The organism is Roseobacter weihaiensis (assembly GCF_020622345.1).
Lineage (GTDB): Bacteria > Pseudomonadota > Alphaproteobacteria > Rhodobacterales > Rhodobacteraceae > Roseobacter > Roseobacter weihaiensis.
Genome location: NZ_JACNMO010000001.1, coordinates 277,833 through 392,204, shown reverse-complemented (window position 1 = coordinate 392,204; position 114,372 = coordinate 277,833). Strand labels below are relative to the sequence as shown.

105 protein-coding genes, 1 tRNA gene and 8 pseudogenes (2 of these 114 running past the window's edge) are annotated in these 114,372 nt (G+C 57.3%); 66 read left to right on the top strand and 48 right to left on the bottom strand.

Going from position 1 to position 114,372, the window contains the following annotated elements; all coding sequences use genetic code 11:
- A protein-coding gene (locus tag H7847_RS02040; RefSeq protein ID WP_227267704.1) for a C45 family autoproteolytic acyltransferase/hydolase crosses the window boundary here: on the top strand, positions 1-409 show its 3' end. Its footprint begins 737 nt before the window's first position; 409 of the gene's 1,146 nt are visible here — the last part of the coding sequence; its start codon lies beyond the left edge, outside the window; the stop codon is at positions 407-409.
- Positions 410-415: 6 nt separating this feature from the next.
- Here H7847_RS02040 and H7847_RS02035 read toward each other — a convergent pair whose 3' ends face one another.
- The 3 genes from H7847_RS02035 to H7847_RS02025 are packed head-to-tail and all read right to left on the bottom strand — an operon-like array spanning position 416 to position 1,718.
- Positions 416-1,198 carry a transglutaminase-like domain-containing protein gene (locus tag H7847_RS02035; RefSeq protein WP_227267703.1) on the bottom strand — a complete coding sequence of 261 codons (783 nt, stop codon included), beginning with the start codon at positions 1,196-1,198 and terminating at the stop codon, positions 416-418.
- Positions 1,195-1,563 carry a DUF4112 domain-containing protein gene (locus H7847_RS02030; RefSeq protein ID WP_227267702.1) on the bottom strand — a complete coding sequence of 123 codons (369 nt, stop codon included), beginning with the start codon at positions 1,561-1,563 and terminating at the stop codon, positions 1,195-1,197. Before H7847_RS02030 ends, H7847_RS02035 begins: the two co-directional genes overlap by 4 nt.
- Positions 1,560-1,718 (bottom strand): YqaE/Pmp3 family membrane protein, encoded by a 159-nt coding sequence (locus H7847_RS02025; protein WP_204417449.1) that lies wholly within the window; start codon positions 1,716-1,718, stop codon positions 1,560-1,562. Before H7847_RS02025 ends, H7847_RS02030 begins: the two co-directional genes overlap by 4 nt.
- 99 nt (positions 1,719-1,817) lie before the next feature.
- Here H7847_RS02025 and H7847_RS02020 point away from each other — a divergent pair, with 99 nt between their 5' ends.
- Positions 1,818-2,603, top strand: a complete 786-nt coding sequence (locus H7847_RS02020) for a Crp/Fnr family transcriptional regulator (protein ID WP_319799734.1) — start codon at positions 1,818-1,820, stop codon at positions 2,601-2,603.
- 3 nt (positions 2,604-2,606) lie between these two features.
- Here the strand turns inward: H7847_RS02020 and H7847_RS02015 are convergent, their stop codons facing one another.
- Positions 2,607-3,104 carry a ferritin-like domain-containing protein gene (locus H7847_RS02015; protein ID WP_227267701.1) on the bottom strand — a complete coding sequence of 166 codons (498 nt, stop codon included), beginning with the start codon at positions 3,102-3,104 and terminating at the stop codon, positions 2,607-2,609.
- A gap of 282 nt (positions 3,105-3,386) precedes the next feature.
- Here H7847_RS02015 and H7847_RS02010 point away from each other — a divergent pair, with 282 nt between their 5' ends.
- The 6 genes from H7847_RS02010 to H7847_RS01985 all read left to right on the top strand — a co-directional run bounded on the left by H7847_RS02010 (position 3,387) and on the right by H7847_RS01985 (position 8,484).
- On the top strand, positions 3,387-3,869 hold the full coding sequence (locus H7847_RS02010; RefSeq protein ID WP_227267700.1) for a hypothetical protein: 483 nt from the start codon (positions 3,387-3,389) through the stop codon (positions 3,867-3,869).
- Positions 3,866-4,267 (top strand): phage holin family protein, encoded by a 402-nt coding sequence (locus tag H7847_RS02005; protein ID WP_227267699.1) that lies wholly within the window; start codon positions 3,866-3,868, stop codon positions 4,265-4,267. Before H7847_RS02010 ends, H7847_RS02005 begins: the two co-directional genes overlap by 4 nt.
- Entirely contained in the window at positions 4,257-5,375 is a 1,119-nt protein-coding gene (locus H7847_RS02000; protein WP_227267698.1) for a DUF3618 domain-containing protein, read from the top strand. The genes H7847_RS02005 and H7847_RS02000 overlap by 11 nt, the downstream gene beginning before the upstream one ends.
- Before the next feature lie 56 nt (positions 5,376-5,431).
- Positions 5,432-6,379 (top strand): YihY/virulence factor BrkB family protein, encoded by a 948-nt coding sequence (locus H7847_RS01995; protein WP_227267697.1) that lies wholly within the window; start codon positions 5,432-5,434, stop codon positions 6,377-6,379.
- Between the two features lie 139 nt (positions 6,380-6,518).
- Complete coding sequence (locus H7847_RS01990; protein ID WP_227267696.1) at positions 6,519-7,376, top strand: endonuclease/exonuclease/phosphatase family protein; 858 nt, start codon at positions 6,519-6,521, stop codon at positions 7,374-7,376.
- Entirely contained in the window at positions 7,366-8,484 is a 1,119-nt protein-coding gene (locus H7847_RS01985; RefSeq protein WP_227267695.1) for an AI-2E family transporter, read from the top strand. The genes H7847_RS01990 and H7847_RS01985 overlap by 11 nt, the downstream gene beginning before the upstream one ends.
- A 35-nt stretch (positions 8,485-8,519) precedes the next feature.
- Here H7847_RS01985 and H7847_RS01980 read toward each other — a convergent pair whose 3' ends face one another.
- From H7847_RS01980 to H7847_RS01970, 3 genes are all read right to left on the bottom strand, one after another.
- The gene (locus tag H7847_RS01980) at positions 8,520-8,774 is read right to left on the bottom strand and encodes a GlsB/YeaQ/YmgE family stress response membrane protein (protein WP_227267694.1); all 255 of its coding nucleotides are present in this window, start codon (positions 8,772-8,774) and stop codon (positions 8,520-8,522) included.
- Between the two features lie 365 nt (positions 8,775-9,139).
- The gene (locus H7847_RS01975) at positions 9,140-9,658 is read right to left on the bottom strand and encodes a DUF421 domain-containing protein (RefSeq protein WP_227267693.1); all 519 of its coding nucleotides are present in this window, start codon (positions 9,656-9,658) and stop codon (positions 9,140-9,142) included.
- A 10-nt stretch (positions 9,659-9,668) separates the two neighbouring features.
- Positions 9,669-10,313: a DUF998 domain-containing protein gene (locus tag H7847_RS01970; protein ID WP_227267692.1), complete on the bottom strand. Its 645-nt coding sequence runs from the start codon at positions 10,311-10,313 to the stop codon at positions 9,669-9,671.
- A 330-nt stretch (positions 10,314-10,643) separates the two neighbouring features.
- Between H7847_RS01970 and H7847_RS01965 the strand changes: the two genes are divergently transcribed.
- From H7847_RS01965 to H7847_RS01945, 5 genes and pseudogenes are all read left to right on the top strand, one after another.
- Entirely contained in the window at positions 10,644-11,687 is a 1,044-nt protein-coding gene (locus H7847_RS01965; RefSeq protein ID WP_227267691.1) for a PAS domain-containing sensor histidine kinase, read from the top strand.
- A 741-nt stretch (positions 11,688-12,428) separates the two neighbouring features.
- A complete protein-coding gene (locus H7847_RS01960; protein WP_227267690.1) occupies positions 12,429-13,553 on the top strand; it encodes a sedoheptulose 7-phosphate cyclase in 1,125 nt (374 codons plus the stop codon).
- A 97-nt stretch (positions 13,554-13,650) separates the two neighbouring features.
- Positions 13,651-14,922, top strand: a complete 1,272-nt coding sequence (locus H7847_RS01955) for a UDP-N-acetylglucosamine 1-carboxyvinyltransferase (protein WP_227267689.1) — start codon at positions 13,651-13,653, stop codon at positions 14,920-14,922.
- Positions 14,923-14,975: 53 nt separating this feature from the next.
- On the top strand, positions 14,976-15,617 hold the full coding sequence (locus H7847_RS01950; protein ID WP_227267688.1) for an NUDIX hydrolase: 642 nt from the start codon (positions 14,976-14,978) through the stop codon (positions 15,615-15,617).
- 57 nt (positions 15,618-15,674) lie between these two features.
- Positions 15,675-16,619 (top strand): annotated as a pseudogene (locus tag H7847_RS01945) (IS481 family transposase); the annotation flags it as partial.
- A 285-nt stretch (positions 16,620-16,904) separates the two neighbouring features.
- On the opposite strand, the gene H7847_RS01940 reads toward H7847_RS01945, so the two are convergent.
- The 15 genes and pseudogenes from H7847_RS01940 to H7847_RS01870 form a co-directional block, all read right to left on the bottom strand.
- The gene (locus tag H7847_RS01940) at positions 16,905-17,621 is read right to left on the bottom strand and encodes a sugar phosphate isomerase/epimerase family protein (protein ID WP_227267687.1); all 717 of its coding nucleotides are present in this window, start codon (positions 17,619-17,621) and stop codon (positions 16,905-16,907) included.
- 116 nt (positions 17,622-17,737) lie between these two features.
- Positions 17,738-18,811 (bottom strand): alcohol dehydrogenase catalytic domain-containing protein, encoded by a 1,074-nt coding sequence (locus tag H7847_RS01935; protein ID WP_227267686.1) that lies wholly within the window; start codon positions 18,809-18,811, stop codon positions 17,738-17,740.
- A complete protein-coding gene (locus H7847_RS01930) occupies positions 18,798-19,841 on the bottom strand; it encodes an ROK family protein (protein ID WP_227267685.1) in 1,044 nt (347 codons plus the stop codon). The genes H7847_RS01935 and H7847_RS01930 overlap by 14 nt, the downstream gene beginning before the upstream one ends.
- A complete protein-coding gene (locus tag H7847_RS01925) occupies positions 19,838-21,088 on the bottom strand; it encodes a family 4 glycosyl hydrolase (protein ID WP_227267684.1) in 1,251 nt (416 codons plus the stop codon). The genes H7847_RS01930 and H7847_RS01925 overlap by 4 nt, the downstream gene beginning before the upstream one ends.
- On the bottom strand, positions 21,088-22,230 hold the full coding sequence (locus H7847_RS01920; protein WP_227267683.1) for a DegT/DnrJ/EryC1/StrS family aminotransferase: 1,143 nt from the start codon (positions 22,228-22,230) through the stop codon (positions 21,088-21,090). Before H7847_RS01920 ends, H7847_RS01925 begins: the two co-directional genes overlap by 1 nt.
- Complete coding sequence (locus tag H7847_RS01915) at positions 22,227-23,171, bottom strand: Gfo/Idh/MocA family protein (RefSeq protein WP_227267682.1); 945 nt, start codon at positions 23,169-23,171, stop codon at positions 22,227-22,229. The genes H7847_RS01920 and H7847_RS01915 overlap by 4 nt, the downstream gene beginning before the upstream one ends.
- Positions 23,172-23,557: 386 nt before the next feature.
- Complete coding sequence (locus tag H7847_RS01910) at positions 23,558-23,740, bottom strand: IS3 family transposase (RefSeq protein WP_406675954.1); 183 nt, start codon at positions 23,738-23,740, stop codon at positions 23,558-23,560.
- Positions 23,733-24,014, bottom strand: coding sequence for a transposase (locus H7847_RS01905; RefSeq protein ID WP_227267681.1), 282 nt, complete (start codon positions 24,012-24,014; stop codon positions 23,733-23,735). The genes H7847_RS01910 and H7847_RS01905 overlap by 8 nt, the downstream gene beginning before the upstream one ends.
- A 132-nt stretch (positions 24,015-24,146) precedes the next feature.
- On the bottom strand, positions 24,147-25,535 hold the full coding sequence (gene murB, locus H7847_RS01900) for a UDP-N-acetylmuramate dehydrogenase (protein WP_227267680.1): 1,389 nt from the start codon (positions 25,533-25,535) through the stop codon (positions 24,147-24,149).
- 229 nt (positions 25,536-25,764) lie between these two features.
- Positions 25,765-26,910: an ATP-grasp domain-containing protein gene (locus H7847_RS01895; protein ID WP_227267679.1), complete on the bottom strand. Its 1,146-nt coding sequence runs from the start codon at positions 26,908-26,910 to the stop codon at positions 25,765-25,767.
- Between the two features lie 35 nt (positions 26,911-26,945).
- Entirely contained in the window at positions 26,946-28,148 is a 1,203-nt protein-coding gene (locus tag H7847_RS01890) for an ATP-grasp domain-containing protein (RefSeq protein ID WP_227267678.1), read from the bottom strand.
- Between the two features lie 21 nt (positions 28,149-28,169).
- Complete coding sequence (locus H7847_RS01885; protein WP_227267677.1) at positions 28,170-29,381, bottom strand: MFS transporter; 1,212 nt, start codon at positions 29,379-29,381, stop codon at positions 28,170-28,172.
- Positions 29,374-30,516 carry an ATP-grasp domain-containing protein gene (locus H7847_RS01880; RefSeq protein ID WP_227267676.1) on the bottom strand — a complete coding sequence of 381 codons (1,143 nt, stop codon included), beginning with the start codon at positions 30,514-30,516 and terminating at the stop codon, positions 29,374-29,376. Before H7847_RS01880 ends, H7847_RS01885 begins: the two co-directional genes overlap by 8 nt.
- Positions 30,517-30,894: 378 nt before the next feature.
- Positions 30,895-31,267: pseudogene (locus H7847_RS27345) on the bottom strand (IS30 family transposase); the annotation flags it as partial.
- Positions 31,243-31,365, bottom strand: a pseudogene (locus tag H7847_RS01870) (transposase); the annotation flags it as partial. The pseudogenes H7847_RS27345 and H7847_RS01870, both read right to left, overlap by 25 nt.
- A 203-nt stretch (positions 31,366-31,568) precedes the next feature.
- Between H7847_RS01870 and H7847_RS01865 the strand changes: the two are divergent.
- The 23 genes and pseudogenes from H7847_RS01865 to H7847_RS01755 all read left to right on the top strand — a co-directional run bounded on the left by H7847_RS01865 (position 31,569) and on the right by H7847_RS01755 (position 53,517).
- A complete protein-coding gene (locus H7847_RS01865; RefSeq protein ID WP_227267675.1) occupies positions 31,569-32,123 on the top strand; it encodes a hypothetical protein in 555 nt (184 codons plus the stop codon).
- A gap of 33 nt (positions 32,124-32,156) precedes the next feature.
- On the top strand, positions 32,157-33,263 hold the full coding sequence (locus H7847_RS01860) for a phosphotransferase (RefSeq protein ID WP_227267763.1): 1,107 nt from the start codon (positions 32,157-32,159) through the stop codon (positions 33,261-33,263).
- A 231-nt stretch (positions 33,264-33,494) separates the two neighbouring features.
- Positions 33,495-33,788: pseudogene (locus H7847_RS01855) on the top strand (integrase core domain-containing protein); the annotation flags it as partial.
- Between the two features lie 46 nt (positions 33,789-33,834).
- Positions 33,835-34,469, top strand: a pseudogene (locus tag H7847_RS01850) (transposase); the annotation flags it as partial.
- A 263-nt stretch (positions 34,470-34,732) separates the two neighbouring features.
- Positions 34,733-34,918, top strand: a complete 186-nt coding sequence (locus tag H7847_RS01845) for a hypothetical protein (RefSeq protein WP_227267674.1) — start codon at positions 34,733-34,735, stop codon at positions 34,916-34,918.
- Between the two features lie 193 nt (positions 34,919-35,111).
- Positions 35,112-36,296, top strand: coding sequence for a phenylacetate--CoA ligase family protein (locus H7847_RS01840; RefSeq protein WP_227267673.1), 1,185 nt, complete (start codon positions 35,112-35,114; stop codon positions 36,294-36,296).
- A 415-nt stretch (positions 36,297-36,711) separates the two neighbouring features.
- The gene (locus H7847_RS01835) at positions 36,712-37,545 is read left to right on the top strand and encodes a class I SAM-dependent methyltransferase (protein WP_227267672.1); all 834 of its coding nucleotides are present in this window, start codon (positions 36,712-36,714) and stop codon (positions 37,543-37,545) included.
- Between the two features lie 391 nt (positions 37,546-37,936).
- Entirely contained in the window at positions 37,937-38,404 is a 468-nt protein-coding gene (locus H7847_RS01830; RefSeq protein WP_227267671.1) for a hypothetical protein, read from the top strand.
- A 36-nt stretch (positions 38,405-38,440) separates the two neighbouring features.
- Complete coding sequence (locus H7847_RS01825; RefSeq protein ID WP_227267670.1) at positions 38,441-39,373, top strand: ArdC family protein; 933 nt, start codon at positions 38,441-38,443, stop codon at positions 39,371-39,373.
- 131 nt (positions 39,374-39,504) lie between these two features.
- Entirely contained in the window at positions 39,505-39,891 is a 387-nt protein-coding gene (locus H7847_RS01820) for a DUF3768 domain-containing protein (protein ID WP_227267669.1), read from the top strand.
- Between the two features lie 137 nt (positions 39,892-40,028).
- Positions 40,029-42,005, top strand: coding sequence for a ParB/RepB/Spo0J family partition protein (locus tag H7847_RS01815; RefSeq protein ID WP_227267668.1), 1,977 nt, complete (start codon positions 40,029-40,031; stop codon positions 42,003-42,005).
- A 77-nt stretch (positions 42,006-42,082) separates the two neighbouring features.
- On the top strand, positions 42,083-42,676 hold the full coding sequence (locus H7847_RS01810; protein ID WP_227267667.1) for a regulator: 594 nt from the start codon (positions 42,083-42,085) through the stop codon (positions 42,674-42,676).
- On the top strand, positions 42,676-43,332 hold the full coding sequence (locus tag H7847_RS01805; RefSeq protein ID WP_227267666.1) for a DUF6927 domain-containing protein: 657 nt from the start codon (positions 42,676-42,678) through the stop codon (positions 43,330-43,332). Before H7847_RS01810 ends, H7847_RS01805 begins: the two co-directional genes overlap by 1 nt.
- Before the next feature lie 111 nt (positions 43,333-43,443).
- Positions 43,444-47,688, top strand: a complete 4,245-nt coding sequence (locus tag H7847_RS01800) for a strawberry notch-like NTP hydrolase domain-containing protein (protein ID WP_406675955.1) — start codon at positions 43,444-43,446, stop codon at positions 47,686-47,688.
- Between the two features lie 71 nt (positions 47,689-47,759).
- A complete protein-coding gene (locus H7847_RS01795) occupies positions 47,760-48,038 on the top strand; it encodes a hypothetical protein (protein ID WP_227267664.1) in 279 nt (92 codons plus the stop codon).
- Positions 48,039-48,436: 398 nt separating this feature from the next.
- Positions 48,437-48,838 (top strand): GFA family protein, encoded by a 402-nt coding sequence (locus H7847_RS27070; RefSeq protein ID WP_227267663.1) that lies wholly within the window; start codon positions 48,437-48,439, stop codon positions 48,836-48,838.
- A gap of 250 nt (positions 48,839-49,088) precedes the next feature.
- The gene (locus tag H7847_RS01785; protein WP_227267662.1) at positions 49,089-49,568 is read left to right on the top strand and encodes a hypothetical protein; all 480 of its coding nucleotides are present in this window, start codon (positions 49,089-49,091) and stop codon (positions 49,566-49,568) included.
- Positions 49,565-50,509, top strand: a complete 945-nt coding sequence (locus H7847_RS01780; RefSeq protein WP_227267661.1) for a hypothetical protein — start codon at positions 49,565-49,567, stop codon at positions 50,507-50,509. Before H7847_RS01785 ends, H7847_RS01780 begins: the two co-directional genes overlap by 4 nt.
- A 21-nt stretch (positions 50,510-50,530) precedes the next feature.
- Entirely contained in the window at positions 50,531-51,052 is a 522-nt protein-coding gene (locus H7847_RS01775; RefSeq protein ID WP_227267660.1) for a hypothetical protein, read from the top strand.
- Positions 51,053-51,060: 8 nt separating this feature from the next.
- The gene (locus H7847_RS01770) at positions 51,061-51,594 is read left to right on the top strand and encodes a hypothetical protein (RefSeq protein WP_227267659.1); all 534 of its coding nucleotides are present in this window, start codon (positions 51,061-51,063) and stop codon (positions 51,592-51,594) included.
- Between the two features lie 49 nt (positions 51,595-51,643).
- The gene (locus H7847_RS01765; RefSeq protein ID WP_227267658.1) at positions 51,644-52,201 is read left to right on the top strand and encodes an SMI1/KNR4 family protein; all 558 of its coding nucleotides are present in this window, start codon (positions 51,644-51,646) and stop codon (positions 52,199-52,201) included.
- A gap of 33 nt (positions 52,202-52,234) precedes the next feature.
- Positions 52,235-52,762 (top strand): hypothetical protein, encoded by a 528-nt coding sequence (locus H7847_RS01760; RefSeq protein ID WP_227267657.1) that lies wholly within the window; start codon positions 52,235-52,237, stop codon positions 52,760-52,762.
- A gap of 11 nt (positions 52,763-52,773) precedes the next feature.
- Positions 52,774-53,517, top strand: a complete 744-nt coding sequence (locus tag H7847_RS01755) for an ATP-grasp domain-containing protein (RefSeq protein WP_227267656.1) — start codon at positions 52,774-52,776, stop codon at positions 53,515-53,517.
- Between the two features lie 363 nt (positions 53,518-53,880).
- Here H7847_RS01755 and H7847_RS01750 read toward each other — a convergent pair.
- Positions 53,881-54,515 (bottom strand): annotated as a pseudogene (locus H7847_RS01750) (DDE-type integrase/transposase/recombinase); the annotation flags it as partial.
- On the opposite strand from H7847_RS01750, the gene H7847_RS01745 reads away from it, so the two are divergent.
- Positions 54,489-55,127 (top strand): hypothetical protein, encoded by a 639-nt coding sequence (locus tag H7847_RS01745; protein WP_227267655.1) that lies wholly within the window; start codon positions 54,489-54,491, stop codon positions 55,125-55,127. The pseudogene H7847_RS01750 and the gene H7847_RS01745 sit on opposite strands and share 27 nt — an antisense overlap.
- A gap of 357 nt (positions 55,128-55,484) precedes the next feature.
- Here the strand turns inward: H7847_RS01745 and H7847_RS01740 are convergent, their stop codons facing one another.
- The 3 genes from H7847_RS01740 to H7847_RS01730 all read right to left on the bottom strand — a co-directional run bounded on the left by H7847_RS01740 (position 55,485) and on the right by H7847_RS01730 (position 58,038).
- Positions 55,485-55,649 carry a hypothetical protein gene (locus tag H7847_RS01740; protein WP_227267654.1) on the bottom strand — a complete coding sequence of 55 codons (165 nt, stop codon included), beginning with the start codon at positions 55,647-55,649 and terminating at the stop codon, positions 55,485-55,487.
- A 20-nt stretch (positions 55,650-55,669) separates the two neighbouring features.
- Positions 55,670-57,268, bottom strand: coding sequence for a TniQ family protein (locus H7847_RS01735; RefSeq protein WP_227267653.1), 1,599 nt, complete (start codon positions 57,266-57,268; stop codon positions 55,670-55,672).
- 161 nt (positions 57,269-57,429) lie between these two features.
- Positions 57,430-58,038 (bottom strand): hypothetical protein, encoded by a 609-nt coding sequence (locus H7847_RS01730; RefSeq protein ID WP_227267652.1) that lies wholly within the window; start codon positions 58,036-58,038, stop codon positions 57,430-57,432.
- Between the two features lie 249 nt (positions 58,039-58,287).
- On the opposite strand from H7847_RS01730, the gene H7847_RS01725 reads away from it, so the two are divergent.
- The 5 genes from H7847_RS01725 to H7847_RS01705 all read left to right on the top strand — a co-directional run bounded on the left by H7847_RS01725 (position 58,288) and on the right by H7847_RS01705 (position 71,915).
- Positions 58,288-63,279, top strand: coding sequence for a hypothetical protein (locus H7847_RS01725; protein ID WP_227267651.1), 4,992 nt, complete (start codon positions 58,288-58,290; stop codon positions 63,277-63,279).
- A gap of 59 nt (positions 63,280-63,338) precedes the next feature.
- Positions 63,339-65,669, top strand: a complete 2,331-nt coding sequence (locus tag H7847_RS01720; protein ID WP_227267650.1) for a hypothetical protein — start codon at positions 63,339-63,341, stop codon at positions 65,667-65,669.
- A 3-nt stretch (positions 65,670-65,672) separates the two neighbouring features.
- A complete protein-coding gene (locus tag H7847_RS01715) occupies positions 65,673-67,019 on the top strand; it encodes a hypothetical protein (RefSeq protein ID WP_227267649.1) in 1,347 nt (448 codons plus the stop codon).
- 5 nt (positions 67,020-67,024) lie between these two features.
- On the top strand, positions 67,025-71,260 hold the full coding sequence (locus H7847_RS01710) for a hypothetical protein (protein ID WP_227267648.1): 4,236 nt from the start codon (positions 67,025-67,027) through the stop codon (positions 71,258-71,260).
- A gap of 97 nt (positions 71,261-71,357) precedes the next feature.
- The gene (locus H7847_RS01705) at positions 71,358-71,915 is read left to right on the top strand and encodes an IS6 family transposase (RefSeq protein WP_227267647.1); all 558 of its coding nucleotides are present in this window, start codon (positions 71,358-71,360) and stop codon (positions 71,913-71,915) included.
- Positions 71,916-72,379: 464 nt separating this feature from the next.
- On the opposite strand, the gene H7847_RS01700 is transcribed toward H7847_RS01705, so the two are convergent.
- The 3 genes from H7847_RS01700 to H7847_RS27065 all read right to left on the bottom strand — a co-directional run bounded on the left by H7847_RS01700 (position 72,380) and on the right by H7847_RS27065 (position 73,897).
- Positions 72,380-72,592: a hypothetical protein gene (locus H7847_RS01700; protein ID WP_227267646.1), complete on the bottom strand. Its 213-nt coding sequence runs from the start codon at positions 72,590-72,592 to the stop codon at positions 72,380-72,382.
- 1 nt (position 72,593) lies between these two features.
- Positions 72,594-73,067 (bottom strand): metallophosphoesterase, encoded by a 474-nt coding sequence (locus tag H7847_RS01695; RefSeq protein WP_227267645.1) that lies wholly within the window; start codon positions 73,065-73,067, stop codon positions 72,594-72,596.
- Positions 73,068-73,594: 527 nt separating this feature from the next.
- Positions 73,595-73,897, bottom strand: a complete 303-nt coding sequence (locus tag H7847_RS27065) for a nucleotide-binding protein (RefSeq protein ID WP_227267644.1) — start codon at positions 73,895-73,897, stop codon at positions 73,595-73,597.
- Between the two features lie 347 nt (positions 73,898-74,244).
- Between H7847_RS27065 and H7847_RS26665 the strand changes: the two are divergent.
- From H7847_RS26665 to H7847_RS01675, 3 genes and pseudogenes are all read left to right on the top strand, one after another.
- Positions 74,245-74,346 (top strand): annotated as a pseudogene (locus H7847_RS26665) (helix-turn-helix domain-containing protein); the annotation flags it as partial.
- A gap of 262 nt (positions 74,347-74,608) precedes the next feature.
- Positions 74,609-75,508, top strand: coding sequence for an HNH endonuclease (locus tag H7847_RS01680; protein WP_227267643.1), 900 nt, complete (start codon positions 74,609-74,611; stop codon positions 75,506-75,508).
- 19 nt (positions 75,509-75,527) lie between these two features.
- Positions 75,528-76,538: an SH3 domain-containing protein gene (locus tag H7847_RS01675; protein WP_227267642.1), complete on the top strand. Its 1,011-nt coding sequence runs from the start codon at positions 75,528-75,530 to the stop codon at positions 76,536-76,538.
- A gap of 238 nt (positions 76,539-76,776) precedes the next feature.
- Here H7847_RS01675 and H7847_RS01670 read toward each other — a convergent pair.
- The 3 genes from H7847_RS01670 to H7847_RS01660 all read right to left on the bottom strand — a co-directional run bounded on the left by H7847_RS01670 (position 76,777) and on the right by H7847_RS01660 (position 78,520).
- Positions 76,777-76,851: transfer RNA gene (locus tag H7847_RS01670), tRNA-Gln, on the bottom strand.
- Positions 76,852-76,963: 112 nt separating this feature from the next.
- On the bottom strand, positions 76,964-77,956 hold the full coding sequence (locus H7847_RS01665; protein WP_227267641.1) for an NADPH:quinone reductase: 993 nt from the start codon (positions 77,954-77,956) through the stop codon (positions 76,964-76,966).
- An 84-nt stretch (positions 77,957-78,040) separates the two neighbouring features.
- Positions 78,041-78,520 (bottom strand): SH3 domain-containing protein, encoded by a 480-nt coding sequence (locus H7847_RS01660; protein WP_227267762.1) that lies wholly within the window; start codon positions 78,518-78,520, stop codon positions 78,041-78,043.
- 156 nt (positions 78,521-78,676) lie between these two features.
- Between H7847_RS01660 and H7847_RS01655 the strand changes: the two genes are divergently transcribed.
- From H7847_RS01655 to H7847_RS01645, 3 genes are read left to right on the top strand one after another with little or no spacing between them, the layout of a single operon-like run.
- The gene (locus H7847_RS01655) at positions 78,677-79,663 is read left to right on the top strand and encodes a 2-hydroxyacid dehydrogenase (protein WP_227267640.1); all 987 of its coding nucleotides are present in this window, start codon (positions 78,677-78,679) and stop codon (positions 79,661-79,663) included.
- Positions 79,664-79,690: 27 nt separating this feature from the next.
- On the top strand, positions 79,691-81,469 hold the full coding sequence (gene ggt / locus H7847_RS01650; protein WP_227267639.1) for a gamma-glutamyltransferase: 1,779 nt from the start codon (positions 79,691-79,693) through the stop codon (positions 81,467-81,469).
- Between the two features lie 26 nt (positions 81,470-81,495).
- Positions 81,496-82,896, top strand: a complete 1,401-nt coding sequence (locus tag H7847_RS01645; protein ID WP_227267638.1) for an FAD-binding oxidoreductase — start codon at positions 81,496-81,498, stop codon at positions 82,894-82,896.
- A gap of 32 nt (positions 82,897-82,928) precedes the next feature.
- Here the strand turns inward: H7847_RS01645 and H7847_RS01640 are convergent, their stop codons facing one another.
- Positions 82,929-83,573 (bottom strand): alpha/beta hydrolase family protein, encoded by a 645-nt coding sequence (locus H7847_RS01640; protein ID WP_227267637.1) that lies wholly within the window; start codon positions 83,571-83,573, stop codon positions 82,929-82,931.
- Positions 83,574-83,774: 201 nt separating this feature from the next.
- On the opposite strand from H7847_RS01640, the gene H7847_RS01635 reads away from it, so the two are divergent.
- Entirely contained in the window at positions 83,775-86,267 is a 2,493-nt protein-coding gene (locus H7847_RS01635) for a GcvT family protein (protein ID WP_227267636.1), read from the top strand.
- On the opposite strand, the gene H7847_RS01630 is transcribed toward H7847_RS01635, so the two are convergent.
- Genes H7847_RS01630 through H7847_RS01620 form a run of 3 tightly spaced genes read right to left on the bottom strand, consistent with a single transcriptional unit; the run spans position 86,264 to position 88,919 of the window.
- A complete protein-coding gene (locus tag H7847_RS01630) occupies positions 86,264-86,911 on the bottom strand; it encodes a DUF938 domain-containing protein (protein WP_227267635.1) in 648 nt (215 codons plus the stop codon). The two genes, H7847_RS01635 and H7847_RS01630, sit on opposite strands and share 4 nt — an antisense overlap.
- Positions 86,908-87,984, bottom strand: a complete 1,077-nt coding sequence (locus H7847_RS01625; protein WP_227267634.1) for an NAD(P)/FAD-dependent oxidoreductase — start codon at positions 87,982-87,984, stop codon at positions 86,908-86,910. Before H7847_RS01625 ends, H7847_RS01630 begins: the two co-directional genes overlap by 4 nt.
- Positions 87,981-88,919 carry an aldo/keto reductase gene (locus H7847_RS01620; RefSeq protein WP_227267633.1) on the bottom strand — a complete coding sequence of 313 codons (939 nt, stop codon included), beginning with the start codon at positions 88,917-88,919 and terminating at the stop codon, positions 87,981-87,983. The genes H7847_RS01625 and H7847_RS01620 overlap by 4 nt, the downstream gene beginning before the upstream one ends.
- Positions 88,920-88,994: 75 nt before the next feature.
- Between H7847_RS01620 and H7847_RS01615 the strand changes: the two genes are divergently transcribed.
- Positions 88,995-89,381, top strand: a complete 387-nt coding sequence (locus H7847_RS01615; protein ID WP_227267632.1) for an ectoine synthase — start codon at positions 88,995-88,997, stop codon at positions 89,379-89,381.
- Here the strand turns inward: H7847_RS01615 and H7847_RS01610 are convergent.
- Genes H7847_RS01610 through H7847_RS01590 form a run of 5 tightly spaced genes read right to left on the bottom strand, consistent with a single transcriptional unit; the run spans position 89,366 to position 93,032 of the window.
- A complete protein-coding gene (locus H7847_RS01610) occupies positions 89,366-89,659 on the bottom strand; it encodes a hypothetical protein (RefSeq protein ID WP_227267631.1) in 294 nt (97 codons plus the stop codon). The two genes, H7847_RS01615 and H7847_RS01610, sit on opposite strands and share 16 nt — an antisense overlap.
- Positions 89,643-90,251: a glycerol-3-phosphate 1-O-acyltransferase PlsY gene (gene plsY / locus H7847_RS01605; protein ID WP_227267630.1), complete on the bottom strand. Its 609-nt coding sequence runs from the start codon at positions 90,249-90,251 to the stop codon at positions 89,643-89,645. The genes H7847_RS01610 and plsY overlap by 17 nt, the downstream gene beginning before the upstream one ends.
- Positions 90,251-91,528, bottom strand: coding sequence for a dihydroorotase (gene pyrC / locus H7847_RS01600; RefSeq protein ID WP_227267629.1), 1,278 nt, complete (start codon positions 91,526-91,528; stop codon positions 90,251-90,253). Before pyrC ends, plsY begins: the two co-directional genes overlap by 1 nt.
- Before the next feature lie 2 nt (positions 91,529-91,530).
- Positions 91,531-92,091 (bottom strand): hypothetical protein, encoded by a 561-nt coding sequence (locus H7847_RS01595; RefSeq protein ID WP_227267628.1) that lies wholly within the window; start codon positions 92,089-92,091, stop codon positions 91,531-91,533.
- Positions 92,088-93,032, bottom strand: coding sequence for an aspartate carbamoyltransferase catalytic subunit (locus tag H7847_RS01590; RefSeq protein ID WP_227267627.1), 945 nt, complete (start codon positions 93,030-93,032; stop codon positions 92,088-92,090). The genes H7847_RS01595 and H7847_RS01590 overlap by 4 nt, the downstream gene beginning before the upstream one ends.
- Positions 93,033-93,149: 117 nt before the next feature.
- Between H7847_RS01590 and H7847_RS01585 the strand changes: the two genes are divergently transcribed.
- From H7847_RS01585 to H7847_RS01565, 5 genes are all read left to right on the top strand, one after another.
- Positions 93,150-93,929 (top strand): uracil-DNA glycosylase, encoded by a 780-nt coding sequence (locus tag H7847_RS01585; RefSeq protein WP_227267626.1) that lies wholly within the window; start codon positions 93,150-93,152, stop codon positions 93,927-93,929.
- Positions 93,922-94,533 (top strand): LysE family translocator, encoded by a 612-nt coding sequence (locus H7847_RS01580; RefSeq protein ID WP_227267625.1) that lies wholly within the window; start codon positions 93,922-93,924, stop codon positions 94,531-94,533. Before H7847_RS01585 ends, H7847_RS01580 begins: the two co-directional genes overlap by 8 nt.
- A gap of 1 nt (position 94,534) precedes the next feature.
- Positions 94,535-95,077, top strand: coding sequence for a molybdenum cofactor biosynthesis protein B (gene moaB / locus H7847_RS01575; RefSeq protein WP_227267624.1), 543 nt, complete (start codon positions 94,535-94,537; stop codon positions 95,075-95,077).
- Positions 95,078-95,172: 95 nt separating this feature from the next.
- The gene (locus H7847_RS01570) at positions 95,173-96,630 is read left to right on the top strand and encodes an efflux RND transporter periplasmic adaptor subunit (protein ID WP_227267623.1); all 1,458 of its coding nucleotides are present in this window, start codon (positions 95,173-95,175) and stop codon (positions 96,628-96,630) included.
- Positions 96,631-96,633: 3 nt separating this feature from the next.
- On the top strand, positions 96,634-100,035 hold the full coding sequence (locus tag H7847_RS01565; RefSeq protein ID WP_227267622.1) for an efflux RND transporter permease subunit: 3,402 nt from the start codon (positions 96,634-96,636) through the stop codon (positions 100,033-100,035).
- Here H7847_RS01565 and H7847_RS01560 read toward each other — a convergent pair.
- On the bottom strand, positions 100,032-100,838 hold the full coding sequence (locus tag H7847_RS01560) for a protein-disulfide reductase DsbD domain-containing protein (RefSeq protein ID WP_227267621.1): 807 nt from the start codon (positions 100,836-100,838) through the stop codon (positions 100,032-100,034). The genes H7847_RS01565 and H7847_RS01560 overlap by 4 nt on opposite strands.
- 147 nt (positions 100,839-100,985) lie before the next feature.
- On the opposite strand from H7847_RS01560, the gene H7847_RS01555 reads away from it, so the two are divergent.
- A complete protein-coding gene (locus H7847_RS01555; protein WP_227267761.1) occupies positions 100,986-101,540 on the top strand; it encodes a YqgE/AlgH family protein in 555 nt (184 codons plus the stop codon).
- A gap of 20 nt (positions 101,541-101,560) precedes the next feature.
- On the opposite strand, the gene H7847_RS01550 is transcribed toward H7847_RS01555, so the two are convergent.
- Positions 101,561-102,499 (bottom strand): L-threonylcarbamoyladenylate synthase, encoded by a 939-nt coding sequence (locus H7847_RS01550; RefSeq protein ID WP_227267620.1) that lies wholly within the window; start codon positions 102,497-102,499, stop codon positions 101,561-101,563.
- Positions 102,500-102,624: 125 nt separating this feature from the next.
- Between H7847_RS01550 and H7847_RS01545 the strand changes: the two genes are divergently transcribed.
- The 5 genes from H7847_RS01545 (at position 102,625) to H7847_RS01525 (ending at position 106,756) form a co-directional block, all read left to right on the top strand.
- A complete protein-coding gene (locus tag H7847_RS01545; protein ID WP_227267619.1) occupies positions 102,625-104,343 on the top strand; it encodes an acyl-CoA dehydrogenase in 1,719 nt (572 codons plus the stop codon).
- Positions 104,343-105,389, top strand: a complete 1,047-nt coding sequence (locus H7847_RS01540) for an MBL fold metallo-hydrolase (protein ID WP_227267618.1) — start codon at positions 104,343-104,345, stop codon at positions 105,387-105,389. The genes H7847_RS01545 and H7847_RS01540 overlap by 1 nt, the downstream gene beginning before the upstream one ends.
- Before the next feature lie 3 nt (positions 105,390-105,392).
- Positions 105,393-105,854 carry a DUF6173 family protein gene (locus H7847_RS01535; protein WP_227267617.1) on the top strand — a complete coding sequence of 154 codons (462 nt, stop codon included), beginning with the start codon at positions 105,393-105,395 and terminating at the stop codon, positions 105,852-105,854.
- Positions 105,855-105,999: 145 nt separating this feature from the next.
- Positions 106,000-106,134 carry an aa3-type cytochrome c oxidase subunit IV gene (locus tag H7847_RS01530; RefSeq protein WP_227267616.1) on the top strand — a complete coding sequence of 45 codons (135 nt, stop codon included), beginning with the start codon at positions 106,000-106,002 and terminating at the stop codon, positions 106,132-106,134.
- 25 nt (positions 106,135-106,159) lie between these two features.
- A complete protein-coding gene (locus tag H7847_RS01525; RefSeq protein WP_227267615.1) occupies positions 106,160-106,756 on the top strand; it encodes a hypothetical protein in 597 nt (198 codons plus the stop codon).
- An 8-nt stretch (positions 106,757-106,764) separates the two neighbouring features.
- Here the strand turns inward: H7847_RS01525 and H7847_RS01520 are convergent, their stop codons facing one another.
- Positions 106,765-107,091, bottom strand: coding sequence for an AzlD domain-containing protein (locus H7847_RS01520; RefSeq protein ID WP_227267614.1), 327 nt, complete (start codon positions 107,089-107,091; stop codon positions 106,765-106,767).
- The gene (locus tag H7847_RS01515; RefSeq protein WP_227267760.1) at positions 107,088-107,819 is read right to left on the bottom strand and encodes an AzlC family ABC transporter permease; all 732 of its coding nucleotides are present in this window, start codon (positions 107,817-107,819) and stop codon (positions 107,088-107,090) included. The genes H7847_RS01520 and H7847_RS01515 overlap by 4 nt, the downstream gene beginning before the upstream one ends.
- A gap of 49 nt (positions 107,820-107,868) precedes the next feature.
- On the opposite strand from H7847_RS01515, the pseudogene H7847_RS01510 reads away from it, so the two are divergent.
- The 4 genes and pseudogenes from H7847_RS01510 to H7847_RS01495 all read left to right on the top strand — a co-directional run bounded on the left by H7847_RS01510 (position 107,869) and on the right by H7847_RS01495 (position 111,910).
- A pseudogene (locus tag H7847_RS01510) lies at positions 107,869-108,745 on the top strand (formate dehydrogenase accessory sulfurtransferase FdhD).
- Positions 108,742-109,350, top strand: a complete 609-nt coding sequence (mobA, locus tag H7847_RS01505; protein WP_227267613.1) for a molybdenum cofactor guanylyltransferase MobA — start codon at positions 108,742-108,744, stop codon at positions 109,348-109,350. Before H7847_RS01510 ends, mobA begins: the two are co-directional and overlap by 4 nt.
- Positions 109,347-109,838 (top strand): molybdopterin-guanine dinucleotide biosynthesis protein B, encoded by a 492-nt coding sequence (gene mobB / locus H7847_RS01500; RefSeq protein WP_227267612.1) that lies wholly within the window; start codon positions 109,347-109,349, stop codon positions 109,836-109,838. Before mobA ends, mobB begins: the two co-directional genes overlap by 4 nt.
- 20 nt (positions 109,839-109,858) lie before the next feature.
- Positions 109,859-111,910 (top strand): molybdopterin-binding protein, encoded by a 2,052-nt coding sequence (locus tag H7847_RS01495; protein ID WP_227267759.1) that lies wholly within the window; start codon positions 109,859-109,861, stop codon positions 111,908-111,910.
- 6 nt (positions 111,911-111,916) lie between these two features.
- On the opposite strand, the gene H7847_RS01490 is transcribed toward H7847_RS01495, so the two are convergent.
- The 3 genes from H7847_RS01490 to H7847_RS01480 form a co-directional block, all read right to left on the bottom strand.
- On the bottom strand, positions 111,917-112,960 hold the full coding sequence (locus tag H7847_RS01490; protein ID WP_227267611.1) for a hypothetical protein: 1,044 nt from the start codon (positions 112,958-112,960) through the stop codon (positions 111,917-111,919).
- Positions 112,961-112,974: 14 nt separating this feature from the next.
- Positions 112,975-113,445 carry a transcription elongation factor GreA gene (greA, locus tag H7847_RS01485; protein ID WP_227267610.1) on the bottom strand — a complete coding sequence of 157 codons (471 nt, stop codon included), beginning with the start codon at positions 113,443-113,445 and terminating at the stop codon, positions 112,975-112,977.
- A gap of 151 nt (positions 113,446-113,596) precedes the next feature.
- Complete coding sequence (locus tag H7847_RS01480; protein WP_227267609.1) at positions 113,597-113,977, bottom strand: VOC family protein; 381 nt, start codon at positions 113,975-113,977, stop codon at positions 113,597-113,599.
- Between the two features lie 75 nt (positions 113,978-114,052).
- On the opposite strand from H7847_RS01480, the gene soxR reads away from it, so the two are divergent.
- Positions 114,053-114,372 carry the 5' portion of a redox-sensitive transcriptional activator SoxR gene (gene soxR / locus H7847_RS01475; protein WP_227267608.1) on the top strand. It continues 130 nt past the right edge of the window, so only the first 320 of its 450 coding nucleotides appear in the window; its start codon is at positions 114,053-114,055; the stop codon falls past the right edge of the window.

The following is a 114,372-nucleotide window of genomic DNA, read 5'->3' as shown; positions in this document are numbered from 1 at the left end:
CGTAGAGCGGCTGGCTCATCTGAAGGGTTTGCAAGCCGGCCCACGCGATCTTGGCCGTCACTTTGAAAAAGAACCTTTGCGTCAGGTTCGGTACAGCCAAGGCTTCGGAACACTCTTTACGGCGGAGTATGATCCGAAGTTGCAATCGCTTTTGCTGTCGATGAATGGCAAGCGATGGCGCCAAACCATTGATGGGTTTCGCGAAGGGCAGCACACAGCAGACTACTCACATGCAAGCGGTAGCGATGCGACTGTCAGCATGCCGATGGGAGCTGAAAGTGGAGCCGACTGGTCTGCGGGCGCAATGATCGATTGGACGCGCCTCGCGATGGACTATGCGGCAGGTCGTGGCCAGGAAATCAGCGCGTATCTTCCTGACACTTTGGTTTCCAAATCCGAGGCCGCGTAGAAGACCCTATGCTTCGGAAACCGACACCTTGACCGATTTCTCAATCAGAGAAATCGGACCGAAGCTTGATAGGAATGCAACCTCTGCAGCATCCATTCCGACGCCGATCCGGACGATCTGGGATGCCTCAGCCATACCGGTCGCGTCGATCAAATGCCAGGTGCCGTCTAAGTAGATCTCAGCGACCGCATGAAAATCCTGGGGCGTGACATGCGGGGCGTAGACGCTGGCGAACCGGGCTGGAATGGCGGATGCGCGGGCGAGCGTGATGAGGACATGGGCAAAATCCCGGCAGACGCCTTGGCGTTGGACGAAGGTGTCGATGGCCGTGGTCTGCGCGTTGCTGGAGCCAGGGACATAGGCAAAGCGCTCGAATATCCAATCGCGAATGGCAGCCACCCGCTGGCCCGCGTCCAAGTGACCAAACTCCGCTGCAACAAAACTCTGGAGTTCGTCGGAGGGACAGTACCGTGACGGCATCAGGTAGCGAACAACATCGCCGGGAAGCAGGTGAGGCGGGACCTTGTCCAATACTGAGACGTCCAAAGAGGGTCGGTCGATTTCCACCTTGGAGGTGTAGGAACATGCAAAGTTGCTGGATGTTCGAAGCAATGTCCGGCTGCCGAGGCCCGCTTCAGCTGCTGTATCCGCAACCTGCTCCGGTGAGCCAACGTCAAACGCTTCGGAGAGGACGTTCTGGTCCGCAAAACTCGGTGCGCGGATCTGGAGGATTAGGTCAACGAATTGGCTGATATCATATCCGAGCCGTACGTCGATATCGACAATCATGCCATGTCTTCCTTCTCGAAAACTCCGTCTGCCAGATCCTTGCGCAGCAGCGCAAAATTACGATTGTTCGCCTTGAAAATCAGGTCGAAGACATCGCCAAGAATGGGCACTGCGCCTACGAAGAAGTCTAATCCAGTATTTGCCGTCATACGAAGGATCGTGCGCTTGCGCGCGCCGAGACGGTGGCCCTTGTAGATGAGATAAGCTGACGGACCGAGAGATGCGAGGTCTCCTGCGCCAGGAATGAGCCCGAGAAGGGAATCCCATCCGAACCGTATGGGCGTGCCCGGTATGCGAAATCGGCTATCGAGCATCGTCGACAAGCGGTCAAGCTTGTCTATCTCGCTGGCGCAAGCCTCGCTCACTTGCGCGCGACGATATACACCGCGTGTACCAGACCCGGAATGTAGCCCAGCAATGTCAGCAGGATATTGAGCCAGAAGTGTTTTCCAAACCCCACCTGCAAAAAGACGCCAAGCGGCGGAATGATGACGGAGAGGATGATGCGGATGAGGTCCATAAGTGCTCTTTTCTGAGATATCGGCGGATTTCTCCAGCGTATCGCAGCTTGGCCAGATTAAAGCGAGGCTGCGTGTCCTAAACTGTGTTAACTTCTTATATGTCAGAAAAATACCAGAGCTGCCTCGTCAGCCGCCTGTCCAGGTTCGTGTCCCTCACTGACCACGAATGCGCCTTTATTGCAGTCATGGAAAGGGACGAGCATCCACGTAAGAAGGGTCGGCCTGTCGTCAGCGTTGGGGATCGAACGGAAGGTATCATGGTCCTGAAATCCGGGTGGGCCGTGGTCAAGTCCGACAGTTCGGACGGGCGCAGTCAGATTTTGCGCGTGTACCTGCCGGGCGAGGTGATGGGACTGGCAGAGATCGGATCATCCCATGCAAGTCATCGCGTGATGATGCAGACCGATGGTGTTATCTGCCCGTTCCCACGCAGCGGGCTCGCGCCGCTATATATCGACTATCCACGTCTAGGAGCTCTGCTGACTGCTGTTGGCAGCCTGGATCAGATCGCATTGCGCCATCACGCCAGCAGCCTGGGATCAATGGATGCGGCAGGCAAATTGAAGTTCTGGCTGCTGCAGCTTCGGTCTCGTCTCGCGGTTGCGAATATTGGCCTCGGCAACCGATTTCAGGTGCCATTCAGTCAAGTCGAGATCGGACAAGCCGTTGGTCTCACGTCGATCTACGTCAACAAACTCTTGCGCAGATTTGTCGAGAATGACGAGATCGAGATTGAACGCCCCTATGTTCGCCTGCTCAAACGGGATGAATGGGAGAAAGACTGTGAATTCGTCAACGCGTTCCTCGACATGGACACGTCGTGGTTTCCACCCGCGGTTGGGACGGAAACCACCGGGAGTCCAGATTTGGCCAGATCGGCTTGATGGTCAGGTCACAGCGCTTTTGTTAATCCCGCCTGTCGCCAGCGCCGTCATAGTGCGGTCGCCATCGTACGACGCATCAAGACAGGCTTTCAGCGCAGACAGATCATTGTCCAGCTCGAGGCGGTCCGCAAATGCCGCCAGACAGCCATATCCCGCAATCGCGTAATGAGTCAGCCGCTGATATTGCGTGATGATCATCGCGTCTTTGGTTGCATCTTCGCCGAAGGTTTCTTCGATGGCGTGGGCGCGGGCCTCTTTGACCAGGCCCTCCATTCCCTTGCAATGCTCACCGGAGGGGCTTTCGTCGTGGCCCTCTGAAATCTTCTCAATTGCGGTGATGCCATCCTGAATGCCATCCGCGCCCGCGCGAAGGGCGTCGGCCAAGTCAGTATTGGTTGCGGCCTCAGCCATCTCATTAGTGATGTCCAATGCCTGCTTGTTGGCGCTGTAGAGATCCTTAAGTTGCTCAAGATAGAGGTCTTCCAGCGTGTCGATGCTCATGTGGCGTCCTTTCAAGATGAGCCTCTACGCTAACTGTAATTGAACCTCACAACAGACACGACGTGCTCTGCACAGCTTCCGATTGGGCAAATGCTAAACCAGATTAGCGTCTGCGACCCTCGGGGAGCCAAACAATTACGTAAGCTGTCCTGAACGGGAATGCTTTTGATCATTCCCTGAAAGAGGAGTCCCCAATGCACAACGTTTTTTATCTCATCGGACTGATCGTGGTCGTCATGGCCGTCATCAATCTCGCCTTTTGAATCTGAATTGGAGAATGACATGACGACCCAAAATACACCCGATCCGAAACCATCCCAGTCTGCCGCAACTCAGGCCAAAGAAACGGCCAGCGACGTGACAGAGCAAGCTAAGTCCGCTGCACGTGATGTTGCACAAAACGCGGCGTCTGCCGCAAAAGACCAAGCGGAGACCGCAAAGTCGTCAGTCGCTGACGAGATGTCTGGCGTGGCCTCCGCATTGCGCACCGCCGCCGAAGAGATGCGCAGTGGCTCACCACAAGAACGCACGTTTGGCCAGATCGCAGAGGGGCTTGCAGACGCGTCAGAGGCCATGCGCGACAGGGATCTGAGCGAGATGGTGCAGGACGTCAGCGCCTTTGCCCGTAAGAACCCGCTTGTCTTCCTTGGGGGTGCTGCCCTGATCGGCTTTGCAGCCACGCGCTTTGCCAAGGCGTCCAACACACCAAACCAACAGACCACGCTTCACACACCCGGAGTTGAGCGACATGGAGATTTCTCATGAACGATGAAAATACCAACAAAAGTGCGGGCAACCTGCTGACAGACGCCATGAGCAATGTCAGCGGTCTCGTGCGCAGCGAGGTCGATCTAGCCCGCGCCGAAATCAGCGAGAACGTCACCAAGGCCGGCGTAGCCGTTGGCCTGATCGCGGGTGCCGCAATTATCGCGTTGGTTGCTTTGAACGTTTTGGCCGCCGCCCTCGTGGCCGCCTTGACCGAGGCAGGGCTCGATGCTGGCTGGTCTGCGCTGATCGTTGGCGCCGGTCTCTCAGTTATTGCATTCGTCTTAATCAACAAGGGCGTCAATGACCTCAAACTCTCAAGCCTTGCACCGACGCGGACCGTCAAGAATGTCCAGCGCGATGCCGCAGCCGTGAAGGAAGCCTACGATGACAAATGAGTCCCGGAGCCCAAAAGAGATCGAACGCGAGATTGAAGAGCAGCGGTCGGACCTGACTTCCAATCTGGAAGATTTGCAAGACAAATTCTCGATCGATACGGTTGTCCGTCAGATCGGTGATCAGTTTCGAGAACACGGTGGCGACATGGGTCGCTCTATCTCCAATCAAGTAAAAGCCAACCCGATCCCGTTGGCGCTGACCGGTATAGGCCTGGCGTGGTTGATGTTCGGCAATTCACAGCAACCGCAGAAGCGTCGTCACGTTTCCGACGACTATGATGACGACCGCTACAGTGCGACGGAGCGTGAATTCCGCCGTAGTCGTGAAAGTCGCGGTCTGCCATACACGCCACCGACTACCTACGATGCAGACCGTTCCGCCGCACAACCATCCTGGGCTCGTGGCGATGATGATGACAGCCCCTCAGTGGTTGATCATTTGTCGAGCGGTGCTGGAGCTGTGAAGGACAAAGCGGCAGTTAGCGCGCAAACGGCGAAAGATGGGTTGGCAAATGCTGGTTCCACAGTTGGCGATGCCGCGTCGTCGGTCAAGTCGGCAGTTGGCGATGTCACGCAGTCTGCAAAACAAGGTTTGTCGAGCGCGGGGAACCGTATCGCCGAGGGCACCGAAACTTTGACCGAAGAAGGCCGGAAACGTGTCATCGCAGCACGGCAGAAAGCCGTCGAGATGCGCCGTTCTGCCGCGCGGTCGATGTCCCAAGGGACCGATGCGGCTGCTGATTTCTACGACCAACAGCCATTGGTAGTGGGCGCGCTCGCACTTGCCGTTGGTGCGGCCTTGGGTGGCGCGCTGCCGCGCACCAAAGCCGAAGACGATTTGATGGGCGCTCAAAGCGACGACCTGTTTGATCAGGCTGAACGCATCTTCGAGGAAGAAAAGGCAAAGGCGCTGTCTGTGGTTGATACCGTGAAGGAAGAAGTCAAAGACATCGCATCCGAGACCAAAGCCGATCTCGACAGTGGTGCGCCGGGTGACAAATCTGCCGTTGGGGCGATTGGCGACAAGGCCAAGAACGCAGCGGAACGAGTTGCTGACAAGGCGAAGTCAGAGGCGCAACACAAGGACTTGGGCAAGCCCAAGACCTGAGCGCATAAGGAGAGGGCCATTCGGCCCTTATCCGTTTCCAAATCCGAGGTTCTGCCATGTCACGCGGACGCGCCGCCGAGACCCCCACAGAGATTCCGGCACTCGGCTGGAAGGACATCGCCTTTCGGGTGAAGGATGAGGTAGCGGCGGACCGCGTGGGTCTGATTGCGGCCGGCGTCGCCTTTTACGGACTTTTGGCGCTCTTTCCTGCGATCACGGCCCTTATAGCGATCAGCGGGTTGCTGGTCGAACCGAGCCAGATGGTTGATCAAATGGAAAAGCTGTCGGGGATCGTTCCTGACGAAGTGATCGACATTGTCACGAAGCAAGCGACCGAGGTCGCTGGGTCACGCGAGGGTGGTCTTGGCCTTGCAGCGATCGTTGGTATTTTGATCGCGCTCTATTCTGCATCAAAAGGAATGGCGAGCCTGATCGAGGGCCTGAATGTCACCTACGATGAAGAGGAGACGCGCAGCTTTGTCTGGCTCAAAGTCGTGACCTTTGCTTTGACACTCTTTTTGATGTTGGGCCTCCTGATCGCCCTTATGGCAACGCTTGGTCTGCCCGCGATACTAGTAGTCTTTGATTTCGGGGCGCCCATAGAGACCGTCATGACTGCAGGACTTTGGGTCGGATTGCTCTGCTTGACCGTTTTTGGTCTCTCCGTCCTTTACCGCTATGCGCCCTCTCGCGACGAACCGGAATGGAAGTGGGCCTCACCCGGTGCCATTGTTGCCTGCATCATCTGGGTGATAGCATCCGCAGGCTTTGCTTTTTACGTCAGCAACTTCGGTTCCTACAACGAAAGCTTTGGAACACTGGGTGGCGTAGTCGTTTTGTTGATGTGGTTTTGGATTTCCGCGTTTATCATACTGCTGGGTGCCGAGTTGAACGCCGAGATGGAGGCGCAAACGCGCACCGACACAACGAAAGGCTTTGATCAACCCATGGGATCGCGCGGCGCCGTCAAGGCCGATACACTAGGCGACGCTGCAAAATCATGATGATGAAGTCACCAACATGTTGAATTGGGTGTTTTGGGCTGTCGCCCTTTGCGTTGTCATCACCACGCTCTTACCATTGACCAACAGCGTCACGTGGTGGGTCCGCATGTGGGACTTTCCACGCGTTCACATCGCGGGGGTGGCGCTGTTGGCCCTCTTTGTCAGTCTGCCCTTCACAGTCTCCCTGAAGCCGCTGCTTTCTACGGTCTTTGTTGCTGTTACAGTCTATCAAGGACTGCAGATCTTTCCCTATACACCGCTGGCGCAGACGGAGATCGACATCGCGCCCGCGCCCTCTCCAGACGAGGAAATGACCCTGCTGTCAGTGAATGTCCTGATGGAAAACGAGCGACATGATGATCTGATCGCCATCTTGCAGCGCGAAAACCCGGATGTCTTGCTGCTCATGGAAACCGATGAAGCCTGGAACACTGCCCTGTCCAATTTGCTAAGTCGGTATCCGACTGTCGAGGCCCATATTGCCGACGACCATTACGGGCTGATCTTTGCTACGCGGCTCCAAACGGCACGCGTCGAGATGCTTTGGCCTGCTGGTGATGACACACCTGCCATCCGAGCGGTGCTCACGTCTGCTAGCGGCGTCGACTTCAACTTCATCGGCCTGCATCCGCGCCCTCCCGTGCCAGGCAATACAACCGAGGTGCGCGACAAGCAGATCAAAGACGCCGCCCTGATGACCCAGTCATCTGAGCGGCCGACTGTGGTGATGGGTGACTTTAACGATGTCGCCTGGTCCTGGACCACAAAACGGTTCAAGGACTACGGCGATCTTCTTGAGCCTCGTGTCGGACGTGGCATGATCTCCAGTTTTCACGCGGACTATCCCGTCATGCGCTTGCCGATCGATCAGATTTTTATGACCAAGGACGTGGGGCTAGTCTCGTTCCGCAGATTGGAGAACTTCGGCTCGGATCACTTCCCCATGGCGACGACTGTGTTTGTTGCGCAAGACAAACGAGCAGACAATGCAGACTGAAACCGAACACAGCGAACCCGTGACGGACAAGCGTTCAAAGCCGCTGGAAATCGCGATCATCGGTATCTTCTGCATCCTGCTTTTGCAGGCGCTGGTTTGGGCAAGTGATTTCCTGATCCCTGTGACGGCTGCATGTCTGGGATATTTTGTGCTGAACAGACCTCGCAGACTCTTGGCAAAGATCGGGATCCCACCAGTGGCGTCGGCTACCCTCTTCACAGCGATATTGACGGCGCTCATCGTGGTCTTGCTTGTTCAGCTCAGCGCGCCAGCGGCGCAATTCATCGAAGACCTTCCGTCGCTGATGGATGAGATCAAGCAAAAGCTTTCTGCAGCGGGCGGAACACTGGAGGCCATCAACGACGCGACCGTTGCTGCAGAGGAAATCATCGACGGTCAGGACGCAGAAACTGTAGAAGTCGAAGTTGTCTCAAACACCGGGATCGCAGCGACGCTGTTCAGCATGGCTCCGGGGTTCCTGAGCCGAATTCTCTTCGCCCTTATCCTGATCTTTTTCCTGATCGCCTCCGGAGACATGTTCCTGACCAAGACGGTGCAGAGCTTCGAGCGTTTTGCTGACAAGCGGCGTGCCGTTGAGGTGGTGCATTCAATAGAGGACCGTTTGGGCTATTATCTCGGAGGTATTGCGGTCATCAACGCGGGCCTTGGCGTGGCCGTAGGTATCGCGATGCATCTTTGGGGCTTGCCAAGCGCTGTGATCTTCGGGTTCATGGCATTCGGGCTCAACTTCGTACCATTCCTCGGGGGCCTCATGGGGGCCACCATCGCCGCGGCAGTCGCATTTGTGAGCCTTGATGGAACTTGGGCTGCGGCGGGCGTTTTCGCCACCTACATCGTGCTTACATCCGTTGAAGGCCAGTTCATCACACCGGTCGTGATTTCGCGCAGAATGCGCCTGAACACTCCGGTCCTCTTCCTCTTTGTCGCGTTTTTTGCGTGGATCTGGTCAATCATCGGCATGATTGTTGCTTTGCCGATACTGATCGTTCTCAAGATCGCTTGTGACGAGACTCAATCATTGCAGACACTTGCGCGGTTTTTAGGTGATTTTGACGAGAATTCACCATCCCGTTCCCGGAAAGCTTAGTCAGCTGAAAGTTCGGACTGCCAGCTGATCGCTGGCTATGGTTTTCGCCGGATCAGCCGCGCCACAAAGATCAGCAGACATGCACCTACTGCCGCAACAATCAACTGTCCGATCCAACCGCCGAGCGTCGTGCCAAATACGGCGATCAGCAGCCAGTTCAAAACCAGTGCACCGACGATGCCCAGTAAGATGTTCATCAGCAGACTCTGATCAGATTTCATGATGTTCTCGGCGATCCAACCCGCCAGCGCACCGATTATCAGTGCACCAATCCATCCTACTCCGGCCATTTTATCATTCCTTGTTCAATTTTGTGAGGTTTGTGCGAGCGGCATCGCTGTGCTCGTACTAATCAAAGAGCTGCCACCGGAGGGACGCCGGCGGCAGCGGAACTCGTTAAAACACTGGAGCGATACGGGTCGTTGCCCGTATCAATCAGGGGTGCAATCGAGACTGAGCAGTTCCGCCATGCGCAGGCGGGGGTCGAGAACACGCACTTCATTATCATTGTACTCGGGCCCGGACTCCTGAACCGACAACGATGTCGATCCTGGAAGCCGCTTTCAGCCTAGCAGCAATTACCGAATGGGCGGGTGCATAGACACTAATCTCTGACAAGTTTTTCGGTGTTTGCAGCAGGCACTACCAACCTCCTTTAATCCTCGAGATCGACCCCGCGCAGCAGCGTTTGATCTAGATGACCCCCGTGTAGAACGGACACATCTCCGGTGGTCTCTAAAATTACGGCCCGTACAGAAGTCATTTCGAGCGCATTGGCTTCGCGCAGTTTCGCGATGAGGTCGCCTTCGGCAACACGGGTTTTGCGAAGTGCGTCGTGAAGAATTTTGCCATCCCGCATCAGCAGGACAGGAGCGTTCTGGAATGCGCTGTCCAAACGATCTGACCTCTGACGCGCATATGCGACACCGAACTGAATCGCAAAGAGTGCAGCCATTGCCGTCATCGTTTGCACGAGATCGACCCATTTGCCGGTTTGAGCTGCACCAGCCAGCAGCGACCCCATCGCCACCGTCATGACGAAGTCGAAGTTGGTCATCTTCGAAAAAGATCGCAATCCCACGATGCGCACGAGCAGAATGATCCAGCCGAGGCCAAGAGCGCACAGAAGGAAGCCTTTGGCAATGGCGTCTGCCATAGCGTGATCGAGGATCATGAGGCTATTCTTATATCTCTTGCGCGCGGATGTGATCCGCGTCGCGAGCAACCGAGATCAGCATCCAACTGAACGACGTAACCCAGACCATAGTGATCACGCCTAAACCCCGTTCGAAGGCGCCGTCGTATTCGGTGGGTAAGAGGAAAAAGACTGGTGCGCCGACGATCCAGAGCGCCGCGCAACAGTAGCTGATCACACCATATCGCCGCGCGATGCCCGAGAGGCCGCGCGCCATCGAGAGAAACAGAACAGCAAAAAGCAAACCCAGTACATATACAACGTAGATGTGGATCACGATACCTTCGCTATCGTTGTCACCATATTCGTTGCGTGCTCCGATCACTACGACACACATGGCGAGCAAGGCGAGGCACGCAATACCAACATTCCACCGCGTGCCGTCGAGATGAAGATGGGCCGCCGCGATTGCACAAGCGATCAGCGATGCTGCGTATCCGTAGAGAGCAACATCTTGGATAATCTCATATCGGCCGGCAGCTAGGTCGCTGACTGTGTCTGCCACCCAGTCGTGGTCGGGCACGACGATGCTGCCAACGACATTGCCAAGCAGCAGGCACAGAGTGCCTATCCCAGCGATCCAAGCCGCTGCATTGAGCAAGTGCTTATCAGGTTGGTGATCATCGATCTGCATAGCAGGGATTCCCTTTCGCTCATTTACGCGACAGGAAAAGAGATTCAAGCTCCGCAAGGCGCGATTTGGCAGATATTCGCTCGGAAAGACCTTATCCTCTTTCAAGGCTAGCACAGGTCTGGCGAACTGACTGAGCGATCTCGCTAATCTGGAATAGTTTTTCGAACCCTGGGGTCGCAGTATTCGTCGAGATGGTCACGGTAACGTCGAGCGGTGCTAATGATGCCCGCTACCGAGAGACCATCCGAGACAACCAGGCTGCCCGCGTCGCGCAACATTTCGTCTATGTCACAGAACATGCTATAGGCTGCGGCGAGTGGGGATAAAATTATGGCTGCGCCGGACCTTTTCGAAACGCGCACTTGGCGTGCAACACCCGATCTCTTGGGGTTCGTGAACCAAGAAGGACGTTTTGTTGAGACCAATCCGGCGTGGCAAGCCGTGTTGGGGTGGAGCGTAGAAGAAATCCGTTCGAAGGTTTTCACCGATTTTCTGCACCCTGATGACATGGCGCCGACCCTCAAGGTCTTCGAAGCAATGCAACGTGGCGAACCGGCATTGCATTTCGAAAATAGATACCACTGCAAGGATGGGTCATATCGCTGGCTCTCTTGGGTCGCCGCAGAGGAAGGGGACATGTTCTTCTGCTCGGCTCGCGACATAACGGATGACAAAGCCTATGTCCGCGCTTTGCGAACCAGCGATGACGAAGCGCTTTTACGGGAACAATTTATTGCCATTCTCGGGCACGACCTGCGCAACCCTCTGGCTGCCATCGGATCAGCGGTACGCATCGCTTCTCGCGAACCCCACAGTGAAAAAATCAAACAGATGCTCTCATCAATCCAGAGCAGCGCAGACAGGATGGCCAAGCTCATCGACGTCACCATGGATTTTGCGCGGGCGCGGCTTGGTGAAGGTCTTTCGGCAGCACTTGAACCAACTGACGATCTGTCCAAACGCTTCGAGCTCGTGGTGGAAGAAATCAGGCTAGCGCATCCGGATCGCGTCATCGAGTTCAAGGCTGAAATCACTAAGCCAATTCTATGTGACGCAGAACGTCTGTGCCAGATGTTGTCCAATTTACTAGGCAATGCGGTCACTCATGGATCGCGACGCCGCCCCATTGAGGTCGAAGCTCTTTTCACCGAGGATGTTTTTGAACTCTCCGTCGCGAACGCTGGCTCGAAAATCCCGGACAACGTTTTGCCCACTTTGTTCGAGCCTTTTTCCAGAGGAGGGGATGACAGTTCACTTCAGGGGCTGGGGCTCGGTCTCTACATCAGTAATCAGATCGCGAAGGCCCACGGCAGCACTTTGGAAGTCGAATCCACGGAAGATCGTACCTGGTTTTGTTTCAAGTTGGAGATTTAATGATTGAAGCAAGTTAACCTTGGGCATCTTCGTCGTCTCAATGGCAGATGTCAGCAAAGCGTTTCTATCCTATTCTTGAGGTTGAAGAGCGTACTATTCGAATAGACTGCGTCTAATTTTTCGAAGTTCATTGGACAGTCTTACTCAAGGGCTTTGTTAAGTAGTGCTTATGCTTCTAGGTTATCGTCTCCACGACTTACGAGTCCACAGAGCGAGCAGGGCGGCAGTAACGATAATGGGACCCATTATAAGACTGCCAGTCGCGGCACCAAGCACAGAAAGCGATTGCTACGTCCCGCGCGATCGTTCAATGGTCATTACCGGTGCAACGCCATCCCAAATCATTGGAGGCTTTGGCGGTTGCGCACAGACCTCCCACAATTGCAAAACACCATATGAAGTGCTGCGGGAAAGCTATGATCCAATGGTGAGGTCCCCCGCGTGGTCGACAGCGCCACACCCTACCGGACGTCCACCTATGCGCTTTTTTGCCGACACAGCCATAGGTAGTATATTATTCTCGCATTCTCTCAAAAAATGTCTACACTGATCTGGGAGGATTGCAGTCTGTCTATGCCTTTTCAAGTGATTTTTCGACTTCAAGATCGAGTGGCTTCAGCATCTGTTTTGGTTGAATTGTTCTAACGTAGATTTCTTATAGAGTGCTATCCAGACCAAGATAATAAGAAAGCACATAAATGAATTTGAAGTGGCCAATTCCAGAGTCGTAAGGATTGTAGCATGCAGATGGCATCAGTTCGTGAAAACCTATTTCGAGTCGAGTTAATAAGGGAACTGGGGTCACCGCAATCACAGACTTGGATGACGGAAAACCTTTCCCACTACGAACAGATATTTGCAGTAACAACGCCAACTGTCGATGCGATCTACGGCTCGCAGATAAAAAAACTTCTGGGTTTGGCAGGCGTGCCACTGGATTGGCACGTTCTAGCCAGTGGGGAGTCTTCGAAGACGATGGATGCCGTTATGAACCTTTGCCAAACAACAAAAGATGCAGGGGTCACGAGGTGCAGTGCGCTAGTGGCTGTCGGCGGTGGGGTGTGCATGGATATTGCGTCATTTACTGCATCTATGCTTCGTCGTGGTATCGCACACGTTCGTATTCCCACAACTCTCATCGGCCAAATTGATGCTGGCATCGGGCTTAAGGGAGGCGTGAACTTTGGGTGTGCAAAGAACTATCTAGGATGCTTTTATCCACCTGCGGCTGTCGCGGTTTTCCCGGAATTCCTCAAAACTTTGGACCGGGGCGAGATTGAGCAGGGAGTGGCCGAGATGATAAAGGTCGCGATTACTTCTGATCCTGAGCTATTTGAATTAATTGAAGAAACGGGAGGTTCGAGCTTCCGAGAGATACTCAATAACGGTGGAAGTACTTCTCATGATCCGATTGCGAAGGCCATTGCGGCTATGATGTGCGAGTTGGAGCAAAACCCTTATGAGACTAAAGGTTACGAGCGTGCCGTCGACTTCGGTCATACAATAGCCCATCCGCTCGAAGCCGCGTCAAATTTTAGCGTGCGTCACGGAGATGCAGTTGCGATCGACATGGCTTTTTCGTGCCGATTAGCTTGGCGGCTCGGCCTGTTGGATGAAAGTACTATGACCCGGATATTACGGATCTTGATGTCGGTTAACTTACCTGTCTGGCACGATCTGCTCGATCCTAACTTCGTTAGAAACGCGCTGAAGGATGCGGCTAATCACCGTGGAGGTATGGTGAATATGGTTCTGCCTGTTGCTATTGGCCAATACTCATTCCTAAAAACATCCAATGAAATAAGTGATGCTGATCTCGTCGACACGCTTGCTTGGCTGCGTCAAACACAAAAGCTTAAAAGGTGAACATACTACTAGATCATACTAACACACACTTTGACAGGCGACGAGCTACAAGCTACGGACATGATCCTAAGCTGTTAGCTTCGGGCGATTGGTAGGTATGTCCGAGGTACTTCTTATAACGGGAGGCACAGCTCCTTTGGAAGGTCGGGTCCGCATCGAGGGTTCGAAAAATGCCGCTCTGCCGATCGTTGCCGCCTCTTGTCTCATACCCGGTGATATCCGTCTGCGGAACGTGCCCAATATTCGAGATATCAGGGACCAGTTTAGGCTGATGAATGAAGCAGGTTGGCATAGCAGAGTTTTTGGTGATGAGGTGCGCTTGACCCTGGGTCATCAGATGCCAACCGCTTTGCCGAGATCAATTTTGCTGAGGATGCGCGGCTCTATTTATGCCTTAGTTGTGCATCTTATTCGTTCTGGGTACATCAATTTTCCGGGCGTTGGCGGTGATGTGATAGCTGGACGGTCATTGGAACCGCATATTCGGGCCTTCGCAGGGCTCGGTTTCTCTGTAAGTCAGTCCCGAGAAGGTATAAAAATCAGTGGCGAGAATCCACGGTGCGGAGAATTCCGGCTTGACGACAAGATTGCAGGTGTAACTGCCAGCGCAACGGCACTAATGTTGTCGGCGGTTGCCGAAGGTCGAAGTGTCATTCACGGTGTAAGCCGTGAGCCAGAAGTCCTTGAAGTGGCGCGCTTTCTTAAAGCCTGCAACGCGAAAATTAGCTGGGACAAGAGTACTGCGATTGTTGAAGGGCCAATAACCACAAAACCTTCGTCCTGGGCACTACCAACCGACCGTGTTGTTTGGGGTACTTTTGCGGCGGCCATCGCCGCCACAGGCGGGCGAGGAGTACTCCCCACACTAAAAACTGATGAAGCGGAAAGCATAGTTTCAGTGTTTGACGATTGCGGAGTTTCAGTTTCCCATGATGCTGATGGCGTGACGGTGTCGGGCCGACCGACCCGACCGCTTCGCTTGGAGACCGGCATATTTCCCCGGTTTCCTTCTGACTTAGCACCTCAAATGACCGCCCTGATGGCTGTAGCTCCGGGCACCTCAACGCTTATTGAAAACGTCTACCCGCATAGGTTTGACCATATAAGGCAACTTGTGCGCAGCGGACTGAACGCCGTGGTTGACGGACCCAAGGTTTCGGTCCTAGGTGGATCTCTACAACCTGGCGTATGGAGTGGTTCTGGCATCCGTGAGAGTGCCTCGCTGTTGCTTTGCGGCCTTTTGCCGAGAGGACCTAGTAGATTACAGCAAATCTCATCGATCGCGCGAGGATATGAGAACCTCGTCGAACGCTTGGTACAATTAGGTGGCCAGATCGAAATCATAGACGAAGGCGCGCCGACTGCATAAATTGGGCAATACCGTTGAACTAGTGTGGGTCAAAAAGAGGAAGAAATGATCAAATGCCAAAGCGAGTAGACTGCTACAGTTCCTCTCTTTTGGAGGCTATTGAGGAACTGTCGGCCATCGCACAAATTGGGCTAACCTATGGAAGGGATCAATTCGATTTGGATCGCTACATGCGAGTCCGTGAGTTAGCTGCAGACTTGATGTCGGCACTTGGCGCTGGCGCTAAAGTAGATATTCTGGATTGGCTGTCCGCTGACGAGCATTATAAGACTCCGAAACTAGACGTTCGAGCGGTAGTTCGCCGAGGTGAAACCATATTGCTGGTCCAGGAAAGGGAAGATAATCGGTGGACCCTGCCGGGCGGTTGGTGTGATATCGGCGAAGCACCTGGAGAAGCCGTTGCAAAGGAAGTGAGCGAGGAAACAGGATTGGAGGTTGTACCCGACCGACTGCTGGCTTTGTTCGACAAACGAAAACATGACTATCCATTTCAGATTCCGCACGCATATAAAGCTTTCTTTTCTTGTACGGAGATAGGAGGCAAACAGTTGTTGGAAACGCAAGAAACATGTGCCATTCAGTTTTTTCCCCTGGATGACCTTCCAGATCTTTCGACCCATCGCGTTACGGTTTCGCAACTACTCGAAGTAGTTAGGATCGCGCGAGATCCGACGGCACCGACCGCATTTGACTAGGTGTTTGATCCCACGGTTTGATGGTGCGATCCATTCGATGGAATGGAAGTAAGCATTATGGGACAAGTTCGTCATGGCAGCGCCACGACCACGCACGCCGTCAGAGCAGCAATACAGCGACCGCAAGCTTTGATCGCGGAGTTAAGCCGCGAGCTTGGGATAAATCCCAAGACGGTCGCAAAGTGGCGCAAGCGACAGACCCGTTGAAGATCAGAAGACTGGGCCAAAGGAGCCGTGCTCAACGGTTCTCAGCGCCGAAGAGGAAGCCATCAGTGTTGCCTTCCGTCGCTATACTCTGCTCCCGCTCGACGACTGTCTTTATGCGTTGCAGCCGACCATTCCGGATCTGACGCGCTCTACTCTGCATAGATGTTTGCAGCGACATGGCATCTCACGTCTGCCAAATATGGACGGCGACCAGCCCAAGAAGCAGCGCTTCAAGCGCTATCCGGTCGGGTTCTTTCACATCGATATTGCCGAGGTCAGGACGGCAGAGGGCAAGCTCTTTCCCTTTGTGGCGATTGACCGGACCAGCAAGTTCGCGGTGGCGCAGTTGGTAGATAAGGCGGACCGCAAGACAGCCTAGGAGTTCCTGGAACGTCTCCTCGAAGCCGTTCCCTACCGCATCCACATGATCCTGACATATGATGGCATCCAATTCGCAGATCAGCCGAGAAACCGAAGCACCGCCTACTGCCGGCAGATGCGCTTCGACATAATCTGCGAGGCCAACGGGATCGAGCATCGGCTGACCAAACCGAACCATCGCTGGACCAACAGCCATTTGAGCGCATGAACCGCACGATTAAGGATGCCACGGTGAAACGGTACCACTACGACAGTCACGAACAGTTACACAGTCACCTCGCTGACTTCTTGGATGCGTACAACTTTGCTCGTCGGCTGAAGACCTTGAGCGGCCTCACGTCTTACGAATACATCTGCAAAATCTGGACATCAGAGCCAGATCGTTTCATCCTGAATCCGGTCCACCAGATGCCGGAACTAAACAGTATCGATGGTGGACACTATCAGCGCACTCTTAGCTGCGTCAGAGCGGGCAAACCGGACGGATACGATAGAGCGTTAGCTATGCAATCAAAAAGCTTGCGTGCTTAGGGGATTTACCTCCAGCAATTGCGCGATTACGGAAGACGCCGTACTTTTGAACGCAGAAATCCGCTTGCAGAATTCTGTGGAAACTTGTTGGCGACGATTAACATCAGCCTTTCATTGTCGAATGAACGCGAGTTTGTATTGACGCCGCTGTATGTGTACCTGCCGCTTCTAAGCCTGATGCATAGCTTGCGCACTTCTGATTAGCTCAGTCAGCCCTACAAGATCCTCTCGAAGCCGACGTTCAGGATCGTTAAAGTAATGTCCCTCAAGGATGAATGTTTTTGGCACTGGTTTTACTATGGCTAGTTCTTCGAAAGATCTCTGTAACTTTGCACGCCCGTTGCCCAACGGCACATAACCTCTGCTGCGGTCTAAAGGTATATCTTTTACATGAATTGCGTTACAAGCAATCATCGCCACATCTCTCCAAATCTCTGCTGCAGACAACCTATACAGACAGGGGTTTCCCAGGTCGAACTGCATGTTTAGTTTCCCGAGCGCAAAGCGATTCAGCTGATGCTGTAAGGTTGCGTCGATAACAGTCTCATAAGCGACTTCCATCTCGTTCATTCCGGGCAATTCTGTTATCTTGCGCAGTGCTTGTGCGGTTCGTTCGAAGTCGAGCTGAGATTTTATGTAACTACGTCGAAATCCAGGGATTACGATGCGCCTTGCGCCGAGATGATTGGCTACCGTGAGTGCTCTTTCAGCCAACTCCAACACTTGCTGAGCGACATTGTGCACGTCGAATGACACTAAGCCGATATCGTTAAGGCGGTTGAGTGATATCGACGAAACCGATATCGGATATTTCCGCAAATAGTTCTGGAATGCATCAAGATGACGATCGCTAAAAAAGTCGATTCCGCGCCCCGGTCCGCCCATATCAATATTGACTTCATCCAGAGAGCAGCATGTTGCGGTTCGGAGGCCTACATATGGGTCGCAAAACATCCAAAGTGCGACCCCGACTGAAGCGGCAGACCCGTCTAACCCGCGTATCATTTCTTGCTACGTCGAAAGTCGATGCCGAGTTTGGTCCATTGACGCGTTGACAAACCCTCAAAGGCATTTTTGAGTAAACGCTCGGCCTCTCGAGGATGGACCACTTGGTTGACGAGCGGACGGAAATGCTCGGCCGATCGGGTAATCCTTTGCATGGCTTCCAACAACAAAGTGTTGGATGCGCCCCTATGCCCAGCAAGGACAATGACACGACCGTCCTTGACATGCTGGAGAGTTTCAGTCGGCTTATTGCCTAGCTCGCCGCCAGTGTTGCGAGCGCGGAGGCTACCGATATCTGAATATGCTAGGCTAGGCAGCAAAAGCCCGGGGGGGAGTCCACCGAACAGATAAAGTACCCCGCCGTCGGATAGGGCCTCGACGCTTAGATTTGCCGCCCAATCCGCAGCGTCGATGGACGAACACATGACCGACAGATCAAAACCTTGGGGTTCATAGGATTGCGAATCGCCACGTGAGATTACCACTACATCTTTCACGCTAGGGAATAAATCCTGAGCAACTAAGCGTATCAAATGTGCAATAGTGCCCCTGCCAAAGAGTGCTATACGGCGCGGCCGACTGACAGACCGAACAATGGTCGCAAACGCCAGAACGGAGGCTAAGGGTTCCGCAAGGATCGCCAATTCTGCGTCTAGTTCAGCTGGGACATCTAGTACCAAATGGCGCAATCTCTGTGGTACAACGAAAAGCTCTTGCATCATTCCATTGATGGAGTGGCCGAATTCAGCACCAGTTTTTGCATCGGTCGGGTTGACAGCGATGCGCTTTCCGATCAACGGTTTGTCGGCAGGAAGGCCAACTGTTTCCACCACGCCCAAGCCTTCGTGACCTAAGACCTGAGCCGTTTCACCGCGCGTGCCGGAGAATATCTGTAAATCCGTACCGCATACACCTGCAACAAGCGTACGACAAATTAGTTCCCCGGGCGCAGGTGGAGGATGTTTGATTTGAGTTAGAACAGGTGCCCCGCGCCCCAATTCAGGGCGCAGTAGCGCCGAGTGCCCACGGCCATAGGTCAGGGTGGACGTTTCACTCTCAGTCATAGACATAAACTGAGCGTCTGCTATGGAGCGTTTCAACCAAATGTCCAGCCCCGACTAGACCAGCGGAGTCGTCCGGTGTATCGATTCTTAGTCTCCGCATAAGGTAATCAGGATCTCTGTCGGTAACTTGAAACAAGCCGTGATTTAGAAATTGTCGGTTGAGTGACTCACAATAAGACGGTTCAAGCTTGTGTACAACGCCGCCTGTCAACACAATTGTTTCTATAATCGGATCATGAGTTAATAGGATGGCTAAAATCTGTGCCAACGGTGATGTAGAAGCATCTAGAACCGCGATCGCGTCGAGATCTTCGTTGTGTACACCTTCGGTGAACCGGCGTAATAGGTCGTCATCCGTTTCGCTGCCGCTGGCGAATTTTGGTTGTTCTCGAAGTAAGTTAAGAATTCCCCGGCCAGATGTGAAGGCGTTAAGGTGGTCCTTGCCGCCACAATCACATCGAAAGCTGAGCTGCGAGCCATGCAAGATGGTTTGGGTGGGTAAATGACCGATTTCCCCCTGAAAACCATGTTGGCTGTCGGTAGGAATACCTCCTCGCTTAGCGTCGAATAGGCGAGAACCCACACCGGTGCTGATCGTAATGTAAAGCACTTTACCATTGGAGGAAGGATCAATGTCGCGAACGTATCTAAGGAGCGCTGCCGTCACGTCGTTTGCAATCACGTATGTTCTTGCGGGTGCAAACCGTCTAAGCTGTCCTAATAGATCAAAAGACTTGGCTTCTGGACCCCAAAGCGGGCCAGATTGCAAAATTTCGCCTGTCTTAGCGTTCATGGGAGCACCGAGAGAAATGCCGACATGACCTATGCGTTTGCCGAACACCTCTTCTAGTCGGGCTGCTTCATTCAAAAGATAGGTTACCAGTTCATTTTGCAATTCACAGGGGGAAAGATGCGGGGTGTTCAAGAAATTGAGGCTCGGTCTCTTTGAAACGTTGCTTAGCAATCCGTCTCGCCATAGGGCAGAGCGAAAAAATGTACCTCCGATGTCGAATACCGCGTAGGGTCCCGCCTTCATTCCATGCTCCGATTAGTATTTACAGGAGTTGTGCTCGCCTGCGGATACGCCGCCGCCCAGGCTTCGTGGATCTCTGTAGCTGCATCGTGCAATGTTTCCGTGGGGGTCAGCCGGTCAAAACTCAGAGCTTGCAAAATTGAGTCGAATGTACGACGTTTCAGTGCTGTCATCGACAAGCGCTCCTGGGTTTCGTAGTAGTTGAGCCAATCGCGTGCAGGGCCTTGGACCGGCGCAGTTGTCATTACGGTCATGCTTTCGCCAAAAAGCGCGACTCGTTGCTCACTGACTAGGCCCTCACGAGCTACAGTATTCACTGTCCAAGAGTAGGGTCGTACACTTAGCCGTCCGGCCAGCACGGGGACGACCGCATCAGGATACCAGGAGGTATCGCGCTCAGCCAGCCGGTTCGGACGCTTATCGGGGTTCGTGGCCAATGCATGGGCAATGTCACTACGCAAGGAATTTAGCATTTCTGCTCGTCCGGCTTTTAGGGGTCGACGATAATGAAAGATTGAAAAATACTTGGTCGGTAGTACGCCGAAAGTGTCTAAAAACTCTCCCGCGCCCTCATATAGCGCTTTGTCGATGGTGTCTGATCGGCGAGCCTCTTGCAAAAGGTCGACCCCTTCCGAAGTTCCAGCACGCGTGATAAATCCGCGGTGGTTGAGGCCTTCGTAGTCCCATTGCGTTGTATATGGATCTGCGCCTTGGCTTTCGGCCAAGAGTCTAACAGTAGCGAATGGCAGTTCACAGATTCCGATAGCGTTCAAACCATTCTCGATCATTTGAGATGTAACTAAGCTAAGTGGGTTGACCAAATTGATCACAAAAGCGTTTGGGCAGAGGGCAATCATACGTCTCGACAAATCTTCGACGGCTCCCCATTGGCGAAACGCAGACAATAGCCCGCCAGGCCCTAAAGTCTCATCGGGTACCGAACCCATTCGCGCTGCAAAGGCTTCGTCCTCGGCTCGAGCGGCAAGACCGCCAAACCGTGCTTGCAACAATACGATATCAGCGCCATCCAGACTAGCATCTAGGTCGGTGGAAGGTTGGATGGATGCTAACCTATCGCCAAGTAAAGTTGCAGCGTAGTCGGAAACCGCATTTAGATTACTGGTGTTGCGGCCGTTCAGCACCAAGTGGCAATCGTATAATGCGCCGACCAGTGCCTCATCTTGAGCTATGGCATCAATCAAAGATACAGTGAATGGGGAGCTTCCGCCTACAACCGTGATCTTTTGCATCAGTACCCCGAAAAATTATTCATTACTCGCACCACATGCTCGACACTTTTTGCCGTCAAACCGGGGCGAATCGGCAGCGCTAACAACTCGCGTGCCAAATCTTCTGCGACGGGAAAGTCCCCCCGCACATATCCGAGCATAGCAAACGCTTCCTGGAGGTGGATTGGATCCGGATAACGTATGACCGCGTCAATTCCATTTGACGTTAGATGGTTGAAAAGCTCGTCGCGGTGCCGCGTCCGAATTTGAAATAGGTGATAGACATGTCGTTCGTTGTCATCCGCTTTCTGGAACGATACTGGCAAATCTGCAAGCGCCTCGCGATAGCTTTTCGCAATATTGGCCCGTTCAACATTCCAAGCAGCCAAGCGCGGCAACTTTGCGTCCAGTATGATCGCTTGGATCGCATCAAGCTTACTGTTTATTCCAAGAACGTCATGGACGTTTGGTCCACGCTGCCCTAGAGCACGTTGCCATCTCACCTTTTCTGCGATCGCGTCTGAAGACGTACAAACTGCGCCTGCATCACCTGCCGCCGCAAGGTTTTTGCTTGGGTGAAAACTGAAGCAGCTGATATCACCGATCGTGCCTGCAGGTTCACCGTCGGGCGAGACCCCACCGTGGGCTTGAGCAGAATCTTCAATTAATACCGCATTTATATCGTCTGCTATCGCACGCAACTCGCTCATTTGGCAAACCTTGCCATAAAGATGAACTGGTATTATGGCTCTAGTATTTTCTGAGATGGCAGCCCGAACACTAGCGGCTGTCATCAAAAAGCTTTTGGGATCGGGATCGACAAGGACTGGGCGTGCACCGACGAAACACACCGCAGCGGCCGTAGCATAAAAAGTGTTCGCGGGGATGATTACTTCGGCGTCACGGCCAACCCCGCAGGCCATCAGAGCCAGGATCAGCGCGTCAGTGCCACTGTTGACGCCAAGAGCGTGTTTCACTCCGACAAATTTAGCAAAACTCGCCTCAAATCGCGCGACTTGTTTGGAAAGAACATATTCACCATCCAGCAATGCATGCCTAATCTGGTCAACAATTCTGTCTAGATTGCAGTCAAACTGCGAAGGATAGTCGTACCGATCAACGATGACTGATACCTTCTTTTGTGCATCGTTCGATTCCGTCATAGCGAAACCGGTGTACGAGAAGTGTATGACGCGCGAATAGCGTCCATCAGACGAAGTGTTTGCATACCAGCAACCAAACTGCTCAGCTCACGTCTTAGTTTGCCGCTTCGAACGCTATCAACGAACCATTCAGTTTCTCGTTCGAAAATCCAGTTCTTATCCGGCTGATCAGCATTTCCGCTCACTCGCTGATCGCCACAATGAAAATCAAGTGACCAATCGCTAAGAAAACACGAGCCGATCGCGGAAAACACTCCGACATCAATAGATCGTTCCTTGCCGCAAAAGGAATAAAGAAAGTTGGCAAGCCCCCCTCTTTCGAAAGTTAACGATAGCGCCACCGAAGAGGGGTTGTTTGCGTCATCCTGAGAGTCGATTGTTGCGCAAACTCGTCTTACTGGACCGCCTATCAGCGTCAAAAGATCAATTAGATGAATGCCTTGCTCATGCAAGCCCCCTCCTGATCGCACAGGATCCGACCACCACGGCACCCCGTAGGGTTGGCCAATCCAATGCGCCGAGATAGCGAATGGATGCACGCCGTCAAGACGCCGCATAAGCTCGAGTACTGACGGCCGCACCCTATTCATGTGTCCGACAGCAACGACAGCGCCAGATGCCTCGGCCGCGGACAAAATTGGATGGGCATCCGAGGCGGTCAATGCTAGAGGTTTTTCGATTAGGAGATGAGAGCCTTTGTTGATAAACCGGGTAGCGATCTTTGGATGGTTGTCCGGCGGGCTACAGACAAAGCAGATGTCGGCATGTGGCCAATCATCTAGTTCCTCTAGATTTAAACGTTTCGATCCATATTCAGTAGCAATTTTTTCCGCGCGATCAGCGTCTGGATCAAAAACACCAACTAAATTAAGCCCCAGCCGGTGAGCGCATTGTGCTCTCACCTGTCCCATTCGGCCACATCCGAAAACAATTATGTCCATTGAAGCAAATCCCAAACGCAAGGTAGGGTTGAATTAAAGCGTGCATTTACAAACAGAAGGAAGCGTAGCACCTTTTTGCTCGTGAGTCGATCTAGGGTTGAACTGCTCGACACTGCTTTGGGCAGATTCCGGCCTAAATATGGCTACTCTCAGCTCCCGCTGATAGGTTTGGTTCCATCCTTTCTCAGCCAATTCACCGCGGTTGGAGGTTTGCGTCTCAAATATCGCTCCAGCCAAGAGCTATCTGGCTCACCGCGACCCTGACATCATAAGTGATCAGACCCATCATCCGCGAATAAGCGGCGCGCCGGTTAGACGGGTCTGACGTAAATCCAGGGCAACAACACGTCTATATCGGTCTGTTTGTATGAGATGACCGTATTTTCCTACACACCTGCCTGGTTCAGTTTGCGCTGTCTGATCTCATAGTCAACGGGCGACTGCATGCCGTTGTTCGTGCGCTTTCTCTGCGGGTTGTAGAACAGTGCGATGTACTCGAACACGTCCTGCCTAGCGGCGTCGCGGGTCACCGTCCATCGCTTGATACCGTCTTCTAATAGTTTACTCAACGCTACGTTTTCCTCCTTGTAGCATGAGCAGAATTTCACTGGGTTGATACATCTTCGCCAAGCCGCGCGACGTCGACAAATGCTGTGGGAACATCCCGTGCCGCCGCGCAACATCACAGACGTTCGCACCGGGCGCGTAGCTTTCCATCACGATCCGAACCTTAGCGTCGTCTGGCCAGGTCCGGCGACCAGACGGCCCCTTAAGAACCTCCAGCCGATCTATATGCCCGGCATCATCAAACAAATGGCATTGCTTTGTTGGAAAACGTTCCATCTCACGATCCTGCTCAACAAGGATCGTTAAATCGCAATCGACCAAACGCACGCAACGTGGGGCTCAGACGCCACTTACGTTATTCCGGCTTCAGATTAAGAAAAAAATGGGGATGACTGCTTTTAGAAATAGCTACTCGCCCCAGATTATGACTTCGCGCTCCAAACGAATTCCAGTCTCGATGGCTACTTTTTCTTCTACTAACTTAACTAACGTGAGAATATCCTCATATGTCGCACCAAACTCTGCACACACAAAGTTCTGATGGAGTGGTGAAACCACTGCTCCGCCAACGCGGAGGCCGCCTAGACCCACCTCGCGAATAATTGTTCGAGCGCTTGTTCCTGCTGGATTCTTAAAAATACACCCCACGCTGTTTTCTTTTAACGGCTGGGTCACCTTCTTTTCCTTCAGGAACCGAATGTACTCTCGCCTCAGTTCGTGAGGTGGCCCTGGCCGAAGGGCGAGGCGAGCCCTGATAACTACAAAATCGCGAAGTGATGAATTACGGTAGGTAAATTTGATCCCGAACTGATCTATACGCCGAAGCTGTAAATCATTATCTATAATTTCGACCCAGTCGATTATGTCGCCAATACCGCCTTTGCGTCCACCAGCATTACCTACTATTGCTCCACCAATCGAGGCGGGAATGCCTGCAAAGTGCTCTAAACCACCCAAGCCATTTCGGATTGTCTCAGCTATTGTCCTGCTTAAAGACGCACCGGCGCCACACGTGACGAAGGCCTCGCCAATGTCGATTTTCTCGAATTCATGACCGGTCAATCGAACCACTACACCTTTTGCCAGGTTGTCTGGAAGTAGGCTATTTGCGCCTTCACCAAGCACCCGCACCGACAGATCCAAACGGCTGGCCCAGTCTAGCATCTCCATTAACTCCTCGATGCTGGCAGGAACGCCAAAGTATTCGGCAACCGCTCGGGTAGCGAACCAGTTCATATTCAGCAATGATTGCAGCGGCCGGACACAAAGTGGAAGGTTATCTGCAAAATCGCGCGATATACTTATGTCCTCGTCGCAATATATTGCGGTTCTTAGACTAAATCCCGCTGCTCGGTAAAATCGCAAGGCGTTAGAATGGTCAGTGGATGCCGTCTTTAGTTCAACTTTTGTCACGCCTTGATCCACGGCCCTATCAAGGATTGCATTTAAGAACGCGCGGGCCAAGCCCTTGCCAATCCATTTGGGCACAAGCCCAAAATAAACAATCTCTGAAATCTCAGATGTATTTCGTTCATATTCGTAGAACCCGACTTCGTGCGTATCACAAGTCAGTATGCCAACGTCGACATTTGCACGAGAGAGATGGTTGGCGGCCTCTTCCAGCGTCCAGTCGAGCCGTGATTTCCAGCCCCACGTCGCTCCGACTCTCCTATAGATGTCGAGATAAACGGAGGGCTCAACCCTTTCGCCACAGGTCATCTGAAAACCATTAGGAAATTCCGCAGCGACACGGCAGACTCTTGGGTCAATATCGAGGAAATAACTTGTCTTCATCATCCGAATTCCAAAAGAATGATCCCCATTCGTTAGATAGTATCATTTACATCGGTTTGTTGTGTTCCTTGTCAAACTTGCTTCTAAACTGAGTTCATGATCACTCCTGAGATGCATATCAAGTAAGAGTATTATGATATCCCATATTAGATGAATTTGGACTATTGCGCCAGTTTTCATGGTCCGAAGCTAACGTTGTGCAACATTTGGATCGCCATGGGAAAGCTTTCGGTTATCGAATTCTATTTACTACCTTTTCAAATTGGAGCAGCGAGCATTTAACCACGATAGATAACCGTCTACTTGGCTGATGTTGATCGGACCTTGGAGTACGGGAATACTCTACTACCTCGATAGAGCTCATATTGTTGGGTAATGGTGGCACTCTAAATCCGTCTCTTACGTGCAAGACTCCAACGCCTCCGGCATGCCAAGCCCTATTTTCACCGACTAGGGTTTTGCGTTTTCTCAAAGAAAGTCCGAGCCAAACCTGTTCCAGGGAATTGCCAAAGACACGCTCGTGGAGATCGGTGATCAGACCTCCTGGAAGACGCGCCCCAAATTCTACCAAATACGCTTTCCCTTCGACGACAATAAACTCAATGTGAAGTATGCCACTGCGCACACCAAACGCAAGCGCAATGCTTCTACATAAATTCCGCCCCAGTATACGAGCTGGCATGTCTTCATGGACCTCAACAAAGTGTCCAACTTCTTGCCGATTTGCGCCTTTCGAAGTGTACTTTCTTGTTACCTCTCCGTAGACAATTTGCCCTGAACTCAATGCACATTCAATACTGTATTCGGCGCCCAGAATGTACTCTTCAACGATACCCTGTTTGATGTGGGCCAACCCGGACGTTGTTGATATACCGCCAATGAGAATCTCTTGAGCATGAGCTTTCAATTGCTGTTGGTCATAGCAGATCTTGACATTTTGACTTCCACAACGATTAAGTGGTTTCACCACCACGGGAAACCTTAGTAAGTCTTCTAATGCGACAATGTCACCTAAACTACTGAATTTACCATAGAGCATCGGCTGACAAATCCCCACAGCTTCACAGTGTTTCCGCATGAGAAATTTATCACGTGTGGCTCGAACATCTCCATCTATTCCGGGGTCAAGTTTCAAGAACCGTGAGATTTTCCAAGCATATTCAACCGAGTACTCGCCGCCCGGAACTACGGCAACAAACCTTGATCCTTGTGCTTTTTCGTAGTGATCAAGTGCTTCGTCATAACTAGCAAATGAGAAAACACAAAATTCTTGCCCTCCAACACTTTGAAGCTCCCGCTCAAGACTTGATCCCGCAAGAATGGCAAATTCTATAGATACATCCATCGATTTGGCCGCAGAGCAAAATCTTTTGGCCACACGTTCACTCTGGGGAAACAGAACTAGGGCCCACATCATGTAGATCCGGAGCTTTGGATTTTAAACTCTACCATACCGACCGCTTCGGCAGCTAACTCCTCAGAAGTGTCTGCGCTGTCGCCGACAGCAATGACGTACCCTGCGCGATCACCTGATGACATAATCGGCAGGACCCTGTCTCCAACTGACTTATTAACCAAAAACTCTCGTATTCCCGGATTATAGCGTAATCTGCTGAGTCCAAGTATATTCGTTATTACTCCGGAAGGCGGAAGGAAAAATTTGATTGTCGCCGCTCTAGCCGTGATTGTTGAAGTGGAACTAATCGATAGATCCGTCACGGTGAAAGACTTCATGGCCGCCGCAACCAGATCGACGCCTGTTACAAGGTTCACTAGATCAGCGATTTTGTCTCCCCCTGTTCTGTTGTGTGTTTCGACAATTTTTAGTCCCTCACGTGTGTCGATAAATTCTGTATGTGCAACCCCAAACTTCAATTCCAATTGGTCCAAGCTAGAAAAAACCAAACTCTCAACTTTTGCCACAAAAGCCGCGTCTTCCAAGAAGCTCCGGGCAACAGTATGCCCTGTTTCAACAAACGCGTTCTGAATACTCTCACTCTTTGCAAGTTTCCGTGTAATCGCGACTATTTTGTGAGACCCATTATGGGAGATAGTCTCAGCGGAGTATTCCTGCCCATCCAAAAATTCTTCGGCTAGGGCTGGAAACCGTGTGTCAAGTATTGAAGGGTTGGGCTTGTTCTTGCTAATTCGGACTACACCATAAGAGCCCACTCCATCCGATGGTTTTAGGATAACGTCACCGGCTAAGGAATTCAAAAACTGGTGAAGCATATCAACGTTGTAGATCATACTCCATACTGGCGACGCGGAACAAGTGATAGTCTTTCGCATTTCATGCTTATCAACAATACGATCAACAACCGTCGAGTTGGCACTATCTAAGGAAAGAGAATCTGAAATTTGAGAAGCCAAGCGGAGCCCGCGTTCGGAAAAAGATATTGCACCGCATAGCTCGTGGTCACCGGCTAGCGCTTTCACCGCACCGGCTACAGCGTCTGAGGCGACGTCCGCAATACTTGGGACCACGATTGAGATGCTGGCTGGCAAGCCCTTGTATGAGAGCTCGTCATGTACGGTAATGCACTCCACCCCCAAGTCGTTTGCGACCTCAATATGTCTGGGTCTAGGCAATACAAGGCATATTGTCTTCGCCATTTGCATCCTCCAATTGTTCTATTACCTTATGGCTCCACGTGGTCTAAACGTGACAAAAAGAATAACTGATAATCCAGCACCCAAAATCAGCAACCAAAAGGAAAGATCAGCATTTCCAGTCTTCGATATGAGGTATGCATGCAAAAGAGGAGAAAGCGCCGCACTTCCAAAGGCGAACATTCGGATGAGACCGTTTGCTGACCCACGGACCTCTGAGCTAATGAGTTGCGCTCTGATCGCAAGACTCGATGCATTAGTAGCTGACTCTGCAAGTGACATCAGAGCATAGCCAGCTACGATGCACAAGAATGCTTGAAATTGGTAAGCGCATATACCTACTAGGCCGACTATTTTATATGCGATAATTCTGCTCGTAGGGTTGGGAGACGGGTAGAGAGTTGCACTATACCATGCACCTCCAAACGCGAGTATGGCGCCTGTTGTAAGCATGATACCAACGCCTGTCGTCGACCAATTGACGTTGTGTGTTACCTCGACCACTAACAAGGTCACAGTAGCGCCTAAAAATAGGTTGTATGAAATCTGAGAGTAAATAATCGCACGTAGTGTCGGTGAGTTACGCAAACTCTCGAATGCTAGACGAAACCCCGAATTGAACGGTGTGCGGGTAGTAGACAAACTGCTGTGAAAAGCTCTGGTTTGATTGCAGACAGCTAAACTCGCTAACGCAGAAAGTAAGAACACTAGCGCCGATACAACAAGTGGTGCGACGTAACCAAAAAGAGCAATAAGAACTCCAGCCGAAATAGGAGCCATCGCGTAGGCAGAATCGACCATGGCAACGTATCGACTATAAGTGCTTTCAACCGTTTTGGAGTTAGAAATAGCGGGCGCCAGAATAAATTCGTTCAGCACTGACAGCGCGACTGAAGCAACTCCATATCCGAGAAGTAGCACGAAGCTGATGACTATGTGCCCGCCCCATAGCAGCAGCGCGGAAACGAGCAAAAATAAGATCTGCAAAGCAGAGCTGCATACAACGATCCATTGCTTACGCGACCTCTCAACAAATCGCCCAATTATTGGCGCTGCAATAATAGGTGCCAACAATGCAGACGTAACACCAACGGCAAGCGCAGAATCAGAAGTTTTTTCCAGTATTAGCAGAGGCAGTGCAATGTGTATTATTCCGCTCCCGAACCTTAGGCCAGCCGCGGACGTTATCAGCAGGACTGCGGGCAACGCAGAGGAAAAGACATCTTTCTTACTCAATGAATTTCGTCCAATAAGTATTTAGGTCTTCCATCACCTCGGCCATAGCAAAACTATTCCTGACGAGATTTCCTATTTCCTGCGAGAGCTTTTCCAGTGTTTCGGCAGAAAGAAGCACACGCGCTCTAATCCCCCGGCTGTCTGACCTATAGAATAATCTATGGACGGAATACAGTTCATTTAGGCGTTTCTCGACTGTTTCTAACGTGTTTGGAACAAGTGGCACTTCAGCAGCGAAATTACCAGAGTTCTGACCCAGAGATCGTCGCACTTCAGCGCCAGCCATTTCGAGAATACCTGAGATCAGATCTTGTCCACTAGCTAAGAGTAAGGAAGTAACTCCACTAAGACGGCCGTTTACCTCTGTTACATAAACGTGATCGTCGTTTACTATTGCTTCAATTTCGAACGTTCCACAAAACTCGATGTTGCAAGCAAGTGTTCGAGCGTATTGCCTCAGGCGTTCAAATGACGGCTTTCCCTTTTCACATCCTACTATGCGGAGCCTACGAAGCGCATGCTCGACAGTCTCCCTAACTCTACCCTTGAAGATGACTGGTGAAACCCACACATCGCTCCGATTGACGTTTACGACTACGCTTACTTCAATTCCTTCAAGATAGCTCTCAAGTACATAGCCTGAGGAGGCATTCGCGATGAACCCGCAAGCTTGTTTTTGATTGTCAAGTTTAACTATCTGAGTACCGCCCCATCCCCGATCCGGCTTTCCAATTGCAGGAGTCGACTTAGATATCGCGGCGATATCTAAGTCGGGCGCAACAGGAACACTGTAGCTTTGGAGCAACTCCTTCGTGGCGCTTTTGCTTGCGAATACGCTTGCCGCCGGCTCCTTTACACCGACCCCAGTCGTCACAGAGCATTTACTCAGGAAATTTGCATCCTCAACCGCGAGGTTGTCGTGCGGGGAGGTTATGATCACCGCGCTGGGTCTTAGTTTCTTCATTGCTTGCCGCAAGGCATTTGTTCGACTCTCTTTGGCAACCAATTCTATCGGGTAATCGAGAGCAAGAGCATCCTCTTTGTCGTAATTGCCATAAAGTGGGGCAGCGATTGTTTCCGCCGTCCTTTCTCGAAAAAGCGCTGCACGATAGGGGTGTGTAAGGAGGAGAGTCAAGCTAGTTTACCTTCTGAAACCTCTTGTTGACTTCACCTCGACGGCTAGCAAACAACAGTGCCGAAGGTCGTCAAAGGGTAAAAAATATAATCTAGTGTGGCTCCATTTCCCAAATCACAAACTAACCAAGTTGGCTGAACTCAAATCTAAAACTTCGCTTTCTAAGATAGAAAAGCTGAAGTTGTACCCAAGTACGTTATGCAACTTAACAGGGAGGTAGCTACACTGAGCAAGTTTTAAGTTTCAAACGGGTGCTTTTGAGCAGTAATTCGCTTGTCAAACAGGCCTGGCAAGGCCAGTTTGCCCTTTGATCCCAATAATATCAGCTCGGCCACTGTTTGTGAACTCACCGTGAAGTGCAGTTCCTGATATGTCTCTCTATTCCAGACGGTTCCGGATTTCCATCAGCTTGGTTTCGAAGATCTTGGCAGGGTGTGAACGCCCAAGCACGTGCGCGGTGTGGAATTGAGGTGGAATTGAAGCGGTGAAAAATCGATCTCAAATATCGACTTGCCGGATTCATCGGCTCGGCTGATCTGGGGAGATATCGGCGCAACCCGTTGTTTTTATTCTCGACCGTGCCCTTCTGGTAGGGCGCTTGCGGATCGCAGAACCATGCATCCGCTCCGATTCCGGACTTGAGATGCCGCCAAGTCGAGAACTCGGAGTCACGGTCAGAGGTGATCGATTGGCGTGCATCGGCGGGTAGATCGTGGAGGGGTCCCCGAACAGCTTCGGCCATTTGTAGAGAGAATAAGTGCTGACGCCCAAACGCCGTGATACATCCCGCACTGTGATCTGATGCGCCGCGTCCCGCTTGAACTCATTGCTGTAGTTGCTTGTCCCCAGCTCGGCCTCCTCGCCTCTCAGTTAGGCGGGAAAGTGTCTACAAATCTAGGGGCCACTGTAAGAGTTGACATAACGACTTTCGTATGGCCAGCTTAAAGACTACCAAGGGGAGAAAATCCACATGCGGATGCCCGCGAAATGCTATGTTGCCAATGCTCTGTATTTTAGAGGTATGCAGCGAGCGTACTGAAGGGAGCGGTGAAATGATACGTGTTGCTTCTATCGCTGCTTTGAATGAGTGTGGTGGAGATTGGGATCTTTTTTGCAGTTTCATTAATCCCGACCGGGCTGCCATTGTGGTTCCAAAGACGGTCAAGTGGCGTGCTAGGCAGATTTACCGTTTTCATGACATCATTGAACCTGATCCAGTTAAGATTGCTCCCGATTCATCACATATTGAGAACTTTATTGAAATAATTCGACGCACCGGGGATGCAGATTCAAATGTATTGCTTAATTGTCAACTTGGTCGCTCGCGCTCGGTCGCTGCCGCTGCGATCACTTTTGCTAGCTTTGATCGCAATGAAGCTTCTTCTATTCCCGAAAAACTGCTACAACTAAGCGCGCGCGCCTGGCCTAACAGTCTTATGCTACACTTAGCGGATAGCCTCTTGAACCTACATGGAGCGCTTGAAGAGGCCGGGCGTGTTACTCGAGCGGAGGTGGCACGTCGCGATCCTATTTGGATGGAAGAACTTGCTGAGACGAATCGAGCTCCCGAGGTCATTGAAGCGATTGAATTCGGAAGGCGTTCTTAGGATTAGAGTTTGCGGGAGCGAAACTTGGTTGCAATGCAGATTGATGTATCTGATTTAAATGATTTAGAAGTTCTTCGAATCCTTTTGTGTGACCTTGAGAATTTGAATGATTTAGACGTATTACGATTTCAAGAGGTAGGCGGAGTTGTAAAGCTCGAAGGTGGATATTCAGAGAAAATACTGTACAGGGTAGTTAGTGGCGATAATTCGTGGATTGTCATGTTGCTTGGTTCGGAAAGACACGAAGTCGTTTGTTCCAAGATGTCCACCAGCGAGTTAGACGACTTCTTGAGCATTGGAATGTTCCTACGTGATGTTGGAATACGGGTGCCAGAAATCCTAGGTTGTTCTTCAAATTTCTCAGCGCTGTTGATGGAGGACATAGGTGACGAGACGTTAAGCGATTTGGTTCCGAAGCTAAATTGTCTTAAGCGCCAGCACTTCTATACTGAGTCCCTAAAAGTGGTCCTAAAGATGTTAGTCGCCTCAAAGGAGTTCATGGAACGGGGCTTTCCAGCTTCTCAACGTATGATGAACAGTGAAGTTCTTGCCAAGGAAATGAACTCATTTAAAGAGTATGTTCCAAGAGTTTTGGCTTCCACTTTTACTAACCATGAGGCGAACAGGTTTCAGGATTTATTCCGTTCGTTGGCCAATAAAACCTGTTCAGATGACTTCTATTTTGTCCATAGAGACTTCCACAGCAAAAACCTACATATTTTTAACGATTCAATCTGCGTAATCGACTTTCAAGATGCTTGTCTCGGAGGAGTCTACTACGATGCTGCTAGTCTCATCTATGACGTTTTCGTTGAATTGGACGAGGAGTTCCGAGAGCATTGTATATCGTTTTTCATTGCGCAACTTCGAGCAAGCGGTCTTTTCAATGAATCTGCATCTTCCATGAGACGTACATTCAAGCTACAGGCATTGCAACGGCTTTTCAAAGCAGCGGGTGCGCATGCTAGACTTGCCTTGGATGCGAAAACCCAGCATGAGCATGCCTTTCAGGTCAGGTGTACCTGTGCTGCAGTCCGAAGCATCGGGAGTATATCTAACGAATTTAATGAGTTGGTGTGGGTGAGAGACCTTGCATTACGGGTGCTCCGCTCAAATCCCAAATTATCTGAATGTCCGTAAGCGTCCGGTGAAGTCGCGGGTGGTTTTGAGATTGGCTGTTCGTATACCGATCCATGGGCTATAGGGCCTCTCGGTTGTAACTGCGACCCTCCGGTCGTTATCGTAGCTGCACAATTCGACAATGGCCGGATCGACCGGATGTTCTACGCGGTCAATGATATCGCCTGCGCGATGGGCACATCAGGTTAGGACCAAGGGCATGACCAGGCAGCACCACAGGGGCCTCCGGGCGGCAAGCCGCAGCAAAATGCCTTCAAAGAGTCATTCAATGGCAGCCTGCGCGATGAGCTATTGAACGAGGAGATGTTCGATAGACTGGACGACGCTCGCAGGAAGCTGGCGCTTTGTCGATACGACTACAACAACGTCAGACCGCACTCATCGCTCGGAAACCAAACGCCCGCAGAAGCACGCCGAACACATGAGCAATTTGAGGGCTGCGCGCCCGGCGCGCTTGTCCAACCAGACGACGACCAATATGAAAACCATGCTCTGAAACCCGGTTTTCCTGCCGTTTGTAGTTAGAGTTTTTCGCTCTTATTTTTCCTTTGGCTGGGGAGGAGCGAAGACGATGAAAGCATCCAAGTTCACGGACGCGCAGAAGGCGTTCATAGTAAAGCAGGGCGAGGAAGGCACGCCGGTTGCGGAGATCTGTCGTAAGGCCGGGATCAGCCAAGCGACGTACTTCAACTGGAAGAAAAAATACGCTGGACTGATGCCGTCGGAGATGAAGAAACTGCGGGAGTTGGAAGATGAGAACCGGCGTTTGAAGAAGATCATCGCTGATCTGATGCTCGATAAAGAGATGCTGCAGGATGTCGTCAAACGAAAGCTCTGAGGTCGGATCGTAAGCGCGAGATCATCGACGGTGTTCGGGAAGATTGGCGCGTGTCTGCCAGGCGCGCGTGCAGAGTGCTGAAGTTCGAAAGATCGACTTATCAGTACAAATCCTGGCGCCGCGATCCGGCCAGTCTGAAAGCCCGCGTAAAGGAGATTTGCGAGACGCGCGTTCGATATGGTTATCGACGCGTGCACTATGTGCTGCGCCGAGAAGGCTGGGAGGTAAATCCCAAACGTGTCTACAGGATTTACAAGAAAATGGGCCTGCAATTGCGGAACAAATCGCCGAAGAGGCGTGTCAAAGCCAAGCTACGAGAAGACCGCGCAGATGCTGTTTGCTCGAACGATGTTTGGGCAATGGACTTCCGGAGGAAGGGCTCAAGGCGCGCCATCTGCGCATCCGTTAGTCAGAAGAGATCAGACATGTTCACCGCGCGTTTTGGAACCGTGAATCACGCCGCCAAGTAGAAATCAATGGGTCCTGATCCTAAGGCATTTATGGAAGATGTGCTCCGCGAGTGTATTTCGTTTTGACTAAAACATTGACTCAACGTTCTGATCTATTTCATTCTCTGCTAAGTAACCATATTTTGCATCCCTCAATAAGTCAGTGATTCGGAGAACAGGTCATGAAAAAAGGTAATTTGGAACTGCCAGACGTTAGCGAACTAGCAGAATTGTACCATGAGGCTGTAAAGCAACAGCATGTGGCTCGCGCACAGTTTCTTAAGGAATCAATGCAAAATGTTGCACGTGCTGAGGCGGCAGCAGTTGAGGCGATGGTATTGCGCTCCTTTTCGGACAGTCTTGCGTGACAACTGTCCTTAGCTAGCCACGAATACTGGTCATTTGCGCATTGATCAATTGACGGGTTCTATGCATTCCAGCGGTAAACCCGCTTCAATAGGGAAACACCTTCTACCGGGCACGATATCAAACGCCCTGAGAACCGAATTCTACAGAGACCACTGGTCCGGTGTTAGTGTAGCGGATCCAGGTTGTGTTGATTTGCAAGACTTCCCGCTGGTGACTAAGGAGCAGCTTCGCTTAGCGGGCAGCCGGGCTCAAGTTCGAGACGGCCTAGTCTGCACCGAAGTATTTACATCGGGAACCACCTCCAGTCCCTTCATTACGATCCGAGGTGACAGAGAACAAGAATTTGTACGCAGATTTTATTCTCAACTCTACACTTCTAGCTTTTCTAAACCGTTGCCTCGGGTCGTAGCTTTCAACAACCCTTTTCATGGAGCTACAATCGACGTTCCGAGTCCAGTTCACAAACACAGATTAGGTGTATACGATTCTGGGAGCTTTGAATATGCGAGGCGGATAATCGAAAGCAAAACACAAGATCAAGGTGTAGAAGCACATTGCTCAATCGTTTTAGGTCTAGAGCGCATCATCAAAGCTTTTGCTCTCGATACACTGGATGCGCGGCCCGGAGGGATCTCGACAAAATTGCGATCAGTCGTTACGTTTGGAAACTACTTAAGCCGACATTGCCGTAGTATGATCGAGAAGGCAATGGGTGCCCCCGTTTTTGACCGCTATGGACTTAGCGAGGTATTTGGTGGGGCGGCACAAATAACAACATGCGGTTGGTATCACTTTGACCCAAGCGTAATCCCGGAAGTTGTGGCACCAAATAGCCTTGAACCAGTCAGGGAAGGCATTGGACAATTGTTGCTTACATCTCTTTTTCCTTTCCAAGAAGCCCAACCATTTGTTCGCTATGTTACCGGTGATATAGTTGAAGTCACCCATAGCCGGTCTTCAATACCTGGAGAAATCGCTATACGCCCGCTGGGACGCGAGCGGTATGCCGTTCCGCGTCCAGACGGGGCTGGCTGGATCATAACAGCAGCGGAAGTATTCGAAGCCGTTGATCCTTGCCCCGGTATAGTTCGAACACCTTTGTTTCGTGATTCGGCTCAGATTCGCGATCCCCATCGGATTGGGCACCCCAAGTATTCGTTGAGCTACACAGACCACGAAAAACGTCGCGATTTGACGCTTCAGGTGGAAGTTGTCAGAAAGAACACATTGATGACTGGTAACATGGCCCATGATCTGCGCAATCGGGTGTTGGCTGAAAGCGCAGCGCTTTCGAATTGGCTGGAGAAGGGGCGAGGAAACTTCAACGTCGTTTTTGAGGCTAATGTCCATCCGGATGTGATTTCGTACCGGGAGTAGCCTTGCTTACAACGCCGACCTGGCCTCAGCAACTTCTGGTGCGCGATGGGTCACCGCGAGATTGTCCATCCTTTCCGGATACAGATGTGCGGTTGGTTGCCGGGTCTCAGCTCCCTTTTTGACACCTACAAAGCAGCTGGCAGTGAAACTATCACACAAAAACGTCCTGTTGTAGGAACGATGTGGAACACTTCTTGAATCACTGATGAAGTTCGGTGATGGTCGTTACAAGAACAAGAGTAACGATAACTAGGAATTATCGTTCAGTCGCAAACTTGGACATTCGCTGCGCCACACGCGAACTGGGAAAATGCGGACAAAGCGGGCTTTCGCTGTGGTTGCACCAATGGCGGCTTAGGCCAACCAGTAAAACGTGCTAAGGTCGTCATTCACAAATTGGAAAGAGTTGATTGTCATGAACATCGATAAGAAAATTTCCACCCACTATACCCACGGAAATCTGCTAACCGCGATTGAGGCAGGCCTCAACAAACAGGGTATCAAACCTGAAAATGCCAGTGTTGAGGATCTTGGTCCAGTAGATGAATTTCACATTGGTGGACGGGCAGCGAGCGTACATTTCCTAGACCAGCTAAAGATATCGCCGTCCCAAAACATACTCGATATCGGTTGCGGTTTGGGAGGTTCAGCGCGTTTCGCTTCGAAGACTTACGGAGCAAAGATTACTGGGATTGATCTTACATCTGAATACGTAGATGTCGGACAACAACTTTGCGAATGGGTCGGCCTGTCAGATAGCATTAAACTCCAGCAAGGTAGCGCACTTTCGCTTCCTTTTGGGGAGGCTAGTTTTGACGGCGCATTCATGATGCACGTCGGAATGAATATCGAAGACAAGCAAGCTTTGTTTTCCGAGGTATCCCGTGTTCTGAAGTCCGGCGCAAAGTTTGGTATTTACGATATTATGAAGTGCAATGACGACGAGCTTGTTTACCCCGTCCCTTGGGCAACAACGTCTGAAACAAGCTGGGTTGCCAAGTCCGAAGACTACCGCATAGCACTGGAGGCTAACGGGTTTGTCGTCGCTGAGGAACATAATCGCCACGACTTCGCTATGAATTTCTTCAAGAAAATGAAGGCCGCAAGTGGGGCCGCTGGAGGACCACCCCCTTTGGGCTTGCACGTACTTATGCAGCAGACGACCGCAGAAAAAGTCCCAAATATGGTAGCAAATTTGGCTGCAGGGCGCATCTCACCCATCGAAATGATCGTTATCAAAGACCCCTAGAACTTTGGACTCTCCTGTTCACATGAAGCTGTTCGGACTAACTTGATCTCCCAGGAGAAAGGACATTCGTACATCGCGCAGCATCGGTTACTATGGGTTCTTTTGAGACCTTCGCCGCGATCTGCGCCAACAGCCGCAATTGTGCGAGGTAAAGATACTTCTCGGTTATCGTTACTTGATATGGGTAAGGTTCGACTAGCGCTTGATTGACCACGGACTGAGGTCCTGAATTTCCGGTTCGGGGACCAATTGCCTTCGGGTCTGACCCTTTCTCGCGGCAAAAGTGAAAGTGTTCTTCCTGTCTTGGGACTGACAGAATTGTCCTTTCGGGGGTGTTTCTGAAAAGTCCGGGCCGGTTTCCGACCTGTCAGTCCTGAAGAAAGACCTTCCTATGAAGACAGAAGTTTTGCGCGCGTTGCGCGCCTCCGCCGCCGCTTGGTGGCGGCACAAAGAGCTGCGCCGTAGCGGTCAGGTTAACTTGGCGCGCAAACTGGAACGCGAAACGATCCAGCGCGATCTTGGCTACCTCCGTCTCGCAACCACGCTTCCCCAGGCGCATATCATATGCAGTCGCGGCGGCACGTTTCTCCATCTTGGGTGGACCACCGTATCAACAGTGGCACCAATAGAACGGTTTCCTCTGGCAGCACTGGCAGTCGGCCTAGGTACACCCTTCATCGATCTACGTCCCATTTCCGATCTCGCGAGCCTGGTTGCCTTGCCGCGCGTCGATCCGGAGGAAACGACTGATCCGGCGCGCTCTGGTCTTTCTTCGAAGGTGTCATTGTCCACCTACCTCGATCTCGTCGCGCCTCTGGGTGCGCGCATCCTGAACGATCCTCGCGGCCGCCAGTCCTAGCACAACACAACCCACACCATCGAAAGGAGGCCAGCCATGGCCCGATCCCGCTCGTCCAAATTGGACGTCTCAGACGCCATCACAAACGAACTCATTCGCATCATAGAGCGTGGGGTCTTGCCCTGGCGCAAACCCTGGATCGCGGGCTCCAGTTCCCGGCCCCTCCGCGAAAACGGCGAGGCCTATAAGGGGATCAACAATTTCCTGCTGACGATGCGGACCCAGCTTGCGGGCTATGCGTCGCCCTATTGGATGACATTGCGGCAAGCCAATCAGCTCGACGCCAAAATCCGAAAAGGGGAGCGATCCTCTCTCGTCGTCTATTATGGGCAGGCCTACAAACCTGACGCAGCAGACGGTAGCGCCAAGGACGAGGATGACGAGAAGGGCTACTGCTTTCGTTTTCAAAAGTCCTATCGGGTTTTCAACGCCGACCAGATTGAGGGCTTGCCGGAACGGTTCCACCCTGAGCGTGAGCTGCTTCCAGATCTGCCTGTGCATGAACCCATCCCTCACATGCAGGCCTTCTTTGATGCGATCGACATCCACACCACCTTCACGGGTCGCGAAGCGTATTACATGGGCACGGTCGACAAGGTCTATATGCCCGAGATTTCTCGGTTCGAGGATCCGCGGTCCTTCTATGGCGTTTGGGCGCATGAACTCGCCCATGCGACAAAGGCACCGCATCGGCTGAACCGCACCTTCGGCTATTCGCGGTTCGGCAACACAGCGTATGCGCGAGAGGAGATCGTGGCCGAGCTGACGTCTTGTTTTCTGGGGCAGGAGCTTGGCTTTTCGGCCCATACGCTCGAGATGAATGCGTCCTATCTTGAGAATTGGTTGCGAGTCCTGCGATCAGACAAATCTGCCATCTTCAAACATGCAGCCGACGCGCAACGCGCTTACGATTGGCTGGTCGCCGCGTCCAGCGCCGGGCGGTCTCAGACCTCAGACCTGGCCGCCTGAGATCTGGTTTCAGAACTCCCGCAGTCACTTTCACATGACCCGAAGCCATCAATCATTCCCTTGGTGCAAGGCCAAAAGGGAAAGGGGGCTTTGGGAAGTTGTGTTTCCAATGCATCAGAAAGGATGACCCCATGTCGCAAGCTCAAGCACTTCACGACCGCCCCAACCCCACAACAATCGCATCACAGAATGACGGTTTTCGCAGGTTTGCATGCCTCGGAGAAACGCCGCAGGACCCTCTGCAAGGCCGTCTTGTGGTCACGCATTCCGTTGCTGAAGCGGGTGACGGTTTTGCCCTCTTGGCCGTGAAGGCCGTCGGCGAGTTCGACTGGTTTGAGCCAGACAATGACCCGAACGGATGGCATGACTTCGGATCATTTGAACTCCAAGGCGAGACGCTGTTCTGGAAGATTGATCTCTATGAGACGTCGTCGGATTTCCGTTTTGGTGCGGAGACCCCGGAAGATCCTTCAACGACCACGCGCGTCCTGACCATCATGATGGCACGCGACTGGTAGCTCCCCCGCCTCCAAGTTCTCTCCCACCTGGCCCACCGACCCCAAAAGGGAAAGTGGGCCTTTTTTCTTTTGATCCCCGGAATTGGGGATTGGGTCGGCCTTTGAGTGGTCGGCGAAACGCATCAAAAGGAAACATCATGACACAATCCCTTCAACCTCAATCCGTTGCCATCTCGGATCTCATCCAACACCCCGCCAACGTGCGCGCAAAGTCTCCTGAGACATATGCCAGCGAAAACATTGCGCATCTCAAGGCCAGTATCGCCACCCTTGGGCTGCTTCAGCCTCTTCTGATCCAGAAGATCGATGGCAAATACGGCGTGCTCGCCGGCGGGCGTCGTCATGCAGCGCTGCAAGAACTAGTCGCAGACAAAGCGGTGAAAGGCTTCACCAAGCGGACCAAGATCGATTGCCGTCTCGTCGCGGAGGATTGCGACGTCACAACAGCACTTTCCCTTGCCGAAAACATCACCCAAGCCCCGATGGGCGCGATTGATGAGTTTGAGGCCTTCGCGCGCATGATGGAGGTCGACGGACAGACCCCGGAGACCATTGCAATGACCTTCGGCACAACCGTTGCTGCCGTCAAGGGTCGGCTGCGGTATGGGCTCATACACCCAGACATTCGGGATGCGGCACGGGCCAAATCGATCACGCTCGACACGATGAAGGCGTTCGCAGATCATCCAAGCCAGGAGGTGCAGAAATCCGTCTTTGATGCGCTCACATCTGAGGACAGCTATCTTCAGGCCTATACCGTCCGCCAAGCCCTCAAGGCGCGCGGCGTCCAGGTCAGCGACGATATCGGGGCCTTTGTGCGCGAAGACTACGAGGCTCGGGGCGGAGCCATCGCGGCCGATCTGCTCGAAGAGCACTCGGTCCTCGAAGATGCAGATCTGGTCAACACCATCCTTTTGGAGAAGCTGACCGCCGCCGCCGAGGAGGCCCGCTCTCAATCCGGATTTGCCTGGGCAGATGCCGTGATGCGCTTCGATTACGCTGAGATGTCGGACTATGGCCGCGTCTATCCAAGCCCAGTTGAACCGGACGAGGCGGGTCAAAAGCGCCTCGAGGAGATCACAGCAGAGATTGAAACGCTTCAGCTAGAAATGGAAGACGAAGACCTTGATGATGACGCCTATGGCGCACTGTCAGAAAAAGTGGACGATCTCGAGGAAGAAATGCGCGGGCTGCAAGAGGCCTATAGCGCTGAAGATCTCGGTCGGTCTGGTGTCATCGCTGCATGGGCCCACGGGCAGGTGCAGCTCCATGTTGGCTTGGTACGTCCAGAAGACAATGCTCCGGATGCAAGCACGTCCGAAGCAGGCGCCAGGACGGCCCCCGGCCCGGACAAAAGCGACGAAATCGTCTACCCGAACTCCTTGGCGGATGACCTCAAGACCGAACGCGCTATGGCTCTTGGCGCAGCCATGGCTCTGCATCCGGAAGCTACTTTGGACCTCGCGCTCTTCAAGCTCGTCTGTGATGTCCTGCGCAGTGGCATGAGTGTCACCCATGCGATCAAAGTCTCTGCGAGCACGTCCTATCGCACGCATGCCAAAATGGAAGAGATCGACACTACCTCGCTTGATCAATTTGGCGAAGCCCAAGATGCGCTCGATCTGTCCTGGGCTGATGACACCAAATCGCCTGCAGATCAGTTCAAACTCTTCCGCGCCTTGGCACAAGCCGAAAAGGCCAAGCTCGTTGCCTTCGCAACGGCCAACACCACACAGTCCTGCTTTGCACGTAACCCCCAAAGCGACAGTCTGATGCATGATTTCGAGGTGGAAATCATGCCGGATATCCGCGCCTATTGGACGCCGAACGCGGCACTCTTCAACCGCTTCAAGAAAGCCTGGCTTCTCAAAATCCTGAACGAGGACTTGGGCCTCACTCAGGAGGCGGTTACGTTGGCATCCTCCAGCAAGAAAGAGATCGTCACCTTCTTCGAAAAACTCTTTGCAGAGCCATTCGCAACACTCACCGACGCGCAACGGACAGCCGTTGCGGCTTGGTGTCCGCCGATGATGCAGACCGCTGGCGTAGCGTCCGTCACGAATGAGGACGCGCAGGCCCCTGCGGAAGAGGCAGACCTCGCTGAGGCTGCCTGATCTCGTTTGCGCCTCGCGGCAGGGTTTCCCCTGTCGCGGGGCCAGCCCAAACTTCTCTCATCTCGAAGGAGCCTCTCATGGCCATCCTCACGTTTCCTGCGTCCGCGGTCGCGGACCAAATCGCCCATGCCCGATCGTGTTCGGTCTTTCTGCCCAATTGGAATGGGCCCATCGGATCACCCGCCTTGATCCTCATCGTCGGCAACGGCGTTCATCTCCGCTCAAACGGGATCGATGGGTCGACCACGCGGATCGTCACCACTGCCAAAGCGGACCCAAGCTTTGCCTTTGCCCAAGGCATCAACCCATATTGCGACGCAGATTGGATGGCTGCGCGGGCTGCCGCGTTTCGCGATCTGACCGGGCAGTTCTACACGGACATTCTGGGCGACGTGCAGATGCTGATCGACCGCGGCGAAAAAACCATTCGTCTCGCCACTGACGGCCACACGATCCGCGTCTTTGTCCAGCGCGCGGCTGATTACCTCCTTGGCGGCGCCTATGACGTCCCCTCAGGGCTCGGGGGGACGTTCCGCGTCATCCTGCGAGACGCCGATGACATCTCAGCCATCGTTCAGAACGAGGGCAATTGCGAAGACTTTGACGAGATGCTGCCCTATCGCGTGCCTCTTGATGCGTTGATCGAGATCGATGACAGGAGGGCAGCGTAATGGGATGGCTCTTCTATACTGACGCCCGGGTCAAATCCTATGCCGACGAAAAGGCCGAAATCACCCGGCTCTGCACCTTTGCCACGGAGACGCAACAGACAACTCTCGTCAAAGCCAGCAAGGTCGGGTCCACGTGGTATGCGGCCGCCCGCGTCTCGTCTCTCGACGGCACGCCGATTGAGGATGCGACCTATGTCATCGGCAAGGACGGGTCGTTTACGTTCGGAGCCGTTTTCCTCACGAAATACGATGATGGATGTTGGGGCTACAAAGACATGGAGGAAAGCGCTGGCCCGGTTCAGTCTCAGGCCCCCCTTGGTCTATTGGCCCTGTTGTCCGAGCTCAAGGATCCCGGCAGCTATGCGCATGCATGGCGCCAGCGATGTCGGGACTGGGCTGCGATCCCTGACTATGCCGAGGGTGACCGTGTTCAACTCGCCAACGCAGTAACCCTGACGGATGGATCATCCTGTGAGGTTTTCACCGTGACGCATTACCGCCGCGGGCGGCAAAAGCGGCGCTGTTACCGGAACGCGGAAACAGGCGTGCTTGTGCGTCTCTCCCGGCAGACGCTGGCGGGGTCCAAACTCATCTCTTCGGTAAAGGCCGGTGCAAGCCCGGTTCTCACCGAGTTCTTCGAAAGCTTGCAAGACTAGCGCTTATCTCCAACGGCAGGTCCCACCTGGCTCCCTTCGCACGAACCAAAGTGCAAAGGGGGCTTTTTGTCATGGCAGATCAACCCTGACATGAGGACCACCCAAATGGATATCACATCGCCCGACACTCCGGTTCCACCAGCTGCACAGCTGTCTTCTGCCTTATCTGCCGTCACGCAGATCATCGCCGCGCAAGCACTCAAAAGCTCAGCTCTCGCCCAAATCATGCGCGAGGCCTTGGGCGGTAGCGATGCATCCGGAGCCTGGTCGTGGAGGATGGCCTATGACGTCATGCAGGCAGCCGCGGTGCGACATTTGCTTGTCGAACCACACTCAGCGGGTGCCAAAGATGGCCTTGCTGTTGCGTCGCGCCTTCTCACGGAGACGCGGCGATCTCAGCAGCAAATCCGCCTTCAACAGTTTTCGACACCGCTTCCCTATGCAGCTCTGGTGGCGCGCGCGGCCGCTTTGCAATCGCGCGATGTTGCCCTTGAGCCATCGGCCGGCACCGGCGCTTTGGCCGGATTTGCGCACGCGGCCGGCTGTTCCCTCATGTTGAATGAGATCGACCCGTTTCGGCGCGCGCTTCTCGATCTTGTCTTTGGGAGCGCGGCAACGGGTTTCGACGGCGAGCATCTCGACGATCTCCTTGAGGACAAGCGTGCGCCCACTGTCGTCTTGATGAACCCGCCCTTTGCATCTTCTGTTGACCGGTCTCGCGACAAACGCATCGCGGCCAAGCATCTGATCAGCGCAGCCAAGCGGCTCGCGCCCGGTGGTCGCCTTGTCGCCATTATGCCGATGGGCTTCACGCCCGACCGGGACAGCGCCCATTGGTCTCGGCTGCGAGGGATCGTGAAACCACGTCTCGCACTCGAGATGCCCGGCCAGATTTACCGCAAACTAGGAACCAGCGTTGAGACGCAACTCATCGTCTTCGATAAAACACCAGACGAGGTGGTCTTTGAGCGTGCGCGTGCTGCAAACGTCGATGAGGCCCAAGAGCATGTCGACGCAGTGGCCTCATCGCGCGCTGCGACCAACGAGAGCAATGTGGCCCTACAGACACCGTCTCATCGTGCTCGCCCGAGCACGTCGCCCGTACCTGTTCGAAAGCCTGTTCCACGCACGTCGTCACACGCTTCCCGTCATGCGGCTATCCCCTTGGCGTTCCAAGGATTGGTCACACCCCGGGAGAACGTACCGGTCTCAGAAATCTATGCGCGGTACCGTCCGCAGCGTTTGGATATCGCAGGCGCCCAGCCACATCCGACCCCATTGGTTGAGAGTATCGCCATGGCATCTGTTGCACCACCACTACCACAGGCGTCTGAGCCAAATGATCTGCGCCTTCCCGCCCGTCTGATTGAGGAGGGCCACCTGTCAGAGGCACAGCTGGAGACCATCATCATGGCTGATGATGCGCATCGCCGTGACCTTCCTGGTGCTTTCACGATCAACGATGATCAGACGCGGCTTACGCGTTCTGACGATGACCCTGACGCCAGACGCTACCGTTTAGGCTACTTTCTGGGTGATGGCACCGGATGTGGCAAAGGTCGGGAATGCGCAGGACTCATTCTGGTCAACTGGCTTGCCGGGCGGCGCAAGGCGGTTTGGATTTCCAAATCCGCCACGCTGATCGAAGATGCTATCCGCGACTGGACCGATCTAGGTGGCTCGCCCGCCGACATCCAATCGCTCTCCAAGTGGAAACCCGACCATCCCGTGGCCATGGGTGATGGGATCCTCTTTGTCACCTACGCCACGCTGCGCTCTGCGGGCAAATGCGGGTCCACACGGCTCGGCCAAATTTTGGATTGGATGGGAGATGAGTATGAGGGCGTGCTCGCCTTCGATGAAGCCCATGCCATGCAGAACGCGGCTGGCTCGGAAGACGGGCGAGGCGCTAAACCCTCCCAGCAAGGCTTGGCCGGGCTGCGTTTGCAGTTGGCCTCGCCTCGTGCGCGGGTCTTCTATGTTTCAGCAACGGGTGCCACCAGTGTCCAAAACCTTGCCTACGCCTCCCGCCTGGGTCTTTGGGGGCAGGGGGCCGAGTACCCCTTTCCAAGCCGCGAAAGTTTTGTCTCCGCGATGGAGGCCGGAGGTGTGGCTGCCATGGAAGTGGTGGCCCGCGATCTGAAAGCGCTTGGTCTCTACACAGCACGGGCGCTGAGCTTCGATGGTGTCGAGTACGATGTTCTCGAACACGCACTGACCCTGGCGCAAACCCAAATCTACGACGCCTATGCGGGCGCGTTCCGCACCATTCACCACAATCTGGAAGCGGCGCTCACCGCCACGGGCGTCAACGACGCATCGGGCAAGACAAACGCGTCTGCAGCAAAAGCCTCTGCCCGGTCGCGCTTTGAAAGCACAAAGCAGCGGTTCTTCAACCATCTGCTTCTGGGCATGAAGGCCCCATCGGTGATCGATGCCATGCGCACGGATCTGCGAGAAGGATATGCCTGCGTGCTACAGGTGGTCTCCACAGGCGAGAGCCTTCTCAAACGCCGCCTTGAGGCCATGGACCCCGATGATGCCTTGGTCGAAGGCGCGTTGACGCCGCGGGACTATGTGCTGGCCTATCTCGAGCAGGCCTTTCCGATCCATGCTCAAAAGCTTGTTGAAATCGACGGCAACATGGTCGCAGAACCCCTGCGCGATGCCACAGGGGCCTTTGTGGTCTCAAGGGAAGCGCTGGCCCTGCGTGAAGCCGCGATGACCGAGTTGATGACACTCGCGCCGATCCCCTCCGCGCTTGATCAGATCCTTTGGGCCTTTGGCGATGATGCCGTTGCCGAAGTCACCGGTCGGTCTCTTCGCCCGCTCAAGTCGGGCGACGGTGCCCTCTATATTGAAAAACGGGTCGCGAGCAGCAATTCCGCTGAAACTCAGGCCTTCATGGATGGTGACAAAGACATCCTCATCTTCTCTGACGCAGGCGGTACGGGACGGTCCTATCACGCCTCTCAAACAGCCAAGAACCAGAAGCGTCGGCGTCACTATCTGCTGGAGCCGGGTTGGCGCGCCGATGCAGCCATTCAGGGGCTTGGGCGCACGCATCGCTCGGCGCAAGTAAGCGCGCCCTTCTTCCGGGTCTGCACCACGGACGTCCACGGCGAAAAACGCTTCACCTCAACCATTGCAAGGCGATTGGATCAACTCGGGGCACTCACCAAAGGTCAGCGTGAAACCGGCGCGCAAGGCATGTTTCGAGAGGAAGACAATCTCGAAAGCCCTATCGCGCGCGGTGCGCTGCGCGGCTTCTTAGCCGATCTCGCGGCCGGTACCGCATCTTCCATGAGTTATGAGACATTCACCGATTGGACCGCGCTGCGCTTGATCGACAAGGACGGCGTGCTGCTTGAAGACTTGCCCCCAATCCAGCGCTTCCTCAATCGTTTGCTTGCTTTGCCAATCGCTCTTCAGAACGCGCTCTTTGAAGAGTTCACGAGCCGGATCGCCGATCAAACCGAACGCGCCCGGGCCGCCGGGACGCTTGATCTCGGCCTTGAGACCTTACGCGGAGAGACAATTGCGCAAACCTCGGCTCAAGACCTTTGGACTTGCCCGCGCTCAGGCGCGGTCACGCGGATCGTGGGGCTTGAGGTGACCGACCCCGTGATCTTCTTCACGGCGTCCGAGGCGCGCCGTCGGCACCACCGGAAAATCCCCATGGCAAACCGTGCTTCAGGACGCGCGGCTTTGATTTCTGCAGAACCAATGCAAATGTATGACGAGGATGTGGTCTCGCACATGCGCAAGGTGGTTCGGCCAACCGGTGCCACCTACATCGAGGAGACCAAGTTCAAAGCCTCGGCCTGGGAAGAAATTGAGCGCGAGGCTCTCCTGCGGCTTTGGGACGAAGAGGTCGCAAGCCTGCCCAAGACCACTACAACGAAGCTCTTTCTTCTCACAGGTTTGCTGCTGCCAATCTGGAAGGATATCCCGTCCGGCAACGAGCGCATCTATCGTGTCACACCAGAAGGTGAGACGAGCATGATAGGACGCACCGTGAGCGAAGACGGCGCCGCCGCACTGCGCGCGCGGTTTCTCGTTGGCACCCCACGAACTCCAGAGGACATGCTGACTGCCGCACTTGGCTCGACGGCCCCGGTGCAACTTGGGCGCGGATTGACGTTGACGCGCCGACGTGTGGCCGGCAGCCCGCGCCTCGAGATCGACGGAGCAGATGCGGGTACCATAGAAGGTCTGAAGGCGCTCGGCTGCTTCACTGAAATTATCGCCTTCCAGCTGCGTGTGTTTGTCCCCCATGGAGATGGTGTCGATACGGCAAACATCCTGTCCAAAATCACTGGAAGTGATGCCGCGCAGCTGCGGACAGCTGCCTGACCCAAGCGGGCAGACACATTCCAAAACCAACCAGCAAAGACCGCCCGCAGTCTTCCGAGCGCGCGGCCTCAATGGCCCATGAAGGAGGCCCAAATGACCTTGATCAAATCAAATCCGCAGTGGATGCAGGCAAATCGGTGCATTGGTCCAATGAAGGCTATGTCGTGCACAAAGATGTGCTTGGGCAATATCTCATCACTTTCCTGCCAAACGGAGACAGTATTGGCCTCTGCAACCGCGCAGGTACTGAGTTAAACGGAGACGAAGCTGCGTTCTTTGTGTCATGTCCCGATCTCGATCGATTGGACCATAGTAACGCTCGCGGAATCAACGGCATCCTGCGCGAGTGATAAGCGGTCAAACTCCTCGATGTGCAGCTTGTTGTTGAACCCCGCACGACTTTGAATTTTTACGCCATCAACTGACACAGAGGCGGAAAACCGACTTAGCCGACCTAGTCTCAGGTTGCCGCGAAGGATTAAGATGAGCCCTCATTACCGAATTTCTGCGACGCAGCTAATGTCTGCTATCACGGTAGCGCCAAAAAAACCTTCAACAACTGCTCAGGTTTTGAGCGGGGTTTGTGGCAGCGTCATACAGGGCGTTTTGCGCGTGTTCCAAAAAGGAGGGTTTTTGAACGGGCCACGATCAGGCGTGCAGACGAAATTGCCGTTTCAGGTCGATTGAGATGGCGGCAGTTTCAAAAAGCCAGTATCTCTAAATCAGGGGAAGCTAGTGAGGGTATCGTATGTCTGAAGTCATCAGTGGCAGTTGTCATTGCGGTCGAACAACATATACGGCGGGACCGTTCTTAACCCCTGTAAGTCATTGCCATTGTGTCACTTGTCGAAAGACACATGCGGCTCCTTTTGCAAGTACTGCCCGAGTGTCCAGAAATCTCTTTTCTTGGACAAGTAGTTTGAACCACAAACGAACCTACGAGTCTTCCCCCGGAAAATTCCGTCATTTTTGTGGGAACTGCGGGGCTCATTTGATGGCTGAATGGCCGCTCGAGGACACCGTAATCCTCAGGGTTGCGACATTGGATGGCATGCCTCAGAAGCACACTTCTAGGCACATTTGGTGCTCGCACGATCTTGAGTGGTTGGACTATGCGAGTGTCGATGAGCGTTACCCTGAGTTGCCGTAATTAGATGCAATTTTAGTCACCAAAAATTGCAAAACTGGTTCGAAGCTGACATTCGCAGTCTTCCAAAAACGACCGTTTTAGGGAAAAGGTTTTTGACCGGAGGTTTATGTCCGGAAGGCGAGAGACAGGACTTACCTAGGCGGCTGGGATGCAGGCTGATTTCCGCCGACTATGCTCATCTGGTGCATACATAACTGCCCAAACAATAGCTCATTGTTCATAAGGCAGCGGAACAGGAGGGATCGACATAATGCGCATGACCGAAGATCAGATGCTTGGCGCACCGATGGCGGACAAGGAATTTCTCGACTGGTATGTCGAGGAGTTCATGCGCCATGAACTTTCCCACTTCTACGTCTCCAATGGCCCGACCGTTTGCCGGACGTTCACGGCGAACGGACGCCTTTACGCGCGCCACTTCGGTATTGCGCGCCCTGACCGGCAAGCGCAGTTCATTACGCTCATGTGGGTCTTGGCGCCGAACTTCTGGGAAGACCCTGGCTTCGCCGCAATCCTTGAAGACCCGACCCTTGACGAGGCGTCGAAGATCGAGGTGATTCACACTGTTCCCGACGAGGTGGCGGAGCGCGCCATGGCCAATACTGACAGCGAAGCCTGGTATCCCGAACTGCGGGAAGACAACATCCTGGGCGTGCCCTACATCGGCATCAGTGACGATGAAGTTGATGACCTCCTGGCGGAGATCCGTGCGGAGAGAGCCAAGAGATGAGCCGCATCTTGGAGGGAACTCAAACGCCAGAGACAGCACAGGTGCGCCGCGCGCAAGCGGACGTGGACATGCTGGAGGGACGTTTGGGAGAACTTGCGACGGAGGCTGGCTGGCTGGCGGCATCCAACACGCCCGTCTTGGGGACATTCGTTGATGTCGGGCAAGGCCTTGCAAACGCTTGGAATGGCCGTTGGGGTGAAGCGCTGCTTGATCTGGGTGGTGTGGTGCCCGGGGTTGGCGACGGCGCGAAGACGGCCGTGCGCGGCACACGCATTGCCCGCGCCGCAGCGCGGGTCGGACGTCAGGTTGATGCGGCACGGGACGCCCTCGCCCGGGCGAGGCTCTTCGCGCGGAGGCGAGCGGCTGCGACGCGGTACTGGCGGGGTGTGCGTGGACGGCGCAACGAGATCATCGATAAGTACAAGAACTGCCGCACGCAGGCATGCGCCCAAGCGCGTGATGCCGAACTGCGCCGAGTCTCCCGTCTCCCTGCCAACGGTGGTCGCTGGGTCGACCGCAACGGCAACCCGGTCCCGGCGGGGGCGGGATACTGGAAGCCGGACGAGGGGACTTCACTCGCCCGCGCGCTTCAGAATCACCCAAATGGTCATCTTGGTGTGCCATTTCGGGACGGCAAACCAGATTTCTCAGGATTTCCGCCGAAGGGGTTTAACACCACACCGCGTGTAGAGATTGAGATGTCGGGCGATAGCAATACTGACGTATGGGCTGCCCATCGAGCGCTTCAAGAACGAACCGGCATTCGCACAGAAGGCCGGAATGCAGACCCGAACGGCACTTGGCACCACGAGCCAGATGGCGTGACAATGACATATGTCGACCGTCGAATTCACACAGGTTACCGCGATGCCGATGGCAACGTGAATAGCGGGACCCCTCATGCTGGCGGCGACTCAATGATGCGCGATCCAGCCTATTAAATTTATTGGGAGTGTACTTTTATGTTTCCTTATGAAGATTACGCTGGCGATGACGGTATTCGTCGCTTCAGTGATATCGCCAAGAATTTTGACTTTGGGAAACGTCTTGGCAGAGCACGTTTCCCAGAGAGTTTCATTCAACCATATGTCATCTCGATTGATATGGATGTACCAGACGATCCAGAGTACGTATTGGCTCGCTATGATGACGGAAATGTGATCCTAATGATCAGTTCCATATTGAGTCCAGATCATATCCACAGCACCAATGCTATCGTCGCGGAGTCGCTCTATGCTCCTGCTGGTTCAATCATCTTACCTCCGGGACACTATATATTCGGGGATGCTTATAGCGACGTAGGCCAACATATGCTGCTTGTGGATTTGCGTGAGGACGGAGGCGCCTACGGGTCGATACACGCCTGGCAGCGCGGGCACGATCCGTTGGGTGAAGGCGACAATGCCCGCGGCACCGCCTATCTTGCCCCTGACCTGCGAAGCTTTCTGGAGAGCCTGACCACGGATAAAGCAGCCCTGCTGTGATCGTAACCATGAACCAAACCGACGAACGACAAGTTTGGGACACCGATCAAGCTTTTTCACGTATGTCTGAAATCTCAGAAGGATTCCACTTTGGACCTCGGCTTGGCGAAGCTAGCTTTCCGACGGAATTCGTTGATGTCTATCAAGTTTATGGGCCGGAGACTGCCGACTGGGACGGAGACAAGACATGGTTCAAGGCGGAGTATCCTGACAAATCGGGAGCCACGATGTTCGACGGCCTGGAGACCCCATATGGGATTCGAATGCAGAACGGCATCGTCGCCGAGAGCATTTATGCTGATGCCGGCGCGACGATCTTGCCGAAGAGATACTACATCATCGGTCGATGTTATGATGAGGACGAGTGTCGGCTACTGATCGACCTGAGGCCCGGACAGCCAGCTTATGGGTCGCTCCATGTCTGGCGGCTTGCATATGATCCCCTTGGAGAGGGAGATAATACAAGACCAATCGGTCGAGCGGCTCCAAGTTTGAGAGATTTCTTTGCCGGACTGAACCAAGAGGAAGAAATAGTTCTGTGATCCAGCAAGTCCCCGGAAAATACGATAGCCGGTTTGATAGGTGGCATTGATGATGGAACATCAAGGCCGCATTCCACCTGAAACCAGAGGTTTGGTTGGGCTGCAATGGCTACGACAGCATCGAGAGGATTTCTGGTTCGGGCCCCACCTGCCAATAGCGACTTTCCCACAGGATTTCGCAGAGAGGTATGCCCGTACTGACAAAGCAACCTTCGATGGCACAGAGGCATTCGTAGCTGAACTTCAAGGCGTGAGTACGGCTCTGTTCTTGGACGCGTTTTTTAATCCCTATGACATCTATTTCCACAACTGGTCCGCATCCGAGGGCCAGTATGCAACAGCCAATGCCCAGGCAATACCCAGGGGCTACATCATCATTGGAGATGTGGTGAACGATATCGACTCTACCCCTTACCGTCTGCTGGTCGATCTCGAAACCCACCGTCCAACCTATGGCGCGATCTTCGTCTGGCCTATGGCCTTCTACGAAGCTGGTAGCGGTGATAACATGGCCGCTCCGACAAAGGTTGCAGACAATCTATCGGCGTTTCTAGATGAGCTGATCTCGGACGAAGAAGTGGCAGAACGGGTGAGGGGTGGCGGCTAGATGATGCGGGATCCGCAATATTAGGAGATTTGCATGCCGTTCAAATACGAAGATTACACAAATGACGAGGGAATCCGCCGGTTTGGAGAAATCTCTACGAACTTCGATTTCGGACCGAAGCTATCGCCAGCTACGTTTCCAGACGACTTTGTGGACTCGTATGTTCATCACCTTGAGATGTTTTCTGAAGACGTCGAAGATCTGTTCTTCGTGGCTCGCTATCCGGACGGCCCTATCGTTCTTTGGTTTAACGGTATGGATGACCCCGCTCACATTCATAGCTTGAATGTGAGCGTCGCGGAGTCGCTCTATGCACCTGAGGGTTCTCAGATCTTTCCAGAGGGATACTACGTTGTTGGTGAGGCCTATGATGCGGACAGCCAACATATGCTGCTTGTGGATTTGCGTCAGGACGGGGGCGCCTACGGGTCGATACACGCCTGCCAGCGCAGTCACGATCCTTGGGGCGAAGGAGACAATATCCGTGGTCTTGCACCGCTAGCTGCTGACCTCGGCACGTTCCTTCAAAGCCTGACGACCGATGCCGCATCTCTGGAATAGGGAGCTGCCCTATGCTGGTTGGGTTCATGCCTTCTGACCCGTTCCGCGTCTTCGATATGGAGCGGTGGCCACCCAGCCTTCGAGACCTCTTGGGCGAGCACGATGAGGTCCCCTTATCGCAGGACGATCTGCGCACCATCAGTGCCGCCACCCCGGGGTTCGGCAGACGCGGCGCTCTATCCAATGCCGTTCTGGAGAGCTTGGAAGACCTTCTTCCCACCTACCCAGATGGGGCACATCTCCGCCTCGGTGCGTGTAGTTTCAAGGCGGATCGCGCGCCATCCAGGCCGATAAGGACATTGAAAGACGCGACCGACATCATGATGCGTCCGAACCTTCGCATTGCGTCGGTGATCCATCGCTTGCTCGAAGGCAAATACGACACATCGTTGTTCCTGATCCCTTGGCGTAAGATCCCGCCCTGGGGAGAGTTCCGAGCCTTCGTGCAAGATGGGGCCGTGATCGGCCTGTCCCAGTATCGGACGGACAGCACATTTGCCGAAATCACACAAAACCCCCAACAGTGGGCAGACCGCGTCACGCCTGCCGTCTGGTCCGCCATAGAGGCGGGTGCTCCCGATCCCGCAGTTGTGGACGTTGCATTTGTTCCGCAAGATAATGTCGTCTGTTTCCTCGAGATCAATCCATTCTCGACCGCAACGGATCCGTGCTTGTTCTCTTGGGATGACCCTTACAGCTTCGATGGTACATTCCGATTTGTGCGGCCTGGCGGGACGCCAGACCGTAAGGTTTGACACACTGCAACAGGATGGCTTCCGCAACACAAAGATAGCGGCATCTAAGATTTGGGGCAGATCATCGCCAAACGCAGGCGGACCGAAGTTCACGACCCAGAAAACTTGCTCTCACATGTCGCCCGGCTTGGATCGGCGCACATTCTGACCACCGGCGAGTACAAATGATCCAAAATCACCCTGAACTTGCCTTAGCGCAGGATTGCACCCCTATCAGAAATTGACACCCAATAGGGGATGCGGCCAAAAACGACCGATACTGGTGAAAAAGTCGCCCATTCGGGCTGGTGCTGCGTAGTATGAGAATTTTGTTCCCTTTGACCGTTCAATGCTGCCGATGTTGGGCCCAGGCAGGGGCGGTTAGGCCCAGAGATCGAGGTCGCGGGAAACGAACTCGCTGCCGTTGTCGACCCTGATCGTTTTCGGATAGCCAATTCGCGGGCAAATCCGCTCCAGCGTCTGCACGACATCTTCACCCCGATAACTGAACCGCGGATCCGCTGCGGGACAGAGGCGGGAATGCGTATCGACGACGGTCAAGATGCGCAGCTTCTTGCCCAGGGCGAGCTGGTCATGGACGAAATCCATCGCCCAGACATCGTTGGGGCCGATTGCTTCCTGGCGGTCCTCACGCAGCTTGGCCTTCACCCGCCGCTTCGGATGTTTGTTCCTCAGCTGCAAGCCCAACTCATTGTAAATCCTATGCGTCTTCTTCATGTTGATGATCCATCCCTCGCGTCTCAGCAGCACGTGGACGCGCCTGTACCCATAACGCACACGCGTCTCTGCAATCTCCCTGATCCGTCTCTCGACGGCAGCCTGATCCGTTCGCCGGGACTTGTAGTGGTAGGTGGAGGTGTCGAAGCGGATGGCCCCACAGGCCTTCCGGATCGACACGCCCCAATCGACGCACATCCCGGTGACGATCTCGCGCAAACGGCCAGGCTTCAGAGCTTTCGGCGAATGACGTCTTGCAGCATCTCTCGATCGAGCGTCAGCTTGAGGCACAGATCAGCACTCTTGCCCATCGCCATCTCACCGAACCAACCTTCGCCAGCCGTGTCTCCAGGCAGTCTGACGCCAGTGAGATCGCCCGCGTTCGAAGCAAGCTGACAAATCTGACCAGCGGGCCGAATGTCAAAGACATCCTTGCGCTCGTCGAACGCATCACGCTCGCGCCGGGCAAGATCATCCTCAAGCTTGATCCCAAGGGCTTCGCGGAAGCGCTGGACATCGACGTCGACGCGCTCGACGCAGACACCCTGAAGATCAACGCGCCGTTCCAGCTGCGAAAGCGCGGAGTTGAAACGAAAATCATCCTCGCCGAAACGCCCCGCAACAGAGACGAGGCTTCAATCCGCAACATCGCTCTCGCGCATCACTGGCTGGAGCGGATCAAGGCGGGCGAGACCTTCGGCGATATCGCCAGAACTGATGGCATCTCCAAACGCTGCGTCCAGCACATGATCGATCTTGCCTTCCTCGCACCTGCTATTATCCGCGATGTTCTGGCCGGCGAACAGCCCCTCGGCTTCACCTCGGACTGGTGCAAGGCGCGCACCTTGCCATCGGACTGGCAGGACCAGCGCGCGCTTCTCGCGACTCTCTGATCTCCCGAACCCACACCTGCTACCGCGAAAATGCCGAGCGCAGACTTTTGCCCATTTGCGCCATTGTTCAGGCCCGGTCCACGGTCTGCGCTGGTGTGACAAGTCGCTAACCCGCAGATAACGCGCGACTGTTCAGAGCGCACCTTGCACGGTCTGGATATGGTGTGGCGTCTGGCTTGAATTAGAGTCCGGTGAAATTCTAACATACTGATTTATATACGGTTATTTCTCGGTGGCCATTTAGAAATACAACTTTGTCCGGGCAAGACTGCAACTTGGTTACGAAGCGGGCACAAAAAAACCGCCAGTGGCGGGGCAGAGATTTGGTCTTTTGTGACCCGCGTTAGATGATGAGAATCACGGCAGTTCGATAGATGGGCAGACCACCACCTTCGGGCGCACGCACAATGCAACCGTTAGAAATTCCGGCTCGAACGGCATTTTCGCTGATGCCGAGCCGAGCAGCAGCTGTCCTGACGGTTTGAAAATCATCCAAGAAAGCGGCGAGATCAGACGGATCAACAAGCACCGCCCTCCGGCCACTACTGCTCTTTCGGCCCGCAAATGCGGGCAAGAGGTCGCGCGCTATCAGTTTTTTTGGCCTGCGTGTATTGGAGACCAAGCCTGTCCCTCAAATCTTCGATAGTCAGGCCAGTTTTCGAAAACGAAGCGAGTTTTGATTTGAGCTCGACCGGATCAATGACGATCCCAGCAAACCCTTTGTCCAGTTCCGTCCAGATGGCTGATTTCAAATGCCCGTCCATCAGCAGATTTATGACCGTCGATGTCGCGCACGATACCTCAAAACAAGCTTTCGGGATGGAGGCGAATTCAGCGAAACGGCACGCGGGGTTTGGATGCACGTGCCGCTGAACTCTGGCCATTAGCGTGTCGAGATCGGCCGTGTCGAACCTCGGCTTAACGCAAACCTGAGATTTGATAGGGCTCAGAATTCCATCGTGGACTAGGCTGCCGAAGCCCTTCACCCCAAGGCCCAAGCGACTGGCTGCCGTCTTCGTCTTCAGGCTATTGTGCAGACGTAGTATATGGGTCCGCCAGAAATAGAACTGGCTGTTGACATGCCGTTGTGCTGGGATGCCGCTACTTGGCAGGTAACCATCCGTCATGAGCACATTTCTAGTCCACGAAACTGAACGGCCGGTTAGACGAGAGAGCTTCCTGAGCTGCAGATCGACGGTGCGGGAAACGGGAGGGGCGCTGGCGACTGTGTACAAGCAATAATCGCCTTGGGCATCGCACATGTCTTTCATCTGACTGCGAAACACAGAGCGTTCGGGGGGAGAATGGCTTGGCATGGCCCAGTTATAAAGCCAAGTCTTGCCAAGTCGTACACCATGCTTGCCTAACGCGGCGTCGACAGAGACATGCAGTGCGTTCCTTCCTGACTTCATCACATCGTACCCAGCGTCGATCATTTGGAACTGTGCATGTTCATCGAAATCGTTGAGTCGACCTGAGCCGGTCTCCAAAAAAAGCCCAAGGCCCAGACACCAACGTTCAAATACGTCTACTTGGACTTGGCCTAGCCACGGACAGATACGCTGGTTGAGCAGGATTTGGCCCAGTACTGCGCGCTCAAAATTACTGGAAGGTTGCCTTTTTAGCATGGAAGCTAAGCTACCAAGCCAACCGTATGTCAGCTTGCAACGCAACAGATGGTCGTAGCAGGACGTGTAGTCCTTGTAGGGCAGTTCGATGAGCCAGACATCATGACGGATGCAGGTCCGAACGGAACGTGGAAGCCAGGTGCTGTTCAACGCAAGATGATAGGACTTGGAACCACGCGTTTCGCGCTGTTCTAACCAACACTGAGGGCAAATTGACAAATCTGCTTTTCGCAATGACCGGTTAAGCACCTTATTGCCGTTGATGACGGAGGTTTTTCTATCCAACTGCTGTGGGCTGTTGTGTTGCAGATGCGCCGGGTCTGACCCCGTCAACTTCGCCAGTGCGAACAGTTGCTCCGGGTCTCCAGCACAGATCAACGCCTTGTTTAGTCCAGTCGCGGCGCAAAATTCCTTTATTGTGCGAGATGCATTTGCGGCTGTATTGCGGGCGAGTATTGAGAATCCCGGTTCAGCGGCTGACGCCGTTAGCCTGATCGGCAAAATTTCTATCATGTTACTGCTCGTTTCTGGATGGTTATGGGTTAGCGAAAATCGGTCTTCTCGCCGATCTGAATGTTTTGGAAGTCTGCGGCGACGAAGGGGTTCAGTGCCGGGAACCAAGCTTTCAGGGTCGCATAGCAGACGTCCTGAAAACGGACGAAACTCCGCAGCCGCTAGCGTTTTGCGTCGTCTTCGTCGCCCTTGCCGATGGTGATTAGCCCCGTGCCCGGATCATAGAGGACTTCTGCGTTTTTCTCCTCGATATACTCATCGACAAAGTTGTTGGGTGTGGGGTTGATGATTGTGGGCTGGTCGATTTGGCTGTTGCCTGCAAGGACGACCCGTTCGGCGTAATGGCCACAATTGTTGCCGGTGATGTCATAGGTGCCGGGGGCCTCTGCGGCCTTGGCATTCATCTTGTCAAAGTCGACGTTCAGGAAATAGGCCGCGCGAATGCGCGTGTTCTTTCCCGACGATGTGCTGAGCTTTTTGAGCACCGCAGCCAGGCTGCTTGAGGTCGATTTTCCGTTCGCGTCGATGTTTGTGTTTGGCACGGTCACGTCTCTTGTGCGGCCCAGATTACCCGGAGGGTATCTGCCGAATTCATAGTATTTGGTCAGCCCGTTCGCCGCGATCAACAGAACGCCTGCGTGACCCACCAATGTGGTGTACCCGTACCAACTGTCTGTGTTGACGGGGTAGTCTGGGTAAACGACATAGAGCGCCTCGGCGTTCAGCGGAGCGGCGGCATCGGGGGTATCGTTGGGATAGAGCAAGGGCATAATAGGGTCCTTTATTTAAAGTCGAACGGCAAAAAATCGTCCCGGCAATGCCAAAACGGTAAGCTGCGCGCAATTTACAGACAAGGCTTTTGGGTTGCGCGGGGCGGATGGCGAAGGGCTATGCGAGGAATTTCTTGAAATACAAATCAGGATCGAGTGTTCTACCTGTACGGTTTTTTTGAGCGCTTTTTTACGTCCGCCGATTATTTGATTGTTGTTTGCGGCCTTTCTGCGCTCCCGGGGGGATGCATGGCCGACGTGAAGCTTATCGATCCAAATGATCTCACTTCTTGGGAAAACGAGTTTCGCCGACCCTTTCTAGCCGGTGTTCCCATCAGCCGCAGGATGTTTCTGGCTGCCGGGCTTGCGGGGTTGTTTGTGTCGGCGAATGGGTTGCAGGCGCTCCACATTGAACACGGCTCTGATGCTTTTTTGATCGATTTTCAGGGCCGCCGCTATCGGTTCGCTTTCAATGGTTTTGGCCCATACGCCAACGTGCGCCTTGCGCGAGATGGCGGCGACTGGATCGCCACGATTGGCCGCGGGAGGATGCCGGGTCTGGTGCGCCCGTTCGATATCGCGCTGCGGATCTTTAGCAGGCGAGGGGAGTGGCGGGTGGCTGGGCAGGGGGCAGGTTCGGTGCCACTCACGGAATGGCTTGCCGGGTTGACGCCGGCACCACTGGCCCGCGCTGTACCGATCGAACCCGCGCGTGGGCGTTTTGGTGTCGCGGCTTCGTCGGCTGATATTTTGGTTTTGGGATCTGGTGCTGTCTTGGCCCGGGGGCCCATGGATGTGTCGGTGGCGACCCATGCCTTGGCTGCGCAGTCTGTCACGTGGATGCACCCGGCATCAGGGAATTCTGATTGGCACGTTTCGCTTGAGCAGGCGAAGGTCAAGCAAAGCACGGTTGCACCTGTAACCCTGGACAGGTCTACGGACCTGGAAATGTCGCTTGCGGGCCAAGGGGCGGCGACGGTTCTGGCGCACCTTGATGGCCGCAAGGCAGGCGTTTTGATGTGGGAGGGGCCGGTGACGGCTGCAGTCACATCGCGGCGCCATCGCGCGGGGCTCGACATCGCTTTGGCTGAGGCCAAAGTTGCCTTGCGTATCGGGGCGGGGCGGCCATCGTTGCGACTGGCCGCGCGGTCAGACGCTGTTGCCGGTCAGGGGGTCTTGCGGGGCACAGGCGTGCAATTTGCCGCCGATCCCGCCGGCCCGCACCTGACGCTGGAGGCGCATGCGGGCCGCGCCAGTGGGTTGGCATTCCGCGCTGCGCTGACACGGGCGCAGGTCGGGATCGAGGATGCGGACCTGTCAGATTGGCATTTCCCGCAGACCACGATGCGGATCAGTCTTGGTACCAAGACCCCAGACGATGCGGCGCTGCATCTTGTGAACGGCTCCAAAGATCCGGGCCCTGAAGAACCCGACTCCGGCGAGGACGGCTATCACATCGGGGATGACGGTATCTATTTCGCCGTGGATGCTTCGGCATCCTTGCTGGAGGTCTTTAGGTCCCGGGATCTGTTGCGTCTGAAATTCGGCTTTTCGAATTTTTATCTGCGCGCGGATGAAGACGCGCCTTCGGGCGCGCGGCTTGTTCCTTTTGGAACCAAGCTCGATCCGCCCTTGCTGATCGCGCATTTCGAGGCGCAGCATATTGAAGAGAACACCTATAATCTTGTTGCGGGCGAGGCCGATGAACTCGTCATTGAAAACCTCGAAGAATTGGTTGAGGCCCGTGCGGCTGGTCCGACGCGCATTGCATTCCGAATTGATGAGACGCGCCCTGCATTCGATCTGACCCTGGACCAGTTTACGGCCTGGGATGACCTTGCGCTTCATGTTTCGGGGCGCGCGTTTCGCCAGGACAGCGATGTCTTTGAACAACTCGACTACGTGGGCATAGGCGAGGGGATCGGACGGCAGCGTGCGATGGAATTGATCCGTGCCAGTGTTGAGAAAGACCGTGTCATGGACACGGCCAGTCCTGACAGTCGCAATCACCTGACCACCGCGATCGAGGCACGGTACCGGATGATTGTGTCGGCGTCCCAAGAGGGCACGCGCGTTATGTCCGTTGCGACCAGCCCGCAGGAGGCGAAGCTGCGGGGTAGTCAGCTGTGGAGCGCGCGGTTGGTGCCCAATGTGCCCGCGCGGGATCAAGAAACGCCTGTAGACATCCAAGCGGCTTCGGATGGGGCCGGTGCCGATCAAAGCGATGCGCAACCGCAAGCAGTCGCGCTGGACCGGGCCACGGCCCGGGCGAGGGACCTGCGTGTGGTTTGGATACGTGGCGTGGATCTGGGCTTTCTGCATGGACGCCCCTCGACAAAGCCCGACGAGACTTTGGCGCCTTGGTCTTTGGGGCATTTCGGTGGTGCGAGAACCACATTTAATTCGGCTGTTCCGTTTTTCCTTTATCGGGACCTTATGTTGATGACCTCGATTGCAGGGCTGCCCGCCAAGCGGCGCCTGCGAGCCACTGTTGTAGAAACCGGAGCTGATGCGACCCTCACTGAAATAATCGATTATTTTAACAGCGGTGGAACCGGAACCACGCTTAGTTTTTCGGATGATCCAAAGGGGCAGGTGGTGGCACCCCCGCCGGGTTTTGATTACCCCAAAATAAATCTGAAAGACGCAGATGACGTAGAAGGCGAAGATGACAAAATAGAGCTGAAGCCCGAAGACGTCGGGATTGCCCTGCCACGGACCCTTGGGCCCACGCAATTCATTCTTACGCCCTGGGGCGCCAGCATTCGGTCGCGCACCGAAATGGAGCCCTTTGCCACGGTCAATGCGGCCAATGCAGCGTCCAACTGGGGGCCCAGTCCGTCGCTGGAGCTGATCCATATCGATACGCATCTGGGCGAGGATATCTTTGTGGCGGCGTCACAAAAGGGGTTCCTTTTGCCCTTTGGCCACCGGGCCAGCTATATTCAGATCACGCGTCGGGAGTTCCATCCCAATCACGCCCACACCCCCGAGGCGGATGAAACTGATCCCACCGCCTATCTGATCAAACGGCGCTACATTACGGTCAGCAAACCGACAAAGGCGTTCCCGGCCCTGGGGCAGCCCTTTGGCGGGCGTGCAGGCCCGGGGCAAAAGCGTATCGTTCTGCGGACGTTACAAACCCCTGAAATTCGTGCGCCCGAGAGCGCAGCGGACGGCGTCGTTGCCAACATTAACGGCCAGGTGTTCTGGCCCCGCATGCGCCAGATTCCGGGTGAGGGGTCCGATATCGCGTGGGAGTTTGAGTTGGACGACGACACGCAATCCCACCGCGCGCCGATGCTTTTTGTCTCCAACGGGGTCGCTCAGGACCCGTTGGAGATGAAAAAGGTGATCGAGTATTATCGCGCCCTTCCGGCCGACGAGCAGACCCGTGTTGTAACCAGCGGCGGTCAGCGGCACAGTTTCGCGCCGGCGCAAGACGCCAATGGCATGGCTTTCGCCACGCGGTCGATGGTATTGTCGGTATCTGGTCGGGCTCAAGGTGCCGTGCGTTCCGATCCCAACGATCCGGGCGTGCCGGTGCGCGCTGGTGCGCAAGCCGAAAGCTTTGTCATTGACGGTGTGATGGAAGGCGCCGACCAACCCGCCTTTTATCCCACGGTGCAATCAGCGCGGGTCAAGGTCCAATCGGTCGAGCGCATGATGGGGCAGTCGTTGGGTGACGTCGATGTCACCTATAACCGCCAATGGTTGGAACATGCGTTCGCACCAGAGGGCAACCCATCGGAGTTGTTCCTGGATGTGCGCACCCGGTTGCCGATGGATTTTTCCTCGGACGGGACTGCGGCGGGTGGGTTTGCGACACCCAACATGGACGTCGCCCATTTATCGCGCGTCACCGGGCCGGTTGGGGGCGTAAAGACGTATTCCGTACCCGATCCGAACAAGATCGCCTTGGCCAATGTGGAAAAAGCAGCCGGTATATCCCCAAGAGCATATTCCACACCCAGCCCCGACAGCGCCGCCGCGCGTGGCCTTTACGATCCCAAGCAGGGCCTGGGCGGTGACATCATCTCTGGAAAATTTCTGGGCCTCGTATCTTTGGAGTCGATGCTGGCAACGTCGGACATCCGCAGCGGGGCGCCCAAGATGGTCGAAGAGACCTCTTATGGTGAGGAAAGTGGCGCGGGTGAGGATGTATTCGCCCCGCTTTTTGACGCCGTTGTCGCAGCGACAGGGTCGCTAGAGGAGGCAGTGGCGGGTTTCCGGTCATCGCTTGCAACCGCCCTGGGAGATGTCCTGGGAAGCGACGGGGAGCTTGATCTGGAAGACCTTTACCCGGACCTTGCGCGCGCGCTCAAACGTTTGGAGAAAGCCGTCAAAGACTTGGTCGCCCTTGGGGTAAGGCTGAGCGAAAGCCTGAATGACATCGCCAATAACACGCCCGAAGAACAGGCGGCACGTGCAGCAGCGCGCGACCGCTTGGGGACTGCCATCGGCGCGCTGACCCAAAGCGTGACTGGCGTCATAAAGGAGGTCGACAAGATCATTGACAACCCGGTGCCAGCGGTTGTCGACGAAGGGATCGAAGATCTGCGCAAAGCTTTTGCGAAGCTGCGCAATGTGATCACCGGGGACATTGGCGGGTTGATCAAAACGGCCTTTGACGAGGTCATCGACAACATCTTGTTTGCCGGGCTCCAGGCCGCCCTGCCATTCGCGGGCCTGGTCAGCGATGACTTTGAGCTGCGCGAAAGAGCGGTTGAGGTGATTGCGGCCCTCATGGGCTATGCGCGCCAGACAGAAGCAGGGGTGCGTGGGGAGATCGCACGGCGGGTGAACGAAGGTCTGTCGGAGCTTCCCGGTAAGCCGAATGCAAGCCCCCCGGAGGTCGACGCCTATATCGACGACATTCTGAGGAACGACGTGGATGTTCTGGCGGCGCGGATCAACTCCGATCTCAGGGCGTATCTGTCGGGTCAGCTGGACCGCGAGGCTGCGTTGTTGCGGCGCCGCGCCGAGAGCATATTGGCGCGCCAATTCGGAGAGCCCTTGGCGCAGGTGTTCCAGACCGCACAGCGTGTGCGCCAGGCGTTGCTAAACGAAGCCGACGAAGGACGCCAGATTATTGTTCGTGAGCTGACGCAACTGGTACAAGACACCACGCAGCTTGTTTACGGCAGTGCGACGTTGAACCGGGTGACGGAGTCATTCTTGATACGCAGGAGAAGCTGGACGCGTTTAATTCGGCTTGTGAAGGTGCCAAGGCCGCGCTGACTAGGGAGGGTGCCCGGCTCTTTGGGCACTTTGACAAGGCAGATGCAAAACTGGCGACGTTGGAGGCCCGGATCACCGAGCTTAACCCGCCAAGCAAACCGCAGGCGTTGTGGCGCGCGCGTGCGCGGACGTTGCAAGCGCTGGATCGGGCCAAAGAGACCACCACTCAGGGACGCTTTCTTGTTGAGGGGCTGACAAAAGCCGCGAATTCAACGACGTGCCTTGATATCAAACTTTTTGAACCTGCGGCGGAGTTGTTCCGCTTGCAAGCCTCTGCGCTTGGCGCGGTACGGGATCTGTCTCGTGGCATGGCGGATATGATTGAGGAGGCCGACCGAGCCACGTCGCTGGAAATCACCGACAAGGCTGAAACTGCGGATGATCTTGCGACAATCAAGGCGGCCATAGAAGGCGGCACAAGCGCGATAAAGGATGCGCTCAAAGACCTGCTGGGACTGTCCGATACGGTCGACTTCACCTCGGTAAATGCTTTCAAGGAAAGCCTGCGCAGTATCGATGCCAATCTGTTCAAGTCTTACATCGATGATGTGGAGGCAGCGGTAACAGCCGCGCGGTCTGCATCCGATGCTATCATCGCCCGGATTGATGCGATCGATAGCCACGGGGCGGCATTGCCTGTTCTGCGCGATGCGCTTGCCTTTGCGGCTGGTGAAAACAAGGTCATTGCGGCCCTTATTGCCGAAGTGCGGACCATTGGTGACACTGCGCTGGCAGGGCTAAATGGTTGGGCCACCGCGGGTCTTGGCACTCTGGTGGCGCTCGCCTCTCCGGTCTGGAGAGACGTCGCCTTGCCAGTTCTGGTAACTATCGAAGGGCAGTTGGTCGAGAACGACGAACCTACGTTGCTTGGGTATTTCGTGAAGGCGGAAATCACCGATGGTGTGATCGGATCCAGGGAAGCGGTCGAGGAAGAGCTGACGACACTGACCGAGCTTGGTGCCGCTGCAAAGCTGGACAGTGACACCCTTTCAAAACTGCGCGCGTTCGTGGAAGAGCCTTTGGCCCTGCAAGGCGCGGTCGAGGTGCTCGTGGGCCTCATGGACACGCTTCAGGCTGGGCAGTTCAAAGACATCTTCACGCTGGGTCGCCTAAAAGAGGACCTCGAAAACGCGATCCTGGCGCTTTTGCCGGTGCAGCAGACCGTGTCATTCCCCTGGGAAACACCCTTGCGCGATTTTCCCGAAGGACGGCCGATATTCGAGATTATCACGCCGAGTTCTCCTGGTGGGCCGGAGCGTCTGAACGACCCGGATTCGAAATACTGGTTGGTCGAAGGGTCTGCCGGTGGCATGGAAAACGTGCGTGCGCGCTTCTACCCCGAACTTAAGGGGACGAAGATCAGCAAGGAAGATTTCGAGGCACGACGCGGTGACCTTCTTCTGGATTCCACGGCCTCGTATCACTTTCTGACGCAAGAAGCGCGATTCCGGGCGGACGCTGTTCTGCATCCGTTTACCATTAACATCCTGCCTGGTTTCGACGTTGTAAAACTGCACTTCCGTGCGGCGCGGTTCTTTGCCGGAACGGGGCAAGCTTCCAAGCTGTCAGTGCTGCCCGAGGACTTTGAGCTGGGCCCCATGGTCCAGTTCATCGCAGCCTTGTCGAAGTATCTGTCGGGTGGCGGGGAGCAGGGGCCCTATTATGAAATCTCGCTACTGCCGCCGAAGATAGAGGTGGGCGTCCGATACAATTTGCCGACCATCCCCTTGGGGCCAATGATCTTTTCCCAGATCTCGCTGAACGTGTCGGCGGAGCTGCCGTTGGATGATGGCGAACTGTTGTTCCGGGCGGGGGTGGGGCGTCGATCGAAGCCTTTCCTGATCTCTGTCCCTCCGCTGGGTGGCGGCGGCTTTATCAGCATATCAGCCAACACCAAGATTGTCGGTTTTGAAGCCAGCATGGAATACGGTGCCATGGTGCCGCTGGATTTTGGCCTGATCCGCGGTCACGGACAGATTACCGCCGGGGTATATATCGCCAAGGCATTCGGAGGCAGCACCGTCATTACCGGGTTCCTGCGCGCCTATGGCGCAGGCTCCATCGGAATGTTTGGAATCGTGGTGAATATCCTCATGGAAATGCGCCATGCCGACGGAAACATGATAGGCCGGGTGACGGTTTCCTTCTCCTTCTCGGTTGGGTTTGTGCGGGTCAATTTCCGGTTCAGTGTGGAGAAGCGCATAGCCGGTTCAGGCAGCCGCGCGAAGTCTGTCGCCCAGTTCATGCAGTTCCGAGAAGACGGCACGGCGTGGGACCGCCCATTGATCCGGGTGCAAACCCCTGCGCGCATGGTGAAGTGGGACGATTACAACGCAAGTTATCCGCAAGGATTGAAGAAGCCGCGTACGGTGGCAAGTGTGGAGGGCTGATCCATGAGCACCAAAGACGCCCGTAAATTGGGCTTTGACATCGCGACCGTCCCCGATGGCATCCACGACGGGAAGGCCCGGATAAGCCTGGTGTTCCAACCCAACGGTAAAGGCAACGGTCTGGCCTTTCGGTGGTTGGCGGACAAACCCTTGGAGTCTAAGGCCCTTGCGGCTGCTTTTGACGACCCCAAAACGCTGAACGAACCCGACCCCGATCAGATCGAGGGCAATCAAGCGCTTCTTTGGGACAAAACGATCACGGATGAGACCTACACAAAGGGCACACCGAAGTCATTGGCTGACGTGTTGATCAGCAATCTCGCGGATTGGCTGCAAGACCTGCCAAGAGCCTTGGCGCGGGTTCATACATTGACCCATATCGCGGCTGAAGCGAAGGACCCGCCGCCGCCGCCGCCACCCCAGATCGAGATGTGCCCGATTAACTTGCCCGATGGCACAGAGTTTCAAATCCCATGCAGCATTCTGCTTGATGGGTTGCCAAAAACTGCGACGAATGAGGTTCTCTTGACGCCTGAAGTCAGGGACTACGCCGATTTGTTTGGCAGCCTTCTTTCGGCGGATTATTCCGGCAGGGTGGCCGGTAAGCGCGTGAGTGACGCGTGGGATGAGGCGACGGCATCCGAGGTCTGGGCTGCGCTTTTCACACGCCAAGAGCTTGAGGATCTGGCGCGAGCTCTCCTGTTTCCGGGCAACACAACGGAGCGGGCCTATGAAAGCGCCAAGAACTCGGCGGATGCGGATCGTTGGCAAACGCTGTCCGACCGGCTGGCGGCGTCGGATTTCACCCGGGCCACTTTGCGCAGTGATCATGCCAGCAGCCTTGCGGGCGCGTTTTCGGAGTTCAGTTCCGCCGAGTTGCTGGCCTCTGCGCTAAGCGCTGACGCGTATTTGAAGGGCACAGGGGATGGGCGCTACGGTGGCGGTTTGACGGCGGGGGACCTTGTGGGGACTATCCATGGGCGATTGCTGAACACCGTCATGACGACCTTTCCGCAAGTGGTCGATCCGTTGGACAGCCAGTTTGAAGCGGCAAACAACACCGACCTGTCTGAGGCAAGGCGTGCGGCGACTGTGCGATCCTTGCTGTGGGAGAACCAGACCACTTTGCGTTCGCTGGGGCTTAGAGAAGATGCCGTGGATCGGTCGCAGAAGATCGGCGCATTGCGCCCTGGTTTCGGGGAATTAATCCTGAATCAGGACGCTGAGGCACTTGCCTATTCCGAGGCCCTGATTAACGCGAAACCGAGACCTGGACGAATGCATTCACCAATGAGTCCAGCAATTCAGACAAAACCGTGCCCGGGTTTGCGCCTGGTCCAGAGACGTTGAGCGCAGTGCAGGAACAGATCACGGACGCACTTGGCACGTTAGGCGGTTTTGGCTTTGATGCTGACAAGACCGCGCTGCCTCCAACCGCTGCGCCGGGGCCGCGCAATATGGGCGAGCTGTTGGCGGCTGCCGCGCTTGCACGTCGCACATCGGAAGGTGTGATCGAGGAGGACCTGTCGCAGGACGACGCCGCCGACAAGGCGTTGCGCAAATTCTACGAGCTTTATGCCCACCCTGTGCTGGCTGAAAAACTGGGCCTTGTGCGGGATTACGAGATCGAGATTGAAGACCTGACCACGCATACCAATGGGGACGCCGGTTTTCTGCGGGTGGGGGTACGCACGGCGACGCGCGATGTCTTCAGCTGGACTGCCACGGCAATTGACCCGAACACCCGTGGCGCGCTGGCGTTCCGGCCTGCGGGCAGGGAGGAATGGTTCGCAAATGGCGCGCCCGAACCGAGTTCCGGTTTGGTCAACCTGGGCGAGAAGCTTGACAACACGCAGCGGTTTACCTTGCAAACCGTGGACGAAGAACAGATCACCCGATCCGTGACACTTGCCGCCAAGAGCAGCGCCGAACAGGCCCGCCGCGCAGAGACGCCCGAAGAGGTCGATGACCATCTGCCGCAACTGCGCACCTACGGCATCGCTCTCATGGATCGAGGGCGTCTGGAGGAGGAGGCCTCTCGTCTGGGGAGTGCGATTGCCGCAGAGGCCCTTACGGAGGCACAAACGCCACTGATTTTCGCCGAGACCCTGACAATCGGGATGCGGGTCGATATCGGCATCGCGCAAGACAGTGAATTCGTGTGGTTTGACGCGGGGGAGCGCGACATCGCCTATGGTCTGGTGCGTGGCACAGACATCAGTGTGAACCTTGATACGGCCACCCCCGAACGTGACGCTTTGCGGGAGCGGACGACAGCCTATTTCACACCGCTCAACCGGTTCCTGGATGATCCCGTCGCCACATCGCCCGATGGCAAATCCGCTGTGGTCGGTGGTCGCCCGGATGTGGTTGTACAAGAGACCCTTTTGACATGGAGCGGTCGCGCCCTGTCATTGCCCCGGCGCAGCCGACGTGATGAGTTCAGCCTGGATCCGTTCTTTGCCCCGATGCAGGACATCGCCGACGGTCCGTTGCCGATCGAACTGGATTACAGAGAGGCGACGGTCGACCCGCAAGAGCCTATCAAGGACGGGATTGCGACTGGCGTCCCGCCGCTTTGGGAACAAATGGGATATGTCTTAGGGGCACGACCCGTGTATCTGAACCGTGGTGGGCCGGCACTGCGCGAGGCGCGGGTGCACTATGAGGATGCGAGCGCCCCCCTTGCGCTTGGGGATGGATACCTAACCGATGGGCGGCCAGCGCCGCTGATATTCGGGCGCAACGAGCCCATCGCAGCCCCGCAGCTTTTGCTGCCTGCGACGGCAAACGAACCTTTGTTTTCTGCCGAGGACATCGCGAAATGGCCCGGCAATTCGGTGGATACGCTGATCCTGCGCGACGCAGGCTATGATGAGGTTGCCGATGTCGAAAGGTATATCTTGCCGCCAAGGATTGACGTCACCACGGCAGAGGTGACCGGTGTCCTTGCAGATGCAGAGGTGGATAGCTTTCAAGACGGGGCAATCACGCGTCCAAAAGGGATGTTCAGCCGACGTAGCGTTCGTCAGGTCGACTGGAGTGGCGGATTTCCGTCGGCAATAGGCGGCGGTATTGCCGTGGACCCGCCCAGACCGGTCCAGTTCACAGACAACGATCCCGATGATCTGGCAAACGACCCGCTGTCCACCGCATCTGAAACATCTGTTCTGGAACAGGTGACACGTGGCGGTGTCTTTATGCAGGGCGAGGAAACTCCCGTCGAATTTCCTTACTATCCCGACCCCCTGGCCGTCTTCTTGTGCGTGATGCCAATACGTGACGATAGGGCACTTCTCAGCGAACCTGCGCGGATCCGGGTGTTGGAGGAAGGCGCGCGCTGGCCCGACCTGTTGCCGTGTCTGATCCAGTTGGCGCGCCCCGGATCGAGCAATCGAGCGAACCTGGTGGTTGAAAACGAGGACGCCGGCGTGGCTTTGTTCCTTCTGGATACGGATCGGGGGCCGCTGGGCCGCACGGTCCCAACGTTGCGTGTCGAGGTAGCAGAGGGGCGTAGTTGCAGGCTTTGCACCTGGTTTGCACCTGCAGATGAAAGCTTCATCAAGGGTCACAACCTGATCCGACTGGCCGCCGCATCGGCGATGGCGGGGGCGGATCGTTTCAAATCCGGGGATGCGGCCCTTCGCGCCTCTGGTCTGGTAGACCTGTTACAGTCTGCGCCCCTGCGCAGCTTGACGACGATGGAGCATTTGACGCTGACCAATGCCACACAAAGGCCTGTCGCGGCGCCGACGCTTTTGCCGGTGGAAGCGCCTGTTCTGCGAACCGTCCGGTGGGATTTGTCCGAAGGTGTTGCGGCGGCCATGAACCCTCCGGCGCCGGAGGCTGGGGCCCCTGAAAAACCTGCGTTGCAGCCAAAGCAAGCCACCATCGCGGTGATCGACGATGCGCTGAAGGCACACGGAGGTACAACCCTGCCGACTGACCCGACCGAGGCCCTTGATCCCAATGCCACGACGCTGATGTTTGGCGGAGATGTGGCCGTGCACCGCCCGTCAACCGCTGAGCTGCGCATCGAGGCCAAGTGGGAGGAATGGACCGATGACATCACCCGCCCAGCGAGACGGCAAGAGGCGGAATTCCTGCGCCCCTTTGCGCCGACCCAAGGGGACGGCTGGACCATACTGGATGGAACGCAGACCCCTGTTGAAAACCTTCCGGATGAGCCGAACGCCCCGGTCAACCTGCTGCGCGATGATGCCGGGGTGCCGCGGTGCTTGATCTATGATTTCGTTGACACCCGTGCGCGGGAACTGACCGTCCGCATTGCGGCGTTGTCACGCCATGCGCCTGTGTTTCCCGCGATGCAGGACCCAGAGGCGTTTGTCACACCTGGGCCCGAAGTCGCGATCAAGGTGCCCGCCACGGCACGGCCCGCAGAGCCGTCATTGGCCGAACCCATGCTGCCGGTTTTTTCCGAGGAGCGGATCACGATCGTATCAGGTAGTTTAAACCATCCCAACCGCACCGGGGTCGTTCTTACACGCGCAACCAAGCTGCGGTTTTTCCTGAACCGGCCATGGTATGATGCAGGGCAGGGGCAGCGCCTTGCGGTGCTGTTGTGGGATGGGGCCGTGTTGGACCCCGATACGCCGTCAGAGGTGGATAAGGTCGAGACCAAGCCAAGCGATATTCCCGAGCGGATGCGCACCTTCGTGAGCCTTCATGGGCGGGACCCGAAATTCGCCAGCACCAGCCTGCCGGATTTCATCACCGGCGCGGACTTTATCGGCGTCCCTCAAACGGACCGTATGGCACATTTAACCCTGCCTGACGTGGCAGATCCGTCGGGGGACACGGAGAAGGTTTCAGCGGTGTTGTTCGAGGCCAAGCTGGATGCCGTCTGCGATGTGTGGATCGTCGATGTCCCCATGGCTGCCCGGCGCAGCTACATGCCGTTTGTGCGTCTTTCACTTGCGGCGTGTCAGCCGAACAGCCGCCCGGGATTGGAGCTATCGCGCCCGATCGAGGCCTTTGGCCGGATCCCGCCCGCCCGCGAGGCGCGGCTGTCTGTTGAATGGGAAAACAACGCTCCCAGTGACGACCTGGCGATCATGGTCGATGGCGGCAGCTATGTTCAGCGGGAGCCGGGTGAGATCCTACAAGAGGTAAAGGCCACGGCAGACGCGCCTTGGCTTGAGGTTCTTTTTGTCGAGCGGGCCGCCGGGGCCGAAGGTAGCGGGGGATGGGTGCCCAAGCCTAACGACATAGGTGAAGACCATGCCGCGTTCAAACAACCTGCACCGATCCAAGCAGGCAGCGCGGGAGCCTGGGTTTCAGACAAACTATGGGACTTTGCACTAAAGATGCCCTCTGATTGGGCGGACCTTAAAGGCGCCGCAGATCGCGCGGTGCTGATCCGGGAGTACGAACGTGTGGCAGCCGACGCCGATGGACCAGCGCCTGATTTGGATGAAGCTTCCGTACAAGCGTTGAAAATCGTGGAAGCGTTTCACACCAGTCCGGATGGGCTGTCGTCGATCGTTCGAGGCAAGACTACGTTTGCGGCCAAATTCACCATGCAGGAGCTATTTGGACAGGAGCCTTCGGCCCCGAACTCACAGAAATAGCTTGGATAGTCGTGAATGGGTTTCGCGTCTCCCACGAGAGGGTTCTGTCAGAAGAACGTGGCTTGAGCCGGGACAGGGCGCAGACTAGCGTCCCGTCATGACCAGACCGAGCCCATTCAAGTACTTCAAAACGTCCCCTGAGATCCGAAAGCGCAGGATCGGAGCGATGCAATCCAGCAAGCGGAGGTGGCGTCTAGACGAGATGTTCGTGAAAATCAATGGCGAGAGGCACTACCTGTGGCGGGCCATCGATCACGAAGGAGAGGTACTAGAGAGCTTCGTCACAAAGAAGCGGGACAAGAATGCCGCCCTGAAATTCCTCAAGAAAGCAATGCGCAAGCATGGGCGTGTTGAGGTTGTGGTGACGGACAGGCTTCGCTCATACGGCGCGGCATTGAGCGAGGTCGGCGCTGCAAGACGTCAACAAGCTGGGCGTTGGCTCAACAATCGCGCCGAGAATTCCCACCTCCCATTCCGTCGAAGGGAGCGTGCCATGCTCCGTTTCCGCCGTATGCGAAGTCTCCAGAAATTCGCCTCCGTCCATGCCTCGGTCTCAAATCACTTCAACCAGGAGCGCAGTCTCTCAAGCCGGAACATCTTCAAAACGAACCGCACCGCCGCTCTCTCCGAATGGCGCGGTCTTTGCGCGGAATAAGGGACAGCCATCCTGCCCTAGCTGAGACTGGTTCGAACTAGTCTGACAGCACTCTTTTTACGGGCGTTACCGCGATCAGACTACTTAAACTGAACGTCGGCTTTAAACTCCAGAAGCAACCACTCGTTCAAACGGATCTATTGAGCGCTTCGTCCCGCATTCTGTGAGTTAATAGCTGACACAGCGAACAGCCGCTGACCATAGTCGAGCTCTGAAAATGAACAATTCCCGAGAGCTATTTCCGCATCAAATCTGGGAACTTGTCCGGGTCAATCCTTTGCTTCCCCTCCTTGTCGCTGGCCCAAGGGTTGCCGAAGGCTTTCGGGTCGGGTGGCGTGTATTCTGTCAGGTCCGCAGCTTTGAGTTTCCGGCGCGCTCGCTTGTGCTCTACTTTCTTGAAGCGCTTGTCGCTCTCGGCCTTGGTGATACCCGTGATCGGTGTCTTGCGTCTGGATCAAGACATCTCACTTCACCTCCACGCTGTCGTTGAGTTCGTGCGGATGCGTGTATGGCGGCAGCGACCAGCCGCGCTTCAAGAGCTCTTCCCTGATCTGAGCTCTGGCCCACCAGCCACCTTTGACGTCATTGCTGTATCGCGCATGCAGGCCGCATTCGATCGATTGTGCGATGATACTGTCATCGAGATCGCTTTTCGCGTTGCCACCAGTTTGGGTCATCTCAAAGCTCCGCATTATGTTCTACGTCCTGCCAGTGCTTGTTCTCGGGCAGTGCCTTTGCGCGTTGTTCGATGTCTCGGATTGTGATCGGGACATAACCCCAGACATCAACACCGACGTTGACGGCATTCCTGCTTCCCATCCACTGGTCGTGAACATGGCCGAACAGGTGAAGCGCGCCTTTTCGGGCGCGGTGCCATGTGATCATCGGGTAATGACAAAGCACCGAATGTGGGCCTTTGCCATCCGCCACTTCGGCAAGATGTGTCACGCTGGTCCAAGGCAGCTGCTGGGTCGCTTCGCCATCGTGGTTGCCGATGATAAGGTGCTGTTCCGCCCCCGGCAGCTTTGCGAAAAGCCTCGTCAACCAGTTGCGATCCTTTGCCTTCTGACCGAAGGCGAAGTCACCAACAATCCAGAGCGCATCTTTTGGGCCAACCTTCGCGCTGAGGTTCTCAATCAATACCGCGTCCATGTGGCTCGCCGATTGGAATGGGCGGCCACAGTGTTTTATGATGTTCTCGTGACCGAAGTGTGTATCGGCTGTATACTAATTCATCATTGCCTTACTCAGTTTGTCGGTTGCCCGCAGGGACAGCTGGTACCTTTTGACCAAAAGCACGGTCAATCTCTGCTTTCAGGAGCGCAGTGCGGTCATCGTAGCGTTTAGACCAAATGTTAACACCGGCAAAGACGCAGCCGAGGAGCAAGACAACATAGATTTGGAGGCCAGCGGCCGAGAAGGCGCTATCGGCGAGATCGATGGAATCCAACATCACGAACCATGGGAATAGTCCGGGGAGGGCCAGAAGAAAACTGAACCCGAACGTGCTGACAAGTGTAGCGCCGGGCGCTGTATTGACTGTTAGGTCGCTAGTCTCGAATAACTTCTGCGTCGTCAAATTTGCGAATGCGATGAGTTTGCCGGAGGTTCGGTCTCTGAAGACAGCAACTTCGTGGCCCGTCTGCGCAGCTTCAAACAGCTCGCCTTGATATCGGTGCTCATGTCCGGCGCTGTCCCGCAGCCACAGCTCGCACGTAGGCAGCGGTTGTTGCTCGAATGTACTGAACCTCCGCACCGCAAAATGAATTGGCCTGCGCCGTCTCGGCCCATCGACCAAGGGTGCTATGTTCTGGCACCGCACCGTGACCGCGTCCTGTTGACACAAGTTGTTCCTCAAGCGGAACCGCATATCCTGCATCAATAAGAGCCACCCGCTGACCAATTGATGCTAGGCCGACAGCCAACGCAGCCGCTGTAGTTGTCCGACCGGCCCCACCCTTGAAACCGAGGCATGAGATCATTTGCAGGTTTGGTTCCATTTCAAATTGTACTTGTACGATTCAGCACGCGGTCGCCGCCAGCCAAGCTGTCCCTTTCGACAAAGGCGGATGCCAAAGCCACGATGGCCGCGGTTGGGCTAGCGTCTTCACTGGGCGCAAGAGTTATGATGAAATGTAACTTCACAGATGTAATGTATCTTAAAACAGGTAGAGTTAAAACCAACAAACGGCACTTTACCGTTTGTGAAACGAACGCCCAAAAGTGAACTGAGAGATGTGCTTGCACGGAACCTCCGGCTCTATCGAGCCGAGAAGGTTGGTCGCAAGAACGTCTTGCCCATGAGGCAGGCCTCAATAGGACCTATCTTAGCGCCGTTGAGCGCTCTGAGCAGAACATTTCTGTCGACAACATTGCCAGACTTGCCTCAGCGATGCGTGTCGAAGCCCACACTCTGTTGGTTAGGTCTTAGACCAACGCCTCATAGCCGCAGTTACTCGCCGCTCCGTCAGATAGTGCAACTTAGTGACAGCCTTCTCGGGGCCCATCCCGTTTGGTGGCGTCCAGTTATCGCGTCGATCCATTATAGCACACCAGGTACGGAAACATGTTGTATAAAACGGGCAACTTGTTTCCATGCTTACGCAATCATTGGTTTCGCATCAAATTCTTCGCTGACCTTCAAATGGTTTGGCGGGTTGGCATCGTAATCCTTTATCGTCATCTTCCAAACCATGGGATTTGGCGTTTTCATCCACCGGACTGACTCCATTTATGACGACGTGCCGTCGGAGCGATATCAGTTCCCTAAGCAGTACCTGACCCGCGTTCAGCAATGCGAGGGTGACTGGATTGTATATCTCGAGCCCAGTAAGGTCAGAAACACCAAGGGCTATTTCGCAGTCGCCAAAGTGCAGGAGGTCATTCCTGATCCCAGGCAAGCAGACATGCACTTGGCGGTGATTGAACCGGGAACATATCTCGACTTTGGCGATCCTGTCCCGTTTCGCTATGAGCAGCAGATTGTCGAACAAGGTCTGCTCAATGATTTGGGCAGAATATCTGGAAGAGCTCAGGCAGCTGTCCGGCCGCTATCACCAACTGATTTCGCCCGGATCGTTGAGCTTGGCCTCGGAAAGGATCACGACATCCTTCCTCGGGTCGGTCAGCTCAGCGAAACTGGCGGGTTCAAAGAAGATCAATTGCCTTTCGAGTTCCCAACTGCGAGAGAACGCATCAATCAGTTGACCAACAGGGCTGTGCGCGACCGCAACTTCCGCAAAACCGTCCTCCGCGCTTACTGCGAGCGCTGCGCGATCACCGGTTTGCGTCTCATTAACGGTGGTGGACGCGCAGAGGTGGAGGCAGCACATATCCGGCCGGTTGAACATGATGGCCCGGACATCATCAGCAATGGTATTGCGTTGTCTGGTACGGCTCACTGGATGTTCGACAGAGGTCTTGTCGGCCTATCGGATGATTTGTCGGTTTTGGTGTCGAGACAGACCAACGATCCGGATGCGGTGAAGTCGATGATCAATGCATCGGGCAAGCTTTTGGTGCCTGAACGAGCGGCAGAACAACCAAGAGCAGAGTTTGTGTCGTGGCATCGTGAGAACTGCTTTAAGCACTAAGAAGAGGAAATGTCGGCCTATGCCGTTCTCCCGAGAAAAAACCGATCTGATCAAAGCTCAGCTCCGTGATCGCCTCGAGAACGGCAACCCAAACAATTGGGAGCGCTCCTTCTTTTCGGACATGCTGGAACGGTTCAACAGCCACGGTACCAAGACGCGCCTGACGTCTGCGCAGTATCGGAAGTTGCACCAACTTTTGGATATACCGCGTGAAGCAAAGCCGGAAAGAACCTCAGAACGAAAAGCACCCCGGACCAGCGCGCCTGCTCGTCCGAAGCGCCCACACAGGAGACCTGCGTCGCCTTTACGCGCCATCCGCGCGCCGCAAAGAGCGATGCGTCGCGCCACGCGGCAGGTTATGTGGCCCCTCGTGCTGGTTCTCGGTTTTCTTGGATTGGTTGGCTCAGCTTTTGACACATCATCTTCTGGAGCAGTCGATGTCCGGCAAACAGAACGGAACAACGCGGCTGACTACCTGATCGTCACTGGCAGCAGCGTCAATCAGCGTTCCGGTCCCGGCACTGGCGACGCTGTCATGGGCCAACTGAGTGAAGGCACACGTGTCCGCAGGTTAAATGAGCGTAACGGGTGGACCCAGGTTTCTTCGGAGTCGGGAACAGGATGGATGTCGTCCCGATATCTGCAATCGCTGAGCAGTCGCACTGCTGCGGTAGAAAACGTGACGACAAATCAATATTCACTGAGCGCTTCCGCCATCCGCGTCATTGATGGCGACACCATTGGCATCCGGGGACAGTCTGCAAACGTGCGACTGGTTGGGTTTAATGCACCCGAAACAAGTTCGCCACAGTGCCAGGCCGAGCTCAATGCTGGCCGCCGTGCAACCGCGCGTTTGAATGCTCTCGTCAGCAATGCCCAAAGTATCGAGTTGGAACGTGTTCGTTGTGCATGTCAGCCAGGCACGGACGGCACAAGCCGCTGCAACTTCGGGCGACAGTGCGGCGTGCTGAGAGTAAATGGAGCTGATGTTGGGCGCATCCTCATCTCAGAGGGCCTTGCCGTCCCCTAAGGGTAGCACCTTCGCTCTCGCAGCGACTGACCGGAATCCGCCCCTGGGTGCCGAATCCACGACCGGCAGGCCGCACTTATCTGGGGCAGTTTTTCGAAACGAACAAAAAAGCCAGTTCTGTAAAACAGAAGGCGCCAAAACTCACCAAAATGGTAAAAGTTGCGTTCTTACCCAGCAAAAGTTGCAAGTCTCGCCGGACAAGTTGCGATTCATGCCGGACGACACAAAATGAAGTGTTTGGCTGGGATGGTAGGATTCGAACCTACGGTACACTGTACCAAAAACAGTTGCCTTACCACTTGGCTACATCCCAACGTGACGCGGTAATTAAGCCGATGGGCCGCAACGTTCAAGTCCCGATTTCGACAAAATCGAATTGCTTGGTGTGATGGCGATAGCTCCGGGGGTCTCGGGCAACTGCCGTTTCAGCGTTGCACATCAACAAGAATGGCGCCTTGGCGTTGACCGTTCTCGACCGCTTGATGCGCCGCCGCAGCCTGTGCCAGCGAAAAGACCTTCCCGACCGGGCAGTACAGCGCCCCTTGTCGCAAGGCGTTATGCAAAAGCTCTACTGCCATCAGACGCTCATTGCGCGGCAGGATGTAAATTAGCGCAATGTCAATCGTAACCGCCTTGAAGAGAAGCGGGCCAAAGGGCACGCTGGGCGCCATGTCTTTGGCAGAACCATAGACGGACAGGATGCCGTTTGGCGTGATCACTTCGGCATTGATGGCGATGTTCTGGCCGAACTCGACATCAACGATTCGGTCCACCAATCCGCCGCCAGTGGTCGCCAAGATATCCTGGGCGAGGGTGCCGGAGCGATAATCGAGAACATTATCAGCACCAGCGGCCTTGCAACGGTCAAACCCGGCCGGGCTGGCGGTGGCGATGACAGTCGCGCCGCCCCATTTGGCCAATTGCACGGCCAGATGCCCCACACTGCCGTTGCCGCCGTGGATCAACAGCGTTTTGCCTGCCACATCGCCCCCGCCAAACACGGTATGGGCAGCGGTCAAACCCGGAATACCAAGGCTTGCCCCGGTCTCGAATGAAATCTCGTCAGGCAGGGCAATCGCCTGCTCAGACGGCAGCACAATCCCTTCGGCGGCTGTCCCCATCGGGCGCTGCCACTGGCCGTTCCAGATCCAGACCCGCTGTCCGATCCGGGCAGGGTCAACGCCTTCACCGACCGCTGTGATATGGCCCGCACCGTCGCTATGCGGGCAGATGCGTTCAAAGGGCGGCCTGGTCACACCGGGCCGCGCGCCTGCGCGTGCTTTAACGTCTGACGGGTTCACTCCCGAAAAAACCAGCTCAACGCTGACCTCCTGCGGGCCGGGGGGCCGAAGGGGTATGTCGGATAGCTTCAATACCTCGGTTGCAGGTCCGAAAGCGGAATAGGTCACCGCACGCATGATGGCACCTCCTGTTGTTTTTTGATGTCCCAGATTAGCCGATCCGGGCGGGCAGACCAGTTTCGCAGCCTCTCAGCGGACAGTCTAGTCGCGAAGCTCGGTGGCCGAGACGCCCCAGAGATTTGTTTTCGGAGCCCAGCCGCGAAAACCGCCTGATCTGAGGTGGCACCACTCCGGCCCACACTTGCCGAGACGCGCAATGACGCCCCCTTCCAATGCGGCATTCACCGGTGCGGCCGCATCCGGGCGGCTGTGGATCTTGAGTATCTCTTCTTCGACGATGACCGTCCTGACGCCCGACAACAACGAGTAATGTATCCAGCCGCCCTGACCATCGCGGTCTTCTACCCGGCGCCAATGCCCGTGCTCTGCGGTGATCCGCAGCGGCATATCGCGGCGCTTGAACACCCAATCGATGCGGTGCGTCAGCGACGGGCCGCGTCTGACATTCCCCTCTGAGGCCTTCATCGAGACGTAGCGGGGCAGGGGCAGATTGGTGATAGGCCCGGTTTTGGCCGGCTCCACCGGGTTCGCCGACAGCGGTGTCAGAAACAGTGCGGACATCAGCAGCCCCATCAGGCTGCAACGCAAAACTCGGGTCATCTGATGGCCTGTCTCGTGCATTTTGCTCATTTGCTTGCGCGAGGTTCTTGTGCCTCGTCGTCAGTTCCGCCACCATGCCATAAAAAGACAAACTGCGCCAAGTCCCGGGAGAGTATAATGTCCAAACCGAAGCTGAGTGTTGTCGTTACGCGACGGTTACCCGAGGAGGTTGAAACGCGGCTGTGCGAACTCTTTGATGCCAAGCTGCGCGGCGAGGACACACCGATGTCGCGAGGCGAGTTGGCGGAGGCGATGAAGTCTGCGGATGTTCTGGTGCCGACCATCGCGGATGACATCGATTCCACTTTGATTGCACAGGCCGGTGACCGGCTGAAACTGATCGCGAACTACGGCGCGGGGATTGACCACATCGACGTGGCCACGGCCCGTCAGCGTGGTATCCTTGTGTCCAATACACCGGGTGTTTTGACGGATGATACGGCGGATATGACGATGGCACTGATGCTGTCCGTGCTGCGCCGTATTCCAGAGGGTCTGGCGGTCATGCAGGAGGATACGTGGGAGGGCTGGGCACCGACTGCGTTTCTGGGCGGTCGCGTGGGCGGGCGGCGTTTGGGGATACTTGGGATGGGCCGCATCGGCCAGGCGGTTGCGCGTCGTGCTGCTGCTTTCGGGATGCAGGTGCATTATCACAACCGTCGCAGGTTGCGCCCTGAAATCGAAGCGGAATTGCAGGCAACCTACTGGGAGAGCCTTGACCAGATGGTGGCGCGTATGGATGTGATTTCTGTCAATTGCCCGGCAACCCCGTCGACATTCCACCTGATGAACGCGCGGCGGCTCAAGCTGATGAAACCCCAGGCGGTAATCGTCAATACGTCCCGGGGTGAAGTCATCGACGAGAATGCATTGACCCGGCTGCTGCGGTCGGGTGATATTGCGGGGGCAGGCCTCGATGTCTACGAGCGCGGCACCCAGATCAATCCGCGCTTACGCGAGCTGCACAATGTCGTCTTGCTGCCGCATATGGGGTCAGCCACACGCGAGGGAAGAGTCGAGATGGGTGAGAAAGTCATCATAAACATCAAGACGTTCGATGATGGCCACCGGCCACCGGATCAGGTTGTGCCGTCCATGTTGTAATCACGCCAATCCTGAGGGAGAGATTTGATGAAACAGTTGCTTTTGGGACTTGCGCTTTTCATGGGCCAGACGGCTTATGCGCAACAAGCGGCGGACGCCGTGGCGCCGGAGGTCGCGACGCAGGGCGCGTTTGAGACCCTCTCTCCTGCCGTATCGGCGGCTTTGGATGCCAAGGCGGCCGGGCGTCCTGTCGAGGCGTCGAACTGGATGGTCGCCGCCGCCAACCCCTGGGCGGTTCAGGCCGGGGCAGATGTTTTGCAACGCGGCGGCACCGCAGCCGATGCGCTGGTGGCGGTGCAGGCCATGCTCGGGCTGGTGGAGCCGCAATCCTCGGGTCTGGGCGGGGGTGCCTTTCTGGTCTACTACGATGCCGAAAGCGAAACGCTGACCACGCTTGATGGCCGCGAAACCGCACCGCTGGCGGCGACACCACGGCTTTTCCAGGACCCGCAGGGAGAACCCTTGGGGTTTTTCGATGCAGTCGTTGGTGGGCTGTCGGTCGGGACACCGGGGACCCCGGCTCTGATGGAGCAGGCGCATGTCCGCTGGGGGAGCCTGCCTTGGGCAGACCTGCTCACCCCGGCCATTGAGCTGGCAGAGGGCGGTTTCCCGGTCTCGCCGCGTCTGGCGGGGCTTATTGAAAACGACAAGGAGCGTCTGGCGCGCTTTGAAGAGACGGCAAGCTATTTTCTCCCCGAAGGCGAGCCGCTGACGGTGGGGGAGACCCTTGTGAATGCCGATTATGCAGACACCCTGCGCCAGCTCGCGGCAGAAGGGGCCACGGCCTTCTATACCGGTGAGATTGCGCAGGACATCGTGGCGGCCGTTCAGACCGCGCCGGGCAATCCGGGCGTGCTCTCCACGCTGGACCTGAGCGTTTATGCGGTGAAGGAGCGCGCCCCGGTCTGTGCCAGCTACAGGGCACATGAGGTCTGCGGCATGGGCCCGCCGTCCTCCGGGGCTTTGACCGTGGGGCAGATCCTGGGGATGCTCGACGGGTTTGATCTGAGCGCCGGGCCTGCGGACCCCCAGGTCCGCCGCCTGATCGGGGATGCCTCGCGGCTCGCTTTTGCGGATCGCGGGCGCTATATGGCCGACAGTGATTATGTGCCGGTGCCGGTCGAGGGTCTGATCGACCCGGCCTATCTGGCCGACCGGGCAGGTTTGCTGGCTGGGGATGCTGCGCTGGATGAGGTAGCGCCCGGCGCACCTGTCTTTGACCACACGCTCAATTGGGCGGATGACGTATCGCTCGAGTTCCCCTCGACGTCCCATTTCGTGATCGTGGATGCTGCGGGCAATGTGGCATCGATGACCACCACGATTGAAAACGGTTTTGGCAGCCGGCTGATGGTGCGGGGGTTCCTGTTGAACAACGAGCTGACGGATTTTTCCTTTCGCAGCCACGAGGACGGCGTGCCTATTGCCAACCGGGTTGAGCCGGGCAAGCGGCCCCGATCTTCCATGGCACCCACAATCGTGATGAAGGACGGCATGCCCGTGCTGGCCATCGGCAGCCCCGGCGGGAGCCGGATTATCGGCTATGTGGCCGAAAGCATCATCGCCCATCTGGATTGGGGCATGGATGTTCAGCAGGCCGTTTCTGTGCCGCATGCGGTCAACCGCTTTGGCACCTATGATCTGGAAGAAGGCACGGCGGCAGAAGCCCTGGCAGACCCGCTGACCGCGCTGGGGTTCGAGGTTGACACACGCGCGCTCACCTCTGGCCTGCATGCGATTTCGATTGGACCGATCCTGCAGGGTGGGGCGGACCCGCGTCGCGAGGGGATTGCCCTTGGCCAGTAGTCACCCGCCTTTAAAGGAGCATTAAGATGGTCAAACATGCAAAAATGCCCCGTAATGACGCCGGTATCCACACGGCGCTTGGGATTCTCAAGCAACGGTTCGGCACGCAGTGTCAGACCGGCCATGCCGTCTGCGAGCAACATGGGCACACAACAACGTGGCTTGAAAACCAGCCGCCTGATGCGGTGGTTTTTGCCCAGACCTCGCAAGAGGTGTCGGATATCGTCAAGGTCTGCGCAGAGCATCGCGTGCCGGTGATTGCCTATGGTACCGGCACCTCGCTCGAAGGGCATGTGAACGCGCCTGCCGGTGGGGTCTGCGTCGATCTCAGCCAGATGGACAAGGTGCTTGCGGTGAATGCGGGCGATCTTGACTGCCGCGTCCAACCCGGTGTCACCCGCGAAGACCTCAACACCCATCTGCGCGACAAGGGGCTCTTTTTTCCCATTGATCCTGGCGCGAACGCATCGCTTGGCGGTATGGCCGCCACCAATGCCTCGGGCACGAACGCGGTGCGCTATGGCACCATGAAAGACAACGTCCTGTCGCTGGAGGCGGTGATGGCGGATGGTCGCATCATCCGCACCGGGGGGCGTGCGCGAAAAACCTCCGCAGGCTATGACATGACACGGCTGCTGGTGGGCTCCGAAGGCACGCTGTGCATCATCACCGAGATTACGCTGCGCCTGCAGGGTATCCCCGAAGCCATCAGCTCTGCGCGCTGTTCGTTCCCGACGGTCGAGTCGGCCTGCCAAACCGTCATGTCCGTGATCCAGTACGGCCTGCCCGTGGCACGGATTGAACTTCTCGACGAGGTGATGGTGCGGGCCAGCAACGCTTATTCCAACCTCGGCTTGCCAGAGACGCCCCTGTTGTTGCTGGAATTTCACGGCACCGAGGCCAGCGTGGTGGAGCAGGCCGAGATATTCGGTGCGCTGTCCGATGACTTCGGCGGCACAGGATACGCCGCCACCACAACAACGGAAGAGCGCAACAAGCTCTGGAAGGCCCGGCATGATGCCTATTGGGCGATGCTGCAATATCGTCCGGGGGCCACGGGCATCGCCACGGATGCCTGCGTGCCAATCTCGCGGCTGGCAGACTGCGTGACCCAGGCCCAGGCCCGCGCGCAGGAACTTGGGTTGATTGCCCCTATCGTCGGCCATGCGGGCGATGGCAATTTCCACGTCACCCCGCTGGTGGATATGGCGGATGCGGATGAGGTGGCGCGGGCGGCGGGCTTTGTGGCCTGGCTGAATGATCTGGCGCTTTCCATGGACGGGACCTGCACGGGCGAGCATGGCATCGGGCAGGGAAAAATGCCCTACCTCGTGCAAGAGATGGGAGAGGCCACGGATTTCATGGCCGATATCAAGGCGGCACTCGACCCCAAAGGCATCCTGAATCCGGGCAAGATCACTAGCTGAGCCAAGCGGGGCGAGCGCCCGCCTGCGGCAGGTCAGGTCGGCCAATGGGTGGGCACGCGGTCCTTGACGCGTTTGAGTTTTAAAAGCGCCGTATAGGCCGCGATCCGGTGGTCGTCCTCGTCGTCGACCTTGTCGGGGATCAGCCAGTAACGGCTGCCGATTGTGCGAAAGCCCAAAATCTTGGGCGGCAGGTAACAGACCGTATCATCAACGCGGCACAGGTTGATGACCCAGCCCTCATGTGGCAGGCGCTCACGGTTGCTGCGGCGACTGGTTTGTGGTGAGGCAAAGGCAATGGTCGGCACCCGCAGAGACATGCCCACGATCTGCGCGGAGGCGGCCCCCAGAGAATGCCCGATGATGAGCTTGGGCCGCAACCCCTTGGCAAACATATAGACCCGCTGCGCATGCTCCAAAAAGCCGCCATGCCAGAGCGTACCGCTGTCCCCGGCGACCACGTCAAAGCCATGGCCGTCATGATCGATCCCGGCAAAATCGAGGCTGAAATCAAACCAGTCCGACAGCTCGTTGGTCCCGGGGATGACCAGAATGCTCGACTTCAGATAGTAGGCCTGAACGCCGGCGACATCGATGGCGGTATGTAGGTCATCGGCGTTTGTCTCGTTATTGGTGTCTTCCATTATCTGGGCTGCATCAAGCAGGCTGATCTTGCTCATGGCGGTCTCCAATTGTTTAAAAAAATGAATTTTTCTATTAAGATGCGTATTTAAGCACCCTTCGCTTTGCCCTGTCGAGAATTTTCCGGGGGGCGGGCCGTTGCATGTCGCTTTCCCTCGATTTCCGGTCGGGCGCGTTTTGCGCGATATTTTGCAGGGCGTTAAACCAGTGCGCAGGTCCGCATGAGGGAGTCGCAGGTCATGAAAACAGAAGTCAAAGCGCTGGTCGTTGGCGGCGGTGCCGTCGGCACCTCGATTGCCTATCATCTGGCGCGCGCGGGCTGGCAGGACGTCATGCTGCTGGAGCGGGACGAGCTGACGTCAGGCTCCACCTGGCATGCGGCGGGCCTCTTGCCCTATTTCAACATGTCCTTTGCGACAACGCATATCCATGACTATTCCATTCGCTTCTACAAGACGCTGGAGGAGGAGACGGGGCTGAACGCGGGCTTTGCGGTGGTGGGCAACCTGCGGATGGCGCAAACGCAGGAACGCATGGATGAATACATGCTCTACGCGACGACGGCGGAGACCTGCGGAGTGCCCTACCAGTGGATGACCCCCGACGAGATCAAGGCGAAGTGGCCCCTGATCCGCACCGAAGATCTGAAAGGCGCGCTCTACCACCAGACCGACGGCTACATTAACCCCGCAGATGTGACCATGGCGATGGCCAAGGGCGCGCGCCAACGCGGCGTGATGATTGAGCGTAAATGGCAGGCGGATGCCTTTCACTGGACCGGAACCCATTGGGAGGTCACGGCCACCAAGATGGCTGAGAAGGGCGGCAATCTGGTGCCTACCGAGGAGCAGGTTGTGATCACCGCCGAACATGTTGTGACGGCGTCAGGCAACCACGCGCAGCGCACAGCGAAAATGCTGGGCATCAAGATGCCCGCGATCCCCGTCGAGCATCAATTCATCGTCATGGATCAGGACCCGGAGCTGGTGAAATTCCGCGCCGAGGGCCATGTCGAGCATCCGGTGATCCGGGATGCGGACGCGCAGTCCTACGTGCGTGAGGAACGCGGCGGCTGGATTCTAGGGGTCTATGAGAAAAACGCGCCTGCGCGCTTTGAATACGGTGTGCCTGACAGCTTCCGCGCCGATCTTTTTCAACTCGATCTCGACCGGATCGAGGAGCAGTACATGGCGATGAATCACCGTATTCCCTCTGCCGAGGACTGCGGTCTCAAGGATGATTTCAACGGGCCTATCTGCTATACGCCGGATGGCAACCCGCTGGTGGGCCCGGCACCGGGCCTGCGCAATATGTGGCTGGCCGAAGGCTTCTCTTTCGGGATCACGGCGGCCGGCGGCACCGGGTATTACCTCGCGCAGATGATGGTCGAAGGAGAGGCAGAGATCGACATGGCCTCGCTCGACCCCAAACGCTACGGCGATTGGATGACCACCGAGTTTGCCGCGCGCAAGAACGAAGAAGCCTACGATCACGTCTATATCCTGCACCATCCGGATGAAGAGCGCCCGGCCTGTCGCCCCTTGCGCACTTCGCCCGCCTATGACCGTCAGGCTGCACGCGGCGCGCAGTTTGGGCAGGTCAATGGCTGGGAACGCCCGAATTATTATGCACCACAAGGGTTTAGCGACCATGACAGCCGGTCCTTCCGGCGCGGCGGCTGGTGGCAACACGCTGTCCAAGAGGCGAAAGCGATCCGTGAAGGGGTGGGCCTGATAGATGCGACCGCCTTCACCAAGCATTGGATCAGCGGGCCGGGGGCGAGCGCGTTCCTTGACTGGTTCACCACCAACAAGCTGCCCAAGGTGGGCCGGATCAACCTGACCTATGCGCTGACGGACCACGGCACGACGCGGACGGAGTACACGATCGTAAGGCTTGCAGAAGACGACTATTATCTCGTCTCCGCCGGGGCGTGGCATGCCTACGATCAGGACTACCTCTACAAGGCGATCATGGAGAAAGAAGCCGAATTCGGCCGGATCAACGAACAGGATGTGACCACGCAATGGGGTGTCTTTGCCATTGCCGGGCCGAAATCGCGCGATGTGCTGAACGAGATCGTCAAGGACGCGGACCCCGCCACGGCTCTCAGCAACAAGCGCTTTCCGTGGCTCACCATGCGCAACATTGAGCTGGGCATGTGCCCGGTGCGCGCGATCCGTGTGGCCTATACCGGTGAGCTGGGATGGGAGCTGCATCATCCCATCGAAATGCAGAACTACCTGTTCGATCAGCTTGAAGCGGCGGGAGAAAAACACGGGATGAAGCTGGTGGGCGCGCGTGCACAGAACTGGCTGCGGCAGGAGAAATCATATCGTGCCTTCGGCACCGAACTGGGCCGCGATGCCACGCCACTGGAGGCGGATCTGCCGCGTTTCGTGGACCTTACCAAGGACTTCTATGGCAAGGCGCGGATGGAAGCGACCGGCCTGCGCGCCAAATGTGTGACCTTGCTGATTGATGGGCCGGAAGATGCCGACCCCTGGGGCCGCGAGGCGCTCTATCATGGCGAGACCCGCGTGGGGCGTTTGACGTCTGGCGGGTATTCGGTGGCTTTCGAGAAATCCATTGGTATGGGCTATGTTACGCCTGATCTGGCGGTGCCGGGCACACCGCTCAAGGTAAAGATGTTTGATCGGCTCTGGAACGCGGAGATCGTCGAGGACAGCCCCTATGATCCCAAAAACGCGCGCATCCGGGTGGATGGCTAGCGGCTGGCGACAAAGGCGAGGTTGTTTGCGGGCATCTCAATACCAACCACTTCCCGCACCCCGGCGCCGAGCAGCCATTCCCTGATGTCTGCATCGTTCTTGTAGCCGATGGCCGGATCGGCCTCTGCCAGCTGCGCGTGAAACCGCAGGTCGCCTGCGCTGGTCAATTGCCCGGCCCGCATGAAAGGCCCGTAAAGAACAAAGCGCCCCTCCGGTGCGAGGGCGTGGACGGCCTCTTCGATGAGGACCCGCGCTTGCGGGGTGGAGATCAGGTGCAGCAGGTTCACCAGCACGATCAGGCTCTGTGCGCCGTGCCTCTTGTGCCACCCGGCTTGACTGGCATCCAGCGGCACGGCGGGCAGGAGATTGGGCAAGGCCGCCTCAGCCCCGTAGGCATCGATGCTGGCGCGCCGCTCGGCGTCGATCTCTGTCGGCTGCCAGGTCAGGCCGGGCAAGGCACGGGCAAACTGCACAACGTGCTGGCCGGTACCGCTTGCGATTTCAAGGGCTTGACCCCGGCGCGGCGCATGGCGGCACAACAGGTCGCATAGAACCTCTCCGTTGCGTTCAGCGGCGGGGGCGTGCAGTTTAGCGCCCTCGCCGGGTGCCAGCACGCTGGCGCTGGTGGGCAGCTTGCCGGTCATCGCAACCGCTCCGGTTTCAGGGCTGCCACGACCTGCGCGGGCAAGGCGCTGTCGCGTCCAAAGACCAGATCGGCCACGAGTTGCCCGGCGGCAGGCGCGGTCTGAAAACCGTATCCGCCCTGTCCGGCGCACCAGATGAAACCCGGCGCGGCAGGGTCAGGGCCCAGCACCAGTGTCCTGTCGGGGGCAAAGCTGCGCAGCCCAGCCCAGCTTGACAACAGCCGGGTCACCTGTGTTGTCACCATTTTTTCAAACAGCGCAATTCCGGTCGCCAGCGTCATTTCCTCGGCCCAGGCGTCATGTGGCTCCACTGGGTCTTCATCCGCCGGAGAGACCAGCAGGCAGCCTGCATCGGGCTTTGCGTACCAGCTTTCGCCAACACCAAAGAACATCGGCCAATTGCTGACGTCCTGGCCGTCGGGGGCGGGAATACGTGCCATCGACCGGCGGTGGGGGGTAATCCGCATCGGTGCAACACCGGCAAGCCCGGCAATCTGGTCGGCCCAGGCACCGGCTGCGTTGATCACGATGTCGGCCCGGTGGGCCTGCGCGTCTGTCTGAAGCTCCCATTTTTCATTGTGATAGCGGAGGCTCCGTACCTTTTGGCGGGTCAGAATGTCGCCGCCGTTCTGCCGGAGTGTGCGCGCGAACCCCTGCATCAGGCGGTCGGTGTCGATGTCCTGCGCATCCGCGTGATATCCCGCAAAGCGCAACCGGTCGGGGTTCAGCACCGGCACCATACCGCAGGCACAGTCGACCGAAATCTCCTCCAGCCCCATGTCGGCAAGGTCGGTGCGAAAGGCCTCTTCTTCCTCTGCCGTGCCAAGGATCATCAGCCCGCGCGGGGTGAGATACCCGCCGTCATGGGTCTGCAGATACTCTACGCTGGCACGGTTCAGGGCTTGCACGCTGGGGGCGCCATAGTTCTGTTCGATCAGGGCGGCGGACCGGCCCGAGGCGTGATAGCCAAGCGCCTCCTCGCCCTCTAGCACGGTGACCTCGGCATCCCGCGACAGATGAGCTGCGGCGGACAGCCCCGCAATCCCGCCGCCGATCACCAGCGCCTGCGTCATGCCTGCTCTTCGATCCGGTCCGTGGCCGGTGGCGGCGTGGGGCTCAGCGCTGCAAGCCGCGCGTAAAGCGCGGGGGGCATCTCGTAGGTCATGGCCGCCAGCGATGGGGCGAGCTGCGCTGTTGACCGGGCGGAGATGATCGGTGTCGGGCCCATGGGGTGGGCGGCCGCCCAGGCCACGGCCAGAGTCGCCGGGTCGGTTCCCACATCCACGGCGACCTCTGCAAGATCGCGCGCCGCCTGATGCATCCATTCCAGCCCGTACCGTTTGGTATAGCGGTCATCTTCGATCAGCCGGCCCGCCCCACCGCTGGCATATTTGCCGGTCAGCAAGCCGCCTCCCAGTGGCGAATAAGGCGCGCAGGCCACGTTCTGATCGGCGCACATCGGCAGGATCTCCACCTCAGCCTGCCGCTTGACCAGATTGTACATCGGCTGGAGGATATCGACCGTGATGTCGAATTTGGCCGCGATCCCGATGGCCTTGACCACCTGCCAGGCGGCAAAGTTCGACACGCCGACATAGCGGATCAGGCCCTGCTGTTTCAACTCGGCAAGGGCCTCCATGCTCTCATGCAGATCGGTATCGGGATCAAAGCGGTGCAGGTAGAGGATATCGACCATATCCATGTTCAGCCGCTGTCGCGATATCTCAAAGGATCTGTGGATATTCTGCTTCGAGCCTCCGCCATCATAGGCGACCTTTGTGGCAATCGGCAGACCGTCACGCCGGTCACCGAGCATCCCCCCCAGCAGCGTCTCGGAGGCCCCGCCGGTATAGACATGGGCGGTGTCGAAATGCGTGATCCCGGCAGCGATGCAGGCGTCAAACATGGCGCGCGAGGCCTGCGCATCGGCGGCTCCGCCAAACTGCATGGCACCAAAGGCAAGGCGACTGGCGGGGGTGCCATCGGGGCTGGTCAGGATTTTTGTCATGAGACAAGATGTGGCATGGGCGGGCAGGTCATGCAATGTTGAATGGCAGGTAATCTGGCAAGAAGGGCAGGGCGGATGATTGTGATCGACAAGGAGACATTGAAGGGCACCGCGCGGGATGCGGCGGGGCCGGGATGGCGCAGCCTCCGGCTCTTGGTGAAATCAGACGGCATGGGATTTTCCATGACAGAGACCCATGTGCTGCCCGGTGCGGTGCTGGATCTGGAATACAAGCACCATATCGAGGCATGTTTCTGCCTGAGCGGGGCGGGGACGGTGCTGGAGAAAAGCACCGGCACGCTGCATGCGATCACACCGGGTGTCTTATATGCCCCGGATGCGCATGACGCCCACCAGGTCCGGGTGGAGGGCGATGTGCCCTTGCACCTGATCTGCGTCTTTTCACCGGCCTTGCAGGGCGATGAGGTTCATGGGCCGGATGGCAGCTATGCGCGCGGCTGATCGGGGGTGAACGTGCAGACGAAGGTGATGACTTTTGCAGCACTCATCTCGCAGGGAAAGAGGCGTGGGCCGTTGCCAAGCTCATACGCATTGAGGCTGATGTAGCCCGTGCCGCCCAGTTCTTCTGCGACCAGCTTGAGGGATTTGCCGTTGTTAAAGACCTGCTTTGTCGCGCTGTAGCGGCGCGTTCCACTGTGCCCATACGTGGTGCCTGTGGGGAGCGCATGCAACGCCCTCCAGAAAGCTTCCGGGATGAGCGGGTCAGGTCTTTTGGCCAATTTTTGGCTCCGTGCCCGCTTGGATGCGGGCGATGTTGGATCGGTGCCGCCAAAAGATCAGGACGGCCAGCAGGGCAAACAGGATCACCCCGTGGCCAAACCCCAACACCACCGCCAGTGGCAAGGACGCAGCAGAGGCGACCAGCGCGCCCATGGAAGAGATCCGCGTGCTCAGCGCCCCGGCCAGCCAGGCCAGACAGCAGCCGATGCCGACGGGCCAGGCCAGCGCCAGCACAATGCCCAGAAATGTCGCCACCCCCTTGCCGCCCGCAAACCGGAGCCAGACAGGATAGCAATGGCCGATCATTGCCATCAGCCCCGCCACCTGCGCGAGGTCTTCGCTGCCCGCCGCGCGGGCGGCCAGCACGGCCACAGCGCCTTTGCCCCCGTCCAGCACCAATGTCAGCGCCGCCGCCAGCTTGTTGCCGGTGCGCAGTACATTGGTTGCGCCGATGTTCCCCGATCCAATGTCCCGCAGATTGCCCAGCCCCATCAGCCGCGCCAATACCATGCCAAAGGGGATGGAGCCCAGCAGATACCCGATGAGCGCCCAAAGCGCGATCACCGCTGCTGTGTGTTCAACAGGCGGCATCACGATCTTTCATAGACGCAGCGTCCGGCGACATAGGTTGCCAGCACGCGGCCCTGCATGCGAGCGCCGTCAAACGGGGTGTTCTGCGACTTGGATCGCAGCGCGGCGCGGTCCATCAGGAAGGGCGCATCGGGGTCAAAGAGCACCAGATCGGCGGGGGCGCCGATGCTCAGCCTGCCGCTCTCCAGACCCAGGCGCTTGGCCGGGTTCAGTGCCATCGCGCGCCAGAGCGTCGGCAGATCAATGAGGTCGGCGTGGTAGAGTTGCATCGCTGCCGGCAGCAGGGTCTCAAGCGCCACCGCGCCGGAGGCCGCTTCTTCGAAGGGCAGGCGTTTACTTTCCTCGTCCTGGGGCGTGTGCATCGATGAAATGATATCGATCAACCCGGACTTCACCGCGTCCGCGATGGCCAGACGATCCTGCTCGTCCCGCAGCGGCGGCTTGAGCTTGAAGAAGGTGCGGTAGTCCGCCACATCAAGCGCGTTCAGCGTGAGGTGATGGATGGAGGTGCCCGCGGTGATGTCGAGCCCATTGGCCTTGGCGCGCGCCAACGGCGGCAAAGCGCGGGCGCAGGTGATCTGATCGGCATGATACCGCGCGCCGGTCATCTCGACGAGCGCGATGTCGCGATCAAGCCCCATCCGCTCGGCCATCGGCGACACGGCGGGCAGGCCGCGCAACGAGGCGAACTTACCGGACGTGGCTGCCGCCCCCCGGCTCAGACCGGGGTCCTGCGGATGCGCGATGACCAAAGCGCCCAGGCCCTGCGCATAGCTCAGCGCCCGTGAAAAAACCTTGGTGTCTGTCACAACCCGGTCGCAATCGGTGAAGGCCACGGCACCGGCATCCATCAGAAACCCGATCTCGGTCATCTCGCGCCCGGCACGCCCTTTGGTCAGCGCAGCCATCACGAGGACATTCACAGGAGCCGCCTCATTGGCGCGGCGTGTGACGAATTCCAGCGTCTCGGGACTGTCGATGGCCGGGGTGGTATCGGGGCGCGTGACCATGGTGGTCACCCCGCCTGCCGCGGCGGCCAAGCCTGCGGAGCCATAGCTTTCCTTGTGCCGCTCGCCGGGTTCGCAGACCTTCACGCCGATGTCGACGATGCCGGGGGCCAGGTATTTCAGATCGCAGTCCACGCAAGGCCCGGACGGGCGGGCCCCATAGGGCAGATGCTCGACGATCCTGCCGTCTTTTACGCGCACCCCGCCTTTTGACACTGTCCCGGTTTCCGGGTCCACGAGGCGGGCGTTTATCAGGTTAAGCTCGGTCATTCTCAGCTTCCCACCCAAAGCATCAGGCCCACAACCGCAAAGGCCACCAGCAGGGCCAGCATCGCAATGCGCCCCGACATGGCGGCATCGGAGGGGCGCCGTTTCGGCTCCGGCACCGGGGCGGCCTGCGGCACGGCGGAGGCGGTCTCAATGTCGATGGCGTTGGTCCAATCCGTGCCTTCCTGCGCATAGGTGCCGATCAGCGTCAGGGCGCTTTGGGGCGTGATGTCCTGTGCGTTGCCGCCGAAGGCGCTGGAATAAACGATCATCACCCACCCCTCCAAGGCCATCAGCTTGGCGCGGTCGCTGTCGATGGGCGGCACCGCCGCGCCCGCGCCTTCCGTCAGGTAATCGGGCAGGCTCATGTCACCCAGATCCGAAATCGGAAAAACCTCCACGTGTTTTGTCACCAGTTTTTCTGCGCCAAGCGCCCGTTCCACGGGGTGCCCGCCGTTTGGCGCCCTATCGGTTTTGAGAGCCTTTGCCTCCGCCTCCGGCAGAGAGAGGGCAAAGACCCGGATCAGGCCACTTTCGGCTGCGGGGATGGAGAGTGTTGCGGTCATTGGGCTTCTCGTGTCAGGCGCAGGTTGCGGGCCAGGAGATCCATCGCGGCCATCCGCACGGCGACCCCCATTTCCACCTGATCCTGAATGACGCTGCGGTTGATGTCATCGGCCAGAGTGCCATCGATTTCCACCCCGCGGTTCATCGGGCCGGGGTGCATGACGATGGCGTCGGGTTTGGCAACGGCAAGCTTTTCGGCATCCAGCCCGTAGCGGTGGTAGTACTCCCGCTCGGACGGGATGAAACCGCCATCCATCCGTTCCTTTTGCAACCGCAGCATCATGACGACATCAACATCGCGCAACCCTTCGGTCATGTCTTCAAACACCTCCACCCCGAACTCCGAGATGCCAGAGGGGAGCAAGGTCGGTGGCCCGATCAGGCGCAGGCGGTTCTCCATCTTGCCCAGCAGCATGATGTTGGAGCGCGCGACGCGGGAATGCGCGATATCGCCGCAAATGGCGATGGAGAGTCGGTGCAGCCGTCCCTTGGCCCGCCGGATCGTCAGCGCATCGAGCAGCGCCTGCGTCGGGTGTTCGTGCCGCCCGTCGCCTGCGTTCAGCACCGCGCAATTGACCTTTTGCGCCAGCAGATCAACCGCGCCCGAATGGGGGTGCCGCACCACCAGCAGATCGGGATGCATCGCGTTGAGCGTCAGGGCGGTATCAATCAGCGTCTCGCCTTTTTTGACCGAACTTGCCTGCATGGCCATGTTCATCACATCCGCGCCCAGCCGCTTGCCCGCGATCTCGAAACTGGCCTGTGTGCGGGTGGAGTTCTCAAAGAACATGTTGATCTGGGTGAGGCCGGTCAGCGCATCGGCGTGTTTGTCCGGTTGCCGGCTCAGGGCGGCATAGGTGTCGGCCAGATCGAGCAGGGTGTTGATCTCTTCCGGGCGCAGGGCCTCGATACCAAGCAGATGTCGGTGGGGGAACGTCATGGGCGCAACCTTTGGCGATTTCTGACCTTATAGGCAGGGGGGGATGCCTCGGCAAGGCGCGGGCCGCAAGATGCGATTGCGGTTCAGTTTGCCGCTGGTCGGGCGTAGACTGGCGGCATGGAATCATCGGATTTTCACCATGCGCTGGCCCTGCTGGACTGGCAGGCCGAACTGGGCGCGACAGAGGCGATCTGCGATGCCCCGGTGGATCGCTATGCTCTGCCGGACAAGCAGGAGGCACCCGCGCGCGCGAAAGCGTCTGTGACCGCTGCAGCCCCCCCGGCACCCCCCGCAAAAACCGACGCCGTGCAAGAGGCCAGACGGATGGCGGCATCTGCGCAGGATCTCGCAGGGCTGCAGGCGGCGTTGGCGGGTTTCGAGCATTGCGCACTCAAGCAGGGCGCACGCAACCTGGTCTTCAGCGATGGTATTGCCGGGGCACCCGTGATGATCGTCGGCGAGGCTCCCGGACGCGATGAAGATCGCGAGGGGCGGCCTTTTGTCGGACGGGCGGGTCAATTGCTGGACCGGATGCTTGCGGCCATCGACATGGGGCGGGCAGAAACGGACGCCCCTGTCTACATCACCAATGTGCTGCCCTGGCGTCCGCCGCAGAACCGGGACCCGAGCGCGGAAGAGATTGCCATGATGCGCCCCTTTCTGGACCGTCATATCGCGCTGGCGCAGCCCAAGGTGCTGGTTGTGATGGGCAATATCTCGGCTCAGGCCCTTTTGGGAAAGCGGGGTATCACAAGATTGCGCGGCCATTGGACCGAGGTGGACGGTTTGCCGGTGCTGCCCATGTTTCACCCGGCCTACCTGTTGCGGATGCCTGCTGCAAAGCGCGAGGCCTGGGCGGATTTGCTGAGCCTGAAGGCGCGGCTGACCGATGGTTGATCCGCTGACACTTGTGGCTTTTGTGCCTGCTGCGCTCGCGCTGAACCTGACACCGGGGGCGGATATGATGTTTTGTCTGGGTCAGGGCCTGCGGTCGGGTGCAAGGGCGGCATGGGCGGCCAGTGCCGGGATCGCTCTGGGCGGGATGGTGCATGTGCTTTTGGCCGGAGCGGGGCTGAGCGCGCTTTTGACCAGCTGGCCCGTTGCTTTTGACGTCATCCGGTGGCTTGGCGTTGCCTATCTGTCGTGGCTTGCCTTTCAGGCGCTGCGCAGACCCATCCCGTCGCTTCAAGCGCTGCCGCCCCGCGCGGTGAGCGCTTTTCGTGCCGGTCTGATCGTCAATCTTACCAACCCCAAGGTGATCCTTTTCGTGCTGGCCTTCATTCCACAGTTTGTGCAGCCCGAGGCGGGCCCTGTCCTGTTTCAATTCATCGTGTTCGGCGTCGTGCTGTCTTTGGGCGGTTTGGCGGTCAACGGCTTGCTGGGCATGGGCGCGGGCTCCCTGGGCCAGAGGCTTGCGCAGGGCAGCCGACTGCTGGATATTCTGACCGCAAGCATCTTTGCCGCGCTGGCCCTGCGCCTCGCGCTCCTGGAGAGAACCTGACATGAGCCGGATTGACGAAAACAAAGAGTTTATTGCGATCCGCATTGCGGTGCTGACGGTGTCGGACAGTCGGGACCTGTCGCAGGACCGGTCGGGCGATGTGCTGGTGGACAGGCTTCTGGCGGCGGGTCATGAGCTTGCAGACCGCCGCATTCTGCCCGACGAACGCGACCAGATCGCGGAGCAACTGCGCACATGGTGTCATGACAGCAGCATTGATGTTGTGCTCTCAACCGGCGGAACCGGCCTGACGGGCCGCGATGTCACCGTCGAGGCGCACCGCGATGTCTACGAGAAAGAGATCGATGCCTTTGGCACCGTCTTCACCATGGTTTCCATGCAGAAAATCGGCACCAGTGCGGTGCAGAGCCGTGCCACGGGCGGTGTTGCCAACGGCACCTATCTTTTTGCGCTGCCCGGCAGCCCAGGGGCCTGCAAGGATGCCTGGGATGAAATTTTGGCCAAACAGCTCGATTATCGTCACCGGCCCTGTAACTTTATCGAGATTTTACCGCGATTGGACGAAAATCAACGACGGAAATAAGAAGCTTTCCCGTATAAAGCCTTATGGTTGGTATTTTGTGATCGACGCTTAAGTTTATAGAATATGTTTAGGTGTGTTTTGAGGATGTAGGTATAATGCGGTTTTTGCGGCAAAGCATGATCGGCCTGTTTCTAGCGTCTGTTGCGCTGGGACTGCTTGTCTACGCGGTGCATCTGGTGAGCAGCGCCGTACAGGACCGGATGACGAGCGAACGCCCGACGCCGCCCACCCGCGAACGTGTTTTTGTCGTCAACGTCATCACGGCGCAGCCCGGTGTGGAAACGCCCGTCCTGGAAACCTTTGGTGAAGTGACATCGCGCCGCACGCTTGAGCTGCGCGCGGCTGTGGCGGGGCGGATCATCGAACTGGCGCCGTTTTTTGAAGATGGCGGCGCAGTGGTGGCGGGGGAAGTGCTGGTATCCATTGATCCGGCTGATCTGCAATCGGAGTTTGATCGCCTGACGGCGGATCTGGAGGATGCGGAGGCCGAGGTGCGGGACGCAGACCGGGGCCTGGAGCTTGCACATCAGGAAGAGCGCGCCGCCCGGCAACAGGCTGTCTTGCGCGAACAGGCCCTTGCCCGCCAGGTTGATCTGGCAGATCGCGGCGTTGGCGCGACGGCTTCGGTTGAAATTGCCGAGCTTGAGGCGGCTGCAGCCCAGTCGGTGGTGCTTGCCCGCATGCAGGCCGTGACCCAGGCCGAAGCCCGTATCGATCAGGCCGTGACGCGCCTTGCCCGCGCGCGCATCGCCCTGGCTGATGCTGCTCGCGACCTTGAGGATGCAACCGTAGAAGCCCCCTTTGATGGCACCCTGAGCGATACGGCGGTCGTCGAAGGTGGCCTGATCGCGGCCAATGAACGGCTGGCGGATCTGGTGGACCCCACTGACCTGGAGGTCGCTTTCCGCGTTTCCACTGCACAATATGCGCGTTTGCTGGACGACACGGGCTCGATCCTGCTGGCGCCGGTGGAAGCGACCCTCGACGTCACCGGGGCCGATCTGATGGCGCAGGGCACCATCAGCAGGGTCAATGCCGCAGCAGGCGAGGGCCAGACAGGGCGGTTGGTCTTTGCCCGGCTTGAACGCGCACCGGGGTTCCGGCCCGGTGATTTCGTGACCGTGCGGGTGGAAGAACCCAGAGTGGAGAATGTCGTCCGCCTGCCTGCCTCGGCACTCGCGGCGTCCGGGCACGTTCTGGCCCTGACCGGGGACGACCGGCTTGAGACCCTGGCGGTGCAATTGGTGCGGCGCCAGGGGGATGACGTCTTGGTGCGTGGCGAAAGTCTTGAAGGCCGAGAGGTTGTGCGCGAACTGTCCCCCCTCCTGGGGGCAGGCATCAAGGTCCGCGCGGTGCGCGAAAGCGTGGCCGAAGCGGTCGCGATGCCCTCGCTGCTTGAGCTTTCCGACGAGCGGCGCGCGCGGCTGATGGCCTTTGTTCAGGGCGATACGGGCATGCCCGAAGATGACCGCGCCCGCATGCTGGCACAATTGGCTGAGCCTTCGGTGCCTGCGCAAATGGTGGCCAGCATTGAAAGCCGCATGGGGGGCTAGCGGATGGTACGCGACATCCCCGCGCCAGCAGGTGGCCTGCTTTCATATTTTGCCCGACACCGCACCCTGGCCAATCTGCTGTTTGTTGTATTGATCCTGCTGGGCCTGGCTGCTGTGCCTAATATGCGCACACAGTTCTTTCCCGATATCGTGCTGGACAGCATCAGCGTCACCACGGAGTGGGAGGGGGCGGGGGCTGATGATATTGACCGCGCCATCATACAGCTGCTTGAACCGGGCTTGCTGGCGATCGACGGGGTTGAGACGACCTCGGCCAATGCCGGTGAAGGCAGCGGCACGATCACCGTGAGTTTTGAGGCCAACTGGGACATGTCGCGCGCCGCAGACGATGTGCAGAATGCGGTGGATGCGGTCACAGATCTGCCCGAAGATGCGGAAGACCCTCGCGTGCGGCGCTCTTCGTGGGGCAACAGGGTGACGGATGTCGTCATCAGCGGGTCTGTGAGCCCTGAGCAGCTTGGGCTCTATGCGGATGAGCTGGTGATCCGGCTGTTTGCCGCGGGCGTGACCCGGACCACCCTCAGCGGCGTTGCAGCCCCTCAGACGCTGGTCGAGGTGCCCTCGGCTCAACTGATCGCCAATGATATCACGATGGCAGAGATTGCCGCCGCCGTGGCCGCAGAGGTTGATACCGATCCCGCGGGCGATGTCTCGGGGGCCAATGCGCGGGTCCGTACCGGGTCCGAGAAACGCGACCCGGACCAGATTGCGGCGATTGTTTTACGGTCCAACCCGGATGGCTCCAAGCTGACCATTGGCGACCTCGCCACCGTCAGCCGAGCAGGCGCAGACCGTGAGCGCAGTTATTTCATGGGCGACAACCCCGCAATCTCGATGCGGGTCGACCGCTCGGCCCGGGGCGACGCCATCGAAATCCAGCGCAGCGTGGAAGAGGTGGCGCAAGACCTTCAGGCAACCCTGCCAGCCGGTGTGACGGTCGATCTGATCCGGATGCGGGCAGAAGCGATTTCAAGCAGGCTCAGCATTCTGGTCAGCAACGGCCTGATGGGCCTTGGCCTTGTGATCTGCCTTTTGTTCCTGTTTTTGAACGCGCGCACCGCCTTTTGGGTCGCAGCCGGTATTCCGGTGGCGATGCTGGCCGCCATCGCGATCATGTATGCCGGTGGTCAGACGCTGAACATGATCTCGCTCTTTGGGTTGATCATTACCTTGGGGATTGTCGTGGATGACGCGATCGTTGTCGCGGAACACGCAGATCACCGCGCGCGCCATTTCAACGAACACCCCATGCAGGCCGCAGAGAACGCAGCGCGACGCATGGCCATGCCTGTTCTGGCAGCGACCCTGACTACGGTCATTGCGTTTTTCGGGCTGGCGGTGATCGAAGGACGGTTTGGCACCCTCATCCAAAGCATTCCCATCACCGTCATCGCGGTGCTGATCGCCTCGTTGATCGAATGCTTTCTGATCCTGCCGCACCATATGGCCCACGCCTTGGCCGCAAAAGCGAGGGAGCCTTGGTATGACTGGCCGAGCCGGCAGGTCAACAAGGGTTTCCGGTGGGTGCGGGAAACGCTCTTTCGTCCCTTCATGGCCGGGGTGATTGCGGGGCGCTATGTTGTGCTGTCCGGGGTTGTTGTAGTGCTGGCCAGCCAGATTGCCCTTTTTGTGCGCGGCGATGTGCAGTGGCGGTTTTTCAATGCCCCGGAACGCGGTTCGATCACCGGGAATTTCGCGATGGTCGAAAGTGCCACACGCGAAGACACGCTGGAGATGATGCGCGAAATGCGGCGCGCAACCGAAGCACTGGCTGCCGAATACGAGGTGCGCTATGGTCGTAATCCGCTTGATTATGTGATGACCGTTACCGGGGGCGATGTGGGCCGTGGGCTCAGCGGCTCGGAAAACAAGGACATCGATCTTTTGGGCGGTATCCTGATCGAGTTGATCGATGCCGAAGAGCGCCCCTATTCCAGCTTTGCCTTTGTCGGAGACCTTCAGGAAACGGTGCAAAATCATCCGCTTGTTGAGGCTTTGAGCTTTCGGGGTTGGCGCTCGGGGCCCGGTGGTGACGCGCTCAGCGTTCGGTTTTTCGGGGCAGAGACCGAAGAGTTGAAAGCCGCCAGTCTGGACCTGCAGGACGCGTTGCTGCGGTATCCCGAAGTGAGCGCCGTTGAAGACAACCTTGCGTACGACAAGGAGGAACTGATCCTCGACCTCACCCCGCAGGGACAGGCGCTGGGCTTCAAGATCGATGACCTGGGCCGCAGTCTGCGCAACCGGCTGGGCGGGATCGAGGCTGCGACCTATCCCGATGGCCCGCGCAGCGCCGAAATCCGGGTGGAGTTGCCCGACGGGGAGCTGACGGCGGACTTTCTGGAGCGCACGCAGATGCGCAGCCCCACGGGGGCCTATGTGCCGCTGGCGGACATCGTCAGTGTCGAGCGTCGCATCGGGTTCAGTACCGTCCGGCGGGAGAACGGGGTGCGGGTGATTTCCGTCACGGGCGATATATCTGAAGATGATCCCGTGCGCGCAACCGAGATCGAGACGAGCCTGCGCGAGGAGATTCTGCCGGATATCGCCAGTACCCATCAGGTCGAGTGGGAACTGGCCGGTCTGGCAGAGCAGGAAAGCGATTTTCTCACCAATGCGCTGACAGGGTTTATTCTCTGTCTGGCAGGTATTTATCTGGTTCTGGCATGGGTCTTTGCGAGTTGGACCCGACCGGCGGTTGTGATGGCCATCATCCCGTTCGGACTGGTGGGGACCATTTATGGCCACGCGGTCTGGGACATTCCGCTGAGCATGTTCACCGTGGTGGGGCTGTTGGGAATGACGGGGATCATCATCAACGATTCTATCGTATTGATCACCACCATTGACGAATACGCCAAGGACCGTGGGCTGATCCCCTCGATCATAGATGGCGCCACCGACCGCTTGCGGCCGGTCATGCTGACGACAATGACCACTGTCATCGGGATGGCGCCCTTGCTTTACGAGGGAAGCCGGCAGGCGCAGTTCCTCAAGCCGACGGTCATAACGCTGGTCTATGGTTTGGGTTTCGGAATGGTGCTGGTCTTGCTGGTGGTGCCTGCGCTGGTTGCCGTGCAGCATGACATTGCCCGGCAGATGGCCGCCATGCGCCGGGCGGTAAAATCTCCGGTACCGGCCCTGCGGTCAGGGTTTGTGCTGCTTTGGGTTGTTATCCTGGGCTGGGGGGCGGCGACACTGGGGTGGGCCATCTGGCACGGCAGCCTTTTCGGGCCCCTGGCAGCGGTGTTCCCGGTCTTTGCCCAAGGATCGGCCCTGCCTGCATCGCTGGGGCTCTTTATCGCCGGGTGTGCGGTCTTGACCTTTGTGGCCTATATCGGCTTCGCCGCTGTGACACTCATCTGGCAGCGGGCATCGGAAACCTAGCGCGACGAACAGCCCCGAATATCGACCGCATGTTTGCTGCCCAGCACCGTGATCCGGATCGCCGAGCGATCGAGCGCAATAGGCCCGCCCTGAACGTTGATCATCTCGGAGGTCGCAATCACCGCGCCGCCTTCTCGTTTGGTCTTGGCTTCACTGACCCAGATATCACCGAGGCCCGGTTCGATCACGACATATTCCTTGCCCCCTGCCGAGGGCATCGTCACGCGCGCCTCAATCTGCAGACCATCTGCGGTCGGGCTGATGTTGCACTCGGCGGCCCGGACGCCAGCCTCAGAGGCGCTGTAGGGCCGCTGCGCAAGGGCGGCGGCAATCGCCGGTGTCGGCGTCAGCGTGTCGCCGTCGATCTCTGCATCAAATTCAAGCTCATGCGGGATGCAGATATCCGAACAGATCCCGAGGGCCATTTTTGCGCGCAGGTGTATCGGTTCTCCGTCGCGCGCAGGATCGATGCGTACCGGGATCACCAGCGTGTCCTCATATCCGACCGAGCGCATGCCATTCTGGTCAAAGACCTTGGGGGCCGGCCAGCTGATGGACGTCGCCTCAAGGTTTTTCGACCGGGACCAGTCAAATTGCGGCGGAATGCCAGCGTCTCCGGGCGCGCGCCAATAGGTCTTCCAACCCGGTGCCAGTGTCAGTCGCAAGGCGGCCATCCGGCTGCCGTCAGCCTGGACCCAGCCGGGCAGGACATCTGCCGTCACCGGCATTTCAAAATGGTCCTGTGCGACAACAGGCAGGCTGAAAGAGGTGCAGAGGGCAGCGGAGCAAAGCAGTTTTCTCATGGTATTTCTATGCGACAGGTTCCCGCAAAAGCCAAGTCACGATCCGGTCAGGCATGTTTCGACCGATGCTGTGGCTTTAGCCTTGCGCCCGACCTGCGGGCGCGCCATGCTCGAAGGCCTAACAATCAGTGTTCCGGGGAAATGGTATTGGATCTGGAAGGTAAACTGCTGGTGGCAATGCCCTCCATGGGGGATCCGCGGTTCGAGCATTCCGTGGTGCTGCTCTGTGCGCATTCCGAAAAGGGCGCCATGGGTCTGATTGTGAACAAGCCCAATAAAGAGATCCGCATGAGCGATGTACTGGACCAGCTTGATATCTCCGCGTCCGGCGAAACGAGCGAGATGCCGGTGCATTTCGGCGGACCGGTTGAAACCGGTCGGGGATTCGTTCTGCACTCGATTGATTATCTCTCCAGCCTGCACACGCTGAAGGTGGGCAATGCGTTCGGCATGACCGCAACCCTGGATATCCTGGAGGAGATCGCCGCCGGAAAGGGCCCTGAGCATGCGCTCATGATGTTGGGATACGCAGGCTGGGGGCCCGGCCAGCTTGAGAGCGAGATCGCACAGAACGGCTGGTTGACCGCTGATGCCGCCGCCAACCTGATCTTTCAGGTGCCCGCGGCACAGAAATGGTCGGCGGCTCTGGAAAGCCTGGGCGTGGACCCGTTGGGCCTGTCCCCGACGGCAGGGAACGCCTGACCCCCACCGCTGGTATGGCGTCACCGCGGGGCGGCGGCACGCCTGAGACGATCATTGATTGCAGTGCCAAGACCCCGCGCGGGCACCGGCGCAACGGCAATTGGCCGGCCGGTCCGGTCCAACCGGTGCAGATACTCAAACAGGTTCGCGGCGGCCTCTTTCAGGTCAGCCGAGGGTGACAGGTTGAGATCGCAGGCAATATCGCCAAATCCCAGAAACACCTCATCAGGGGTCTTTTGCGCTGCATTCAGCCGGACCGCGGCGCGGGGTGCATAGTGTGACAACAATTGCCCTGGTGCAGAGACAATGCCATCTTCTGATGCCAGAAGGTCAGCGCCCAGGGCCGCCTGAATGTCCTCTGCAGGGACACCGCCGGGTCTCAGCAGACGCGGGACACCATCGAGCCCCACGATCGTACTCTCCAGCCCGACGGGGCAGGGGCCGTCATCGATGATGGCCGCCACCTTTGACCCAAGGTCTTCTTGCACATGCGCTGCCGTCGTCGGGCTGATGCGCCCCGAGGGGTTGGCGGAAGGCGCAGCCACCGGCCCGGCAAAACGCTGCAAGAGGGCCTGTGCCGCCGGGTGGGCGGGCACGCGTAATGCCACGGTCGGCAAGCCTGCGGTCACCAGCGACGACAGGCCATGATCTGCGCGCAGCGGCAGCACCATGCTGAGCGGGCCGGGCCAGAAATGCATGGCCAGGCCTTCCGCGGCGTCCGACCAGATGCAAAGAGCTTTGGCGGCTTCGACGTTTGGTACATGCACGATCAGCGGGTTGAAACTGGGCCGTCCCTTGGCTTCAAAGATCGCGGCCACCGCCCGCCCGTTGCGCGCATCCGCCCCAAGACCGTAGACTGTTTCGGTTGGGAATGCGACCAGCGCCCCCTGCGCCAAAAGGGCCGCTGCCTTTTGGATGCCGGCAGGCTGTGCCGACAAAATCAGAGGGTCTTGAGCCATCGTGGGAACCTGTGACGCCGCGTTTTTGTTGCTGAGCGGGGTATTGCACCCCATGCTGTGCGTCAGCATCTACAAGCTGTGGCCGCCCTTGCCAAGGCGATGCCCGTATTCAGGGGGAGTTTGAAATGCCTTACCATGCGCCGGTCGATGACTTTTCCTTTCTGATCGAACATGTGGTCGGGGTGGAACAACTGCGCCAGACTGACCGGTTTGCCGACGCCAGCCGTGACCTGACACGGGCGATCCTGACCGAGGCGGGCAAGCTCTGTGACGAGGTGTTGGCCCCTTTGCACCGGATCGGTGATCTGCATCCTGCGACCCTCGAAAACGGGGTGGTCCGCACCTCGCCCGGCTTTGATGCCGGGTGGAAGGCGATCGCTGAGGGCGGTTGGGTCGGCATGTCTGCCGACCCCGCTTATGGCGGCCTGGGATTGCCGATCACCGTTGCCAGTGCCGTGAATGAAATGATGAGCGGGGCTTGCCTCTCGCTTCAGATCGCCCCGCTGATGAGCCAGGGCCAGATCGAGGCGTTGGAACACCACGCCAGCGATGAGATCAAGGATCTTTATCTGCCCAGGCTGATTTCAGGGGAGTGGAGCGCCACGATGAACCTGACCGAACCACAGGCCGGGTCCGATGTTGGAGCGTTGAGCACCAAGGCGGAAGACAAGGGCGACGGGACCTATGCGATCACGGGCCAGAAAATCTATATCAGCTGGGGCGATCACGACGTGACGGACAACATCTGCCACCTTGTCCTCGCCCGCCTGCCCGGTGCACCGCTGGGGACCAAAGGCATCAGCCTGTTTCTGGTGCCCAAGCGTCTGCCCAACCCCGATGGCACCCTCGGTCCGGCCAATACCGTCAAGGTGGTCAGCCTGGAACACAAGCTGGGTCTGCACGGCTCCCCCACCGCGGTGATGCAGTATGACGGAGCTACGGGTTGGCTGGTGGGTGAAAAGCAGGGTGGCATGGCCGCGATGTTCACGATGATGAATAACGCTCGTCTGGGGGTCGGTGCGCAAGGCACGGGCGTGGCCGAGGCTGCCTATCAGCACGCGCTGGCCTATGCGATGGACCGCAAGCAGGGCCGTACGGCTCCGGAAGGTACGGTCACGGGGGCGATCATTGATCACGCCGATGTACGGCGCATGCTCACGACGATGAAGGCGGATATATTTGCCGCCCGCAGTATCGGGCTGAGCTGTGCGGTGGCGATTGATATGGCGCGCGCAACCGGCAGTTTGGACTGGCAGGCGCGGGCGGCCCTGCTGACGCCCATTGCAAAGGCTTTTGGCAGCGAGACGGGCATCGCAGTGTCCGAGTTGGGGGTACAGGTGCATGGCGGCATGGGTTTTATCGAAGAGACGGGGGCCGCGCAATTCAGTCGGGACGTGCGCGTGACCGCAATCTACGAAGGTACCAATGGTATTCAGGCGATGGATCTGGTCGGGCGGAAAATGATGGACGGGGGCGAGGCCGCCCACCGCCTGCTGGACGAAATCGAAGCTTTCGCGGAAACGGCCAAAGACATGTTCCCGGATCTCGCAGAGCCGCTCTGGCAAGCCACGGAGAGTCTGCGCGAAGGGACTGAGTGGGTTGCCGCACAGGAGGACATGACGGTGCGGTTTGCCGGAGCCGCCCCCTATCTGCGCGCTTTTGCCCGCATTCTGGGTGGTTATCTGCATCTGAAAGCCGCGATTGTGGCACCGGGGACAGCGCGCGAAGCCCTTGCACGGTCCTATATCCTGCGTCTTCTGCCGGAACATGCGGCATTGCTGGTTCATGCCCAGGCCGGCGCGGAGGATTTGTACAGCCTGAGCCCAGATGAGCTGGCGGCGTAATGAAAGACCAACCTCCCGAAGGCCTGAGATATCCCTGGGACACGGCCCCGGCCGAAGGGGAGGCTATCGAGGTGGCACCCGGTGTGCTGTGGATGCGCCTGCCGCTCCCGATGAAGCTGGATCACGTCAATATCTACGCGCTTGACGAGGGCACCGGCTGGACGGTGATCGATACCGGCTTTGCCTCAAAACGGACGAGGGCGATCTGGAAAACGTTGATGCAGGGGCCTTTGCAGCGCCGTCCGGTCGAGCGGGTCATTGTCACTCACCATCACCCCGATCACGTCGGGCTGGCCGGCTGGCTGCAGGCCGAGTTCGGGGCGGAACTGCTCACAACCCGCACGGCCTGGCTTTTTGCACGGATGCTGACCCTCGACGACCAGGAACGTCCCGCGCCCGAAACGATCGCCTTCTATCAAAGCGCGGGCATGGCGGCGGATGTCCTGGCCCGCCGCCGGGACGAGCGCCCGTTCAATTTCGCCGATATGGTGGCGCCGATGCCGCTGGGATATACCCGCCTGCGTCAGGGGGACAGCATCGCGATGGGCGGCCGCACCTGGGACATACACACCGGGAACGGGCATGCGCCCGAACATGCCACCTTTTGGAGCCGCGATGACAATCTGGTGCTGGCGGGCGATCAGATCCTGCCGTCGATCAGTCCGAACATCGGCGTTTATGCGACCGAGCCGATGGCCGATCCGATTGGCGACTGGCTGGAAAGCTGCGAGCGCTTTGCCGGTCTCGCGCGCGCCGATCATCTGGTACTCGGGGGACACAAGCTGCCGTTTACCGGCCTGCCCATGCGCCTGCGCCAGCTGATCGAGAACCATCATGGTGCGCTGAAAAGGCTGTTGGCCTTCATCGACACGCCAAAATCTGCGGGGGAGTGTTTTGCCCCGCTCTTCAAGCGGTCCATCGGCGAGGCGGAATATGGTCTGGCCCTGGTCGAGGCGGTGGCACATCTCAGCCACCTTTACCAGGCGGGGCTTGCGACACGGGACAGGGGACGCGATGGTGCTTGGGTCTACCAACGCAAGGAGTAAGCGATGGGCGAGAGCATAGAGACAGCTGCCGAAGCCGTCGAGGCGGCCGCGCTGGCCGGGCTTCATGAGGTGCATGCGGACCCCAAGACGAAAAACGCCGGGGCGCAACCGCTGCCCAAATCCATGCGGCCTGATCCGGCCAAGGAGAAATCGCCCGCACAGTGGGCCTATGAGCGGATTATCCTGTACCTGAAAAACTTCGAGGAACAGCTCGACAGTACGCAAGAGGTCGCCATGGGGTTTACCGGTGGCGATGCGGGCGTGCTGCGCATCGAGGGCATGGGGTATTTCGATCCGGACATCGTGACGTTTTACGGGATCGACGGGACCGGCAGCCGCACGCAGATGATACAGCATGTCAGTCAGCTGAACGTGCTGCTGCGCGCCACTGCAAAGCCTGCCGAAAAGCCGGAACCGACGCGGATCGGGTTTCGTCTTGCGCAGGATCTGGACACGGAGAGCTGATCTGAAAGGGGGCGGCGGCAAGCCTCCTGTCATCTGTAACATGATACGCATTGAGTTATTTGGTAGCAGGTGCAATGCGATGACGTGACATGGGCAGCCGAATCCATTAGGGCTAAGACCACGTGCAAGAAAAGGACCTGCGGCAATGGCAGAACACAAACACGGTGATATGGACGTCAAAGCGCAAGAAAAGACCTTTGACGGTTTCATGCGGTGGACCATGCGTACGGTTATCGCGATTATCGTACTGATCATCCTGATGGCGATCTTTATCACCTGAGGGTGAAGTTGCTCAGCTCCCTTTGATGCGTTTTTTCCTTATTCTGGCCATGTTAGCGGCCCTTGCCGGATGTGCCGTACGCTCCGCCGATGATGTGAGTGTGGCGCAGGCGCGTGCTGCGGCCTACGTGCCAGAGGGGGTGCCCAAACTGACCCTCGTGACGGTTGTGAACAACACTTCGGGTGCGGGGGCGCATACCGCGCTTATCGTCTCCGGCAGCCAACAGGTCATTTTTGACCCCGCAGGGTCTTTCAAACATGCGCGTGTGAAAGAACGGGGCGATGTGCTCTACGGTATATCGCCGGGGTGGGTCAAAGCCTATAAGAGTGCCCATGCGCGCAGCACTTTTCACGTTGTCACGCAAGAGATCGAAGTTTCGGCGCAGCAGGCGGAAATTGCGTTGCAACTGGTGCAGTCAAACGGCCCTGTCGGCAGCGCGTTCTGCACGAACGCCACCTCATCGCTGATGCGGCAGATACCCGGATTCGAAGACATCCGGGTGACCTTCTTTCCGGTCAACCTGATGGAGCAGGTCGCGACACGGTCCGGTGTCGTGACCGAAAAATACTATGAAAACGACGAAGGTGACGTGTTGGATGGGGTGGTCGCGGCCGAGATTTAGACCCCTGCTCAGGCGAGCATGAACAACAGCAGGTAAAGCGTTCCGGCACCGGCAAAAATGGCGGCAAAGACATTCCGTGTCACCAAACCGACGGCGAGTGTCGCCGTGGCTGCGGCAAGGCGCGGCAGGTCCAGGTCTCCACCGGTTGCGGCGGGCCAGGCCACCTGGGGGGCCACGAGTGCGGGCAGAATTGCGACTGCCGTGTAGCGCAGATGGCGGCGCATCCAATCGGGGATCGGGCGGTTGCCCACGAAGCCGATAAAGGCAAAGCGCAACAGGTAGCTGCCCACCCCCAACCCGATGATGACGATCCAGAGCTTGTATGTCTCGATCATGATCCGGCCTTTCGGCGCTCAATGATCACTTCGGCCTGCGCACCTGCCATCATCGCGATCACACCCGCGATCAGCAGGCCGAGCGAATAGGGAACACCCGCTGCCAGCAGGCTGACCACAATCGACACAAAGGCCGCGATCAGATGCGCAGGGGTACGCAACATCGGCGCCAGCAACGCCAGAAAGGTGATCGGGAGCGCAAAATCAAGCGCCCAGCTTTCGGGCACCCGTGTTCCGATCGCCGCCCCCACAAAGGTAAAGACGTACCAGGCGGGGGCCACAGGCGCGACGGTGCCAAAAAAGTAGGCCATACGCGCGGGAACGGTCATTTGTGGTTTTGCCTCGAACTGCATGATCGAGCAGGCATAGGACTGATCGAGGGTAAAATAGGCCGCCATCGCGCGCTGCCACAGGGGAGCCGCGCCCAGATAGGGCGTCAGCGAGGCTGAATACATCGCCATGCGCAGGTTCACCGCCAGCGCCGAGGCCAGAACAATCACGGTCGGCGTGTCTTCAACCAGCAACTGCAAGGCTGTGAACTGGGCGGCTCCGGCGATCACGGCAATCGAAAAAGCAAGTGTTTCAAAGACGTTCAGCCCAGCCTCAGTGGCCAGCACGCCAAAGAGCAGCGCAAACGGACCGACCACGAGGACGAAGGGGCCACCGTCTTTGACCCCCTTCCAGAAGGCAGAACGGGGGGTTTGTGTTTTGGGTGTGGTGGCGGGCATCGGATGCTTTATAACGAGATGCAAAACACGTAGCGCAGCCATCGGAGGGATGCAATTGGCCAGGCTTGATGATGTGAGCGATTATCTGATCGCGCCTGATCCGACGGCGGCGCGGCTGACGCGGCCCATCGTGGGGACTGATCAGGCCGGGGCCGAGGTCACGGCGCGTGTTGTCGAAGAGCGCCCGCTGACCATTTTCCTGAACGCACAGGAAGTCGTCACCGCCATGACCATCGGCGACTACCCGGACTATCTGGCGCTGGGGTTTCTGCGCAATCAGGGTATGCTGAGCGCTGAGGATGAAATCACCGGTATCGACTATGATGAAGAGCTGGAAACCGTCATCGTACGCACCGCCCGCAAGACCGACTACGAAGAGAAGATGCGCAAGAAAACCCGCACCAGTGGCTGCGCGGTCGGGACCGTTTTCGGCGATATGATGGACGGCCTGCAAGAGGTGTCTCTGCCGCAGACGCCGGTCCGCACGTCCTGGCTCTATACGCTGAGCGCGCGGATCAACCGCACGCCGTCGCTCTATCTGGAGGCGGGTGCCATTCACGGGACCGTGCTGTGTCAGGAGGCGCGCCCGCTTGTCTACATGGAAGACGTCGGCCGCCACAATGCTGTTGACAAGATCGCAGGCTGGATGCTGTCCGAAAAGGTGGCGGCGGCGGACAAGCTGCTCTACACCACGGGTCGGCTGACCTCGGAGATGGTGATTAAAACTGCGATGATGGGCATTCCGGTGCTGGTGTCGCGCTCCGGCTTTACGGCCTGGGGTGTCGAGATTGCCCGCGAGGTCGGCCTGACCCTGATCGGGCGGATGAAGGGGCAGCGTTTTGTCTGCCTGAGCGGTGAAGCGCGGTTGATCCGCGACGCCGACCCCGACAGAGCCCCGCCGCGCGGGCCGCAAGGGGGCTGCATGAAACAGCCCCTGGGGGTGATCCTGGCCGGTGGCCAGGCAACCCGTATGGGTGGCGGCGACAAGGGACTGTTGCCGCTTGGACCCGGCACGCTGTTGTCGCATGTGATCGACCGGCTGGCCCCGCAGGTCGCAGGCCTTGCATTGAATGCCAATGGGGATCCGGAACGGTTTGGGCATCTGGGGCTGCCCGTGCTCCGCGACAGCGTCGAAGGGTTCGTGGGGCCTCTTGCGGGGGTTCTGGCAGGCCTCGATTGGGCTGCGGGGCAAGGGGCGGATACGATTGTCACGGCCGCCGCGGACACCCCGTTTTTCCCGGCGGATCTTGTGCCCCGGCTGTTGCTCGCGGGGGAGGAGATGTCAGAGCCACTTGTGTTGGCCGCCACACCGGGCGACAAACGCGGGCACCTGCGCCATCCGACCTTTGGCCTCTGGCCCGTGGCTCTGCGCGAGGACCTGCGCGCCGCTTTGGCGGAGGGGCTGCGCAAGGTCGTGCTTTGGACGGATCGGCATGGCGGGCGCGAAGCGGTCTTTCCCGTCACCACCTTCGATCCCTTTTTCAACGTCAACACGCCGGAGGATCTGGCGCGGGCGGAGACCCTGCTATGAGGCTCTTTGGTGTTGTCGGATGGAAAAACGCGGGCAAGACCGGTCTGATGGAACGGTTGGTGTCAGAGATCTGCCGCCGGGGGCTGACCGTCTCCACGGTGAAGCATGCCCATCACGTCTTTGACGTGGACCAGCCCGGCAAGGACAGCCACCGGCACCGCACCGCGGGCGCGACGGAGGTTCTGCTGGCGTCGCGCAAACGGTTTGCCCTGATGCACGAATTGCGCGAGGCGGAGGAGCCGTCGCTGGAGAGTTTGCTGGCAAAGCTCAGCCCCGTCGATCTGGTGCTGATCGAAGGTTACAAACGCGACGCCCACCCCAAGGTCGAAGCGTTCCGCGCAGAAACCGGCAACGCCCTGATTGCGCCGGGCGACCCGACAATCAAGGCCGTCGCAAGTAACGCGGCACTCTCGCTCGACCGCCCCGTCTTCGATCTTGATGATACGTCGGCCATTGCCGATTTTATTCTGGCAGAGGTCGGGTTGTGACACGGTTCGACACGGTTGTCATGGTCGATTGGTCTGGCGGCAACGACCGTGGTCTGCGGCCCAAGAAGGATGCCATCTGGGCCTGCGTTGCCCGCGCGGGCCGGGCCGAAGAGCCGCAGTATCTGCGCAACCGGCAGGTGGCCGAGGACTGGTTGGCCAAGCTCATCGCGGCAGAGCGTGCAGCGGGCCGCCGGGTTCTGGCGGGTTTCGACTTCCCCTTCGGTTATCCGCAGGGCTTTGCCGGGGCGTTGACCGGCAAGGCCAACCCCTTTGCCCTCTGGGACTGGTTCGAGGCGCGGATCAAGGACGCGCCAGACACCAACAATCGCTTTGATCTGGCCGCCGAGATCAACCTGATGTTTGGCGGCAAGGGGCCTTTCTGGGCTAATGGGCTGCAAAACCGGGATATCGAGGGGCTGGGGCGCACAAAAACCGACTATGCCAACCCCTTTCCGGAGCGGCGCGCGGCCGAAAAACTGGCCAAGGGGGCCTTTACCTGCTGGCAGATGGCGGGGGCTGGTGCGGTCGGCTCTCAGGTCTTTATGGGGCTGCCGGTCTTGGCCCGGTTGCGCCGCCGTTTCGGGGTAAGGGTCTGGCCCTTCGAGCCACTCTCGGGCGATGTGGCGTTCGTGGAAATCTGGCCCTCGCTGACCCTGGGTGCGGGCCCTGAGGGCCGGATCAAGGACGCCTGGCAGGTTGAGGAGGTCGCGCGCACGGTCTCTTCCCTCTCGCCAGAGAAACTGCAGGTCATGCTCACCGTCGAGGCGCCTGAAGAAGGCTGGATTTTCGGGTTGGGGCATGAGGACGCGTTGCGCCATGCCGCAGCGCAGCCTCCACTTCTGTCCAACAATTGTTTTGCCTTGCCGCCGGGGGTCGACTGGACCCCGGTGGCCGAGGCGCTGGCGCACCTCAAGGCAGGGTTGTCCCCGGTCGCAGAGGTGACTGATCTGCCGGTTGCCGCGGCCGTCGGCCATGTGGCCGCTCGGGACGTGGTGGCGCAGCGCAGTAACCCGCCCCTGCCCAACACCGCCGTGGACGGGTATGGCTTTGCCGGGGGGCGCGGCGAAGGGGTGCATGTCCTGCCAGTGGCGCAGATGCGGGCCGCGGCGGGGGATGCGCCGCAGGTTTTGCCGGACGGCCATGCGATGCGCGTGTTGACGGGTGCGGCGCTGCCCGACGGGGTCGATACGGTGGTCTTGCAGGAAGACGTCACCCTCAACGCGGGGCAGATCGCCTTTCGCGGCCCCGTAAAGCAAGGGGCGAACGCGCGCGCCGCTGGCGAAGACGCTGTCGCTGGCACAGTGGTGCTGGACAAGGGCGTGCGTATCGGCGCGCCGGAAATCGCGTTGTTGTCTGCCACCGGCGTGACCGATGTGCCGGTCCACCGGCCTTTGCGCGTTGCGGTTGTCTCGACCGGCGCGGAACTGGTGCCGGCAGGGCAGGCGGCGCGGGACGGCCAGATATTTGATGCGAACCGGCCGATGTTACTGGAAATGATCCGCCGCTTTGGCCATGTGCCGGTGGACATGGGGATTGCGCCCGACGACCGGACCGCGCTGGCGCAGACCCTGTCCGACGCGGCCGGCAAAGCCCAGGTCATTCTGACCAGCGGCGGTGCGTCGGCAGGGGATGAAGATCACGTCTCTGCGCTGTTGAAAGACGCAGGCCGCATGACACTGTGGCGCATCGCGGTCAAACCCGGCAGACCGCTGGCACTGGGGATTTGGAAGGGCGCACCGGTCTTCGGGTTGCCGGGCAATCCGGTGGCTGCCATGGTTTGCGCGCTGATCTTTGCCCGCCCCGCTCTGGCGCAGCTGGCGGGCGAAACCTGGCCGGAGCCGCAGGCCTTTATGGTCCCGGCGGCGTTTTCGAAAAACAAGAAACCGGGCCGATCCGAGTTCCTGCGCGCGCGTCTCCGTAACGGTGCGGCAGAGGTCTTTGCCTCAGAGGGGTCGGGCCGTATCTCCGGGCTTTCCTGGGCCGATGGGTTGGTGGAGCTGCCGCATGAGGCGGCACAAATCGTACCGGGCGACCCGGTCCGCTATTTGCCTTTTGGCAGCTTCGGGCTCTAGCGGGCGTCAGTCAAAGGTCCCGGCCACGCGCCCCAACAGCATGAAAGCCCGTGCCGTGCGCGTTTCAGCCAGAGCGGCGATTTCACCGTCGGTTGCGCGGGTTTCGAAGGCGGCAAAGGTCTTGTCAAAGAGCCGCAGAAAATGGTGTGCGGCGTCCCTAAAGATCGGGTCCTGTTTCATCCGCCCGGAGGTGAGCGCCAGAGATGACCGGTCGCGGATGCCGCCCAAGGCGGCAATCGGCCTGCCGCGCAGGCCTTGCCCGAAATGACGCCAGATCTCGGGCCGCGCGCGGTCCGGCAGCAAATCGTCCATATAGATACCGTCCTGACTGAGCAGGGTCAGCACGTCTTGCGCGGCCTGAACCAACTGGGCGGACGACCGGTCCTTGAGCGCGCGGCGCAGGGCGGCGAACCCCTGTTCGTCCTCGGCGGTCTCGGGAAAATTCAGCGCGCGGATGAAGTCTTCGGTGGCCACCGGTGGGGCCAGGTCTTGTGCCTGCGTGCCAAGGGCAAGGGCGGGCTGGTCGTCCGCCGTTGCTGCGGTGGCGGGCGCTGGTGCGCTTGCCTGTTCGTGCTCGCGCCGGGATGAAAAGGTGGCCAGCGCCGTTTCGGTCTTGCGGGTGGCTGCCGCGATCTCATCCAGCTTTCGGGACACGGAGTTGGGTTCGGCCCCAATCGTGCCGCTTTGGTTCTGAGCAATGTAGGCGTGCCGGATCGCGTCAATCGACGTCTGCAGCCGCTGGCTTTCTTCGCGCATGATCTTGGAGGCCCGCGCAGCGGTCGCGGCGACCCAGATCATCCCGATCGGCATGAAGATCGCCATCAAAGTCATCAAAAACCGCAATGCGTCCGCGCCCTGACCCCCTTCGGAGGCTTCGGAGGGGAGCATCAGGAAAAACACTGCAGCCCCGATCAGCCAGACGGCTGACACCGCGATGGCAATGACCTCGATGCTGGTGATCGCCTCGGTCTTCGGCTGATCGTAGATGCCAAGCGGCGTGGGCCGCGAGCTTGCGGGTCCTGCGTCGGTCTCTTCTGTGGTCTCGGCCATGTCCGCAATTTCCGTCAGTTGTAGACGATCTTGAGAACCTCGTAGGATTTCTCGCCTCCGGGCGTGCGCACCTCGACGCTGTCGCCCTCATCTTTCCCGATCAGCGCGCGGGCGATGGGGGATTTGATGTTGAGCAGCCCGTTTTCGATATTCGCCTCGTGTTCGCCCACGATTTGCCAGGTTTTCTCGTCCTCGGTGTCTTCGTCAATCAGCGTTACAGTGGCCCCGAATTTGATCGTCCCGGACATCTTTGACGGGTCTATGACCTCGGCCAGCCCCAAAACGCCTTCGAGTTCCTTGATCCGTCCTTCGATAAAGGACTGTTTTTCACGGGCGGAGTGATATTCGGCATTCTCCGACAGGTCGCCATGTTCGCGCGCCTCTGCAATAGCCTTGATGATCGCCGGACGTTCCACGGATTTCAGCTGTTTCAATTCTGCTTCCAGATCGGAGTGGCCCTTGCGGGTCATGGGTATCTTGTCCATTGGCGTCATCCACGAATTGACGCGGCCCGCCGGCAGAACCGGGGGCCGCAGGTGTCGAATAGCCACTACCTGACCTAAACGCGGGGGGGATTGCAAGAGGCTCTGCGGCGTCCTTTATACCCAAAACGGCTGTTTTCAGCCGGAAAAACGGTCAGTCGTATTGCACCACTTCATATTCGATGTCGTCATGATCGTGGAAGTAAAATCGGCGTCCCGGTTCATAATCCGCATGGTTGACAGCGGTGAACCCTGCGGCGGTGACCTGCTTTTCCAACGCGTCAATATCGTCAACCACGATGGCGATGTGATTGAGCCCCCCGGCAGTGTGATAGGTGGATGATTTGGCCGCAACCGTCCGTGCGGGCTGGTAGAGCGCGAGGTACTGGCTGTCCGTGCCGATGTGCAAAGAGCGACCGCCGTCAATTGCGGGCCCCTGCCAGCGAATGTGCCAGCCAAAAAGCTCGGACATCCATTGCGCTGTCCGGTTTGCATTGCTCACTGTGACGTTGGCGTGTTCCAGCAGTGCGGTCATGGTTTTTCCTTTCACATTTGCAAGATCACAGCTATCGTAATTTCTAAACCTAACTTTAGGTCAAGGGTTTTTTTAATGAAGGTGTCTGAAGGGCTATCCATCGGGGCATTGGCCGCCCGCACCGGGCTCGCCGTCTCGGCGATCCGGTATTACGAAGCGCAGGGGCTGATCCGGCCCTGGCGCAATCCGGGCGGGCAGCGAAGGTTTGCGCGCTCTGACCTGCGGCGATTGAGCTTTGTGATGATTGCCCAGCAGTTCGGGTTCAGCCTGCCGCAAATCAAGGCAGAGCTTGACCGGCTGCCGGGTGGGCGGACACCGACCAAGGCAGACTGGGCCAAGATCAGCATCGGATTTCGCGCCGCCCTCGATGACAAGATAGAAACCCTGACACGCCT

Excerpts from the sequence above, each read along its gene's own strand:
- H7847_RS01680 (WP_227267643.1), top strand. The coding sequence starts at position 74,609 with ATGGGATTTGGCGTTTTCATCCACCGGACTGACTCCATTTATGACGAC.
- H7847_RS01660 (WP_227267762.1), bottom strand. The coding sequence starts at position 78,520 with ATGTCCGCACTGTTTCTGACACCGCTGTCGGCGAACCCGGTGGAGCCG.
- H7847_RS01625 (WP_227267634.1), bottom strand. The coding sequence starts at position 87,984 with ATGACGCAGGCGCTGGTGATCGGCGGCGGGATTGCGGGGCTGTCCGCC.
- H7847_RS01935 (WP_227267686.1), bottom strand. The coding sequence starts at position 18,811 with ATGTCTATGACTGAGAGTGAAACGTCCACCCTGACCTATGGCCGTGGG.
- H7847_RS01905 (WP_227267681.1), bottom strand. The coding sequence starts at position 24,014 with ATGGAACGTTTTCCAACAAAGCAATGCCATTTGTTTGATGATGCCGGG.
- H7847_RS01580 (WP_227267625.1), top strand. The coding sequence starts at position 93,922 with ATGGTTGATCCGCTGACACTTGTGGCTTTTGTGCCTGCTGCGCTCGCG.
- H7847_RS01620 (WP_227267633.1), bottom strand. The coding sequence starts at position 88,919 with ATGACAAAAATCCTGACCAGCCCCGATGGCACCCCCGCCAGTCGCCTT.
- H7847_RS01830 (WP_227267671.1), top strand. The coding sequence starts at position 37,937 with ATGAAGACAGAAGTTTTGCGCGCGTTGCGCGCCTCCGCCGCCGCTTGG.
- H7847_RS01825 (WP_227267670.1), top strand. The coding sequence starts at position 38,441 with ATGGCCCGATCCCGCTCGTCCAAATTGGACGTCTCAGACGCCATCACA.
- H7847_RS01845 (WP_227267674.1), top strand. The coding sequence starts at position 34,733 with ATGAAAAAAGGTAATTTGGAACTGCCAGACGTTAGCGAACTAGCAGAA.
- H7847_RS01480 (WP_227267609.1), bottom strand. The coding sequence starts at position 113,977 with ATGACCGCACTGCTGGAACACGCCAACGTCACAGTGAGCAATGCAAAC.
- H7847_RS01590 (WP_227267627.1), bottom strand. The coding sequence starts at position 93,032 with ATGACGTTCCCCCACCGACATCTGCTTGGTATCGAGGCCCTGCGCCCG.
- H7847_RS01770 (WP_227267659.1), top strand. The coding sequence starts at position 51,061 with ATGAACCAAACCGACGAACGACAAGTTTGGGACACCGATCAAGCTTTT.
- H7847_RS01515 (WP_227267760.1), bottom strand. The coding sequence starts at position 107,819 with ATGCCCGCCACCACACCCAAAACACAAACCCCCCGTTCTGCCTTCTGG.
- H7847_RS01490 (WP_227267611.1), bottom strand. The coding sequence starts at position 112,960 with ATGGCCGAGACCACAGAAGAGACCGACGCAGGACCCGCAAGCTCGCGG.
- H7847_RS02020 (WP_319799734.1), top strand. The coding sequence starts at position 1,818 with ATGTCAGAAAAATACCAGAGCTGCCTCGTCAGCCGCCTGTCCAGGTTC.
- H7847_RS01915 (WP_227267682.1), bottom strand. The coding sequence starts at position 23,171 with ATGGACATAATTGTTTTCGGATGTGGCCGAATGGGACAGGTGAGAGCA.
- murB (WP_227267680.1), bottom strand. The coding sequence starts at position 25,535 with ATGATGAAGACAAGTTATTTCCTCGATATTGACCCAAGAGTCTGCCGT.
- H7847_RS01890 (WP_227267678.1), bottom strand. The coding sequence starts at position 28,148 with ATGGCGAAGACAATATGCCTTGTATTGCCTAGACCCAGACATATTGAG.
- H7847_RS01810 (WP_227267667.1), top strand. The coding sequence starts at position 42,083 with ATGGCCATCCTCACGTTTCCTGCGTCCGCGGTCGCGGACCAAATCGCC.
- mobB (WP_227267612.1), top strand. The coding sequence starts at position 109,347 with ATGAGGCTCTTTGGTGTTGTCGGATGGAAAAACGCGGGCAAGACCGGT.
- H7847_RS01965 (WP_227267691.1), top strand. The coding sequence starts at position 10,644 with ATGGCTGCGCCGGACCTTTTCGAAACGCGCACTTGGCGTGCAACACCC.
- H7847_RS01655 (WP_227267640.1), top strand. The coding sequence starts at position 78,677 with ATGTCCAAACCGAAGCTGAGTGTTGTCGTTACGCGACGGTTACCCGAG.
- H7847_RS01550 (WP_227267620.1), bottom strand. The coding sequence starts at position 102,499 with ATGGCTCAAGACCCTCTGATTTTGTCGGCACAGCCTGCCGGCATCCAA.
- ggt (WP_227267639.1), top strand. The coding sequence starts at position 79,691 with ATGAAACAGTTGCTTTTGGGACTTGCGCTTTTCATGGGCCAGACGGCT.
- H7847_RS01715 (WP_227267649.1), top strand. The coding sequence starts at position 65,673 with ATGAGCACCAAAGACGCCCGTAAATTGGGCTTTGACATCGCGACCGTC.
- H7847_RS02005 (WP_227267699.1), top strand. The coding sequence starts at position 3,866 with ATGAACGATGAAAATACCAACAAAAGTGCGGGCAACCTGCTGACAGAC.
- H7847_RS01545 (WP_227267619.1), top strand. The coding sequence starts at position 102,625 with ATGCCTTACCATGCGCCGGTCGATGACTTTTCCTTTCTGATCGAACAT.
- plsY (WP_227267630.1), bottom strand. The coding sequence starts at position 90,251 with ATGCCGCCTGTTGAACACACAGCAGCGGTGATCGCGCTTTGGGCGCTC.
- H7847_RS01775 (WP_227267660.1), top strand. The coding sequence starts at position 50,531 with ATGTTTCCTTATGAAGATTACGCTGGCGATGACGGTATTCGTCGCTTC.
- H7847_RS01815 (WP_227267668.1), top strand. The coding sequence starts at position 40,029 with ATGACACAATCCCTTCAACCTCAATCCGTTGCCATCTCGGATCTCATC.
- H7847_RS01755 (WP_227267656.1), top strand. The coding sequence starts at position 52,774 with ATGCTGGTTGGGTTCATGCCTTCTGACCCGTTCCGCGTCTTCGATATG.
- H7847_RS01535 (WP_227267617.1), top strand. The coding sequence starts at position 105,393 with ATGGGCGAGAGCATAGAGACAGCTGCCGAAGCCGTCGAGGCGGCCGCG.
- H7847_RS01760 (WP_227267657.1), top strand. The coding sequence starts at position 52,235 with ATGCCGTTCAAATACGAAGATTACACAAATGACGAGGGAATCCGCCGG.
- H7847_RS01975 (WP_227267693.1), bottom strand. The coding sequence starts at position 9,658 with ATGATCCTCGATCACGCTATGGCAGACGCCATTGCCAAAGGCTTCCTT.
- H7847_RS01865 (WP_227267675.1), top strand. The coding sequence starts at position 31,569 with ATGATACGTGTTGCTTCTATCGCTGCTTTGAATGAGTGTGGTGGAGAT.
- H7847_RS01765 (WP_227267658.1), top strand. The coding sequence starts at position 51,644 with ATGATGGAACATCAAGGCCGCATTCCACCTGAAACCAGAGGTTTGGTT.
- H7847_RS01615 (WP_227267632.1), top strand. The coding sequence starts at position 88,995 with ATGATTGTGATCGACAAGGAGACATTGAAGGGCACCGCGCGGGATGCG.
- H7847_RS27065 (WP_227267644.1), bottom strand. The coding sequence starts at position 73,897 with ATGATCTCATGCCTCGGTTTCAAGGGTGGGGCCGGTCGGACAACTACA.
- H7847_RS02000 (WP_227267698.1), top strand. The coding sequence starts at position 4,257 with ATGACAAATGAGTCCCGGAGCCCAAAAGAGATCGAACGCGAGATTGAA.
- H7847_RS01785 (WP_227267662.1), top strand. The coding sequence starts at position 49,089 with ATGCGCATGACCGAAGATCAGATGCTTGGCGCACCGATGGCGGACAAG.
- H7847_RS02015 (WP_227267701.1), bottom strand. The coding sequence starts at position 3,104 with ATGAGCATCGACACGCTGGAAGACCTCTATCTTGAGCAACTTAAGGAT.
- H7847_RS01835 (WP_227267672.1), top strand. The coding sequence starts at position 36,712 with ATGAACATCGATAAGAAAATTTCCACCCACTATACCCACGGAAATCTG.
- H7847_RS01645 (WP_227267638.1), top strand. The coding sequence starts at position 81,496 with ATGGTCAAACATGCAAAAATGCCCCGTAATGACGCCGGTATCCACACG.
- H7847_RS01725 (WP_227267651.1), top strand. The coding sequence starts at position 58,288 with ATGGCCGACGTGAAGCTTATCGATCCAAATGATCTCACTTCTTGGGAA.
- H7847_RS01980 (WP_227267694.1), bottom strand. The coding sequence starts at position 8,774 with ATGGCCGGAGTAGGATGGATTGGTGCACTGATAATCGGTGCGCTGGCG.
- H7847_RS01995 (WP_227267697.1), top strand. The coding sequence starts at position 5,432 with ATGTCACGCGGACGCGCCGCCGAGACCCCCACAGAGATTCCGGCACTC.
- H7847_RS01540 (WP_227267618.1), top strand. The coding sequence starts at position 104,343 with ATGAAAGACCAACCTCCCGAAGGCCTGAGATATCCCTGGGACACGGCC.
- H7847_RS01730 (WP_227267652.1), bottom strand. The coding sequence starts at position 58,038 with ATGCCCTTGCTCTATCCCAACGATACCCCCGATGCCGCCGCTCCGCTG.
- H7847_RS01585 (WP_227267626.1), top strand. The coding sequence starts at position 93,150 with ATGGAATCATCGGATTTTCACCATGCGCTGGCCCTGCTGGACTGGCAG.
- H7847_RS01705 (WP_227267647.1), top strand. The coding sequence starts at position 71,358 with ATGACCAGACCGAGCCCATTCAAGTACTTCAAAACGTCCCCTGAGATC.
- H7847_RS01930 (WP_227267685.1), bottom strand. The coding sequence starts at position 19,841 with ATGAAGGCGGGACCCTACGCGGTATTCGACATCGGAGGTACATTTTTT.
- H7847_RS01985 (WP_227267695.1), top strand. The coding sequence starts at position 7,366 with ATGCAGACTGAAACCGAACACAGCGAACCCGTGACGGACAAGCGTTCA.
- moaB (WP_227267624.1), top strand. The coding sequence starts at position 94,535 with ATGAGCCGGATTGACGAAAACAAAGAGTTTATTGCGATCCGCATTGCG.
- H7847_RS01560 (WP_227267621.1), bottom strand. The coding sequence starts at position 100,838 with ATGAGAAAACTGCTTTGCTCCGCTGCCCTCTGCACCTCTTTCAGCCTG.
- H7847_RS02025 (WP_204417449.1), bottom strand. The coding sequence starts at position 1,718 with ATGGACCTCATCCGCATCATCCTCTCCGTCATCATTCCGCCGCTTGGC.
- H7847_RS02035 (WP_227267703.1), bottom strand. The coding sequence starts at position 1,198 with ATGATTGTCGATATCGACGTACGGCTCGGATATGATATCAGCCAATTC.
- H7847_RS01795 (WP_227267664.1), top strand. The coding sequence starts at position 47,760 with ATGGCCCATGAAGGAGGCCCAAATGACCTTGATCAAATCAAATCCGCA.
- H7847_RS01955 (WP_227267689.1), top strand. The coding sequence starts at position 13,651 with ATGTCCGAGGTACTTCTTATAACGGGAGGCACAGCTCCTTTGGAAGGT.
- H7847_RS01675 (WP_227267642.1), top strand. The coding sequence starts at position 75,528 with ATGCCGTTCTCCCGAGAAAAAACCGATCTGATCAAAGCTCAGCTCCGT.
- mobA (WP_227267613.1), top strand. The coding sequence starts at position 108,742 with ATGAAACAGCCCCTGGGGGTGATCCTGGCCGGTGGCCAGGCAACCCGT.
- H7847_RS01595 (WP_227267628.1), bottom strand. The coding sequence starts at position 92,091 with ATGACCGCAACACTCTCCATCCCCGCAGCCGAAAGTGGCCTGATCCGG.
- H7847_RS01695 (WP_227267645.1), bottom strand. The coding sequence starts at position 73,067 with ATGGACGCGGTATTGATTGAGAACCTCAGCGCGAAGGTTGGCCCAAAA.
- H7847_RS01960 (WP_227267690.1), top strand. The coding sequence starts at position 12,429 with ATGCAGATGGCATCAGTTCGTGAAAACCTATTTCGAGTCGAGTTAATA.
- H7847_RS01635 (WP_227267636.1), top strand. The coding sequence starts at position 83,775 with ATGAAAACAGAAGTCAAAGCGCTGGTCGTTGGCGGCGGTGCCGTCGGC.
- H7847_RS01565 (WP_227267622.1), top strand. The coding sequence starts at position 96,634 with ATGGTACGCGACATCCCCGCGCCAGCAGGTGGCCTGCTTTCATATTTT.
- H7847_RS01920 (WP_227267683.1), bottom strand. The coding sequence starts at position 22,230 with ATGACGGAATCGAACGATGCACAAAAGAAGGTATCAGTCATCGTTGAT.
- H7847_RS01665 (WP_227267641.1), bottom strand. The coding sequence starts at position 77,956 with ATGCGTGCGGTGACCTATTCCGCTTTCGGACCTGCAACCGAGGTATTG.
- H7847_RS01570 (WP_227267623.1), top strand. The coding sequence starts at position 95,173 with ATGCGGTTTTTGCGGCAAAGCATGATCGGCCTGTTTCTAGCGTCTGTT.
- H7847_RS01530 (WP_227267616.1), top strand. The coding sequence starts at position 106,000 with ATGGCAGAACACAAACACGGTGATATGGACGTCAAAGCGCAAGAAAAG.
- H7847_RS01925 (WP_227267684.1), bottom strand. The coding sequence starts at position 21,088 with ATGCAAAAGATCACGGTTGTAGGCGGAAGCTCCCCATTCACTGTATCT.
- H7847_RS01700 (WP_227267646.1), bottom strand. The coding sequence starts at position 72,592 with ATGACCCAAACTGGTGGCAACGCGAAAAGCGATCTCGATGACAGTATC.
- H7847_RS01950 (WP_227267688.1), top strand. The coding sequence starts at position 14,976 with ATGCCAAAGCGAGTAGACTGCTACAGTTCCTCTCTTTTGGAGGCTATT.
- H7847_RS01970 (WP_227267692.1), bottom strand. The coding sequence starts at position 10,313 with ATGCAGATCGATGATCACCAACCTGATAAGCACTTGCTCAATGCAGCG.
- H7847_RS01820 (WP_227267669.1), top strand. The coding sequence starts at position 39,505 with ATGTCGCAAGCTCAAGCACTTCACGACCGCCCCAACCCCACAACAATC.
- H7847_RS01520 (WP_227267614.1), bottom strand. The coding sequence starts at position 107,091 with ATGATCGAGACATACAAGCTCTGGATCGTCATCATCGGGTTGGGGGTG.
- H7847_RS01640 (WP_227267637.1), bottom strand. The coding sequence starts at position 83,573 with ATGAGCAAGATCAGCCTGCTTGATGCAGCCCAGATAATGGAAGACACC.
- H7847_RS01805 (WP_227267666.1), top strand. The coding sequence starts at position 42,676 with ATGGGATGGCTCTTCTATACTGACGCCCGGGTCAAATCCTATGCCGAC.
- H7847_RS01525 (WP_227267615.1), top strand. The coding sequence starts at position 106,160 with ATGCGTTTTTTCCTTATTCTGGCCATGTTAGCGGCCCTTGCCGGATGT.
- H7847_RS01860 (WP_227267763.1), top strand. The coding sequence starts at position 32,157 with ATGCAGATTGATGTATCTGATTTAAATGATTTAGAAGTTCTTCGAATC.
- pyrC (WP_227267629.1), bottom strand. The coding sequence starts at position 91,528 with ATGACCGAGCTTAACCTGATAAACGCCCGCCTCGTGGACCCGGAAACC.
- H7847_RS01495 (WP_227267759.1), top strand. The coding sequence starts at position 109,859 with ATGGTCGATTGGTCTGGCGGCAACGACCGTGGTCTGCGGCCCAAGAAG.
- H7847_RS27070 (WP_227267663.1), top strand. The coding sequence starts at position 48,437 with ATGTCTGAAGTCATCAGTGGCAGTTGTCATTGCGGTCGAACAACATAT.
- H7847_RS01940 (WP_227267687.1), bottom strand. The coding sequence starts at position 17,621 with ATGGGCGGACCGGGGCGCGGAATCGACTTTTTTAGCGATCGTCATCTT.
- H7847_RS01780 (WP_227267661.1), top strand. The coding sequence starts at position 49,565 with ATGAGCCGCATCTTGGAGGGAACTCAAACGCCAGAGACAGCACAGGTG.
- greA (WP_227267610.1), bottom strand. The coding sequence starts at position 113,445 with ATGGACAAGATACCCATGACCCGCAAGGGCCACTCCGATCTGGAAGCA.
- H7847_RS01630 (WP_227267635.1), bottom strand. The coding sequence starts at position 86,911 with ATGACCGGCAAGCTGCCCACCAGCGCCAGCGTGCTGGCACCCGGCGAG.
- H7847_RS01735 (WP_227267653.1), bottom strand. The coding sequence starts at position 57,268 with ATGATAGAAATTTTGCCGATCAGGCTAACGGCGTCAGCCGCTGAACCG.
- H7847_RS02010 (WP_227267700.1), top strand. The coding sequence starts at position 3,387 with ATGACGACCCAAAATACACCCGATCCGAAACCATCCCAGTCTGCCGCA.